Raw genomic sequence first — 100,530 nt, forward strand, 5'->3', positions numbered from 1 at the left:
ACGACCGTCCAATGGCCCCAGGACAGACAGACGATCACGGTGGAGGAAAGGGCAAGAAAAAATAGGGATTCATCAGGCTAAAAGCTGCCTGGCTTCGTGAATCCCTGGAATTTGGAGACCGAAGAATTCCTGGTCACGATCCAAGGGTGACTTTTGAGTGACCTGAAAGACTTTGAGGTGGGCTCTGAAATGCCAGACACCCTCGGCTCAGATCTTGAATCTTGATTCTCCTCGCCGAATGACCCTGCTCACAGTCGAGTAATGCAAACCGGTCGCGGCGGCCATTTGGATCTTGGGGGTACAGGCCTCCGGCAGGATCAATGGTGCAGAATCTGGCTGAGAAACTGCCGGGTGCGGTCGAAGCGGGGATTGGAGAAAAATTCCTCCGGGGAATTCTGTTCCACGATTTCGCCGCCATCCATGAAGATGATGCGGTCGGCCACGGTCCGGGCAAAGCCCATTTCGTGGGTCACGCACACCATGGTCATGTTCTCCTCGGCCAGGGAGACCATGACATCGAGAACCTCTTTGATCATCTCCGGGTCCAGGGCCGAGGTGGGCTCGTCGAAAAGCAGGATGTTCGGGTTCATGCACAGGGCCCGGGCAATGGCCACGCGCTGCTGCTGCCCGCCCGAGAGCTGGCCGGGATACTTGGCCGACTGCTCGGCGATGCGCACGCGCTCCAGAAAATGCATGGCCGTGGCCTCGGCTTCCCTTTTGGGCATCTTCCGCACCCAGATGGGAGCCAGTGTAAGGTTCTCCATGACGGTCATGTGCGGGAACAGGTTGAAATTCTGGAACACCATACCCACCTCGCGGCGGATTTTCTCCAGGCCTTTGACATTGCCGGTCAACTCGGTGCCGTCCACAATGATGGTCCCTTCCTGGTGACGCTCCAGCCTGTTCATGCACCGGATCAGGGTGGACTTGCCGGAGCCGGACGGGCCGCAGATGACGATCCGCTCGCCCTTGCGCACCTCGAGGTCGATATTTTTGAGAACGTGGAAGTCGCCGTACCATTTGTTGAGGCCCTTCACGTCGATGATGATGTCGCTTGAAGTCATGGAATCCTTACCTGTTGGTTTGGGGGCCGCGCTTTTCAAGGCTGCGGCCGTATCGGCTCATGCCGAAGCAGATGCACCAGTAGACCACGGCGCAGAAGACATAGCCCTCGACCTCGTGACCGAGCCAGTTCTGGTCCTGGGAGGCGGCCTTGACCATGCCGAGGAAATCCAGAAGGCCCACGATGATGACCAGGGACGTGTCCTTGAACAGGGCGATGCAGCGCCCGATCAGGGACGGAAGCACGTAGCGCAGGGCCTGGGGCAGGACCACGAAGAGGGTGATCATCCAGCGTGACAATCCGAGGGCCTTGGCCGCGTCGAGCTGGCCAGCCGGCACAGCCTGCAGTCCGCCGCGTACAACCTCGGCGATATAGGCCGAGGAAAAGAGAATGATACCCACCTGGACCCGCAGCAGATTGTTGATCTGGAGGTTCACAGGCAGAAACAGCGGCATCATCACCGAGGCCATGAACAGGATGGTGATGAGCGGAACGCCCCGGATGAGTTCGATGAAACCGATGCAGACGGAGCTGATGCCGACCATCCGGGACTGCCTCCCCAGAGCCAGGAGGATGCCGAAAGGTACCGAGAACAGGATGCCCACCGCAGCCAGGCCCAGGGAGAGCATGAGCCCGCCCCACATGGACTGATCCACCTCGGCCAACCCCGCGCCGCCGCCCACGAGCCAGACGGCGGCCACAAAGAATGCGGGCCATGCTCCGGCCAGCACACGTTTGCCGAACCGTCCGCTGACCGTGGCCGCGATCACGCCAGCGAACAGGATGGCCGCCGCCACAGGGCGCCAGACCAGTTCCGGCGGGTAGGTGCCGATCAGCATGACCCGCGCCTTGTCCGCGATGAACGTCCAGCACGCGCCCGAGCCGTCGCAGGCATCGGGTCCGCCGGCCCACGTGGCGTTGGTGAACGCCCAGGAAACCAGCGGCGGGACGGTCCTGGCCAGGACCAGCAAGGCCAGTACCGTGAGCACGGAGTTGAACCAGCCGGAAAAGAGGTTGGTCCGCAACCAGAGAAACACGCCGGAGTCGGCCACGGGCGGAGGGGCGTCGGGTAATGGGGTGAACGTCTTGAGTTGTTCGTTCATCGTTCCACCAGTTGCACCTTGGCGTTGAACCAGTTCATGACCAGGGAGACGGCCAGGTTGATGGTCAGGTAGACCGCCATCCACATGCCGATGACCTCGATGGCCTGGTCGTTCTGGCCGATGATGGTCCCGCCGATGGAGACCATGTCCGGATAGCCGATGGCCACTGCCAGGGAGCTGTTCTTGATCAGGCTGGTGTAATCGTTGGTGGTGGCGGGGATGCAGACGCGCAGGGTCTGCGGCAGGATCACCTTACGCATGATCGGTCCCGGGCTGAGCCCCAGGGCCTTGGCCGCGTCCAACTGGCCCGCGTCCACGGACTGGATGCCACTGCGCACATTCTCGCCGATGAAGGCGGCGGTATACAGGACCAGACCGATGAGCAGAGACGAAAATTCGGGCCGCAGCACCATGCCGCCCTTGAAATTGAATCCCGTGAGCTCGGGCACGTCGAATTCAAGGGGTTGGCCGGTGAGGAAATACACGGCCGCGGGGAGCCCGACGATCAGTCCGAGGGACATCCACCCCGAGTGCAGGCCACGGCCGGTTTCATCGCGCATCCGCCTGGACACGCGAACCAGCACCACCGAGGCCGCAATGGCCGCGACCAGAGCCAGAATCACCCAGCCCATGCCATCCTGGAAGAGCGGACGGGGCACATACGCCCCCCTGTTGTTGATGAAAATGTCGCCAAAGGGAACCAGGCTCTTGCGCGGGGACGGCAGGAAGGCCAGCAGCGTGGAGTAGCAGAAAAACAGGGTCAGCAGCAGCGGAACGTTTCTGAGCACCTCCACGTACACGGCGGCCAGGCGCGCCACCAGCCAGTTACGCGATACGCGGGCCACGCCGACGATGACTCCGAGGACCGTGGCCAGCACGATGGCCAGTGCGGACACGAACAGGGTGTTCAGGATGCCCATGGCAAAAGCCCGGCCGTAAGTGTTCGCGGGGGTGTAAGGCAGCAGGCTGTCGTTGATGGGCAGGCCGCCCTCCACGGACAGGAAATCGAACCCCGAGGCGATGTTGCGCGCCTCCAGGTTGGCCTGGGTGTTGTGGAACAGTTGCAGGGCCACGTAGAGGATAGCTCCGACCACCAGGGCCTGGATCAAAAGAGCGGGCAACTGTTCTTTCAGATTGGACGTGTTCAAGACGGCTGGCTTCCTTTTGGGGGAGTGAACAAAGAACCGCACCGGCCGATTGTCCCGGCCGGTGCGTCATGCGGATTTCTTTCGTTTCGGCTCGTTAGCGGATAGGCATGGCGTAGATCAAACCACCCTTGTTCCACAGGTTGTTGTAGCCGCGAGGGATATTCAGGGCGCTCTTGGGGCCGAAGTTGCGGTCGTACATCTCGCCGTAGTTGCCAACGGCCTGGATGGCCCGGACGAGCCAGTCGTTGTCCAAATCGAGGAAGGAACCGGTATCGCCGGTGGCGCCGAGCATGCGCTGGATCAGCGGATCGGTGGAGGAAGCCTTCATCTCCAGGACATTGGCCTGGGTGATGCCTTTTTCTTCGGCTTCGATGAGGCCGAAGAGAACCCAGGTGACCAGATCCTTCCACTGCTGATCGCCGTGACGGACGAAGGGAGCAAGAGGTTCCTTGGAAAACACCTCGGGAAGGATGATGTGCTCAGCGGCATCGGCGGCGCCTGCCCGCAGAGACGCAAGCTGGCTGACATCGGTGGTGAAGGCGTCAGTGCGGCCGGCCACATAGGCGTTGAAGGCCTCCTTCTTGGACTCGAAGACCACGGTTTCCAGCTTGATGCCGTTGGCGCGGGCAAAGTCGGCCACGTTCAGTTCGGAGGTAGTGCCGGAGACCACGGCCACGGAACCGCCGTCAAGATCGAGGGCCTTGTCCACACCCAGGCTCTTCTTCACCATGAACCCCTGGCCATCGTAAAACAGGACAGCGGTGAAATCCACGCCCTGCTTGCAGTCGCGCTTCATGGTCCAGGTAGTGCCACGGGACAGGTCCACCTGGCCGGAAGACACGGCCACGATCTTCTGCTTGGAAGCCAGCGGAACGAACTTTATTGCCTCGGGGTTCTTCAGCACGGCAGCGGCCACGGCGCGGCCCATGTCCACGTCGAAACCTGCCCAGCGGCCGTTGGAATCCGGCGCGGAGAAACCGGCCACGCCTTCGCTGACACCCAAAATGAGCTGGCCATCCTTCTGCACCTTTTCCAGAGTGCCTGCCATGGCGCCGGTGCACACGAAAGCAAGCATGACCACTGCCAAAAACAGTTTGCCGATAGTTTTCATCCTCTCTCCTTGGATAATGCGACCGCTTTGGAACCGACCGCAATGTTACGGGAATGTTACTGAGGTCTTTCAAACATGAGACTGGGTGTCAATGAAGTGCGCGATAAAATTCCGCAGAGGCCAAGGGAGGCCAATCGCGCAAAATGCCGCAAATACTGGGGGGCAGCCATCAAAAATGACGACTTCCTGAAATGAATCCAAAATGACTCGCTGCAATATTTACTGCCAGATCAGCTCACCCGCCGATAATCGCCTTGAAGACTTCCACGAACCCCATGTCGGCGTACTCTCCCATGAACGACCAAAGAAACTGCCTTCCACGTTCCGTCAGCATCCAACCAAGGACGCCGCAGTTCATCACGACGGTCCACCAGAAGGCGACGCGAAACGACTGTTTGCGGGATTTGTGACGCAGCATGGCCTGGGCCGCCAAGGCACCGGGCCATCCCCCGACCAGGGATAACAGGTGCAACGTGCTTTCCTGCGTCCTCCATCGCCCCCCGCGCGCGGCCCACTTGTCTTTGGCGTAGACGAGGAAGGCAACGAGACTCACGGCGACGTACCAGCCGGAGGCAAAGGACGGCAGGCGGCCTGTCACGGAAGCACCGAAAACGGAGAACAGCGCAGCGCCAGCCAGGCCAAGGGAAACGAAGCCGCAACCGCCTGGAACAGGCAGGGCCCCGGAATAAACGACCTGCTCAGCTCTGCGGCGACCATTGGCGTCGCTGCCGGGCAAGAAATTCACGGTATCGTCAACGTACGGCCTTCGCGCCCGGTCACGGAAAGCTGAAATATGCGCGAACACGTCGTCCCCGCCGTCATCGGGCCTGACAAAGCCGAAACCGCGTTCCTCGTTCCAGCTTACTATTCTTCCGGTCCGACGCATGTCATTTTTCCTTTCATTAGATTTCAATCGCCACCACCGCAAAAAAAACGTTCTGCGGCGAGTGAATACTTGCGCTCCGACGTAAGACACAAGAAGGAAATCACACAAAGTGGAACGGGGCAGCTTAGATTCCGATCAGGGCAAACGACCATTCTGCTTTCAGTGTCAGGGTCGGTATCGAGAGCGTTTTTTGTTCTACGCGTCCAGAAGCGGGCTCTCAGTCCATCCCCAGTCGAGCATTATAGACAAACGACTGGCTGGCGGCGAATTCCCGGTAGGCTTCCAGCGCTTCCGTCCGCAGGACATCCTCCACGACGTCTATTCCACGCCGTGCCAACTCGGCACGCCAGTCGGGATGGACCGGACCTTCGTCGAAACCGGTGATCTCCTCCAGCTCGGGCCCCTCGCCGGCAATCACCAGCGAGCGGACGCCCGACCACAGCACCGCGCCGAAACACATGGCGCAGGGCCGCCAGTTCACCACCAGCTGATGAGCAGGCAGTCCGGGAGCCCCCAGATCATAGACTCCCAACAGTTTCTGGGCCAGAGAGATGGCGACCACTTCCGCATGCGCCGAGGAGCACTGGAAAGGCACGACCCGATTGACCCCGATCACGACGAGCCTGCCGGAATCGCGTTCAAAAATCCCCGCGGCAAAAGGTCCGCCCGTATTGCTCTGGAAATTGCGGCGCGAAAACTCGATCACCGCCGCCATCCGAGCCTCCACGGTCTCAAAGTGTGTCGGCAGGACATTGAGCTCCTCGATGGCCCAGTCAGGCAGATCCAGGGTAAAGCTGGTATTGGCGCGGCTGTAGGCCTTCTGCGTATTCGGCATGTCTCACTCCTTCTCGGTACTTGTCACTGTTGCTTTGATGCGGCCAACACGTGATGCATGGACACCGCCTGCGACGGCCTGCTAGCATGGGTTGGCGAGAGCAAAAGGCAAGGGTCAGATCTTGAATCTTGATTCTTCGCGCCGAATAATCCTGCTCACGGTCGAATAATGAAGACCGGTCTCGGCAGCCACTTGGGCCTGGGTATAGCCGAATTCGAGACACGCTTTGACGATGGACCTATCGCGCTCTTCCCTACCCGCCGTGTTCGCAAGGATGCTCTCCAGACTGGGGCGGTCGGCGAAGCGCTGGATGCGGGGGACTTCCCTGAGGGCGCTTTTTTCCTTGAGCATGGGAAACAGCTTTTCGAGAAACGCATCGTCACCGAGGAAACACTGCCCCTTCAACTCATCCCAAGGTGAGTCTTCCTCATCCATCCCCGCCTCGATGAAACGTCGATATTCCATGCGTGCGCTTTTCCGGTCGAGTCCAAAATGCTCCAGAATCCAGCCCACGGAAAGGAACTCCGGCTCCTTGTCGAATCCGGCGGTAGCCCGGTAGCTGGACCACGGGTGTTTCCCGACATCCTTGACCATCCCGGCCCTCACGGGATTGAGCACGACGTACCGGCACAGCTCCAAAAGATACGCCTCCCGGTCCACCACAATGGCCTTGAACCGCCCTTGCAGCACATGCCCTACCCGTCCATGCCGCCGGTTGAAGGCCTGCGTGTAGACGCTGTTGAGCTGGCGCATGGCTTTGGACAGATTGGCGTCCGGGGTTTCAAGAAGCAGATGGAAGTGATTGGTCATCAGACAGTAGGCATGGCAAAGCACATTGAACCGACGTAAAGTCTGACGGAGGACGGCCAGGAACGTATTCCTGTCGACGTCATCAGCAAAAATGGCGGCCTGGGCGTTGCCACGGGACGTCACGTGATAGACGGCTCCCGGGAATTCTATGCGGAGGGGTCTGGCCATGGGGGCGATATAACCGGAAAAAAATCAAGATTCAAGATCTGCCCCCCCCGTGCGTGACCCCCTCCGTGCGTCTACATGGGTGCCCCTTTTTCATGCGTTGAAAAAACTGCACAACTTCCGTGTTGCACGATACCGGGCAAAGGAGTAGCTGAACGACCGTTTCAATGATGTTGAGAAACGGGAAGTGTCCGGGACGACGGAGCGCTTCCTGTTTTTTTTCGTTCGTCCGAGTCCGGGAGGCTCATCCCTTTACGCTGGGACGGCTTGCTGCACGAGGACCGAAGTATGGCGTCATGCGCTGCGCAAGGTGCTGCAGCTCTTGCTGAAAATCAAAATCGCAGACCGTTGAAATACGGTCTGATAGCATCCGAAAAAGAGTGTCAGATGCCTGGAATTGAGTTTCTTCTTGTGTTCGGCATATGGCTTGTCGGCGGTTTCGTCTCCGGCGTCAGCGGAATAGGCGGTGCCATGATAGCCGTTCCGATAGCCGCCACGTTCATCCCGATGCATGAACTCATACCGCTGACCTGCATCACCAACGTCGCCATGGACGGGTGTCTCGCGTGCCTGCATTTCCGCCATTGTCGCATGTCGGCCATGTTGCCCATGCTGCTTGGCTCGATCCCCGGAGCGTTCGCCGGCCTGTTCGCCCTCCAGATGCTGTCCGGGGCCATTCTGCAAGGCGCAGTCGGAGCATTGCTGCTGTGTTACGTGTATTGGCAGCTCACGTTCCGCATCAAAGCCGCCCGCGCCGAATCGTGGGGATATGGGGGCGCCGCCGGGTTCGGGTCGGGCCTGCTGGGGACGGCCATATCGTTCGATGGGCCGCCTGTGGGCGCCTACGGACTGTATGTCGGTTGGCAGCCACGGGTCTTCCTGGGAACGCTCGGCGTGTTCTTCATCCTCCGCGGATCCATGACATGTGCCCTTCAAGCCGGAGCCGGGCTCTACACCCAGGCTGTGCTCGGCTACGCGTTATACGGCGTGCCGGCCACAATGCTGGGCACGCTGTGCGCGTTTCCCGTCATCAGACACATCCCCGTCGCGCATTTCAGGCGCCTCCTTCTCCTCGTTATCGCACTCGCCGGACTCGTGTGTCTGTGGAGGTCCGTGTCTTGAGAACCAAAACGAAGCTGCTTCCACGGCGCGCAAATCTGGGGGCACACACTAGGGGCTGTTCTGATCTTGAACTTGGTTTTTTCATCTGCATCTCTTTCCTCCGAAACGAAGATTAACCCCAACAAAAGCCACAAGCCCCCATGTTGGCAAAATACCGGGGCGTCACCCATCAAAAGGACCGAGGTCAAGAGAAAGTGCTCCTACGAGCCAGAAAATCAGGTTTTCTCGCCTCGGGTATTCTATGCGAAGAGGTCTGGCCATGGAAATTGGATATGACAAATAAATTCACGAGGTAATATCTGCCCCTTTTCAGCGCTTTTCAGCGACTTTCCGTGGTGAATACTCGCAAAACCAATCAGATCAGATCGAAAGCTGTTTTTTAGGATTCTCAGACGGATTCAATGACAAACTTCTCAACTGCCCAATTATGCATCGTCTCGAGAATGGGAAACACGCTGTGTCCCAACTCGGTCAGTTCATATTCCACCCGAGGAGGCACCTCCGGAAAGACGGTACGCGCCAACAACCCATCATTTTCCATCTCCTTCAATTGCTGGGTCAGCATCTTCTGGCTTACCCCGGGAACAATGCGCTCAAGTTCCTTGTACCGGACAGGGCCTTCATGCAAATGCCATAAAATCAAGCACTTCCACTTTCCGCTGACCATTCCCATGGTCACTTCGACGGGACAGCGGTATTCTTTGTCATTGTATCTGATCATAACGCCCCTCAAAAAAAATATGCCCGCGACTTCCGCGAGATGATTCTATTCTTACCAATTGGTTCGCCGCGAAGAAAAAAGTGCCTTCTTGCGTCATTATTTCAAGTTATTACTTTGTTCTCATCGTTAAACAAAAAGGAGAACAAACATGACTTATCCGAGAAATTTTTCCCACATAGGCATCACCGTGACAAACCTTGAAGAGGCCGTCAAATTCTACACTGAAGTCATGGGCTGGTACCTGATCATGGAGCCCACTGAAATCAAGGCAGACGACTCCGCCATCGGCGTGATGTGCAACGACGTCTTTGGCGAAGGCTGGGGAAGCTTCAAAATCGCCCACCTCTCAACCGGCGACAGGATCGGCATCGAACTGTTCGAATTCCCCAATTCCACACGCCGTGAGGACAACTTCGAATATTGGAAGACCGGCGTGTTCCACTACTCAGTACAGGATCCCGACGTCGAAGGTCTGGCCGCCAAGATCGTCGCCCACGGAGGCAAGCAGCGTATGCCCGTCCGTGAATACTATCCTGGCGAAAAGCCCTACCGGATGGTCTACTGCGAGGATCCATTTGGCAACATCGTGGAAATTTACAGCCACAGCTATGAACTGACATACTCCGCTGGAGCATATCAGGATTAGCTTCACTACGGACACTTTTTACGTGTCTTGATGAGCGCCAGCATCTTCGTAAGCAACCACTCCACGTCCAGGGCACGGGTGTTGATGGTCACCCTGCCCGGGACGGGCTTCAAGGCCGCCATGACTCGGCTTTATCTCTGGTTGTCGAAGATGTGGTGATCCGGGCCGATTCTTCTCCCAGAGCATGGCGAGGAGGCTTCGCCAAAAGTTCAGCTAGACCTGATAATTCAAGATTCACGATCTGACCCTGCTCTTTTTGATACGCCAGCATCAAATCAAAACTCCCTGCGACCCCACATGTCGACAATACGTTGCGCATCTTGCTCCGAACCGACGGCAAGATGCAGGGTCTTGGGCAAAAACGACTCATCGATCGGGATATTTTTCAGTTCAAAGATATCCCCGATGCGCAAGGACATGGCGTCTCCGACATGGCGCGATGTCACCTTGTGCAAACGAACCGCAATGTCCTCCCGCAGGGTTATGAAGACCAGGCTGCGGTTTGCGGCATCATTGCCAATGGCGACGCTCGCCTGATCCTTTCCAACCACTACCGATTCGTTGCCGACAGTGAATTCGAGTGTCTCGGCATGGCGATGACAGGCGCAAAGAAAACATAATACCAGCACAGTTCGTAACAAAAGACGTTTCATGGCGTGACCGTCACCTGAACAGTTTGACCCAGTGAATGGCTTCGGAAGCGAATCCGCTGAACACAAAAACAGATTCCGGCAGTGAATGTATGGCTGCCAGGACCTGTTACGAGATCCGTCGTTTTCGAAGGTCCCTTCCAGTATTGAATTTCAGCATCGAATGTAGACGGAGCACTTGGTATTGTATCGAAATCGACGCGATACGTCAGCGGCCCACCCATCAACTGTGTCAACTCAACCCACGGCCCCCAGACCCTTGCAGGCGGCGCCCATCCTTCGAAACTGCGCATAACGTTGTCCTCCATTCCATTTCACATGGAAAAGTTGATTGAAGGACTTGTTTTACAAAATGGCGTTCGAAAATGTATTCAGATAGAAATGTATTCTATTTTGGCAGATACTAAGATAATTGCATAGGGAAGATCAGGGACGAATACAGAAAAACTGAGGTCTAGGGTCACATCTTGAATCCTCTCGCCGAGCAATCCTGCTCACGGCCGAATAATGCAAGCTGGTCGCAAGGGCCACTTGGGCCTAGCTATAGCCGAATTCGAGACACGCTTTGCCGATGACGCTGTCCCGCTTTGTTGAGCTGGCGCATGGCTTTGGACAGATTGGCTTCGGAGTTTCGAGGAGCAGGTGGAAGTGATTGATCATCAGGCAGTAGGCACTGACAAAATCAAGATTCAAGATCTGACCCTCCTCCCCCTCGAAGATTCAAGATCTGACCCTCCTCCCCCTCGTTTTTTGAGGACTACCCCGTTTTTCACACAAATCGGATGGAATCGGATGGAAAAACGGATTGACAAAATGGATGAAATCGGATGTGTCTTCGGACATGATCACGACGAAAAGCCTTTTCATCACACCTGAAATGCTCACCCTGACAGCCCAAATCGACGAGTTCAAAGGCGCGTGGCAGGCTCTGGGATCGATCGCGCCGGAACGGCTGTCCGCCCTGCGACGGGTAGCGACCATCGAAAGCGTGGGCTCTTCCACACGAATCGAGGGCAGCGCCCTGTCCGACAGCGACGTGGAGAAGCTCCTGGCAAATCTCGCCATAGGCTCCTTTGCCACACGGGACGAGCAGGAAGTTGCCGGGTACGCGGAAACAATGGAACGGATTTTCAAATCCTTCGATCATATCAGCCTGACGGAAAACCATATCCGCCAGCTGCACCGGGACTTACTGCTTCACAGCGACAAGGACGAAAGGCATCGCGGCAACTACAAGACGTCACCCAATAACGTGGCGGCCTTTGACGCAGAGGGAACGCTGATCGGCATCGTCTTTGAGACGGCCACGCCCTTCGACACCCCGAGGCGCATGCGCGAACTGCTGGACTGGACGCAGGCAACTCTGGGAACCCGGAGCCTGCACCCTCTTCTGGTCATCGGCATATTCACAGTGGCTTTCCTGGCCATCCATCCTTTCCAGGACGGCAACGGCAGGCTTTCGCGCATCCTCACAACGCTTTTGTTGCTGCGCTGCGGCTATGCCTATACGCCCTTCAGTTCCCTGGAAAGCGTGATCGAACAGAACAAGGAAGGCTACTACCTGGCCCTGCGCCAAACCCAGGCTACCCTGAACTCGAATGCGCAGGACTGGCAGCCATGGCTGACCTTCTTCCTGCGCGCCCTGCACACGCAGATGCAACGCCTGGCCGCCAAGATGGAAAGGGAACGCCTGCTGCAACACACCCTGCCGGACCTGTCCCGCCGCATCGTGGAACACGCCCGCGAACACGGTCGCGTTACCATCAAGGAAATGACTCTCCTGACCGGAACCAGCAGAAATACGCTGAAAGAGCATTTCCAGAGGTTGCTAAAGAATGGGATGCTGGAAAGGAATGGTCAGGGGCGGGGTGTTTGGTACAGGGTCAAGTAGTGTGAACTGGCTCATGAGGCCAGATTCGTCAAAGGAAGGCTTGACCCCATGCCTGTTTATGGGACGCGGTAATGCCGAGCTTCACCACCGTGCGGGAAGACTACGGGCGTGAGGTGCTGGCGCGTTTCCAAGAAACCGCAGGCCGATAGGACCGCAATCAATGTCCATGACGTCGTAGTGATATTTAAAGGAGAAACTACGCTTTTGCATGAGCCTGGAGGTGAGGGAATACCGGCAGAGTGCACGCAAAATCTCACGCCGGCGCGACAACCCTCGTCACCCGTTCAACCTCTTTGAGAAACTCTCTCCTTTCCAGGGGTTTCGCCAGATAGCCGTTCATCCCTGCCGCCAGGAATTTCTCCTTGTCGCCGTCCATGGCGTATGCGGTCAGGGCGATGATGGGCACGTGTCTGGCCTGCTCTCCGGCCTCTCCCCGCCTGATTGCCCTGGTCGCTTCCACGCCGTCGAGAACAGGCATCTGGACATCCATGAGTACGAGATCGAAGGACGCGTCCCTGAGCCGGGCAAGCGCCTGCTCGCCGTCGTAAACCGCCTCGATGGAATGCCCCTGTTTTTCCATGAGCTTGACGGTCGATATGTTCGAAACGAAGTCGTCCTCGGCCAGAAGGATTCTCAGCTTCCCGGTCGGAACTGCGCCCTGCCGATGCGTGCGCGGTCTTTCGTCCGCACGGGGCAGTTCGAACGGCACGCTGAAACAAAAGTTCGCGCCTTCGCCTTTTTCGCTCTCCACGGCCATGTTGCCGCCCAGGAGATCCAGGATGCGCTTGCAGATGGCCAGCCCCAGACCCGCGCCCTGGAAGTTGCGGGTGAAGGAGTTCTCCACCTGGTAGAACGGCAGGAAAAGCTTGTCGATGGAGTCCGCCTCAAGACCCAGCCCGGTATCTTTCACACAGAAAAGAATCCGGCATTGCTCATTCTTCCTCGGAGGAATGGGAAGAGCCCCGATTTCAATGAAGCCGCTTTCCGTGAACTTGACCGCGTTGCCCGCGAGGTTGCTCAGCACCTGCTGCAAACGCGTCGCGTCTCCGAGGAGCGTCGCCGGCAGATCCGGGCTGATGTCCAGCCGCAATTCCAGTCCTTTTTTCCTGGCCGCCGGTTCAAACATCTGGGTTATGCTCTCCAGGGTGTCCCGGATGTCGAAGGGCTCCGCCAAGACACTCATCCTTCCCGCTTCGACCTTGGAGAGATCGAGAATGTCCGAGAGCAGGCGCGAAAGCCGCCGGCCGGACCGCAGGGCGTGGGTGATGTACTCCCGCTGCTCACTGTCGAGTTCCGTCGTCTCGGTCAGTTGCAGCATGCTGAGCAGGCCGTTGAGAGGGGTGCGTATCTCGTGACTCATGTTGGCCAGAAACTGCGACTTGGCCTCGCTGGCAACCTCCGCCTGCTCCTTGGCGAGAACCAGGCGCTCCTCGTAGTTCTTGAGTTCCGTCACGTCCGCCACCTGCGACAGAATGGAGATTATCCGGCCCTGATCGTCCATGAGGGTCGAGTTGTACCATTGGCAATGGATCACGGACCCATTTTTTCTAAAATTGCGGTTCTTGAAGGTATTGAACGAGACGTCGCCTTTGAACAGTGGGACCAGTGCTTCCGCCACGTGCTCGGCATCATCGGGATGAATGAACTTGAAGTCCGACCAGTTCTTGCCCACAACCTCATCGGCCCGCCATCCGAAGATCTCCTCGGCCTGCTTCGACCATGTCTTGATGTGGGTGCCGCCTTCCCACTCGATGACGCCCAGGGGGGAGTTGACCACATGAAAGGAAAGCCGCTTGTGCGCTTCGGCCAGGGCGGCCTCGGCCCTTTTCCTTTCGGATATGTCCACATGCGTGCCCACGATCCTGACGGCCCGGCCTTCGGCACCGAACACCGCCGTCGCCCTGGCCAGTATGTCGACCCAGTGGCCCTCGCGATGCATCATCCTGAATTCCGACTCGAACCGCTCGATCCGTCCGGCCACGAGGTCGTCAACAAGGACGCGCGTCTTTTTCATGTCATCGGGCTGGGTGAACCTCTCCCATACGGCGAAGTCGTTCGGCAGTTCGTCGGAGGAATACCCGAGCATGCTCTTCCAGCCCGGCGAATAGTACACTTCGTTCGTGACCGGATTCCAGTCGAATATGCCGTCCTGCGACGCGTTCATGGCCAGATTGAAACGCTCTTCGCTCTCCCTGAGTTGCTTCTCGCGCAGATTACGCGAGGTCACGTCACGGATGACGGCGGCCACGAGACCGATTTCGCCCGTATCGTCACGGATGGGGTAGTATTCCACCTCGACATCGCGCAGCCCCTTCTCGGGGTATGAGAGCCGCATTTCGAAATTCTGCTCCGCTCCCCGGAAACATTCCTCCAGGAAAGGCCGGACACCCTCGTAAGGGGCATCTCCCATAACCTCGCGGACAGCATGACCGATGACATCCCCGGGCGCTACCTGGTGATGATCGAGGAAAGCCCTGTTCACGAGGGTGTAGCGGTGATCCCTGTCCACCACCGCCATGAATTCGCGGGAGTGCTCGACAACGCTCCGGTATTGCAGAAGATTCGACTCGACCTCCTTTCTTTCCACGATTTCCTTCTGTAGACGGTCATTGGCATCCGTAAGGGTCCGCGTCCGTTCCTCGACAAGCTCCCGCAGGCGATGTTCACGGTTATACAACGTGCTGACATACAGACTCGCCAGGCTGAGAACGGCGACGCCGAACAGCCATATCGTCAGGCGCGGCAGGGGAAGCTGGGAGAAGGAAGATGTTTTCAGGTCGACGTGCAGGTTCCAGGTCTGATTCGAGGCGTTGATCTGTGAATCATCCGGCGCGTAGCCCGCGTCGTCATCCGGGTTCCCTGTCCGGAAAAAAACTCCGTTCTTGTCGGCGATGGATATGACGTATTCAGAGGTATCAAAACCGCTGAACGCCTCCGCGATGAGCGCGTCGAGGTCGTAAACGCCGATGGCGAGCCCGAGGAATTCGTCCCCGTCGAAAATGGGCAGCCGCACGACGACACCCATGCCGCCCTGCCGGAGTTCGAACGGTCCCTGAAGCACGGCCGTCCTGTTTTTGATCGCTCTGGAAACGTAGGGCCCGCGCTCGGGGTCCTGAAGCAGGTTCATGGGTTCGCTGATGGTCACCTCGTTGTTTTTCGAAGGGTGGACATAGTTGACCCGAGTCTGAGAGTCGGCATACTGGATGGCCCTGACGGGCGGGTTGGAACGCAAAAGCGTTTCCGCAAAATGCCTGAATTCTTGAGGCGTTGTTTCAGGATGGAGCAGAAATAGAGCAGACACGGCTTCAAGGGCGTCAAACCTGTTCGCAAAAACATTTGTCAGACGCTCAGAAAGAAAATTTGCTGACGAAAACGTCTTCAATTTTCTTTGAGCAGAAATCTTTTCGGCAACCCAAAAATCAATCCCGAAAATCAACAACAATCCAAAAATAAAAGTAATTGCAAATGTAATTTTTCTAGAATTGTGCTGCATCCACACACCTTGATCATCTTATGTCAAATATTGCACCACCCAAACAAGGTATAATTAATTGCCAAAAAAATGATCTACAGAATTAAAAAAAAATCCAATGCAAAGAAACATCCCACAACGTTGAATCCATACCCCACCGCATAAACTGATTCAAGAACTATCTGAATCTTTCCCAGACCGCTTGCGAGAGCCCTTCGCCTCCAACGTCTCAGCGCACGCCTCGACGGGACCACCCTCTGCGCGCGCAAGCTGCTTCGCCTTCTTCAAGGCACCGGCCAGGGCCTTGTTCAGGGGTGCTCCCGTGGAGGGCAAGGGGCAGGAGGGCATGAGTCAGAACTTGAATCTTGATTCTTCTCGCCGGATAAGTCCGGCGGTCGCCCGGTAGCTGGGCCACTCGTTTTAATGAGTCTTTGACCATTCTGGCCCGCACGGGGTTGTGCACGACATAGAGGCAGAGTTCCAGAAGATACGCCTACCGATCCACCACAATGGCCTTGAACCGGCCTTGAAGCACATGCCATACACGCCGATGCCGCCGGTTGAAGGCCTGCGTGTACACGCTGTTGAGTTACCGCATGGCTTTGGACAGATTGGCGTCGGAGGTTTCGAGGAGCGGGTGGAAGTGATTGGTCATCAGGCAGTAGGCATGGCAAAGCACATTGAACCTGCGCAACGTCTGCCGGAGGACGGCTAGGAAGGTATTCCTGTCGATGTCATCAGGAAAGGTGGCTGCCTTGGCGTTGCCGCGGGAGGTCACGTGATAGATGGCTCATGGGAATTCTATGCTGAGGGGGCTGGCCATGAGGGGGGTATACCTTGAGATAAATCAAGATTCAAAATCTGCCCCGCGATTTTTTCGTTCAGGTCACAGCCTTTGCGACGCTGGCGCTGTTGGGGCTTATGGCGGGACGGCGGCTGGCTGTACAATAAGGGGCAGATCTTCGATCAGATCTTCGATCATCCCTGCCCACACGGGTAGAGCACAGCGTACCTGCACAAGATGTCACAGATAGGTGGATCAGGGAAATTCTATGCGGAAGGCGCGGGCCATGAGGGTGAGATGGCCAGAGTTAAATCAAGATTCTAGACCTCCCCCCTGGCTTTGCAGGGGCTCCCGGCAGGTCAACCAGACCGCATTGGCTTCTTTAACCTTCAGCAAAGGTCATACATTAAAAACAATTAAATCCATGTAATGGAAATTGATTCCATTCTTTTCCCTCTAAAAGTCTTCCATTTTTCTTTTTGCGAACGCCGCCCCATTGCTTAAAAAAAAATGGGACTTCTCTATTTAAACATAAATTTTTTAAATAAAGAACCCATTCTTCCTTCATTGGTCTAGCCCCTGATCCTGACTCTCCGCCTACAATTACCCAGTTTATCTGGTCAAGATTGATATTAATGATTTCACCGATTAACGGTTCAATTGATACAAATTTAATTTTAGCTTTAATATCATTTATTAAACCGACTCTACTTGTAGTATTTTGATCTTCAACGCTCACGCCTAACCATATATTATCTGTAAAATTAAGAAACTTTCCATACTCTTTTAATATAGATGCTCTTTTAGTTAAAACTTGAAATACATGCTGTGGATTAGCATTCATAACTTTAAATACAGAAGATATAAAATCAAAAGGTATGTCTTCATGAAACAAATCACTCATTGAATTAACAAATACAAGTTTATTTTTTTTCCAAAGAAACGGGTCATTCAAAGAATCCTCATGCAAAGTTAAGCGAAATCCGTTTTTGTATTTTTTTTGCCCCATTAATTGTAAACGTTTCGCCATTTTTTCAGCATAACAATTCTTACACCCCTCAGATATTTTCGTACATCCCGTAGTTGGATTCCAAGTAACGTCCGTCCATTCAATTTTTGATTTCGCCATATAATATTGCTAAATAAAATTTAAAATATCTGTTCGCTCTAAACCACTTCTACGCCGTCGAGTTGAAACAATTCTTAAAAATTGTTTAGCCTCAAAGTCATTAACCATATTCTTAATTTCTTTTTCTGTAAATGGTATCGTGTCGACAATTTTTTCAACAAAATTTTCAAATGTAATTGTTTTTTGGTCAATTAATTCTGCAATACATGCCCTACAATAATTTTTCTTATTTAGAATAAAACATTTACCGCATAGTTTATTAAATTGTGGAATATTATGCTTGCCTCCTAATGAACTCAGAAAATTGTGTTGAACTGTCCTGTTCCCACGATACTCAAACTCGCCTTTATTGTTTGCAGCAAAAGCCTCCTTCATCAATTTACATCCAAGATAATTATTTGATAAATGAAATAAATAATAATAAGGACGATTTATTTCTGGAAAATTTAGCTTGAAAGGATATACAAATTTCGCAAATTTTTTACACTGATCTCTAAATAAATTAACAAGAGCTAACTCTTTTTCTTCACCAACAACATCAGCAAAATTTCTCCAATTTTTTACGCCAAATAATTCATCATATATATTATTTATTTTATAATTTTCATTCTTAATATGTCTTGAAATTGCATTATACATAAAATTAATTAGAATTTCTGTTGCAGGAAGACTCATTATTCTGCGTAACGTATCTAATTTTATCGTAAATCCAAATGGATCAATAAGAAAAAAATTTGGACAGCCATTCTCTACCTTAACTTTATCTAAAAATTTATTTATTTCTATATCAAAATCGCCATGTATATAATTAACATTAACATTATGAATACCAATATGTTCAACAATTTTCTTAATATTTTCAATATTTGAAATTTTTTTATCGATTATTATCGCATTCGCACTTTTAATTTGATCTTTTTTTAATAAATTTGACATTTCTTGCATCGAAAAAATTGGAGAACCATAATTATTAGATTTATAACATTGATTTATTACATCTTCCATCGTATGGTACGCCCCAATTCCACCAAATCCATCTATATAAGACAATGGCATATTTTTTTTATTCAATATTTTAGCCCATATAGGCAAATAATATTTAATAACTTTATGCTTCATTTCGGTTTGTTTTTCGTACTCCCACGTACAAAATCGAACATTACTCCATGCTTTCGATAAATTTTTTTTCATAATTCATGCAATTTAATTAAAGGATTATCAAAATTTATACGCTTAATAATTTTATGAAATATTAAGAATACATTTTTATTCAACATAATTCACAATTATTTTACTCTGCTCTGACACTCATAACAAAACGCCTTCCCCCCAAACCTCTCCTTATTATTCCAACAAAACCGCGCCACATTATCCGGAATCGCCTTCCTGCACTTGAAGCAGTAATACTTCTTTTCCCTCTGCTCCCCCGTGCCATTGCTCCTGTCGATCACGGTCTGGATCGGATCAGTCCCCGCCTGGATCCCGAATTTCTTGCGGTAGTCGATGGAGGTGCTTGAATGCTGTGACCGCAGGGACTCTGCGAATTCGGCAACAGTCTTGATCTTTGAGAACTTCCCGAGGGCGGCCAGATCCTGAAGAGGGTTCATCCTGTCCACGAACTCGTCGATTTTCGTCCGCAACGCATCGGCCTTGATCACTATGTCAGTATCGAACGTCTTCCTGTCCGGTCTGGTTATGACGGACTTGGGGGACATGAGGATCAGGCTTCTGTAGCGGGGGACGACGGGGAGGCCGAGTCTGCTGGGGGTGAGGCCGTGGGTGGTGATAAATTTTTCCAGTAGGAAGATGTGGCGTTTGTTCTGTTCGATGGGCGACGGGATGCCGAAGGAATGGGAGCCGCTTTTGAGGGTGAATTCTCCACTGTTGTTGATGGCCACTTCGTAGGAGAAGTTCTTCGACTCGATGACGTAGATCTCGAAGAGGCGGTTGATCAGCAGATGATCGATCTGGGCCACGCTGCCCTGGTGTTCGATGCGCAGGTCATGGATCACGCACCAGTTGTCGGATTTTCCGAAATAGAAGTTGATGTAGTATGCGCAGTCCTCCTCCCCCGCTATCCCGACCTTCATGGCCCGCAGCTCGCGTTCGATGAGAAAGCGCTTGGCGGGAGCGTCGGCCTGCTTCAGCAACGTATCGAGTTCGGCAATATCCCTGTCCTTCGGGTCTCGACTCTTGATGATCATTCCCGGTCTCCGGATTGCGGCGCGTGGAACAACTTCGGCAAAATGTCACGCTCCATAGCCCGTCAGGAACGTATGACACAAGACGTTTTCGCCATGCTTGCGATATAGCCGACAAATCCTGCAGGCGTTCAGTTCCAGAGAATTGTTCTCATCGGCCAGCAACCCATTCAAGATTTGCCTTCAAAGCATCGAATACGGATTGATACTTATAAATTTTGGTTGCTCATATATCACCAAACGCGAGCGCGCAACTCAATTTTATCTTGTCATACATACTTATCAGGTACGTATTGCATATTTGCAAGCTGCATGATTTAGCTGCGAAATGCGCAAAAACATCCCCTTTACCCTCCAGAGAATGTCAATTTTGTACTTACTGTTCAGCATAAAATTTCAGAAAGATTTCGAATTTCACCCATAAAAAAAGGGCCAACCTTTTTTGCAGGAAGGACCTTTTGTGCCGATTGCATACGCGAACCGTCATCGCGAGGAGCCTTCGCGATGACTATGATGAGGAATTCCTGGCGTTATTCTTGACTCAAAGTTCGAGGGCACCCAGCGAGCAGGAGAGTTCGATCAGCGTTGATCCTGTTGGGTTTTATTCCCTGCGGTCGTCTACCTCACCTTCGCAACGCCCTTGAAAGGTTCCCCGTCCTGTTTCACTTCAATGAACTCTCCTGTTTCCGTATCACGCTTGACCCACTGGCCGGTCTTGGAATTTTTGACCTGAGAGCGGTCATTGACGCTGCCTTTACGGTATCCTTCGCCTGTATTCTTGGCCATGATGATCTCCAGATGTTTTCGAATAGCTTTATGGGTTGCTTCGCATTGCTTAATTGCCAGTTCTAATCCGGCACGCTCTTTCATTACGCCATCGCAAAAAGTCCCGGAGATACCATCATTCCCGCGAGCATGCGCCCAGCAAGGACAGACGGGTAGCGGATGACGAAACTGTAATCACGGCCAGACGAGCCCCCATCATGCGGGAAGGGAGGACTCCGGCGGGAGCGCGTCCCGGCTTCCCGAACAGACCCCGCACTCGTCGTGGTATTCTTCCCAGATGGCCATGAACTCTTCCTTGTTCTCCAGGAGGATGTCGACCAGGCACGGGTCAAAATGCTTGCCGCTCTCTTCCAGAAAATACGCGAAGACCTTGTCCCAGTTCCACGCCTGGTGGTAGACGCGCCGGTTGGACAGGGCGTCGAACACATCGGCCACGGCCACGATACGGCCGTGAATGTGCGTCTCATCGCCCACGAGTCCCTGCGGATAGCCTGCTCCGTCCCATCGCTCGTGATGGAGCAGAATGATGCGGGCTGCCGTCTGGATGATGGGGCTTGTCGAGTTCACGAGCAGGTCGTAGCCGCGCTGCACGTGGCTCTTGATGGTTTCGTATTCCTCCGGCGTGAGCGGGCCGGGCTTGTTCAGAATGGAATCGGGGATGCCTATCTTGCCCAGATCATGGGCTGTCGAAGCCAGCTTGAGCATTTCCGCCTGTTCTTCGCCGAGTCCGTATTTGAGGGCCATCAGGCGCACATACTCCGAGACACGCCGGACATGGCTGCCCGTCTCGGCCGAGCGGCACTCCATGGTCTCGGCCATGTGGAAGATGACCTCCTTTTGCGTGTCCTCGATGCCCTTGTTCAGATACAGATTGTCAAAGGCCAGGGACACGTTGGTGAAGAAGAGTTCGAGCAGATCGCGATCGTTTTCGTCCAGATCCTTCGAGATCTCGAAATACAGAAAATTGTCCGAACCCGTCTTGCTCCTGAAATACCAGGCGCACTTGTCATCCTCGCAGTAGAAGCCATGAGGCTGGGATCTGGCCCGACCCAGCGCCCTGTGCACCATTTCGCTTTGAATCTGGTCGATGGGCTTTTCCAGATATTTGCTGAACTCCCCGGTGGCCGCCAAAACCAGTGATTCGCCCTGCAGGCCCGAAGCCGCCAGACCTGACGCCTGGGTATACACGGCATCCTTTCTGAGCTGCAGGATGGACGTAAGCTGGCTCAGGACGCCGCAACCGAGCTTCTGCAGGGACTGGCGTTCGAAGATGTCCGAAGAAGCCTCGATGATGCGCCGCAGGCCATTGCGGTTGTTTTCTATGGTGGTGATGAAACTGTAGCTGCGCAGGGCAGAGATGAGCGTCACCAGCATCTTCTCCAGGGTCAGCTCCGTCTTTTCCTTGTAGTCGTCGATATCGTACTCAAGGATGACCTTCGCCGCCGGAGCCTTGCCGGGCTGCCCGGTGCGCAGGATGATGCGCACGCTGTAGTTGTTGAGTTCCTCGCGGATGTATCTGACAAGCCGCAGCCCGCTGTCGTCGGTCTCCATGACCACATCGAGCAGAATCACGGCGATGTCGGGTTGCTCCGCCAGGACTATCTTGGCCTCTTCCGCGCTGTAGGCATGCAGGAAATTGAATTTGCGACCGGCATACTCCTGACCGGCGAGCATGTAGACGGTGACGCTGTGCACATCCGCCTCGTCATCCACGATCAGAATCTTCCAGCCGTCATTCTCCACGGAATGGGCTGGAGCCAGAGGCTGTATCTCGTCCTTGAACAGAATCTCGTCGCGGTCTGTCATGCGTTCTCTCTTTGCATAGGCATGCGCACCTGAAACGTGGTGCCCTGGCCCGGGGCACTGCAACAGGTGATGGTTCCGCCCAGGGTGCTGGTCACGATGTTGAAGACGATGTGCAGGCCAAGACCGGTGGACCCCTTGGCCCGGGCAGTAGTGAAAAATGGATCGAAGATCCTGTCCTGAAATTCGGGGGCGATGCCGCACCCGTCGTCCGAATAGGTCAAATTGAGCATGCCGTCATTCTTTGCAATTTCGATGCGCATCAGGCCAACCTCCTTGTCGGCGAAGGCATGGGTCAGGGAATTGACGATGAAGTTGGTGAGAATCTGGGAAAACGCTCCGGGATAGCTGTCGATAACAAGGTCCTCGTCGCATTCGACCTCGATCCGGTGCGCGGTTCTCTTGAGCTTGGGCCGCAGGCTCAGGAGCACCTGCCCGACGTACTCGCACACGTTGAAGCTGCGCCGGGACTCGGAAACCTGATCCGCCGCGACCATCTTGAAGCTTCGGATCAGGTCCGAGGCCCGATTCAGATTGATCAGGCTCATTTCCACGCCCTCGCGTGTGGACTCCAGATATTCCGTCAGGTCGGAGCGCTTCATTTCGCCCGTGGCAAAAAGGTCGCTGATGACCCGGTTCTTTTCAGCCATGGTCGAGGTGGCGGACAGGGCCACACCCACAGGCGTATTGATTTCGTGCGCCACCCCGGCCACCAGCCCGCCAAGGGCAGCGAGCTTCTCGGACATGACCAGCTGCCCCTGGGCCTGACGGAGGTTTTCCAGCGCAATCTGCAAATCCCCGTTGGCTCTGGCCAGTTCGGAGGTGCGCTGTGCAACCCGGTCCTCCAGATCCTCGTTAAGTATGCAGACCTCTTCTTCAGCCTTCCGCCGGTCGTAATCGTGAATCTGCAAGCTCTCGGCCATGCGGTCGAATGCCGCCGCAAGCACGCCAAGCTCACCTTCTCCGTAATCGAGCCCGGTCCGCGTATTCAGATCACCGGTACCAAGGCTGTTTGCGGCGGACAGAAGCCGCCCCAGACGGCGCATGATAGTCAGCTCCCCCACAAACCAGGCAGTAATCACGGCCATGACCGCCGCCAGTACGAGCAAAATCATGTCGCGCACCAGGGCCTTTCTCGCCTGGGCCAGAGCCAGGTCTTCGGGCTGGCCGAGCCGGATCATGAGTTGCTTCGACGGAGCATCCGCAAACTGGAACCGCTTGAAACTGTATAGTCGCCGCACCCCATCAACACCCTTGTCAAAAAAAGTGCCCTCGTCCGCGTCTATCGACATATTCTCGATCATATAGGGCAAATCCGGCACCCATGTGTATTTCTCGGTTTCCGGAAAACGGGTCAGGCGGATGCCTTCGGCGTCAGTCAGAGTGAAAACGGATCCTGCGGGCAAGTGGGCATCGGCGAAAATATTCTTGAAATAGTTCAGATCAAATGACGCGACCAGCACTCCGCGCAAAGATCCGTCCTGGTCAATGACCGGCTGGGCAAATTCCATTACCACACGCCGCACATCAGGGTGCAGGTGATAATTACCCATGACAAAATGCATACTTTGCCTGGCTTCCTGAAAATAGGCCTCGTCCTCGATGGAGGAAAAAGAGTCCACCGGAGACACCGCCACAATACGACCATCGGGATCAGACAAGGCCAGGGCGACGTAGACCCCATTGCGAGAGAGTATTTCCTCCAGCAGCAGTTGGGAACCCAGCGGGTCGAGCGTCTGTATTTCGCGCGCCTTGGCCAGGGTGGCCAGCAGCAACCGGGCGTTATCAACAACCTGCTCGTGGCGCGAGGCCATGACCTGGACTTGCCGCAAGACACTCGTCTCGGCGCTGCGAATCATGTTCTCGCGCAGGGCGTAACCCGAAAAGAGCATGATGGCCAAAGCCGGCATGACGGCCAGAAGGACCAGAAAAACCAGGGTTGCCCGGATGGAGGGAAAAACCGGAAATCGCATACTGCCTCCGATGAACCACGAAATCCCGCAAAACGCGCATGCTTTTGCCGAAAGAATACCGGTGCAGGACGATGGAAGCAAGGAATTCCCGCAAGACGTTACATCTTGCGGGAATCCGGGGGGCTATGAGTCAGGGGGAGGGGCTAATTCTCGGAAGACACGGAGCGGGCGATGGAATAGCAGTAATCGCCGATTTTTTCGAGCCGGGCCAGAAGGTTGATGAAGGTAAGGCCGCCCTCGATCCCGCATTTGCCGATCTTGAGCCGCTCGATATGGGCCTCGCGCATGGTCTCGCGCATGGCGTCGATGGTTCGCTCCGCCTCTTCGGCCTTCTCCATCAGATCCTCGGGCTGCCTGATCAGGGCTTCGCTGATCATTTTCAGGAATTCATCGACCTTGGCCGCGATAATGAACAGATCGCGCATGGCGACCTCGTTGAATTTCAGTTCGTTATCAACAATATCCTCGCACAGCAGGCCAAACGCTTCCACGGCATCGCCGATACGTTCAAGGTTGTTGACGACGCGCATCTGCTCGGCGATATCGTTGGAGATGGCCTCGTTGATCTCGCTTTGCATGGTCTTGGCCAGAAAGGTGGAAATGGCCCTGTGCATGGCGTTGACCTGGTCTTCGAACCGCTGCCGCTGGCGAATGGTGCGATGATCCCGCGTCTCCAGACATTCCAGGGCGTTGTTGTATGCCGCCTGCACGGTCAGCGACATGCGATGGATTTCACCCCGTACCTGGGCCAGCGCGGCCACGGGGTTGTCCTCGACGTGCTGTTCAAAGACAGGTTGGCGAAAGAGGGAGTCGCCCGTGGTCTTGTCCTTGGGAGACATCCAGGTCCCTATCCGCACCAGCACGGGCAGGAAAACCAGAAAAACGAGAGCGTTGGTCAAGTTGAAAAGCGTATGGCCGTTGGCCAGATAGCGTGCCACATGGGGATATTCCTCCCCGACATGGATATCCCAAGGTTCAGCCCCCATGACGTTTTGGGTTATCCACTCAACGCCCTGTAAAAACCAGGGAAAGATGAGCAGCATGATTATCACGCCAAGCACGTTGAACATGGTGTTGGACCGCGCCGCCCGGTGGGAGTCGATGTTCGACGCTCCGATGGTGGCAAGCTCGGCTGTAATGGTGGTGCCGATGTTCTCGCCCAGAACCAGGGCCATGGCCGAAGGAAAGTCGAGCAGCCCCTGGGTGGCCAGGGCCATGGTCAGACCCACCGTGGCCGAGGAAGACTGCAAAATCATGGTCAGCCCGCAGCCGGTGGCCACGCAAAGCAGTATCCCGCCGAGAGAAGAGGCGTTGAACTTGGTGAAAAAGGCTATGAATTCAGGCTCTACGCGCAGCGGCTTCAATCCGTCGCCCATGACCGTCATGCCGAAAAAGAGCAGGCCGAAACCCAGTATGACTTCGCCCAGATAGCGATATTTCTTGCGCGTGGAAAAATACTTGAGGGGGACTCCGATGGCGATGGCCGGCAGGGCCAGATTCGAGAGCTTGAAGGCGATGAGCTGGGCGGTCATGGTCGTGCCCACGTTGCAGCCGAGCATCACGCCAACGGCCTGGGTCAGGGACATGAGCCCGGCCGAGACGAAGCTTATGAGCATGACCGTGGTGGCCGATGACGACTGCACCAGGGCGGTGACGGCCGCGCCCGTGGCAAATCCCACCACCCTGTTATCGGACACGGCTTTTAGAACGTTGCGTATCCTGTTGCCTGCGGCCATCTGCAGGCCCTCGGTCATGAGCTTCATCCCGAGGATGAAAATACCGAGCCCTCCAAGGGTCTGAATCAAAATATTGAGCATAAATTTTCCATGGGATTTTTTGTGATGGTTGTATGACAAAGACGCGAAACCCGCACCTCTGTATGGTATCTTAGGCGTTAAGAAAAGTTTTTTTACGATTGGGAAACAAAACTGTCACAAAACGGTAACAATAGAATTATTTTCTTTAAATATAGTCGATTAAACACATGCGAATTATGACAGGAAGCAAAAACAAGGCTTCCGGCCACGACTTTGGCCTGGCCTAAAGCACTTCACGAGTTGCACAATTCGGGTAGCCGTGAGATAAAAAAAAAGATGCGCTCAAATTCCTTTTGCACCCAAGGAGGACTTCCGTGGATAAACAAAACGCATTTGTGCTCTGGTTCGACGAACTGGGAATAGAAGATGTGCCGTTGGTCGGCGGCAAGAACGCGAGCCTCGGCGAGATGTACCGCAACCTTGTGCCCAAGGGCGTGCCCATTCCGAACGGTTTCGCGATCACTGCCCATGCCTATCGCCATCTGCTCAAGGCTTCCGGGGCCATGGACAAGATCAAGGGCATCATGGAAGGCCTTGACACCCACGACATGGACAATCTCATGGAGCGCGGCAGCCGCGTCCGCGCCCTGATCCGCAATCTCGAAATCCCGGCGGACCTGCAAGGCGCCATCATAGGCGCCTACCGCAAGCTGGAAGAAACATATGGAAAGAATGTGGACATGGCCGTGCGCTCCTCGGCCACGGCTGAAGATCTGCCCGACGCGAGCTTCGCCGGCCAGCAGGAGACCTACCTGAACATCCGGGGCGCCGAAGACCTGCTGGACGCCTGCCAGCGATGCTTTGCCTCCCTGTTCACCAACAGGGCCATCTCCTACCGCCAGGACAAGGGCTTCGACCATTTCTCCATCGCCCTGTCCATCGGCGTGCAGAAGATGGTGCGTTCGGACCTCTCGGCCAGCGGCGTCATGTTCTCCATCGACACCGAGACCGGTTTCAAGGACGCGGTTTTTCTGACCGGAGCCTGGGGTCTGGGTGAAAACGTGGTCCAGGGCGCAGTCAACCCGGATGAATGGTACATCTTCAAGCCCACCCTCAAAAAAGGGTTCAAGCCCATCATCATGAAGCGGGTCGGCGGGAAGGCCATCAAGATGATCTACACCACCGATGCCAAGGCCCCGACCAAGAACGTGGCCGTGCCCGAAGAGGATCGGCGCAGGCTGGTCATAAGCGACGAGGAGGTTGTAGCCCTGGCCCGCATGGCCTGCACCATCGAGGAACATTACAGCGCCCATCGCGGCCAGTTCACGCCCATGGACATCGAATGGGCCAAGGACGGACAGACCGGCGAACTGTTCATCGTTCAGGCGCGGCCGGAGACGGTGCACTCCCTGAAAGATCTGGCTGTCCTCAAGAAATACGTCCTTACGGGAAAGGGGGAGACACTGGTCGAAGGCCAGTCCGTGGGCGAACTTATCGGCCAGGGGCCGGTGCAGGTCATTAAATCCGCAGGGATGATCCACACTTTCCGCAAGGGCGAGGTCCTGGTCACGGACATGACCGACCCGGACTGGGAGCCGATCATGAAGATCGCCTCGGCCATCGTCACCAATCGTGGCGGGAGGACCTGTCACGCGGCCATCGTCAGCCGCGAACTCGGCATCCCCTGCATCGTCGGCACGGGCAACGCGACCACAAAACTCAGCCAGGGCGAGGATGTGACCGTGGTCTGCTCCGAGGGTTCCATCGGCAGCGTCTACCGGGGGCTTGTGCCCTTCGAGATCCAGGAGACTGATCTTGGCACCCTGCCCAAACCCAAAACCAAGATCATGATGAACCTGGCCAGCCCCGAACAGGCTTTCGAGAAAAGTTTCATCCCCAACGAGGGAGTGGGCCTGGCGCGGGAGGAGTTCATCATCAACTCCTACATCAAGATCCATCCCCTGGCGCTCCTGAACTACGAGGACCTGCCGGACGACATCCTGAAGCGCGCCATCGCCGACATGACCTCGGGCTATGCCGACAAGGCGGAGTTTTTTGTCGACAAGCTGGCCGAAGGAGTGGGCATGATCGCGGCCGCCTTCTATCCCAAGCAGGTCATCGTACGCCTGTCGGACTTCAAGTCCAACGAATACGCCAACCTCATCGGCGGCAAGCTCTTCGAGCCGGAAGAAGAGAACCCCATGATCGGCTGGCGCGGGGCCTCGCGCTACTACTCCCCGAACTACAAGGAGGCCTTCGGCCTTGAATGCCGGGCCATGAAGAAGATCCGCGAGGAAATGGGACTGACCAACGTGGAGATCATGATCCCCTTCCCGCGCACCGTGGAAGAGGCGAAAAAAGTCATTGAGACCATGGCCGAGTATGGCCTGAAACAGGGCGAGAACGGGCTCAAGGTCATCGGCATGTGCGAGATCCCGTCCAACGTGATCATGGCCGAGGAGTTCCTTGAAGTCTTCGACGGCTTCTCCATCGGCACCAACGACCTGACCCAGCTCATCCTCGGCGTGGACCGCGACTCTTCACTGGTGGCCCACGTCTATGACGAGCGCAATCCGGCCGTGAAGCGTTTCGTCAAGCAGGTCATCGAGGTGGCTGTCAAAAAAGGCAAGTACATCGGAATCTGCGGTCAGGCCCCAAGCGACTACCCCGAGTTCGCGGAGTTTGTGGTCGAATGCGGCATAGACTCCATGTCACTGAATCCGGACACGATCATCAAGACCACCCTCATCGTGGCCGAGCTCGAAAAGAAATTGAACCAAGGCTAGCTGACTGTAGAAAAAATCAAATTTGCAGGCCGCTCTGGGGGCGGCCTGCCAGGCATCCCTCGGAGCCGGGCGCATTGAGCGCGTCCGGCTCTGATTTTCCGCTCCCGGAAACGTCCTTCCAATCGCTTGCCACTCCCCGTCTTGTCTCGAAAAAAGAGTCACCCAATCGGGTATTCACTCATACCCGAAACACAACCCCCGTATCCCCTTGAACTGAAAGATCATGCGTGATCTATAGCGCCAATCCTGCGACCAAGAATAGATTCATCAAAACCATTACAAAATTTCTGCTTATTACAGAACATAGTTCTTTTTATGAAAGAACTGCTTTTTCTTTGATTTTTTTTGAACTCATAAATTACAAAATGTAATCTTTGAATCAACTCTCCTAGTTATAATTCAGAGAAAAACGGTCGCGGAAAAGGAGATGGAATGCCGATATATTCTGAAAACCAGCGACGCCTGGCAAAAATCATTGCTGAAGGCGCTACCCGTTCCAACTGGACTGATTGGAAGTGGCACGTCCGCAACAGCATCAAAACCATCGAGGGAGTCGAGCGTCTGCTTGGCATCGAATTTACCGAGAAGGAACGCAAAGCGCTGAAGAACACCACGGAAAAGTTTCCGATGGCCATCACGCCATACTATCTGTCCCTCATCGATCCCAGCGACTATCGCAACGATCCCGTGTTCATGCAGGCATTCCCCTCGACCGACGAACTGCGCATCGAAAGCCATGACATGAGCGACCCCCTGCACGAGGACGAGGACTCCCCTGTGCCCGGCCTGACTCACCGCTACCCGGACCGGGTGCTGCTGCATGTCAGCAACACCTGCGCAATGTACTGCCGCCACTGCACCCGCAAGCGCAAGGTCGGCGACCGTGACTCCATCCCGAGCCGCGAGGATCTGCGCCAGGGCATCGAATATATCCGGAACACTCCGCAGGTACGCGACGTGCTCCTGTCCGGTGGCGACCCCTTTCTGCTTTCGGACGACATGCTTGATTGGCTGTTGACCGAGATCGGCAGCATCGAACACGTGGAAGTCATCCGCATCGGGACGCGCACCCCGGTGGTTCTGCCGTACCGCATCACCGACGAACTGGTCGAGATGCTCAAAAAGCATCATCCGCTCTGGATCAACACGCATTTCAATCATCCTGCGGAGATCACGGCCTCGTCCAAGCAGGCCCTGGCCAAGCTGGCCAACGCGGGCATTCCCCTTGGCAACCAGAGCGTGCTGCTGGCCGGAGTGAACGACTGTCCGCGCCTGATCAAGGTCCTGAACCACAAGCTGGTGCGCAACAGGGTCCGCCCCTATTACCTGTACCAGTGCGACCTGTCCGAGGGCCTGACCCATTTCCGCACGCCCATCGGCAAGGGCATCGAGATCCTGGAGAGCCTGCGCGGCCACACCAGCGGCTTCTCCATCCCTACCTACGTGGTCGATGCTCCGGGCGGCGGCGGCAAGATCCCGCTCATGCCCAACTACATCATCTCCTGGACCGCGAACAAGGTCGTGCTGCGCAACTACGAGGGCGTCATCACCACCTATCACGAGCCCGCCCACTACGAGCCGACCTACTGCGACCGCGAGTGCACGACCTGCAACCTGCAGCTGCGCGAGGCCGACGCCGAGGAAAAGGCCATCGGCATCGAGAGCCTGCTCGCCGACTGGGATGACACCCAGAGCCTGACTCCCGAAGAGAACGAACGCATAGGGAGGCGTACCGATGCAGCCTGATAGCATGATTCGCATGACAGGGGCCCTGCTCCAGCACGGACCGGCCAGCGACCGTGTCTATCTCATGAAACTGGCTTCCCCGGATGTGCCGCGCATCATCCGCTTCATGGAGCAACTGGCCTCGACCAACGGCTATTCCAAGCTTTTCGCCAAGGTCCCCGGACCGGCCGAGGGCTGGTTCAGAGCCCAGGGCTTCAAGGTGGAAGCCAGAGTCCCGGGCATGTTCAACGGCAGCGAGGACGGCTGCTTCATGGCCAAGTATCCCAAAAGGGAGCGCTCCGTCATCAGCAGCCCCAAGCTGGTGCAAAAAGTGCTGAGCACGGCCAAGGAGCAAAGCGTTCAAAGCGGGCGAAGCCTGCCGTACGGGTGGAAGATCGACGCAATGAAACCAGAGGATGCTAAAGCCATGGCGGAACTCTATCGCCAGGTTTTCGAAACCTATCCCTTCCCCATCCACGATCCGGAGTATCTGCGCGAGACAATGGATTCGCACGTGCGTTACTTCGGGATTCGCGATGACTCGGGTCACTTGACAGCCCTGGCATCGGCTGAAATGGATTGTTCCGCCGGCAATGTGGAAATGACGGACTTCGCCACAAGCGCCGAGTGTCGCGGCAAGGGTCTGGCCAGCATTCTGCTGGCGCACATGGAAAGGGAGATGGCCAAGACCGGAATCGACACCGCCTACACCATCGCCCGGGCCCACGCCACCGGCATGAATATCGTTTTTGCCAGGCAGGGGTACGCCTTCGCCGGCACCTTGCCCAACAACACCCAGATCAAAGGCGATCTTGAGAGCATGAATGTCTGGTACAAATCCCTTGAGGCCCGCAATAAAACGCTTTGATCTGGCCTACTCCATCCGCTGGAACCTTTTTCTGATCACCAGCGGAGCGCTCATGTGCGCCTTCGCCATGAAAGGAATCGCCATTCCCCAGAAGTTCATACCCGGCGGTTTTTTCGGCGTGGGCGCGCTCATCTATTATTCGACTGGCTGGCTCACCCCGGGCATTCTCTTTTTTCTGATCAACCTGCCCGCCTTTGCCCTTGGCTGGTACAAGCTCAGTCCCCGCTTCGTTCTCTACAGCCTCTATGGGCTTATGGTCATGACAGTGGCCTACGAACTCATGAACTTCACCGTCGTGATCCATGACCAGTTCTACGCGGCCGTGGCCTGCGGGGTGCTGAACGGACTCGGCGGAGGGCTCATCCTACGCTCCCTGGGGTCGGGAGGCGGCCTTGACATCCTCGCGGTCTATCTCTTCCAGAACTACAATATCGGCGTGGGCAAGGTTTATTTCGGCTTCAACCTTGTGCTTTTCCTGCTCTGCCTGACGACCATGCCCACCGATCTGGTCATTGTTTCCCTGATCCTGGTCTTCATCACCTCCGCCATGGTCGAACAGACCCTCGCGCTCTTTTCACAGCGCAAGGTCGTCTTCATCATCTCCGATCATTCCGAAGCCATCAGCCAGGCCATCCTCGATTCCCTGAAGCAAAGCGCTACCTTCCTGAAAGGCATGGGAGCGTTCAGCAAGCGCGAAAAGAACGTGCTCATGACCGTGGTCAACAACATCCAGCTCAAGAAACTCGAAGAGATCACCTTCACGCACGATCCACAGGCCCTCTTCATAGTGGAGAACACCTTCACGGTGCTGGGCTCGAGCTTCTCCAAGCGCAAGATCTACTGAGTCGAAATTTACATTTTTTTACATCTTCATTCCCGACCGACGCGTGCATGACCTCGATTCCTGCGGCATAGAAGAGCAATGAAACACGGATTTCCACCCTGGAGCGACGGTCTGCCCAAACCCGGGACGCCCATCCTGCTCATCGACGATGACCGGGACCTGTGCGCCCTGCTGCAAGAATACTGCGCTGCGGAAGGCCTCGCCCTGCACCCCGAAAACAGTGGGGCGGCCGGAATACCCCTCGCATTGAGCGAAAAATTCGACCTGGTCATCCTGGACGTGATGATGCCGGGCATGTCCGGTATGGACACCCTGCGCGCCATCCGCTCCCAGAGCATGGTTCCGGTGCTGATGCTCACGGCCATGGGCGATGACATGGACCGAATCCTGGGCCTGGAACTGGGTGCCGACGACTATGTCCCCAAACCCTGCACCCCACGCGAACTGGTCGCCCGCATCCGGGCCATCCTTCGTCGTTCTGGCATGAACAGAGAACCGGACCCTGAAATATTGTCCTCCGGAGACCTCGTGATGTGGCCCGGAAAACGCACAGTGCTGTTTCGGGACGTCCCCCTCAACCTGACCGGAACGGAATTTTCCATTCTCGAAATTCTGCTGCGGCATGCCGGAAAACCGGTCAGCCGGGAAGTCCTGTGCGAAAATGGCCTGGGACGACCCCTGACCCGCTTCGATCGCAGCCTGGACGTGCATCTCTCGAGCATTCGCCACAAGATGGGACATTCCGAGGATGGCCGATCACCCATCCAGACCCTGCGCGGCCGAGGGTATCAGCTGTTGTGGGCATGATCGCTGGCAAACTCTTCTGGCGCTGCTTCCTGGCCACCTGGGCAACTCTGCTCGTCGCCGGGATGCTGACCGTCGCCGGTGTCGAATTCCACCGCCGGGCCGATATTCGCGGCCAATCCCTGCAAAGCGGTCCCAAGACCATGTTTGAACTGGACACGGCCGAATCCGTGCTCCGGTATGCCGGCCCCCAGGCCCTTGCCGCCTTGCTGCAGAAACTCCGACATCCCATGCTGGTTATCGGCCCGGAGGGCCTGGAACTCCGGGGCAGAACCATTTCGCCCGCTCATGCGGCCCTGACCGCAAAATTCGCCACAACCACCGAAGTCCCCCCGCAGGCGCGCCGCATCGACGCGCCCAGCGGGCGCTACATCATTTTTGTTCCTCAGGAACCAACCAGCGAACAACATGCCACGGGGGGCCCCCCGCCCGGCGGACCGCCTCCGGCATGGATACCTCTGGCTTTCGCCCTGCTCGCCAGCTTCACCCTGAGCGCGTTACTGGCCTGGTATCTGGCCAGGCCCGTGAAGCGACTGCGTGAAGCCTTCGCAGCCATGGGCGCGGGACGGCTGGATACCAGGATCGGACACCTGCGACGACGCGGAGATGAATTTGACGATCTGGGCCTGGAGTTCGATCGCATGGCCGGGCACCTGCAGAACCTGATTCTGACCCAGAAGAGGCTGCTGCATGACGTATCCCACGAACTCCGCTCCCCCCTGATCCGCCTGCAGGTGGCCCTGGGCATTGTTCGGCAGGACCCGGGAAAGCTCGAAACGAGCCTTGTGCGCATGGAGCATGAAGTGCAACGTCTGGACTGTCTCATTGACGAAATCCTGACCTTGGCCCGCCTTGACTCCGGGGTGGACAGGGACGGTTGGGAACTCGTGGACTTGGGGGAACTGGCGGAGGAAATCGTTCACGACGCCTGCTTCGAAACCGGGGTGCAAGGCTCCCTGGTCCGGCTTACCGAGCGAGTCCCTGCCGTTATTCAAGGCAACCGGCGCCTTCTGGCGCGGGCGCTGGAAAACGTGATCCGCAACGGAATAAGATATTCCCCGGCAGAGGCCATGCTCGATTTGGATATCGACATCCGGGGAGAATCGGCCCTGATCCGAGTGTCGGACCAGGGCCCGGGCATCCCGGAAACGGAACTTGCCCGGATTTTCGAACCCTTCAATCGTGATGCGAACGCCTCAGGTCACGGCGGGTTCGGCCTGGGACTGGCCATTGCGCGAGGAGCGGTGCGGCTGCATGGGGGAAGCATCCGTGCAAGGAATCTGGACCCACACGGACTCTGCGTCGAAATTCTGCTTCCCCTCAAGCCATCTCCCATCGGGTACCCGGACAAACCTGTTCGCTGAAACGCCCTGCAGCCGGGATGAAAATGCAGGGCCGGACGAGCCGGCCCCACATCATGCCGTGACGGACAATCCTCCCCCTGAAAGATATGACTGGGCGTCCATGCCCATGAGACGGTACGCCTCGTATTTCGAGGACATGAGAATCTGGGAAAGACCCGTCTTCTGCGCTACGCCGCTGCCTGTCACGCCCAGAGAAGCGAGAATTTCGGCAGCATCTACCACGCCATCCTCATTCGTGTCCGCCGCGTCGTAACTCTCCACTCCCTCGTCGCTTTCCGAGGGCGAGGGGCCGCCGGCTCCTCCACCGAGAGCGGAAAGCGAATTGTTGCCCTTCAGAGACTCGAGTCCGGCGCTGTGTTCAGTCGCGGTGATCAGTCCGTCGCCGTCGGCGTCCAGGGCGGCGAAAAGTTCCGAAGCGTCGACACTCCTCCCGCTTTCCTCGTTCCTGGCCGCAACGGCGCTCGCCAGTTCCTCCGCGGTGATGCTTCCATCCCCATCCGCGTCGGTTTCCGTGAAAAGCGCCTCGGCCAGCGATTTCATGTCCTGTCCCATGCTCATGCCGGTCAGCATGCTGGCCCGGGCCAGATCCTTGTGCATGGAGGCCAGGCCCGACTCGTGCTCCTCCTCGGTAACAAGACCGTCCCCGTCGGCATCCAGGGCACTGAACAATTCCGCCGCATCCGGCCCCTGACCATTCCTGGGCTTGGACGCAAGAGCCGCAGACAGTTCTTCCTGATCGATGGCTCCGCTACCATCCGTATCAGTCGAGGAAAACAGTTCCTTGCTCATCTGGGCCGGATCCTTTTGTGCGGACCTGTTCCATTGAGCCGCCATACTCTGAGAAAATCCGGATGCACCGATCCCACTGATCATGACTTACTCCTTGGTCAAAGGTTGCCGGGGTCAAAGAAAAATCCGAACAGGTCGGATTTTCCCCCCAGGCTCTGCGCAGCAATGCCCAGGCCCTGAACCAAGGTCTTTATGCAAAGTTATCCAAAGATCGGTAAACAAGTGTGATCAAAACGCTTGCCGCCAGCCAGTCTGGCAGCAGGCCGCAGCACCTGGCCCGCAATGCCTCGCAACATCTATCAACCCGCTGCCCGCTCATCTCCGCGCATGCCGGACACCCAGGACCTGATATGCTCGCGGCCCGCCATGAAGGCCCGAACCACCCGGGGATCGTACATCTTCCCGGACTGGGCCATGATCTCGGCCTCGGCATGCTCAAAGCTCATGGCCTCCTTGTAGGGACGCTGCTGCATCATGGCTGAAAGACTGTCTGCCACGGCCAGAATCCGCGCGCCCATGGGGATATCGTATCCGCTGAGTCCATCCGGATATCCAAGACCGTCATAGCGTTCGTGATGATGGCGGATCATGCGCGCCACTCCGCTGTGCCCGTTCAACGCCTTGACCGGCTGCACGATGGCCTCGCCGATGAGCGGATGGCGTTTTATGACTTCGAATTCCTCGCCCGTCAGCGGCCCGGGTTTTTGCAGGATGGCGTCGGGAACGCCGATCTTTCCTATATCGTGCAGATGTCCGGCCAGATGGACCAACTCGGACTGTGCGGGGGTGAAGCCCATGTTCAGGGCCAATATCTGGCTGACCACGGCAACTTCCTCGGAATGGGCGCAGGTCCAGGCGTCCTTGGCGTCCACGGCCCGTCCCAGGGATTCGGCAAACTGGTGCAAGGTCAGCACCAGCGAAGCGCACGGCCCGGCAGTTGCCGAAACGACCTTGCCCTCCGGCAACTGCCCAACAATGTTGAACATATATATCCTTACATCAAAAAGATGGATTGATGGCCCGCAGGCCCTGAACAAATTGATTGAACCGCCCTAGAAACTGGCGGCCTCCAAACGGCAGCACGGAATCGTGCTGGCCATTTCCGCAAAAACCTGATTTCCTCCCAGGCCCTTAGCCCTGTAGAGGCAACTGTCGCAATGATGCACCAGCTCGGCCACGCTTGATCCACGCGCGGGAGTCCACGCGCACAGGCCAATGGAGACAGTGCAGCTTGCGTCGTTGTCCGCTGCAAAGCGGGAGCGGATTCGCTCGCACGCTTTGCAGCAGGCCGAAAATTCGAAAGCCCGAAAAATGACCCCGAACTCGTCCCCGCCAAATCTGAACCCGACATCCACGCCTTCGCGCACCGACTGGGCGATGATTCGACCCAGCGTCGCCAGCACCTCGTCACCTGCCTGATGTCCCAGTGTATCGTTGACCTGCTTGAATCCGTCGCAATCGATGAGCGCCAAGAAAACGCCGGCACCACGCGCAGGATCGCGCAGGGCATCAGGCAGGAACCGGTCGAAATAGCGGCGGTTGTAAAGCCCGGTCAGCGAGTCGCGGTAGGACATCTCCTCGTAAAAGCGCTTGCGCAGATCGCTTTCATCAAGACGCTCATGCAGCGACTTGGTCTGGGATTCGATGTGATGGGCCATCCAGTTCATGTTTCGTTTGAGACGCAGCATCTCATGTTCGTCATCGCCCTCGATGCCCACCGCGAAACGCGCTCCGTAGCGGCCCTTTTGAATCTGCGAGCAAAAATCGTTCAGGGCGCGCAGATCGTGAAGGACCAGAAAATATGCACCGGCGCGGCTCACGGGCGCCAAAAATCCAAGCCCCAAGGCCAGACCCAGAACCAGCATGTTCACAGGATCGATATCCACGCCCGACTCGATCAGAGCGAGAATCGCGGCCATGGGCAGCGGCACGAGGACAAGCAGCAGCAAAGCCATCCGCCTGACGATTCCGATTCGTGACAGCCAGGTTGCCTGGCGAGGCACCCCGGACACTGTCTCGGACTTAGCTCCAACCTCAACCAGGCCGCGCCCCGACGCTCGCCGCGACAAGGTCAGCCCATCCCTGCACAGTTTCAGCACTTTGAGGCCTCGCAACCGTATGGGCAGGTCCCAGGCGCCCCGCAGCCGCCTCCGGCCTTGCGCCAGACGCAACTTTTCAGACAAAGGCGCCGCAACCGCTGCCCGGACGCCCGGTCAAGGCATCGCAGGTCCGCTGCCCCCAGATGCCCTTCGGCTATAAGCCGGGTCAGAGTGGCCTCGGACATTTCAATGCGCAAAGATTCCTTTCCAGTGCACTGCATAAGCAAACCCCGATGATCATTTAGTTTTATTCAGCTTATCTTTGCCGGGACGCAGCCTTTTCAGCTTCACCTGGGCACTCTGTATCCACATCTCCCGAAATTTCATTTCCGGGCGCAGCGGAGACACGACGCGCCCATGACCGCGAACCCATCGCTCCATCAGCCTTCTTGCGCAAACGGTGCATGTCATGAACCGAAAACAACTCCGAACCGTTATCCAACTTGAAACACATACTGCCTCCCTGACGCTGTTATCAATCTCTTGCCCATGGCGAGCCAAAAATCTCCGCTCCGTCTTCCCGGACCCTTCCCCCCGATCTCCAATCTCCCTGAACATAGTCCGGCACTCTTATTTAGCCTATTTTAAATTAGACATGTCTAATAATTTTAGCATAAGAGCAACACAATTTAGATCGCTCAGCGATTTATACATTGCGAACTAAACCAACAAAACAAATAATCTCTTCAACTTCAGGCGATCAATAAAAAACATAATTAGACGTGCCTAATCAATTTGCCCTGATTAGCCCCGACCCTGTCAGCTGTCAACGGGAATTCCTCACCAATGCAAACTTCCGTCACTCAGGAATCTCGAGTCCTGCCGACCAGCACTCGTATGGACAATCCCCTGGAGAGCGCCCGGAAATCATGGGCAGATTCCTCTCATGGGCATTTTTCATTGGCAGCCCCCGTCAGGTCTGGTAACCAAAGCGCAAGCTAATAAGGGGGACTCATGCCCGATTGCGAACTGACTACCAAGTGCCTTTTCTTCAATGACAAAATGGCAAACATGCCAAGCACGGCAAGCATGATGAAGCGCAAATACTGCCAAGGGAATTTTGAAGATTGCGCCCGCTACATCGTGTGTATGGCTCTGGGCAGGGAGAAGGTCCCCGCCGACCTGACGCCAACCCAGACGGACAGGGCAAAACAGCTTATTCGTTGATCAACAACGCCAAAGGAGCCAGCTCATGTTTGTAGTCATCGTGGATGTCGTGACCAGGAAGGAATTCGTGGATAATTTTCGAGAGGCGGTGATGCGGCAAGGCAACAATTCGGTCACCAAAGAAGAGGGGTGTCTCGGTTTTGAAATTCTGCAGGATCCCGAGAATCCGGAGCGCTTCACCCTCTACGAAACGTACACCGACGCCCAAACATTTTATGATGTGCACCGCTCAACACCCCATTTCAAGGAGTACGCGCTGACCACAGATCCATGGGTGCAAAGCAAAAGCGTACGCGCACTCAGCAAAATCTGGCCTTCAGGCTGACATAAGCCGGCGCAAGGGAATGCCCGCACGGCCTGACTCCATTACAGGTATTTGATGGCCGCAAAGCCCAGAATGGCCAGCACAACCAGAGCCGAGGCGGCCAGTTCGAAGTGCCGTTCCATGAAGGGCTTGATACGCGCCCCGAACAGGCGGATGAGTCCAGCCACCAGGAAAAAGCGGGTCGCCCTGCCGAGCACCGAGGCCAGGACGAACTGTCCCAGATCAAAGCTCATCATGCCGGAAGCGATGGTGAAGACCTTGTAGGGAATGGGCGTCACCGCTGCGACCAGCACCCCGAAGAATCCGTAATTCTCATACCAGACGCGGACCATCTCGACCACGGCCTCGCCATGGTACATGCGCACGATGGGCAGCCCCACCGTCTCCCAAAGCCCCCAGCCGATGAAATACCCCAGCATCCCCCCCGCGACCGAGGCCGCAGTGCACCACGCGGCCAGCTTGAACCAGCGTCCGGGCGTCGAAAAACACAGGGCGATGAGCAGCACATCGGGTGGCACGGGAAAAAAGGAGCTCTCGGCAAAGGACAGGAGCACCAGGGCCGGCAGAGCGTAAGGCGTGGCGGCCCAGTGCAGGGTCCAGTAATAGAGCTTGCGCAGGGGGTTGCGAGTGGCGCGGGCCTGTGCCAGATCGTCCGGAGCAGTGGTGGGTGCATCGTGTTTCATTGCGCAGGCAGACCAGCACAAAACAGCGGGGACCACAACAAAAAAACGCGGACCTGCACAGGCCTCTTTTCTTTTGCATGCGATTCCCGCACAGTCCGGCCCAAGGGTCATCCTTGTCCCGGAAATATCATGAGCAGACGCAAAACCCGAAATAAACCCGTGCTTGGCAAGGCGGAACGATCTCCAGGCCGCCGCCCGGTTCTTCCCTGGCCGCTGCCTGCGCTTGTTGCATGGAGTGCTTGCTGGACGCTTTTCCTGGGCCTGCACGCCCTGCAAACCCCGGTTCCGTGGAGTCTGACCCTGGCCACGAGCCTTGGTCTTGCTGCCAGCGCCATGGGCGCCTCCATCTGGCGCAAACTTTTCATCGCCGCCGGCTTCCCCCTCTCTCTGGCTGCATCAAACCTCGGAACCGGACTTCCGCCCTGGGTCTGGCTGATCCCGCTTGCCCTGCTGCTGCTCCTCTACCCCATGAGCGCCTGGCGGGATGCCCCGCTTTTTCCAACCCCCGCTGGCATTCTGGATGGCCTCGAACAGATCGCACCGCTCAAATGCACGGACCGTATTCTGGACGCAGGCTGCGGGCTGGGCAACGGCCTTGCCGAACTGTACCGCGTCTACCCCTTGGCGCAGCTCCATGGACTGGAGAGAAGCTGGCCGCTACGCTTCATGTGCGCCTGGCGTTGCCCCTTCGCCCGGGTGCGTCACGGAGACATCTGGAACGCCGACTGGTCGGCCTATTCCATGGTTTACATGTTCCAGCGCCCCGAGAGCATGGGTCCGGCAGCAGAAAAAGCCATGCGCGAACTTTCGCCCGGCTCCTGGCTGGTCAGCCTTGAATTCGAGGCCACCGCCCTCAAGCCTTTGGCGGTATTGCGCAATCGCCAAGACAAGCCCGTCTGGATCTACCGCATGCGTTGAGCCCACAACCGGCACGGGACACAAACCGTCGCAGTGGCTGAATATACGGATCACCGCCTCCGCGGGAACGACATCGAGACGACGTGACGAAAGATTCTTCATTCCCCGCCAAGCTGAAATCCGTCTTTCTCTTGGCGTAGGCCCATGACCCAAAAACAAAACCCCCGCCGCTTTACGCGACGGGGGTTTTGTTTGAATCGTTCGTTTAACGTTGAGCTATTGCGGACTTGAGAACTCGTGCCCCTTGAGCAGGGCCTTGGAGACCGGGATGATGTCGGCGACAGGACAGAAAAGCGTCTCTTTGGTGACATCCTTCAAGGCCTCGCACAGCACCTGATCCATGTTCTCGACGAACACTATCTCAAGGTCCTTCAGAATGACCTTGGGCACTTCCTTCAGATCCCGCTCGTTCTCCTTGGGCAGCAATACCCGCGTGATGAGACCGCGATGCGCGGCCAGGAGCTTGTCGCGCACCCCGCCGATGGGAAGAACCCGGCCACGCAGGGTGATCTCCCCGGTCATGGCCACGTCGTTCCTGACGGGAATGTCAAGCAAGGCCGAGGCCAGGCAGGTGGCCAGCGTAATCCCGGCCGAGGGCCCGTCCTTGGGGGTGGCTCCTTCGGGCACGTGGATGTGGGTGTCGATTTCCTTGTAGAAATCCTTACGCAGTCCGAAAAACTCCGACCGGGAACGAATGTAGCTGATGGCCGCCTTGGCCGACTCCTGCATGACGTCGCCAAGCTTGCCGGTGATCTCGATCTTGCCCGTGCCGGGCATGAGCGCCACTTCCACAAAGAGAAGCTCCCCGCCGACCTGGGTCCAGGCCAAACCGGTGGCCACGCCGACCTGGGGCTCCTCCTCACGCTGTCCATGCCGCACCTTGGGAATACCCAAGTAGGAGCCAAGCATGGACTTGGTCACGGCCACGGTCTTGTCCATGTCCCCCTCTTCCACCAGAGCCCTGGCCACCTTGCGGCAGACCGAAGCCAGCTCGCGCTCCATGTTGCGCACGCCGGATTCACGGGTGTAGCGGCGGATGATCTCAAGGATCGCGCCCTTAGACATGCTCAGATTTTCGGGCTTCAGGCCATGCTGCTCAAGCTGCTTGGGCAGCAGGAAATCCGTGGCGATGCGTTCCTTCTCCGTCTCGAGGTAGCCGGGGATGGTAATGATCTCCATGCGGTCCTGCAGGGGAAGCGGGATGGTCTGGAGGGAATTGGCCGTGGTGATGAAAAAGACCTGGGACAGATCGTAGTCCATATCCAGGTAATGATCGTTGAAGGCGCTGTTCTGTTCCGGATCGAGGACTTCAAGGAGCGCGGCCGAGGGGTCTCCCCTGAAGTCCATGCTCATCTTGTCGACCTCATCCAGGCAGAAGACCGGATTATTGGTCGAGACGCGCTTGAGCGACTGGATGATCTTGCCGGGCAGTGCACCGACATAGGTCCGGCGATGGCCGCGGATCTCGGCTTCGTCACGCACGCCGCCAAGGGACAGGCGCACGAATTCGCGACCCGTGGCTCGGGCGATGGACTTGGCCAGGGAGGTTTTGCCGACGCCGGGAGGGCCGACCAGACAAAGAATGGGCCCGCGCAATTTTTTTACCAACGCCTGCACGGCCAGGTATTCGAGGATACGCTCCTTGGGCTTTTCAAGGCCGTAATGGTCGTCATCCAAAATTTTCTGCGCCTGCTTGATGTTGATGTCCACATCGCGGATCACGTTCCACGGCAGGGCCAGAATCCAGTCCACGTAGTTGCGCAGCACCGCGTACTCGGCTGAGGACGGAGGGGTCTGGCGCAGCTTTTTCATCTCGGCCATGGCCTTGGCGCGAGCCTCTTCGGGCATGTCCTTGTCCTTGAGCTGGGCTTCGAGCTCCTCCATGTCGGCCTTGGGGTCAAAATCGCGGCCCATCTCCTTGTGGATGGCTTTGAGCTGCTCGCCGAGGTAGTAATCCTTCTGATTCTCCTCCATCTGCTTCTTGACCCGGCCCTTGATCTTCTTTTCCAGAGAAAAGACCTCGACCTCTTCCTGGATGAGTTCATAGACCCGCTCCAGGCGGCGGACAGGGTTGCGCAGTTCGAGAACGGTTTGCTTGCGATCGTAGGCGGCTTTCAGGTGAGGGGCGATGCTGTCGGCCAGACGGCCAGGCTGAGACACGCTGGTGATGGCCAGGACTGTCTCCTTGGCCAGCTTGCGATTGACCTGTGAATATTCCTCCACGGCCTCGTGGGTGGCCCGAACCAGAGCCTCGCCTTCCATGGGGTTGCCCTCCATGTCCGGCAGCGCGGTGGCTTGCACCATCTGGATGCCGTCCTCGATCATGAGCCCGCGCTCATGGTCCCAGGACGCACGGTACAAGCCCTCGAAGAGCACCTTGATGGTCCCGTCGGGCAGACGCAGCATCTGCAGGACCTTGCTGACCGTGCCCACGGCATAGAGGCCGTCCACATCGGGACGCTCCTGTCCGGGGTCTTTCTGGGCGACCAGAAAAATCCGCTTTTCGTATCTGTCCAAGGCCATCTCGATGGCCTTGATGGAAGAATCCCGGCCCACGAAAAGAGGCACGATGGACTTGGGAAACATGACCACTTCGCGCAGGGACATGACCGGAAGGATCATGCTCCCGTGGGTGGATTTCTCGAAAACAATGGCATCGGTCATGATTGATCTCGCGGGTCTTGGCCGACCACGGATGGTCAGGCGCTCTTGGCTTCGGGTTTGAAAAGGAGCAACGGTTCCTTGCCCTCTTCCACCACGGCCTTGTTGATGACGCACTCGGTGACGTCCTTGGTGGACGGCAGAGTGTACATGATGTCGAGCATGATGGACTCCATCACGGATCTTAAGCCCCGCGCCCCGGTTTCCAGCTTGATTGCCCTGGAGGCCAGGGCCTTTAAGGCATTGTGCGTGAATTTGAGTTCCACGTTCTCAAGCTCGAACATCTTCTGATACTGTTTGACCAGGGCGTTCTTGGGCTCCTGCAGGATGCGCATCAGATCGTCTTCCTTGAGTTCGGTAAGGGAGGTTATGACCGAGATTCGCCCCGTGAATTCAGGAATAAGTCCGAAACGGATCAAGTCCATGGGGTGAACCTGCTTGAGCAGGCTGTCGGTATTGTCGTCCTGCTTGCGGCGCATCTTGGCGCCAAATCCCATGCTCGAGCCCTGTACGCGCTGCTTGACCATGTCTTCGAGCCCGATGAAGGCCCCGCCGACAATGAAAAGAATGTTCGACGTGTCGAGGCGGATGAATTCCTGCTGCGGGTGCTTGCGCCCGCCCTTGGGGGGGATATTGGCCACAGTCCCTTCGATGATCTTGAGGAGGGCCTGCTGCACGCCCTCGCCGGAAACGTCGCGGGTGATGGACGGGCTGTCGGACTTGCGCGAGATCTTGTCGATCTCGTCCACGTAGATGATTCCCTTGGCCGCAGACTCCAGATTGTAATCGGCGTTCTGGACCAGCTGGACCAGGATATTCTCGACATCCTCGCCCACATACCCGGCCTCGGTCAGCGTCGTGGCGTCGGCAATGGCGAAGGGCACTTTCAGGATGCGGGCCAGGGTCTGGGCCAGCAGGGTCTTGCCCGAACCGGTGGGACCGATCAGGAGGATGTTGCTCTTGTCGAGCTCCACGTCATCCTTGACCAGGGCGTGGTACTTGATGCGCTTGTAGTGATTGTACACGGCCACGGACAGGATCTTCTTGGCGTCGTCCTGCCCAACCACGTAATCATCCAGGGCGGCCTTGATCTCCTGGGGCAACGGGATGTCCGAGGAATCAAGATCTTCCTTGCGATTGTCATTCTTCAAAATGTCATCGCACAGGGCAATGCATTCATTGCAGATGTACACATCCGGACCGGCAATGAGCCTCAGCACTTCGTCCTGTCCCTTTCCACAAAAAGAGCAGGTCAGGTCCTTGCCGGTTCTTTTTTTTCTTTCCGCCATGATTACCTCAAAAATTCTAAATAATTCCTAAATCTATTCAAGTTCCTTGCGAGAGGCCAGGACCTGATCGATGAGACCGTATGTGCAGGCTTCTTCCCCACTCATGAAATAATCCCGCTCCGTGTCCTGTTCAACCTTTTCCAGCGTCTGGCCGGTGTGATGGGCCAGGATTCCGTTCAATTCGCCGCGCAGACGAATGATTTCCTTGGCCTGAATCGCGATGTCCGTGGCCTGTCCCTGAAATCCGCCCATGGGCTGATGGATCATGATGCGTGAATGCGGCAGCGTGTAGCGCATGCCCTTCTCGCCTGCCGCCAGGAGCACCGCCGCCATGCTCGCGGCCTGGCCGATGCACAGGGTGGCCACGGGCGCGGAGATGTACTGCATGGTGTCATAGATGGCCATGCCGGCCGTCACGGCCCCGCCGGGAGAGTTTATGTACATGCTGATCTGCTTCTCAGGATTCTCGGACTCCAGAAAAAGCAGCTGGGCGCAGATGGAGTTGGCGACGTGGTCGTCGACGGGAGTGCCCAGAAGTACGATGCGGTCTTTGAGCAGGCGGGAATAAATATCGTACATCCGCTCGCCGCGGCCGGTGTTTTCAATGACGAATACGGAATTACTGACCATGAAAGCTCCTAAAAAACAAAAATGGGGACAGACACCAAAGATTTGAAAAATAACGATCCGGGGCAGGGTGTCAAGGGCTGTATCCAAGGAGTCGCGGGTCGCCCGCTTTGACCTGCACATTGCCTGCCAGATTGAACGCGGACTTCCCGGAAAAGAAAAGGGGCCGGGTCAAGCCCGGCCCCCCAAGAAACTATGCGTTCGGAGCTGCTGCCGGGGGAACCGTGGTCACAGTGGCGTTTTCGTAAACAAGCTCCATGGCCTTGTCGGCCAGAACCCGATCCTTCAGCGGGATCATCAGGTTGTGCTGCTCGTAGTAATCCTTGATGGAATGGAAGTCCTGACCGGTGGACGCGGCCATCTTCTGCAGGACCAGGTCCACTTCCTGAGGATCGACCGTCAGGTTTTCGGCGCTGGCAATGGCCAGGAGCACCAGGGAGGACTTGACCACGTCCTCGGCCTGGGCGCGGTTCTCTTCGCGCAACTCGGCGGGAGTGCGGCCCAGGGAATCAAGGCTCTTGCCCTGACGCTCAAGCGTGCCCTGCAGCTCGACGATCTGCTTGTCGATCTGCTCTTCAACGATGCTCTGCGGCAGATCGAAGCTGACTTCGGCCTTGATGCCGTCCAGCAGCTTCTTCTGGGCATCGCCCTTGACCAGCTGCTTGCGGGTCGAAACGTAAGACTTCTCGATGGCGTCTTTCAAGTCCTGCACGGAGGTGTACCCACCGGCAAGCTCGGCGAAATCATCGTTGACCTCGGGCAGGTCACGGACCTTGATGGCGTGCAGCGTGATCTGCATGGACACGGTCTGGCCGGCCAGCTTGTCGTTGATGAAATCCGCGGGGAAGGTCAGCTCGCTCTCCTTGGTGTCGCCGGGAGTCATGCCGATGACGATGTCCTCGAACTCGGGCAGGGAATTGCCTTCGCCCAGGGGAAGTTCAAACTTGTTGGCGGCAATTCCTTCCATGGCGGCTCCATCCTGGAAGGCCTGGAAGTCGATGACCGCGATATCGCCGTTGGCGGCGGGACGCTCTTCCTTGATGATCACGGTCTTGGCCATGTTCTGACGGATGCGCTCGATGACGTCCTCAACCTGCTGCGGATCGACGACGATGTCTTCTTCCTCGACGGCAAGGCCCTTGTACTCGGGCAGGTCGAAGGACGGCGCGATTTCAAAGGAAAACGAATAGGAAAAATTCTCTTCCCGCTCCATTTCCTTGGCATCGACGTCGATGCGGGAAAGAGGAGAGAGCTTGAGTTCGCCCAGAATCTCATTGATATGGTAGTTGATCAGGTCGGTCGTGGCCTCGCCGTAAATCTGCTTGCGGTACTTGGCCTCGACCACGGAGGACGGGACCTTGCCCTTGCGGAAACCCTTTATCTCCGCGCCCTTGCGATACAGGGCCACAGTTGCGGTCAGCGCTGCTTGCACTTCCTCGACGCTCACTTCCACCGCCACCTTGCGCTTGACCGGGGAAAGCTCTTCGACTTTGTATTCCATGACTCCACTCCTTAGGTGATGGGCGCTCCCTCGGGGGCCCGGATAATCGATATTACGAGGGAGGCGGGCCGGGGCTCTTTCCCTCGGCGTACCCGTCCCCGTCATTTCCTCAGTATGTCTGAATCGTCACGTCCAGGCACGTCGCGGGCATAGGATTCCCTGATGGCCAGGACTCGTCTTTCTTGTTTTGGTGCGGGCGATAGGATTCGAACCTACAAGCTTTTGGCGTCAGCTCCTAAGGCTGATGCGTTTACCGTTCCGCCACGCCCGCAATCCACAAAAGAGACTCCATAGACAAGCTTTCACAGGCCTGTCAACGCATCTCGCGCCCTCAAATCCGTGATTTCAGCCCCATTCGTCCGTTCTTTCAGCCCCTTGGACTAGATTTGATGCTCTTTTGCAAGACGCGCGGCCAGCGACGTGTGGCGCTGTCGCCCGCGCTCGTTGCCCAGCCCCATGTGCATGGCGCGGCGCGAGCCCATGAGCACGGCCAGTTTCCTGGCGCGGGTCAATCCGGTGTAGATCAGATTGCGCTGCAGGAGCATGTAATGCTGCGAAACCACCGGCATGACCACGGCCGGGTATTCACTGCCCTGACTTTTGTGCACGCTGATGGCGTAGGCCAGACCAATCTCGTCGAGCTCGTCGAAACCATACTCCACTTCCCGGCCGTCAAATTCAGCGACCAGGGTCTCGTCCTCGGAATCGAAGGCGAGAATGCGCCCCAGGTCACCGTTGAAGACTTCCTTGTCGTAGTTGTTCCTGAGCTGCAGAATACGGTCCCCGACCCGGTAGCTTCGCTGGCCGCGGACCAACTCCCGCCCCTGTGCATTGAGTCGCTCCTGGAGCAGGCGGTTCAAGGCGATGGTGCCCACCTCGCCCTTGTGCATGGGGGTCAGCACCTGCACGTCGGTCATGGGGTCAAGGCCGTACGCTTCGGGGATGCGCTCGCAGACCATGCGCAGGACCAGGGCCTGCAGTTCGAGCAGGTTTTCCTTCTCGACCCAGAAAAAATCGGCCTTGGGAGGGACATGCGGACTGCCGAGAGGAAACTCGCCCTCGTTGATGCGGTGGGCGTTGACCACGATCATGCTCTCGCGCGCCTGTCGATAGATGTGGGTCAGGCGCACGGCAGGAATCACGCCGCTCTCGATCATGTCTCCGAGCACATTGCCCGCGCCCACCGACGGCAGCTGATTCTCATCGCCGACGAAAACCAGGCGGCAGGTCAGGGGCAGCGCCCGCAGGAGCGACAGGCACAGGCCGCAGTCGAGCATGGATACCTCGTCCACGACCATGACATCGGCACTGAGCTTCTTCTCCTCGTTGAACTCGAAGCCCGTGGCAGGCTGGTAGCGCAGCAACCGGTGCAGGGTGGTGGCCGTGAACCCGGTGGCCTCGGCCAGCCTTTTGGCGGCCCGGCCCGTGGGCGCGGCCAGGGAAATTTTCAGCCCCAGGGCCTTCAAGGCTCGCACCACGACGCGCGTGATGGTCGTCTTGCCCGTGCCCGGACCTCCGGTGATGATGGAGACCTTGTGCCCGCAGGCCGACTCCACCGCGGCGCGCTGCTCTTCCGACAGGGTCAGGGACTGGCGCTGCTCTTCCCGCTCCACGGCTTTCGATATCTTTTCCGGGTCGATGCGGCTGACATGATCGAGCAGACCCTGCAGACGCGAAGCAATCTCGCGCTCGGTGCGGTAGAAGTACGTCAGAAAAACGGCCTCGGGCACGCCCTTCTCCGGCAGAGGCTCGATGACCAGGCGCTTGCGCTCGACCAGGGCATCGATCTGCTCCTCGATGAGCTCAAGGTCATGACAGTTCAGCAGTTTGGCCGCCTCCTCCACCAGGACCGGACGCGGCAGGAACATGTGCCCGGCCCCGTCAGCCACCTGGCGCAGGCAATACTCCACTCCGGCCTCCAGACGCTGGGGCGCATCCTCGGCAAATCCGAGTTTGAGCGCCACCTCATCGGCGGTACGAAAACCGATGCCATGGATATCATAGGCCAGGTCATAGGGGTTGGCGCGCAGGCGCTGCACGGCGTTCACCCCGTAATGACGGAAGATGCGGTGGGCAAAGGTCGTGGCCACGCCATGCGTCTGCAGGAAAAGCATCAGCCCGCGCACCTCGCGCTTCTCCTGCCAGGAGGAAATGATGGTCCGAAGCTTGGCCGGACCGATGCCCTCCACTTCGAGGAGCTGTTCGGGATCCGAATCCATGATGTCGAGAATCTGGCTGCCGAAACGGCTGATCATGCGGTCGGCGGTCTTCTCGCCGATGCCCTTGATCGCCCCGGAGCCCAGAAAGCGGCGGATGCCGTTTATGGAAGCGGGCAGAAGATGTTCGCAGGAGTCGGCCTTGAACTGCCGCCCGAACTTGGGATGCTCGACCCACTCGCCCGACATGCGCAGGGACTCGCCCGGAGCCACGTCGCCCAGAAGCCCGACCACGTTGATCTGTCCGGGCTCGGAAGGCGAGTCCACGCGTGCGATGACGTAACCGTTTTCGGGATTGTGGTAGACGACGGAGACGACTTCGCCCTGGATGCTGCTCATGGGGCTACAGGGACTGCCTGTGCTTGAGGGATTGCTTCAGGGTTTCGCGGTCCACGTATTTGATCTCCGACCCCAGCGGAATGCCCTGGGCCAGACGGGTCACGGACACGCCCGGAAAGCTGCGCGTCAGCAGGTTGTGAACATAGGAGCCCGTGGCTTCGGCCTCCATGGTCGAGCCCAGAGCCAGGATGACCTCGCGCACCTGACCTTCCCGCAGAATGGATTCAAGCCTGTCCAACTCGAGATTTCCGGCATCGACCCCGTCCAGGGGGGACAAAAGGCCGCCCAGGATCAGGTAGCGGCCCTTGAAGATGCCGGATTCCTCCATGACCATGAGGCTGTCCCATTCCGAGACCAGACAGAGCTGCTCTGGCGTCCTTGAGGGATCGGTGCAGAGATGGCAGGGATCGCTGTCGGCCAGACCGCAGCAGCGCGAGCAGATGTGCAGCGCGCTGCGCAGCCCCTCGATGTCGCGACCGAAGGAGCGCACGGACTCTTCTGGCCATTTGAGCAGGGTCAGGGCCATGCGCAGGGCGCTTTTGGGCCCCACCCCGGGCAGGGCCGAAAACTGATCCACGATCTTTTGCAAGGGAGAAGGAAGACGCTGCACCCGGGCTCCCTAGAAAAGACCGGGAATCTTCATCCCGCCGGTGATCTGGGCCATCTCGCCCTGCATCAGGTCCTTGCCCTTCTTCAGGACTTCGTTGACCGCCGAGAGAACCATGTCCTGGAGCATGTCCACGTCCTCGAGCACGGCCGGGTCGATGACCACGGACAGTATCTCTCCGGCACAGGTCGCCTTGACCGTGACCATGCCGCCGCCCACGCTGGTCTCCACTTCCTTCTTGCCTATCTCTTCCTGAGTGCGCAGCATCTTCTTCTGCATCATCTGCGCCTGTCTGATAAGTTCGTTCATATCTCGCTCTCCTTGGAATTTCCGTTTGATAGGGGCCGGACCTCGACGATCCGGGCCTGAAATTTTTCCTGAGCCTCCTGCACCACGGGATCTACCAGGGCCATCTCGCGCAGTTCGGTGCGGGTCTTGCGCACCGATTCCGCCGGTGCATCAACCCTCGGCGTCACGCCGGGACCGAAGTAGGCACGGGCCGCTTCCGTCAGCAAGGGCATGCTGGCCTTGAGGCGGTCGCACAGAAAAATATGCCGGCTGGTCATGACCAGTTCAGCACCCCGAAGCTCTCCTTGCGCCTTGTCCAGACCAGGCAAAGGCTTCGCCCCTTCCGCGCGCTTGGCGCAAAAAGCCACGAATCCGGCCCAATTCTTGGGACCGGCAGGCACGGCCTGGGCAGCGGATACAGGAGGAGCCGCGCTTGGCCCATCGGCCCGGCTGCTGAAATCCGCCTGCGCTTCCCGCAACGACATGCCCGGCCCTGAAGCCTGGGCAGCAGATCGGGGCAGCGCCCTGGACGATTCGGCAGGCGCGGCCTGTGCGGCAGGCGCGGCCTGTGCGGCAGGCGCGGCCTGTGCGGCAGGCGCGGCCTGTGCGGCAGGCGCGGCCTGTGCGGGCTGCGGGGAAGATGCTGGAGCCGGCCGGGCCGTGGCGTTACCCGGGGCACGGGACGCGGCTGGCGAGGCGGGCGGGGTCATGGGTCGGGACGGGGCGGGACGCGCGGGGGCTCCTCCTCGGCCGGGATCGCCGCCGGGGCGGGCTTCCGAGGCCCCCATGGCCAAAAGATCGGGCAGACACGCCAGATTGAGAAGCAGCAGCTCCAGGGCCAGGGCAGGCTCCATGCTGGTCAGCACCTTGCGCTGGCTGTCCATGGTCATCTGCCAGGCCGCGTGCAAATGCCCCAGAGAAAAACCGGGCGCGACACTGGCCCAGATGTCCACTTCCTCGGCCGGGAGGTCGATGATGCTCCGCGCCGCATCACCCATCTGGTGCAGCAGGAAAAGATTGCGCCAGCAACCGGCCAGTTCGCGCAGGAAGAAACCCAGGTCCACGCCCTGATCCAGAATCTGGGTCAAGAGGGCGTGCAGGCCCTGCAGGTCCCGGGCTTGCACGCATTCGATCAGGCGCACGAAGACCTCGCTCCCGGCCAGTCCCAGCACCTCGCGCACGTCGGCCAGGGTCAGGGAATCGGAACCCAGAGCCATGACCTGGCCCAGAAGCGACATGCCGTCACGGACCGATCCGGCCCCGCGCCGGGCTATGAGGGTCACGGCGGAAGGCTCGGCCGGCATGGATTCACGCGTGAGCACACCGTCAAGATGCCGCACCAGGTCAGCCTGGGGCAGACGCTTGAAGACGAAATGCTGGCAGCGGCTGATGATGGTCTGGGGAAATTTTTCCGGTTCCGTGGTGGCCATGATAAAGGTCACGTGGCCGGGCGGCTCCTCTAGGGTTTTCAGGAGCGCATTGAAGGCCTGCTTGGAGAGCATGTGCGCTTCGTCGATGATGATGACCTTGTAGCGGCACTCGAGCGGCGCATATCCCACATCTTCCTTGAGGCGACGGACATTGTCGACGCCGGTATTGGACGCGCCGTCGATTTCGACCACGTCCACGGCCGAGCCAAGGGTGATCTGGCGGCAGATCGGACACTGGTTGCAGGGCTCCAGGGCGGGTCCGTTCTGGCAGTTCAGGGCCTTGGCGAAGATGCGGGCCAGGGTGGTCTTGCCCACCCCGCGGGTCCCGCTGAACAGATAGGCCGGTGCAACCCGCCCTGTGGACGCAGCCCGGGAGAGGATGCGCTTGACAGCGTCCTGGCCGGCCACTTCTGCAAAACTCTGAGGGCGGTAACGGGCGGTAAGGCTTTCCTGACTCATGGTGCGTGGAGGGGGGGCAAAAGTTCATGGAACGCCGGGTTCCGCCTGAGCGGGACCCGGCATGCGCGCAATGATCGAAAAAGCTAGATCGTGTAACGGGCCAGCCACTTTCCGTACTTGGGATTGTCGCCGCGCAGCAGCTTGAAATAGGCGTCCTGCAAGGCTGCCGTGACCGGACCGCGACTGCCCTCGCCGATGGTCCGGCGGTCGATTTCGCGGATGGGCGTGACCTCGGCCGCCGTGCCGGTGAAGAAGGCTTCATCGGCGCAGTACAGTTCATCACGCGTGAAGCGGTCCTCGATGACGGTGTAACCGAGGTCTTCAGCCAGGATCATGAGCGTCTCGCGGGTGATGCCGGCCAGGATGGAGCCCAGCGGCGGAGTCTTGATCACCCCGTTTCGGACCATGAAAATGTTCTCGCCCGTGGCCTCGGACACATAGCCTTCGGCGTCGAGCATCAGGGCCTCGTGGTAGCCGTCGGCCAGAGCCTCGCGCTTGGCCAGCACGGAGTTGACGTAGTTGCCGCAGGTCTTGGCCTTGGTCATCATGACATTTACGTGATGCCGGGTGAAGGTCGAGGTCTTGATGCGGATGCCCTTTTCCAGGGCTTCGGCTCCAAGGTAGGCGCCCCAGGGCCAGGTCGCGATGATGGTCTGGATCGGGTTGTCGCCGGGAAAGACGCCCATGGCGCCAGCGCCGATGAAGCACAGGGGCCGGATATAGCCCTCGGGCTGGCGGTTGGCCTTGAGGGTCTCGATGATGGCATCGAAAATCTGCTGCTCGGTGAAGGGGATGACCATTTCATTGATTTTGGCCGACAAAAAGAGCCTCTCGACGTGCTCCTGCAGACGAAATACGGCCGAGCTCCCGTCGGAGCAGACGTAGCAGCGGATGCCCTCGAACACGCCCACTCCGTAGTGCAGGGTATGCGTAAGGACGTGAACCTGAGCTTCGTCCCAGGGAACGAGTTTGCCGTCGAACCAAATCTTGTCAGCTTTCTGAACCATACATCCTCCTTCATATGGGCGTCTTTTTTGGAGCTCCGGACGCACGGCCCGGAGCGTGGAGGGACACTAGGGCATGGCCAAAGCCCGGTCAAGGGAGCCCTGTCCTACTTGCCTTTTTCGTTGTCGTGGCTGGAGCGGAAAACCATGCGGATGGGCGTCTTGTCCATGCGGAAAACCTTGCGCAGCTGATTTTCCAGATAGCGCACGTAGCTGCCGTGAAAGAGCTTCGCGTCGTTGACGAAAAACACGAAGGTCGGCGGCCGGGAGTCGGCCTGCGTCATGTAGTAGATCTTGCCCCGGCGGCCGCCCATGACCGGGGGCTGATGCCGCTCGGTGACCATCTTGACCAGACGGTTGAGCTCGCCCGTGGTCACGCGCTGGCCGCACTGCTCCCAGAGCTTCTCGACCAGGGGCAAAAGCCCGCCGAGCCCCGCCATGGATACGGACGAGGAATACAGCACAGGCACATGGGCGCAGAAAGCGAACTCATCCACCAGATCCTTCTTGGTCTTCGCCAGCTGGTCCTTGGTCAAGAGGTCGATCTTGTTGACGACGATGACAAAGGGGATCTTTTCCGTGTCCAGAAAGGACAACAGGCGCTTGTCCTGACCGACCACGCCGTCCATGATGTCGAGCACGAGAACCACCACGTCAGCCTGCTTGGCGGCCTGCATGGAGTGCACTACACTGAAATATTCCAGGGAATCCGTGACCTTGGACTTGCGACGCACCCCGGCGGTGTCGACAATCGTGTAGGTCTTGCCGCCGCGCTGAACGGTCACGTCCACGCAGTCGCGGGTGGTGCCGGCCTCGGCGCTGACCATGACACGCTTCTTGCCGAGAAGCGCGTTGACGGTCGAGGACTTGCCTGCGTTGGGGCGTCCGAGCAGGGCAATCTTGAGTCCGCCCTGGGCCGGTCCGGCCTCGATCTCCTGCGCCTCCGGCCGGGGCAGAATTTCCTCGATCATCTCGCGCAGGTCGCCCATGCCGAAACCATGGGACGCGGACACGCAGTCCAGAGGAAAGCCCAGGCCATAGAAGTCGGCCGCCATGGTCTCCTCCTGTTCGGGGCCATCGACCTTGTTGACGATGACGCGCACTTCCTTGCCGCTCTGGCGCAGATACTGCCCGACCTGTTCGTCCTGGGGATGCAGCCCGGTGCGGCCGTCGACAATGAACAGTATGAGATCCGCCCCGGCCATGGCCTCCCTGGCCTGCTCAAAGATGCTGATCTCGATCTCGTCGCTGGAATCGGGGACCAGCCCGCCGGTGTCGACCAGCATGTACGAACGTGTTTCCCCGCGCACCTCGCTGAAGATGCTGTCCCGGGTCACGCCGGCCATGTCGTGGGTGATGGAGACCCGCCTCTTGATGAGGCGGTTGAAAAGAGTGGATTTGCCCACGTTGGGACGCCCGATGAGGGCCACCATGGGAAGAAACTGGTTCATGGTCTGGATTCCTGGCCGATGATCTCGGCGATGCTCGATGTGTAGGGCGGGGAAAGAACCCCGCGTTCAGTGATGATGCCCGTGATCAGGGAATGATCCGTGACATCGAATGCAAAATTGAAAACCGGGACTCCGTCAGGCGTGATCTGCGTATTTCCCACATGGGTCACTTCCAGCGGCGTACGATCCTCGATGGGGATGAGGCTGCCGTCCGGCGTGGCCAGGTCGAAGGTGGAACTGGGCGCGGCCACGTAGAAAGGGATGCCGTAATGACGGGCCAGGATGGCCACGCCGGAGGTCCCGATCTTGTTGGCCACGTCGCCGTTGGCCACGATGCGGTCCGCCCCGACCACGACCTTGTCCACCAGGCCGCGCTTCATGAGCAGCGAGCAGGCGTTGTCGCAGGCCACGGTGACAGGGATACCATCCTTGTGCAGCTCGTAGGCGGTCAGCCGGGCGCCCTGCAGAAAGGGCCTGGTCTCGTTGGCGATGACCGAAATCTTCCTGCCCATGTCCACCGCGCCACGGATCACGCCAAGGGCGGTGCCGTAACCCGCGGTGGCCAGCGCGCCTGCGTTGCAATGGGTCATGACCGTGTCGCCATCGGCAAGCAAGGCTCCGCCAAAACGGCCCATGGCCTTGTTCATGGCGATGTCCTCGGCATGAATCTTCATGGCCAGAGCCGACCAGACCTCGCCAAGCGCGCGCGGGTCATGGATGTTGAATCCGGCCTCGCGCATCAGTCCCACGGCCCAGGCCAGATTGACCGCCGTAGGCCGGGCCTGGGCAAGCATGGAGAGCAGCCGCTCAAGCTCGCTGCGCCAATACGCCCCGGCCGCCATGGCCTGCCTGAGTGCAATGCGACACCCGTAGGCGGCGCTGACGCCGATGGCAGGCGCCCCGCGCACGACCATGGTCTGCAGGGCGTAGACGACGTCCTCGACGGTGCGACAGGCAAAGGTTTCCTCGGTCAGCGGCAGCTTGCGCTGGTCAAGAAGGAGCAGGGCGCAGGCCTCGGCGTCAAAGCGGATGTGATCTTCCATGGAGTTCCTCTGAAAAAATGGGGCGTTGGGGATAAATGGGTCGCATGGGACGAAAGGGACCTATGAAAATTTCTTCAACCTGTGTTTCTTATAGGTCCTATAGATCCTGGAAATCCCATTCTTCCCATTCCTCTTTCCCAAAAAAAACCGGACTACCAAGCAGCCCGGTTTTCACAGACAGGCTTGGTGCCCTGTCCTTTCAGGAGCGCTCGGTCACTTCCACCAGGTGAAAGCCGAACTGGGTCTTGACCGGTCCGTGCACGACGCCGACGGCTTCGTTGAAGCAAACCTGGTCGAATTCAGGAACCATCTGGCCGGGACCGAATGAGCCCAGATCCCCGCCGCGCTTCCCGGACGGGCACTGTGAATAATTGCGGGCGATCTCGGCGAAATCTCCACCCTCTTCCGTGATTTTCGTTTTCAGAGCCTGACAAACCTCTTCGGTTGCCACCAGAATGTGACGAGCACGTGCTTTGGCCATGGAATTCTCCTTCTTTTTTTTTGTGGCCCTACCCGTATGCCCGTCACTTGGCAAGACGCCCCTTGGGGTCAGGCATAGGCGAGCATGCGTCGCTTCACGGCCTCCATGTCCACGGCCTTGCGATACAGGGCGCCGTCAGCGCACTGCGGAAGCTGCGCGTCCTTGGAGGGGCGCTCCTCGCGAAACAGCACGCCGATGGGAATCTCTTCACCGAACGCCTGGGCCACTGTCATGGCGGCGGCCCAGTCTTGCGGATCATGGCTCGCCTCCTTGCACCTGGCCTTGTACCAGGCAAAGGTGTTGAGCTTGTTGAATGATATGCACGGCGAGTGCAGGTCCACCAAGGCGAAGCCCGGATGCCGCATGGCCTCGACAATGGTCTTCACGGCATGCTCGTGAAAGCCCGAGAAGGTCCTGGCCACGAAGCCGGCGCGCATGGCCACGGCCACGGCCACGGGATTGAAAGGCTGATCGACGACGCCCAGGGGATTGTTCTTGGTCACGTGCCCGGTCATGGTCGTGGGGCTCGACTGGCCCTTGGTCAGACCGTAGATCTGATTGTCATGCACGATGAGGGTGATGTTCACGTTGCGCCGGATGGCGGCCAGAAAGTGGTTTCCGCCCTCGCCGTAGGTGCAGCCGTCACCCGACTCCACCAGCACTGTCATCTCGGGATTGACCAGCTTGACGGCCTGGGCCGGGGACAGGGCGCGGCCGTGCAGCCCGTTGAAGCCGTTGCACTTGAGATAGTGCACGGTCTTGGCCGCCTGGCCGATGCCGGAAACCATGATGAACTGGTGCGGCTGAATGTCCTGGCTGGCCAGAGCTTCCTTGACGGCCACGAGCACGTCATGGTTGCCGCAGCCGGGGCACCAGCTGGTCTTGAATTCGCCGTAGGTCTTGGTGTCGATCATAAAGCCTCCAGGACGGGCTGCAGCCGCTCCATGACGAACCCTGCCGTCAGGGCCCGGCCGTCATAACGCAGAACGGTGTCTTGAATGTGAAAACCTGTGGTCTTGCGCAGCAGGCCCGCGAACTGGGCGGTGCTGTTGCCTTCCACGGCCACGACCGCCGCTGCCGACTCGAGGCGCGGCATGAAGGTCTCGGGGAGCAGCGGCCAGACCTGGGTGAAGCACAGACAGGCGGCCCTGGTCCCGCTCTTGCGCAGCTCTGCGGTCACTTCGCGCAGCACTTCACAGGAGGATCCCCAGCCGACCAGCAACAGCTCCGGTTCTTCGTCGCCTGAAAACTCCGGCGGCAGGACCCGGGAAAGGAGCTCTTCCATCTTGGCTTGGCGCTTGTCCTGCATGCGCACGCGAATGCCCCCGTCCTCGATGATGTGCCCGATCTCGTCGTGTTCATGGGAATCGGCCAGGACCAGGCTCTTTCCGTGCCCGGGAATACGCCGGGGGGAGATGGGATTGTCCCAGTTGTAGCGACGGTATTTCTCCGGGTCGGTGTCGCCGAGATCAGGCTCCGTAACGGGCGCGAGCGCCTCAAGATCAAAGGGCGCGACCGACCGCGCGGTGCTTGCCAGATACTGGTCCGAAAGCAGGAACACCGGGCCCTGGCTCTTTTCAGCCAGATCGAAGGCCCTGTGGGTCAGATGAAAGCAGTCATCCAGAGTGGACGGAGCCAGGATGGCGCGCGGGAACTCGCCGTGACCGGCGTAAAGCACCAGGTCCAGATCGGCCTGCTCCGTGCGCGTAGCCAGACCCGTGGCCGGGCCGGGGCGCTGAACCACGGCAAATACCACGGGCGTCTCCGAGACTCCGGCCAGGCTGACGGCCTCGGTCATGAGGGCGAACCCGCCGCCCGAGGTGGGCACGATGCTCCGCGCTCCGGCGTAGGACGCGCCGAGCGCCATGTTCGCGGCCGCTATCTCGTCCTCGGCCTGCTCCACCACAACGCCCATCTCGACGGCGGCCTGGACCAGGCCTTCGGCGATGGAGGTCGCCGGGGACATGGGATAATAGCCGCAAAAACGCACACCTGCGGCAAGCGCGCCAAGAACGATGGCCTGGTTGCCGTCCATGGTCAGCAGTCCGGCCGGGCCCCCGGCTTTGGGCAGGGGCAGGCTCGGGGCGTTTTCGACAGCCCACTTCATGGAGGACGCCAGCACGCGCAGATTGCTGGAGACGATTTCGTCCCCCTTGGCACCGAACTGCTCCTCAAGCTGCTCCTCGAACAGGGACGCCTCAAGGCCGAGCATGGCCCCTATCACGCCGAGCAGGGCAACATTGCGAAAAACAGGACGCGGCGCGAGCTCCGCAAAGGGGATGGCCACAAGGCCGGGAGTATCGGGCAGTTCCCAGCCCGCGTCGGCCAGAATGATGGCCGGATCCTTGAGTTTGTCCTTGTGCAGGACCACGCTCTCCCGGCTCATGGCCGCCAACAGATGAAACGTGTCCGGCGGCCCCGGCACGGGCTGCGAACCGATGCGCAGACGAAAATTATTGTGTCCGCCCCGTACCCGGGACATGACATGCTGGGCCGCGAGCAGATGCCTGCCCGAGCGGACCACGGCTTTTCCCAGCAGCCCGGAAACGGTATCCAGGCCCTGCCCGGCCTCTCCCCCCATGATCAAATGCAGTTCTTCGTGCACGAATATCTCCTTGGTTTTCCATGAGCGCGGAGATCCCGCGACATGAATATCGACCATCCTCCTGCTTGCATATTTTGCGGGAGGAGACAACCATCAGCGGATGGCCATGATGAAAAAAGTGCTCCGGTGGCGCACGTGCCGGAGCCTGACGCCCTCCACCCGGCATCATGCCGCCCCACTGGACGGGGCCGACGTAAATCCTTAAGGCAATCGCGTCTGAAGGATCATCCCCAGAAAGGAAATTTCCATGTCCCCACCAACCTGCGTCATCGGCATCGACACCGGCGGCACCTACACGGATGCGACAGTTCTCGACCGTTCGTCCGGACGGGTTCTGGCCGGCGTGAAGACTCCGACCACCCCTCACGACCCGGCCCTGGCCATCGGCCGAAGCCTGGAAAAGGTGCTCCTGGCCTCGGGCGCAAACCCGGACGCGATCGAACTTGTGACCGTGTCCACGACCCTCGCCACCAACGCCCTGGTGGAAGACAAGGGGGCGGAGGTCGGACTCTTCGTCATCGGTCACGACAAACGCCTGCACATTCCGGCGGCGGACATGCGCTTCATCCCCGGCGGACACAAGGCCCGGGGCATCGAATCCGAACCACTGGGCATGGATTTTCTGATCCAGGGCATCGCCGCCATGAAAGGCCGCGTGGACGCCTATGCCGTCTGCGCCATGCTCGCCTTCGAAGACCCGACCCACGAACTGGTCGCGACCAAGGCCATCGAGCTCATGGACCCAAAACCCGTGTTCTGCTCCCATCAGGCCAGCACCCGCCCGGGCATGGAGGAACGCGCCGCCACGGCCGTGCTCAACGCCCGCCTGCTGCCCGTCATGCAGGACTTCCTGCGCGGCATCGCCCGCTCCATGGAACGCCTCGGACTGTCCTGCCCGGTGCGCATCGTGCGCGGAGACTGCCAGAGCATGGACCTGCCCGAGGCCGTGCGCAATTCCTCGGCCACGGTGGCCAGCGGCCCGGCGGCCACCGCCCTGTTCGGCGGACACGCCGCCGCGGGCGAGACGGCGCTCATCGTGGACGTGGGCGGCACCACGACGGACATCACCCTCGTCAGGGAGGGCCGCCCCGTGGTCCGCGAGGAGGGCATGACCATCGGCTCCTGGCGCACGCACGTGCGGGCCGTGGAGATGTACACCGTGGGCCTTGGCGGCGACAGCCTGACGCGCGTCGAGAACGGCCGCCTTTGCCTTGGCCCGGCCCGGGTCGTACCGCTGTCCCAGATCCACCTGCATCTTGACGGGGCGGCCCTGGAATCCATGACGCGCCCCGAGGCCTGGCTCGGTGCGGACCTTTGCGCCCAGTGCGTGCAGCTTGCTCCGGGCACCGAGCCCAAGGACGACCCCATCCTGCGCTGGCTCGCCGAGCATGGCCCGGCCACGCCCGTGCGCCTGCGGCAGGAGCTGGCCCTAGCCGAATCAAGTCTGGAAAAAGCCATCGCCAGACTGCAGGCCGCAAGACGGGTCATCACCTGCGGATTCACGCCCACGGACGCCCTGCATGTGCTCGGACGCCTGGACCTCGGCGACGCCAGACCCGCCATGGCAGGCGCAGGGGTGCTGGCCGCGCTCCTGAATCTCGCACCGCAAGCGTTCTGCGACCTCGTGCTTGAAAAAGCCCACGCAACCATCGCCACCACCATTCTTTGCGCCCTGGGCAACCGGGAAGTCGGTCCGGCCCTGGCCCGTCTCATTCAGGAACCCGGGCGAGACACGCTCCTCGACATCACGATCAAGGTCCGCCCACGGATCATCGGCATCGGGGCAGCCGCCCCGTTCCTGCTCCCCGCAGTGGCCGCGCGTCTCGGCACCGAAGCGATTTTTCCGGAACATTACGAGGTCGGCAACGCCTTGGGCGCGGCCCTCATGGACACCATCACCACCAAGGAGTGAACATGCATTTCAGGGAACAATCATTTGCGGCGGCCATGGAAATCTGCAGCGAAAGCGAACTGGCCGAGGTTGTCCACGCCTGGATTCCAGGCGATGCGGGATTTGTGGTCCACGCCTGGGCCGAAGTCGAGGGCGCGGTGTATGACCTGACGGAGAGCGAGCACCCAATACCCAAAGCCGAGTACTACACCCGCATGGGCGTGCGCGAAGACCTGACCCGCCGTTACGGCCGGGTGGAATACTTCACCCTGATGGCCGAAACGGGCAGCTTTGGCCCCTTCGACACGAAGTTCTTCTTCGCCAACCAGACCTCGTTTCTCCCCCAGGCGTGACGAACATCCCCTTTGCCGGGGAGGTCGCGGCCCTCACGGCGGCCTTCATCTGGGCCCTGGCCACCATCATTTACGCCCGCACCGGCAATCAGGCTCCGGCGCTGTTCCTGAACCTGATCAAGGGCAGCATCGCCGTGGCCATGCTGGGCGCGACCGTTTTCGTCCTTGGCGACTCGCCCCCCATCCTCTCGACTACGCAGTGGCTTTGGCTGTCGGGCAGCGGCATCGTCGGCATCAGCATCGGCGACAGCGCCTATTTCTCGGCCATAAAGCGAGTAGGCCCCAGTCAGACCCTGCTGATCGAATCCCTGGCGCCGCCGCTGACCGGCGTCCTGGCGCTGTGCTTCCTGCACGAAACCATCGGTTTCTGGGCCTGGGCGGGCATCTTCCTGACCATGAGCGGCATCCTCTGGGTGATCACGGAGCATCAGCCGCAACAAAAACGTCTGAATCTACCGGGTCTTGGCTTCGCCACCCTGGCCGCCCTGTGTCAGGCCACCGGCATGGTCATGTCCCGGCAGGTCATGGTCACAACCGGGATCACCCCCCTCTGGGCCGCCCTCATCCGCCTGGCTGCGGCCAGTCTGGTGCTGTGGACCGTGCTGCCGATCCTCAAGCCCGAAGTCGTCCTGCGCCGGGAGTGCTGGCGTTCCATCGGCACGGCCCGGAACGGATGGGCGTTCTTCACCCTGGCCGTCTTCCTGGGTACGTTTCTTGGCATCTGGCTGCAACAGGCCGCCCTCAAGCTGACGGGTGCGGCCATCGCCCAGACCCTCATCTCGGTCAGTCCCCTCTTCGCCCTGGGGCTTGCCGTCATGACTGGGCACAAGGTCTCCCGGCGCAGCCTCGTCGGCGCCCTGGTCACCCTGGCCGGGGTGGCCCTCTTTTTCCGCTGAAAACACGCCCCGCCGGACAAAAGAGACAGGAATCCGGGACTTGCCTTTTGGCTTCGTCCTGATATTTCTGATCGCTCCGAACCTTCTCACCACCCCGGGAGCCCCATGAGCGCCTCATCATCCTGCCCCACAGCAACCCAGGCCGCTCCGGTCAATCTGGTCATCTTCGGCGCCACCGGAGACCTGGCCATGCGCAAGATCTTCCCGGCCCTGGCCTCCCTCTGTCAGAACGGCCTGCTCAGTCACGACACGCGCATCCTGGCCGTGGGGCGCACGAATTTGAGCGCCGAGCAATACTCGAACCTGATCGGTGAAAAACTCGCAGAGGTCATCCCCCCGTCCTGTCTGGCCGATCTCGCGCCCCGGGTCCGCTACCTGCGACTGGATCCCGACGAACCCGAAGCGGGCTACACCCTGAGCCTAGCCCTTGGCGAACTCGACCGCGAGACGCCGAAAAACCGGCTCTTCTACCTGGCCGTGCCCCCGAGCGCCTACATCCCCCTGGCCACCATGCTCGGAGAGGCGGGCCTTGGACGGGAGAGCGAGGACACGAGCGTGCGCATCGTCGTGGAGAAGCCCTTCGGCCGCGACCTGCCCACGGCCAGGGAGCTGGACACGGTGCTGCACCGCTATTTCAGCGAGCGCCAGATCTTCCGCATCGACCACTACATGGCCAAGGAGACCGTGCAGAACGTCCTGCTGCTGCGCTTCGCCAATGCCCTCTTCGAGCCCGTCTGGAACCGCCGCTACATCGACCACATCCGCATCACCGCCTCCGAAACCCTCGGCATCGGCCACCGCGCCGGATTCTACGATCAGGCTGGTGTGCTCAGGGACATGTTCCAGAACCACATGATGATGCTGCTTTCGCTGTGCGCCATGGAGCCGCCGTCCATGTTCGAGGCCGAACTGGTCCGCGACGAACGCTCCAAGGTCTTCCGGGCCCTGCGCCCGCTTGATCTTGAGCGACTGGATGAACAGCTGATCCTGGGCCAGTACGGACCGGGCATGTCAGACGGCCAGGCCGTGCCGGGGTATCTGCAGGAACCGGGCATACGGCCGGACTCGACCACCCCGACCTTCGCCTGGCTCAAGGTCTATCTGGACAACTGGCGCTGGCAGGGCGTGCCCTTCCACCTCTGCTCGGGCAAACGGCTGGAGGCAAAACACACCGAGATCACGGTGCAGTTCAAGAGCGTGCCCGTATCCATGTTCCGCAAGACCAAGGACGACATCATCCCGCCCAATCGGCTGGTCATCGGTATCCACCCGCACGAGGTGGTCCGCCTGGAGGTCCAGACCAAGGGTCAGGGATCCACGCTCTGCCTGCAGGGACAGTCCATGGAGTTCTCCTACGGCGCGGGCTCGGGCCTTGGCCGTCTGGACGATTACGCCAAGGTTCTGCTGGACTGCATCACCGGCGACCAGACACTTTTCTGGCGGCAGGACGCCGTGGAGCTGTGCTGGGGTTTTCTGACCCCCATCCTCGACCGCTGCGACTGCCTGGACCGCCCTCTGCCCCTGCACTCCTACGTCGCGGGCGGACCCGGTCCCAAAGCCGCGCAACGGACCGGATCATGAACAAATTTTTACGACGGCCCGGGAAATAGAGTCTGCAGCCTGCTCCGCGCGCTGCAGATCAACGACCGAATCCTGAACTGCCGCTGCCACGCATTCAACAATAACCATTCACCATCCCACGGGAGGACCCCCATGGCCGGTTTTGAAGGCACCAAATGGGCTGATTTCCAGTCACGTTACCTGCTCCAGGGCAAGTCCCTCGCCATGGTTCCCATGGCGGACAAGGTCCCTGCGGTGTCCCGCTCCATTCATTACGGGCTCTGTCTGGCCTTCGAAGGCATCCGCTACTTCGTCGGCCCGGCCGAGGACGGCAGCCTGCATGTCCAATTTCTGAATCTGCACAAGAATCTGCAGCGTTTCCGCCGCTCCATCTCCTTCAACCTGGGCGCGGCCCAGCAGGCCCTTGTGCCCTCGGAAGAGGAGCTGGAGGCGATGATCCTGCACTACCTGCGCAGTCCGGAGCTGGCCGGTTTCATTCAGTACATGGGAGAATCCGGCGGACAGGGCTACCTGCGTCCCTTCACCGTGGACGAGTCCCAGTCCATCGGCGTGACCTTTCCCGAGAGCCCGTCCATCCGCATGGTCACCTGCACCTATGACCGCTACATGGGCGAGCCCTTCAGCGGCGTGGTAGTGCCGGGCCTGGTGCGGGCCGTGGGGGCCAACGGCACGGGCAACCTGAAGCTCGGTGTCAACTATCTCTTGAGCGTCAAGGCCGTGGACGAAGCCCGTACCATCCTGCCCGAGGCCACCTCGGCCCTGTTTCTGGACGATCGCCTGGACCTGCCCCTGCGCGACCGGCACGTCACGGAGTGGGATTCCTCCTGCTGTCTCATCGCCCTGACAGACGGCACAGTGGTGAAAATCCCCGAAAGTCCGCTCATCCTGCCATCGGTCACGATCCAGGGCATCTGCGCCATCCTGCGCGAATCGGGGGTGAACGTGGAAGAGCGCGACATGACCTACGGCGAACTCATGGCCCGGGCCGAAGCCGGAGAGATCGCAGCCATCGCCTCCATCGGCACGGCGGGCATCCTGAACCGCGCCCAGCGGCTGGTCATGGTCGATGAGAACAACGCGCCCTGCACGGAAATGCGCGCCCAGACCGACCATCCCCTGTACCAGGCCTTGGGCCGCGCCCGGCAGACATACTGGGAAATCTACCAGGACAAGGCTCCGGTGCCGCAAGGCATGGTCCTGCAAAGCTACCTGATTTAACGGGAGACTGCCGCCCGCCTGTTGACATCGGGCCCCGGACCCCATATCAGGCTTTCCACGTTCGGGGATGTAGCTCAGCTGGGAGAGCGCTGCGTTCGCAATGCAGAGGCCAGGAGTTCGATCCTCCTCATCTCCACCAAAGAAATCAAGGGGTTAGATGTTAAAATCTAACCCCTCTTTCTTTTCTGAAATATGTCTCCCCGCACCCTGCGAACGCTCCAGACGACAGACAATGAGTAAATACGAGCCCTTCTTGTCAGCGCGCCGCATGAAAGGGCTGCGTCTGTTTTCCAGGCACACCGATTTGCGGCATCACCGTTTGACCCACTCGTTCCCTTCCTTGCGATTGTTTCAAGACTCATCGTGCCGATTCTTGAACCGCGGGTTCGGGGACCCTTTTCTGCACTACAGAAAACCAAGGGCCGGATATTGATCCCGGCTTTTTTTTCGACGTCTTGACTGAAATAAATCGCCAGTTGATTGATATTTTCCGAAAATGATGAAACAAACTCGAATGCTGATCTTCCCGGCATGGGTCTTGAATCGGTTTTCGCATCATTATTTTGGTCTCATTCATGAAAACCGGTCGCCGGGCGGCCACTTCACACCACAACCTGCGAGTCGCGGATGCCTTCTTCAGCATCGGATGGTCATTGTATTTCCGGAGAGTCCGGACCCGGACAGGAACAACACCTGCGCGACGCGCTGATGAACGCCCCCATCGGGTTCTCCATGGCCGCGCCCGACGGGAGGGTCCTGTTCACCAATCCGGCCCTGGTCAAAATGTTCGGATATGACACGGCTGAAGAGCTGCTGACCGGTGCCCCGCAGACCATTGCCAGCCTCCATGACAGAGCCGGAACCGCTTCCGCGAACCGGGAATTGCGACTCACGCGCCGGGACGGATCAGCCATCTGGGTGTCCGGAAGTGCCAGAATCGCCCACGCCCCGGATGGAAGCATTTCGCATACCCAGGCCTTCACCACCGACATTTCCGAAATCAAACGCATGGAAGAATCCCGGCAGGCCTCGGAGGCGAATACGTCCCGCCTCATCGGCAGCCTGCCGGGCATGACCTTTCGCCGTCGCAATGACAAAGATCTGACCGTGGACTTCGTATCCGAAGGTTGCCTTGATCTCACAGGGTACAGCGGGGAAGAGCTGCTGCACGGCGCCCGTCTCTCATTCAATGACCTCATCCTGCCCCAGTACCGGCAGAATGTCCGAGAAAACTGGACTACAGGCATAGAAAGACGCGCCCCTGTGCATATCGAATTCGAGATCATGACCGCCGACGGAAAGCCCAGATGGGTCTGGGAAATAGGGATTCCCATACATGCGGATGGCGGCGAGGTGGAGGCCCTTGAAGGGGTGATCGTCGACATCACGCCGCGCAAATTCGCGGAAAAAAGCTCGCAACAGCGGGAAAAGGCCCTTGAACTCGCGGCCGCGACCTCCCTCGAACTTCTGCTTGAGCCGGACCTCAATCAATCCATGGCGAGAGTCCTGGCGCGACTGGGCCAGGATACGGGCACGGACCGGGTTTACGTTTTCAGAAAACATACCGACAAGGAATCCGGCGCTGAGCTCACAAGCCAGATCTACGAATGGGCACGGCCGGGAATCCCGCCCCAGCTCGACAACCCTGATCTGCAGAACCTGCCCATGAACGACTGGACGCCCCGCTGGCTGGCGGAGATGCGTGCCGGGCGCTCCGTCAAGGGCCTGGTCCGCGACTTTCCCGCTGAAGAGAGAGAAATTCTGGAACCGCAAGGCATCCTCAGCATCCTGGTGGTTCCCATCCAGCTGCACGGCACATTGTGGGGATTTCTCGGCTTCGACTCGGTTCGCGCCCCGCGCACCTGGACGCCCATCGAGGAACATGTCCTGAACATCGTCTCGGCCAGCCTGGGAGCGGCCATCGCCCGCAGGCAGGTCCAGGAGGAGCTGGCAAGCAGCAACCGGACGCTCATGACCATCCTCGACAGCCTGCCCGTGGATGTCTACGTGGCCGATCTCAACAATTACCGCATCCTGTTCATGAATCAGTACATAAAGGACAGCTTCGGACGCGACTGCACCGGGGAGCTCTGCCATCAAGCCTTCAACCACGAGTCAGCGCCATGCGGCCACTGCACCAACAGCAGGCTGCTGGATGAAAACGGCCGCCCCCGGGGAGTCATCGCCTGGGAATGCTTCAATTCCGTGACCGGCAAATGGTACAGAAATTTCGATCAGGTCATTCCCTGGACCGACGGTCGCCTCGTACGCATCGAAATCGCCATGGATCTGAGCGACCGCAAACGGGCCGAAGAGGAAATCCTGCGGGCCCGGGACCTGGCCGAAGCCGCAAGCTGCGCCAAGTCGGAATTCCTGGCCAACATGAGCCACGAGATCCGCACGCCCCTGAACGGCGTCATGGGCATGCTCCAGCTCCTGCAGCTCACAAAGCTGGACCCGGTCCAGGAAGACTACACGGACACAGCGATCCACTCCTGCAACCGTCTGGTGCGACTTTTGACCGACATCCTGGATCTCTCGCGCATCGAGGCGGGCAAGCTCAGCATCCAGAGCGCGCCCATGGATCTGTCCGAAGTGCTGCGCCAGACCGGAGACCTCTTCTCGCCCACGGCCAGGGAAAACGGGCTGGAGCTTCACTTCAGGATCGACCAGGCCATCCCCCACCGGCTCCTCGGAGACGCGACTCGCCTGCAGCAGATCCTGAGCAACATGGTCGGCAACTCCCTCAAATTCACCCACGCAGGCAGCGTGACCGTGGAAGCATCGCTGCTGCCCGCCGCGCATGAAGGACAATGCCGGGTGCTCTTCTCCGTAGCCGACACCGGCATCGGCATCCCCGACGACAAGCTGGGCAACCTCTTCCAGCCCTTCTCCCAGGTCACGGAAGGATACACCCGCAGCTATCAGGGCGCGGGCCTTGGCCTGTCCATCTGCAAACGCCTCGTGACCTTCATGGGCGGCAACATCTCCGTTGTCAGCGAGCTTGAGGTGGGGACGACCATGTATTTCAGCATCAACTTTTCCACGGGGACCGAAAACATTCGGCCCATTCTGAGTCGCGAAACATTTTTCGCCCCCGCCCTGGACGGCCTGAGCGTGCTCATGGCCGAAGACGACCACTTCAGCGGCATCCTCGGGGTCAAGTTCCTTAGTACGTTCGGAGCCAAGGTAAAGCACGTGTCGAACGGCAAAGAGGCCCTTGAGGCCCTAAGGAGCGAGCCCTTCGACCTTGTGCTCATGGACGTGCAGATGCCAGTCATGGACGGCGTCGAGGCAACGCAGTCCATCCGCCGGGGCCTGGCTGGCGACGGGGCAAAGAACATCCCCATCATCGCCATGACATCCTATGCCATGGACGGGGACCGGGAAAAATTCCTCATTGCCGGAATGAACGCCTATGTGTCCAAACCGATCGACATCAAGGACCTGATGGGCGCCATTTCGGATATGCTGCGTCGGGAAGGCGCGAAGAAACCGAACCAGGCGAAACCTTGCCAGTGATCCTTTCACTTTCGATCGGCGGATTTCTTGTCAGAAACATTATGTCCCCGCCTTCTGGCTCCCGGAGCATATTGCGGCACACGACATAGTGTGACAAAAAAAAGTTATGAGCCGCATAATCCTGTCCACCCTTCTTCTGTCACTCTTCATGGCAGTCTCTCCCATCTCCGTCGGGGCAGGGGCAGATACCGGCGGGAAGATTCTGGTCGTGCACAGCTACGACCGCGGGTTCGCCTGGACCGCAGACATCCATGACGCTCTGGAACGGATGCTGTCCAGGCACCGGATAGAACTGCGCACCGTGTTCATGGACGCCAACATCAACCGCGACGAAGCCAGTCTTACGGCTGCAGGGCAGAAAGCGGCCGAACTGATGAGCACCTTCAGGCCGGATGTGGTCATCACCAGCGACGACGATGCACAGCAGTATTTCGCGGCGCGGTTTGCAGGCGACAGCTCGGCCCCGGCCTTTGTTTTCTGCGGGGTCAATCAGGACCCGGCGCGATACGGCTATCCCGCGATCAACGTCACGGGCATCGTCGAGGAGCTCGCCTGGAGCGATAGCCTGAAGTTGCTGCACCGCCTGAGCCCCGGCATCCGCAGGGTCGTGGTGCTCCTGGACTCCAGGACCTCAAGCCTGGCAGGGGTCCGTCCGATGCGCGCCTCCACTCCGGAAGGCATCGAAGCCGAATGGATCATCGTCGACACCTATGAAAAATGGCGACAGCTGGTTGACTCCAGCAGTGCAACCCACGACGCCCTGGCCATCATGACCTACCACAGCCTGACCGATGCCGAAGGCCGGATCGTCCCGAGCCAGGAAGTCATGCGCTGGACCCAGGAGCATGCAAACATCCCCTCCCTGGGATTTTTCGACTACACCGTCGCCGACGGAGCCCTCTGCGGCGTGATCCAGACCGGATTCGAACATGGCACCCTGGCGGCTGACATGGCCCTGCGCATCCTGAACGGCGAACGCGCCGGAGACATCCCCATCGTCACTAAAACGCGGGGGCTGACCATGTTCAACCTGAAAGCTGCCAGAAAACTGCGCATAGAAATCCCGGAAAATCTCCTTCAGGAGGCCGTGGCACTTGTGGAATAAAGCCTTTTCCCTGCTGGCCGTGCTACTGGCCCTGAGCACTCTGTGCGCACAGGCCCGGACCGTCCCCAATATTCTGGTCATTCATTCCTACAATCCGGGGCTGAGCTGGACCGACGACATACACCAGGGCATCGTCCAGACCCTGACCGACTCCGGGAAGCCCTGGTCGATCAGCACCGAATACCTGGACGCCAAGCGCTATCCCGGGGAGCACATGCTCCGGATGCAATCGGAACTGGTCGCCATGCACGTACGCGGCCACACCGTGGATGCGGTGATCGTCTCCGACGATGCGGCGTTCGGCTTTGTCCTGCAAAACCGCGAAGAACTCTTTAAAGACGTGCCCGTAATCTTCTGCGGCGTGAACAATTTCCAGCCGGAGATGTTTGGCGGCGCACAGGGCATCACGGGCGTATCGGAAATAATCTCCGTACGCGAGACCCTGGACGCGGCCCTGGCCCTGCACCCCGACACGCGCAACGTGGTCGTCATCGGAGGCTCGGCCTCCAGCACGGACAGATCAAACCGCAGCCAGTTTCTGCGGCTCATGCCATCATATGCCGGACGGTTGCGCTTCCACTTCTGGCAGGACATCCCCACCCCCGCCCTGCTGGAAAAAATCTCGGCCTTGAGTCCAAAAACCCTTGTCTTCCTGGCCAACGCCATTGCCGGGATGGATGGGCGCATGCTCGACTTCGGCCCCAGCGTGGCCCTGATCCGGGCCAACACGCAGAGCCCGATCTACGGATTCTGGGATTTCTTTCTGGGGCACGGCATCGTGGGCGGCAAACTGGTCAACGGGGCCGAGCACGGCAGAATCGCGGCCAGGATGGCCCTGCAAATCCTGGATGGAGCCGCGCCTTCAGATCTGCCCGTGGTCCGGGAAGTGGCCAACCGATTCTTCTTCGACCACCGGGAGCTGATCCGCTTCAACCTTGACGAAAAGGCCTTGCCCGAAGGTTCCGTCATCGTGCATCGGCCCCGAAGCATCTTCGAGGCCAACAAACGGCTCTTCCTGATCTTCGGCAGCATCGTCATCGCCTTGCTCGTCATCATCATTTCCCTGGCGCTGGTCGTGCACATCCGCAAGCAGACCCTTCTGGAACTGCAATCGGCCCGGCGCAAGGCCGAGGAGGCCAACGAAGCCAAAAGTCTTTTTCTGGCGCACATGAGCCACGAAATCCGCACTCCCCTGACCGGGATCATGGGCCTGGCCGAACTGACGCTCGGCAATCCAGGCAGCCAGAACATGCAGGAATATCTGGCCCTTATCCGCCAGTCCGGACAAAACCTGCTGCACATCATCAACGACATCCTCGATTTCTCGAAAGTCGAAGCCGGCAAGATCGAGTTTCAAAACACCAGTTTCGACGTCCGCAGCATGCTTGAGGCCACCATTGCCTTCTTCGATACCGGCCTCAAGGACAAGGATGTCACCCTGTCCCTTGTGCTTGCCCAGGACCTGCCCGGGATCGTGCTCGGCGATGAAAACAGGATCCGTCAGATTTTCTTCAACCTGGTGGGCAATGCGGTCAAATTCACCGAAAAGGGAAATATAGAACTGCGCCTGACAGGCCTGACCTGCGAAAGTAAAAGCGCACGCATGATGCTGGAATTTGAAATATCCGATACCGGATGCGGGATCCCTGCGGACAAGCTGGACAGCATCTTCGAGCGCTTCACCCAGGCGGCGCGCTTTCCGACCAGAGCCTATCAGGGCACGGGGCTCGGACTGGCCATCGTCAAGCAGCTCATCGAAGCCATGGGCGGCTTTATCAGGGTGCAAAGCACGGAAGGGACGGGGACCACCTTCTGCTTCGGCTTTCCGGTCGAACGGACGCTGCCGGAAGAGGCGGCGCAAGGTCCGGCGCAGGATGGAGAGCCCAGGGTGCAGGAGTTGTCCGTACTGGTCGCCGAGGACAATCCGATCAACCGGCTCTTCCTGCAAAAATCCCTGGAAAAGCTCGGACACCGGGTCATCTGCGCCACCAACGGCCAGGAAGCTCTCGATCTTCTGGACACCGAGACCGTGGAATGCGTGCTCATGGACATCCAGATGCCGGTCATGGACGGAAGCCTGGCCACACGGTACATACGAGACAGATTCGGACACGAGCTGCCCGTAATCGCCCTCACCGCCCATGCCCTGCAGGGAGACAGGGAAAAATACCTGAAGGAAGGGTTTGACGAATACCTGGCCAAGCCCATCTCCATCAAGGATCTGACCAGGATCATTGAACACGCATGCGGCAAGAATACACCGTAACCGGTCACCGCATCTCAGAACGCCGACACAAGCCGAGGTTTCATGCACCTGCATCGTAAACCGAGCATCTCCAGCGCATTCCTGCGTTTCACGTCGATTATCTCGACCCTGAGCATCCTTCTGCTCGGCGCGCTCTGGATCGGAGACGCCCTCTATCACTTCGACGAGGACAGCGCTCTCCTGCGCCAGGAATTCCTGGAAGCCCGCAAAAAAGAGGTCAGGCAGGAAGTCGACGTCTTTCTGGCCAAGGTCAAGGATCAGCGGGCCAGTCTGGATGATGTCTTGCGTAGCGACATCCGTGCGCGGGTCCATGAAGCGTGGTCCGTGGCCGACAATCTTTATCGCCTCAATGCGGCAAGCAAGAACGAAAAGGAACTGGCCGAGATGATCCGCGAAGCCTTGCGCCCCATCCGGTACAAGAACGGCAGGGGCTATTTCTTCGCCACGGGCCTCGATGGCGTAGAACAGCTCTTCTCGGACCGACCGGAACTTGAAGGGCACAACCTGCTGGATATGAGGGACAGGGAAGGCAAACCCGTCATCCGCGACATGATCCGTATCGCCAGGCAAGAAGGTGAAGGCTACTACGAATATCTTTGGACCAAGCCCGGCTCCAAGGACAACCGCCATCGCAAGCTGGCCTACATCAGGCATTTTCCCGGTCTCGACTGGCTTATCGGCACGGGCGAGTACCTGGAAGACGTCGAGAACGATCTCAAGGCGCGCGTGCTGCGCAATCTCGAATACGAGCGATTCGGCGACGGCGGATATTTTTTTGCTGGGACCCTGGACGGCATCTCCCTGGTTGGCCCGACCAAGGGGCGAAACATGTTCGAGGTCACGGACGCCAACGGCCTCAAGATCGTGCAGGAACTCGCCCGCACCGCCAAAAACAGCGGAGGCTTTGTCGAATATGAGCTCCCCGCCTTTGAAAACAACATTCCCCACCGCAAACTGAGCTACGTCACCCCGGTGGAAGACTGGAACTGGTATATCGGAGCCGGGGTCGACATCGATGCCATCGAAGAGGAGATCAAGCGCAGGCACGAGCGGCTCTGGGACAACACGTACAAGCACGCCGCAGCCATGCTCGCCGTGCTTGGCCTGGTGCTCCTGCTCCAGTACCTGATCGCCAGGCGGGCCGTGGCCCGCCTTCGCAGCGGCCTGTCCATGTTCATGACCTTTTTCAAACGGGCCCAGGAAATCGGGGAAGTGCTTGTCCCCGAATCCCAGCCCTATGCCGAAATGGAAGAACTGGCCCGATCGGCCAATGCCATGATCAAGGGCCGGATCCACGCCGAAGCGGCCCTACTCGCCAGCGAGGCCCGTTACAGGCGTCTGGTGAACAATGCCACGGACTCCATTTTTCTGGCCGACCAGAGCGGCCGGATAGTCGACGCCAACGAGCAGGCCTGCCGGCAACTCGGCTACACGCACGAAGAGCTCACGACCATGCACATCTGCGACGTGGACGTGGACGCGGCCGCCACTCCCGACGCCTTTTCAAGCCTCCAAACCGCACTGGCCGACGCAAACTCCGTGGTCATCCCGGGAATGCACCGCAGAAAGGACGGCTCCTCTTTTCCCGTGGAAATAAGGGTGGCGGCCTTCAACGAACACGGTCAGTCCTTCATGCTCGGCATCGCCCGCGACATCACGGAGCGGATCAGGGCCCAGGAAAGCCTGCGGCAGTCCGAGGCAAAATTCGTGCACCTCTTTCAGTCATCTCCGGACGCGATCCTTCTCGTCCATCTGGGAAGCGAACAGATCAAGGAAGTCAACGAGGCCTGTGTTCACGTCTTCGGCCACTCCAAAAAGGAGCTGCTCGGACGGACCACCCGGGACGTGGACATGTTCAGCGAACAGCGCGATCGCGACTCGATCCTGGTCGGACTGCGCAAGGGACAGGGGGTCAAGAATCTTGAGGTGACCATGCGGCACAAGGACGGGATGAAGCTGAACTGCCTCATGTCGAGCCAGGTATTGAACATCGAGGGAGAAGCGTACGCGCTGAGCGTATACCACGACGTGACCGAACAGAAAAAAATCCAGGAGATGATGATCCAGAGCGAGAAGATGATATCCGTGGGCGGCATTGCGGCGGGAATCGCCCACGAGATCAACAATCCGCTCGGCATCGTGCTGCAGGCTTCGCAGAACCTGGCTACCAGAACCAGGGCGGATTTTCCGAAAAACATGGAGGTCGCCCAAAAGCTGGGCCTCGATCTGGAACTGCTCGACCTCTACATGAAGGAGCGCAAGCTCGACATTTTCATCGAAGACATTCGCGAGGCGGGCAGACGCGCCGCCTTCATAGTACGCAACATGCTCGACTTCAGCCGCCGAAGCGAGAGCGAGCGCGGACTTTGCAGCATGCGCGATGTCGCGACGAAGGCCCTGAGCCTGGCGGGCAGCGACTATGACCTGAAGAAGAACTACGACTTCAAGAGAATCAGGATCGAAATCATCGAGGAGACCGAAATCCCGCTTGTCTTTTGCAGCGAAACGGAGATCGAGCAGGTCTTCCTGAACCTCCTGCGCAACGCGGCCCAGGCCATCGCAGGCGCGTCGGAGAAAATCCCCGATCCGCACATCGTCATGCGCATGTCCACCAAGGATGACTGGGTGCGCATCGAGATAGACGACAACGGCCCAGGAATCCCGCCGGAAGTCCTGCGGCGCATCTTCGAGCCCTTCTTCACCACCAAGAAACCGGGGGAAGGCACGGGGCTTGGGCTGTCGGTAAGCTACTTCATCATCACCAGCGGGCACGGAGGCAGAATTTACGCCGGGTCCAACGACGAGGGTGGATCCCGCTTCACCATCGAACTGCCGGTGACTCCCGGGGCAGCAGCGCGAGAGCGGGAATAGCAGATCGCCATTTATGAACGGCCTGTGAATCTCTATTTTTTAACAGTCAGTCAGACGCCTTTGATTCTGGTAGCCATCAAAGCGGGTGCCGTGGATCACACCCGCGAGCCATGACGGACATTTTCTCTTTGCAGAACGTCAAAAGCGCGATAGGGCGCGAAAAACACCAGCCCAAAAGGCCTCCCGTCAAAACCTTCAGCCAGGGTAAGCTGCCCATGCGACCCAAGATCAGAACCGGATACCCAGTCACCATCCACGGCCAGCCTTTCACCAAGGTCGGCATCGTCTGCGACGCGTCCGCCTACGACACGCGCAACACCGTGGAGGTGGTCTATGTGGACGCAGCCTTCAAGGCCCGGCGCACGATCGTGGCCTGGCGCGGTGACCGCTTCGAGTGGAGCGAACCGAGCTACCCCGGCGTCAACGTCGAAAACGACCCCGACTACGAACTCTACGTGACCACGGTCAAGAACGGCCGCTACTGATCCCGCTGCTCCAGGCGGCAGCGCTGCTCATAGTACGCGCCCGTCCCGCCCATGTCCGTCTCCACGAACCCGATGATGCGGTTCACCCCGCCGCCCGATTTGCCCCACGGCCCACGCCGGTAGACCACGCAGTCCGGATGCATGGACTCGTCCGCCGCGAGCAGCACTTCAATCCGCCCCAGTTCCGTGACCAGCCAGCCCGCGCCGGGCGTGATGCCAAGGGCCTCAAGGGTACGCGGATGCACGGTCACGACCGGCGATCCGCCCTGTTCTTCGGGCAGGATCTGGGAATGGACGAAGCGGCGGTTGATGAGCGTCAAAAGCTGCAGGGGATAGTCCTGCGAGTCCTCCACCGGCGGGTCCAGGCGGGGAGGCAGGCGGTAGAGGCCGTCCCCGTGCCCGAAGCGCAGGTTTTCGAAGGCCACGGCAGGGTGGTTGGAGCGCACGTATCCCGTGCGGCGCAGCTCTTCCAGGCTGGCGCCCAGGCTCGGGGAATCCAGCGCCTGGCGCAAGGCCGCCTCCGGCTCCGGCAGGACCACGGGAGGCGAAAGCCGTCCGCCAAGCTCGGACAAAATCTGATAATCCGTGCGCACCCCCTGCGGCGGCTCCACGGCCTTGGCGCTCCACTGCACGTATTCATGCAGGAAGGAACCCACGACATCCTCCTGCTCGAGCATGAGCGCCACCGGCAGGATCAGGTCCGCGACCTCGGCCGTGTCGGTCATGAAGGCATCGGCCACCACGACAAAATCGAGACCGGCCAGGGCCTCGGCTACAGCCGCAGCCTCCGGAAACTGATTGGCCGGATTGATGCACTCCACCCAGGCCATGCGCACGGGGGGATCGGCGCGGCGAAGCTCCCGGGCCAGATCGGGCATGAGCAGGGTCCGGCCATACGCCGTCTGCGCCTTCCAGGGCAGGACGAGATTGGCCATGGAGCTCAGGCCGAAATAGGCCCCGCCGCCGCTTCTGCCCACCTGCCCCGAGAGCATGGCCAGGGCGTTGATGAAACGCACGTTCTGGCCGCCGAATCGGTAGCGCTGCAGGCCCCAGCCCAGGAGCGTCGCCACGGGCAAAGGCCCGGCGTAATGGTCCGCCAGCAGCGCCACGTCCTCGGGCCTCGCCCCGCACCATTCCAGGAGCCTCGGCCCGGACTCGGCCAGCAGGTCCTCAAAACTCTCCGGCTCGTGGCAACCGGCCGCCACCTCGGGCGCGATGCCCTTGCGGCGCAGCACCTCGCGCAGCACGGCCGCGGCCAGGAAGCGGTCCGTTCCGGGTTTTACGCGCACGAAATGATCCGTGAAACCCTGGGCCGTGTCCTCTCCGGGCGCGATGGTCACCACCGGTACGCCTTTCTTGCGCAGGGCACGGGCCATGGCCGCAAGGTGCACGGAGCCCCGCGCCAGGTCGCGGCCCCAGTTGATGAGCGCCGAGGTGTTCAGGATGTCCGAAATGTCGTTGGTGCGCAGGCTGCCGAAGTCTTTCATGCACGCCTCTATCCCGGCCTCGTCGCACAGTGACCCGTGCAGGCCGGAAGCCCCCAGTCTGCGAAAAAAGAGGTTCGAGAGCGCCTTGACCACGCCCCGGTTGCCCGAACCGCGCACATGCAGGATGGAGCGGGGCTCGTCCCGGTACTGGCCGATCTTTTCAGCGCACAGTCCAAGGGCCTCGTCCCAGCCTATGTCCTGCCAGCGCCCGTCGACTTTGAGCCGGGGCGAGCGCAGGCGATGCGGACTGGCCAGGCGCCTGCGGTGCACGTCGAGTTTGGGACAGACAAAGCCACGCGTGAACGGATGGTCGGGATTGCCGCGCAGGCGCAGGCCGTCCCGCCCATTTTCGGCCACAAGGGAACAGGCATCGGGGCAATCGAGGGTGCAGGCGGTGATGGTCATGTATTCTCCCTGGCAGGCCGCTGAAAAAACGGCAATCTGCTGCGTCAGCGAAACAATCCAGACCGCTTATGTATGCCATATACACCGCGCGTCCTGGATTGTTTCGCTTCCTTGCATCTCACCATTTTTTCAGCGGCCTGCGAATTTTGAATTTTTCAAGCTGTCAACTCAGGATCGGCTACGTGTCCCCAATCGTGTTCGTTTCCGTCAGTGACAGTACTAACGCCAGCGTTGACGGAAGCCAAGGCGGGAGGCAATGGTTCATGCATGTCAAACCTTCTTCATCTGACTTCCCCGCGCCGCGAGCGCGTCGAAATCCTGGGCCGCGCCGTCACGGAACCAAGCCCCGGCACGCCCCTCTATCTGGATCGCATCTCGGCCGGCTTCCCCTCGCCGGCCGACGACTACATCGAAACCGCCCTGGACCTGAACACTTATCTGATCCGCAACCCCGCCGCCACATTCATGGTCCGCGTCAGCGGGGACTCCATGACCGGCGCAGGCATAAGCGACGGCGACGTCCTGGTCGTGGACCGCTCCGAAGAACCCGCCCACAGCAGGATCGTGGTCGCGGTGCTGGACGGCGAACTGACGGTCAAGCGCCTGGTCATGAAGGGGGGGCAGACCATGCTGGCCCCGGAAAACCCACGCTACAAACCCATCATCGTGAACGACGAACAGGATCTGCACGTCTGGGGCGTGGTCTCGGGCGTGGTACGGAAGCTCTAGATGCGCGACTTCTACCTCATGGTCGACTGCAACAATTTCTACGCCTCCTGCGAGCGGGTCTTCGACCCCCGACTGGAGGGCAGGCCCGTGGTCGTGCTGTCCAACAACGACGGCTGCGTCATCGCCCGCTCCGGCGAGGCCAAGGCCCTAGGCATCGTCATGGGCGAACCGGCCTACAAGCGGGAGGCATTCTTCACCCGCAACGGCGTGCACGTCTTCTCTTCCAACTACGCCCTCTACGGGGACATGTCCGCACGGGTCATGCAGACGCTGACGCGGTTCGCGGACGAGACGGAAGTCTATTCCATCGACGAATGCTTTCTGCTGCTGCGGGGTTTGAGCGCCTCCTCCCTGCTGCAGACCGCCCGCGAAATCCGCCACACGGTGCGGCAGTGGACCGGTATCCCGGTCTGTGTAGGCATCGCCCGAACCAAGACCCTGGCCAAGATCGCCAACCGGCTGGCCAAGAAGGAAAGCAGGGACGGGGTACGCCTGCTGGAGGACGATGAAGACATAAACGAGGTTCTGCAGGGTCTCGAAACAGGGGACGTATGGGGCATCGGCCGCAAAAACGCGCAGCGCCTCAGTGCCTGCGGGGTGCGCACCGCTCTGGACCTTAAAGGTCAGGACGACGACTGGATCCGCCGCCACCTGACCGTGACCGGCCTGCGCACCGTGCTGGAGCTGCGCCAGACCCCGTGCATCGCCCTGGAGGAGACCCCTCCCCCGGCCAGATCGCTGGTCTGCTCGCGCTCTTTTGGCACACGCATCGAGAGCCTGGACAGCCTGGAGGAGGCGGTCTCGGCCTACGTGCAGCGGGCCGGGGAAAAATTGCGCCGCAAGGGTCTGGTGGCCGCGGCCGTGCAGGTCTTTGTGGAAACGAACCGCTTTCAGCCGGGCCCCCAGTACACCGGGAGTCGCTGCCGCGCCCTGCCCGCCCCCACGGCCAACACCCTTGACCTGCATGGCCCGGCCCTTGAAATCCTGCGCGAGATCCACAAGCCGGGATACAGATACCAAAAGGCGGGCGTGATTCTCCTGGACCTCTCCCCGGCCTCGGGCCGCCAGCTCTCCTTCCTGGAGCCCCATGGGGAGGAAAAAACCCGCCGCGACGCGCTCATGCTGGCCATGGACCGGATCAACACCGTCCACGGCCGGGGCACCCTGACCCTGGCCGCCTCGGGCCAGGGGAAAAAGGAATGGCACATGCGCCAGGAACGGCGATCACCGAGCTATACCACGTCCTGGGCCGAACTCCCCGTAGCCCGCTGAAACCGTCCACAAATCAATTCTGGACTGCGTTGCTCACCGATTTTGCCGGGCTCATGTGGACGGCTGCACTTCACCCGGCAAAATCAGCTTACCCATGCTGGGCACAAGCGCGCCTTGCCAGAATTGATTTGTGAACGGTTTTAGACTGACTGGTTGTTATGGAATTTTCCGAACTTCAACCTGTTTCACCAAGGAACCTCATGCGTTTTGGACTGTGCTGCCTCTTTGTGGCCGAAAAGATTTCCTTCCGCACCACCACGGCCAAGGTGCTGTCCGCCATGGAACGCAAGAAGGCCCTGGCCAAGGTCTCGGACATCTGCCTGCACAACGCGGACAACCTGCTCCTGGCCGTGCAGGCGGCGCAGCGGCTCGGCATCGGGGCATTTCGCATCATGTCGCCCCTTTTCCCGCGCATGACCCACCCCGAGGTCGGCTACCAGCTTGAAGACCTGCCTCAGGCCGATACAGTCTCCACGCGTCTGTCCGCCGCCAAAAAGTTCGCCCGGGAGCACGACATCCGCCTGAGCTTCCATCCGGACCAGTTCGTGGTCCTGTCCTCCCCCCATGCCCACGTGGTCGAAAACTCCGTGCGCGAACTGGAATACCACGCCTTTCTGGCCGAACTGGTCGGCGCGGATGTCATCAACGTCCACGGCGGCGGCACCTACGGCGACAAAGACGCCGCCCTGGCCCGCTTCGCCGAGGTGTTCAGGCGCCTGCCCGAAAATGTGGCCACGCGTCTCAGCGTGGAAAACGACGATGTGAGCTACACCGTGTCCGACCTGTTGCCCATGTGCACGCACCTGGGCCTGCCGCTGGTCTATGACGTGCACCACCACCGCTGCAACCCCGACGGCCTTGGCGAATGCGAGGCCACGGATCTGGCGGCAACGACATGGCGCGGCCGCGAACCCTACTGCCACATATCCTCCCCGCGCGAGGGCTGGCAGGGCAATCCCAAGCCCCATGCCGACTACATCAACATCGCCGATGTCCCGCAGTGCTGGCATGGCCGCGCCATGACCGTGGACGTGGAGGCCAAGGCCAAGGAACTGGCCGTGGTCAAACTGATGCAGAAGATCATTGGTGGGCAATGATGTTTTTGTCATACATCACTGGACAAAACACGAGGGCAGACTTACAGGGATGACACTGTTTCCCGATCATTGAGGGAGGATATGTCATGATCAACAAAAGAAAATCTCCGAGAAAGGCCAGCCTTGAGCAGTGCAACGTGGAATTGTACGCATCCGCCAGAGGCCCGTTCCCGTCCCGCGTCGTCAACTACAGCGACCGGGGGCTGATGATCGAGATGGATCACCCCCTGACCGCAGGAGAACCCGTAAAAATCCTTTTCCGGCCCGGAGCCGAAAACGCGCAGAGGCTGGGCGAAACCTACTGCGTAGGCATGGTTCGCTGGTGCGCCCCTCAGGACGGTCTGTATTCGAGCAGATACGGTGTCGGCCTTGAGATGGCGCAAGCCTCCGCCAGGAAAAGGTCTTTCCGGGCGGCTTGAATCTGAGTCGTATTTGCCCGGACAAGAGGGTATGTAAAAAAGCCGAATTTCGGCTGATGTCTTTTTTTTGCCAAGCCCAAACCCTACCTGAACAGTCACCACGGGAATCCTGCAGGACCAGCCCCGCCCACAATCGGGTGCTTTGTATCCTCGAATCCAAATTCGAATAGCAGCCTTCGGCTCGCCAGGTATCCTGTGCGTTGCCGTCCGTCTCGTTTTCCCAACCGACTTTACGTCCAGCGAAGATTCGTCGTATGATCTGAATCAGTTCCCATAACCGGCCCGGGGATCGCACTGAAATGGACACCTATCAGACCCTTGTACGCCAAGCGACAGGAGGCGATGCCAAAGCCTTCTCCGAACTTGTGCGCCGGTTCTCGTCCATGGCCCGGGCCGTGGCCCTGCAAAAACTGCGTGATCCCACCCTGGCCGAGGATGCATTGCAGGAAGCGCTGCTGGCCGCATGGCTGCATCTTCCCGGTCTGCGCAACCCTGACGCGTTCCCGAGCTGGCTGCGCGGCGTCGTGACCAACAGTTGCCGTCGCATGCTGCGCACGCGCACCCCGGACATCCTGACGTCCGATCTTGATAATATCGAAAACCTGCCCTCTGATGATCTGGACCCTTTCGAGCACTACGCCCGCTTCCAGACACGGGACATGATCCAGACCTTTCTGGAGGCTCTGTCGGGAGTCTACCGGGAAGCCGCCGTGCAGCGCTATCTGCTGGGCCGCTCCCACGAGGAGATAGCCCTGTCCCTGGGGGTGCCCGTAGGCACCATCAAACGCCGACTGCACGAGACCCGCAACCTGATGATGCGTGCGTTGGGCGGTCAGCGTGCCGAGACCATCCGCGTCGGCTACCTGCCCATCTCGGACCACCTCCTGCCCATGATCGCTCACCAGCACCACGATCAGAGGTCCTTCCATGTCAGCCTGCGTAAATTCCTGTCCTGGTCCGAGCTGACCCGCGCCCTGGTCAACGAATCCCTGGATGCGGCCATGATGATGGCGCCCCTGGCCATGGTCCTGCACAACCGGGGACAAGCCCTGAAGTGGGCGCTGGACGGGCATCACGAAGGCAGCGCCATCACCATGCATGCATCCATGCCCCGCGGCCGCTTCCAAAGCCGCGACCTCGCCGGAACGACCATTGGGCTGCCCCATCCCCTTTCCACCCACGGCATGTTGCTGCGGTCGGTCCTGGGCCTCGGACAGGGGACCGGACCGTTCCGGCCCGTCTACCTGAACCCGTCGTTCATGACCCGGCCCCTGGTCCAGGGAAACCTCGACGGATTCTTCTGTGCCGAACCCTGGGGCCTCATGGCCGAAAACGCCGGGGCAGGGACCGTCATGATCCGCTCCCGCGAACTGGCGCCGGACCACGTCTGTTGCATCCTCGCCGTGCGCACGGATTTCGCGCACAACAAACCCGAACTGCTGAACAACTATCTGAAGCTCATCAAATCCGCCGCGGACTACGCACACGCACGCCCCCGGGAGAGCGCAACCATCCAGTCACTCTACACCGGCGTGGACAGGGAAGCGGCCGCCTTCGTGCTGGACAGCGGATTCGTGACCTTCCGGGATCTTTCTCCCGACAGAGCCAGGGCCGAACACGTCATGGACCTGGCCGTACGCGCTGGCATGCTCGATCGCCCCTGCGACATGAACTCGTTCCTCCTGTCCAGCCACTAATGATTCCGGTCGGTTGCAAACCAACCGAACCTTTTCTCCCCTGCATGGCACTCTCCTTCAATGAGATCTGCGCCATACCGGCGCACGAACGCAAACGAGAGGGGATACCATGATCGAGATACGGCTGGTCCTGCCGAACAGACGGGAGTTCAGACAGGACGTCTACCGGCCCGGAGTCATCTCCCTTTCACGCATCCTGTGGGGCTCCATCGGCGCCGGCCTTTTCCTGGCAGCCATCGCCCTGACCAGCCATGCCACGGGCGTGGGAGTGCTCTACCCTCCCCTGGCCGCCACCTGCTTCATCGGCGCCACCTGCACGTACCTGCGCGTCGCGCGGCCCAAGTCGGTCATCGTCGGGCACTTCATCGCCACGGTGGGGGGGCTCCTGGGCGTGGCCGCAGGCGACCTGCTCTTCGGGGACACCGCCCTGGCCGTGCCCGTGAAGCTGTGCCTCGCAGTGCTGCTCTCGGCCGCGCTCATGCAACTCCTCGACGCCGACCACCCCCCGGCGGCCGCCACGGCGGCCATCCCGGCCATCCTGCCGCTGCCTGCCCCGGCTCTGCTCCTTCCTCTGCATATGGCCTGGGGCGCCGTCCTGGCCGTGATCTTCGGCGTGATCTGGAACCGCTTCTGGTTCGAGTGCCCGCCACCCGAGGAAGGCTGCGGGCGCAGCTGGTTCAATCTGGGCATGGCCAAACCCGACATCATAGGGGGTGGGATCTGCATCCTGGCCACGCTCTTCATGTGTGCCAAGCCATGGAGTGCGGCCGCCTACAATGCCGGTCTCTGGATCATGACGGCAGGACTTGCCATTCTTTCCCTGCACCATTTCTTCGGCGCGCGCGTGCTGGTCACGGAGGTGAAAAACAAGTGCACGCTCGCCACTGCGCCGACAGCGGACGGGCCCGATCCGATTTCCGGGCCAAACACGAAGGAGGAAAAACATGAACAGTAAATGGATTCCCACCGTGTGCTACCAGTGCAAGGCCGAGTGCGCCATCCTGGCCAGGGTGGAGGACGGGGTGCTCAAGGAAATCCGGGGCAACCCGAAGGCCCGCGGCAAGGCCTGCGTCAAGGGCATGGCCGGTGTGTCCCTGGAGTACAGCCCGGATAGGCTGACCCGACCCCTGAAACGGATCGGCAAACGCGGCGAGGGCAAATTCGAACCATGCACCTGGAATGAAGCCCTGGACGCCATCACCGGCAAGCTCGTCGCACTGCGGGACTGTGGCGAAGCCCACAAGCTCACAGCCAGCTTCTTCCCCCATTCCATCAGCGACCCAAAGTGGCGCTTTCTGAACGCCTACGGCGGCTTCATCAACACCGCCCTGCCGCACTGCGACTCGGCCAAGATAGTGGCCTGCATCAAAGCCATGGGCGGCGTGCCCAACCATCACATACCGCCGAATTTCGCTTCCGTGCCCAAGGGCGGAGTCATCATCCTCGCCGGACGTCACGCCATGGGATGCCTCGATGATGCAGCCGTGCCCCGCGACATATTGAACGCCAGGGATCGCGGCGCCATCCTCGTGGTCCTCGACCCCATCTTCACGGCCGACGCTGCCAAGGCCGACTGGTGGATTCCCGTCAAGCCCTCGGGGGACACCGCGCTTTTCACGGGCATGACCCACCACATCGTCATGAACGGGCTCCACAACAAGGGGTTCGTTGAGAACTGGATCCGCGAAGGCGACTTCGACAAATTCAGGGACTATCTCGCGGACAAGACCCCGGAGGCCATGAGCGAGATCTGCGACGTCCCGGCCCAGGACATTGTGAAGCTGGCCGAGATGTGCGCCTCGGCCCCTTCCGTGGGCGTGGACAGCTTCAAGGGCATCATGCTCGGACAGGCCCTGGATTTCGGGCACGCCTGGACCAACTTCCTGGCCGTGACCGGCAACATCGACAACCCCGGCGGCCAGCCCTTGCCCGACCTGACGCCGCTCTCGCCGGTCCTGCCCGCACCGGCCGGCCCGAACCTGGCGGAAAAGGGCTGGCACCGCACAGGGCCGGACAAGGACAAGTTCGGCAACTACTCCTTCATCATGGAGCCTACCTGGTACGAGGCCCAGGCCATCAAGAACGGCGACCTGAAGGTGCTTGTCACGGCGGAGTGCAACCCGGCCCTGACAGAGATGGGCCAGGAGGAGTGGCGCAAGGCCGTGACCATGACCGACGACAAGGGCCAGTATCTGCTGGAAATGCTGATCAGCTACGAGATAATGCTCTCCGAGACAGCCAAATATGCTGACTATGTGCTACCGGACAAAACCTACCTCGAGCGATGGGAACTGCTCTACATGCCCTGGTGGTACAACTTCGGTCATGGCTTGGCCCTGCGCCAGCCCGTGGTCGAAGCTCCTGGTGAATGCAGGCATTCCAACGAGGTCTTCATCGAGCTCGGCAAGCGTCTGTGCCCCGAATACTTCGTCTTCAAGGATGATCTGGAATACTACGACATCCAGCTGGCGGGCCTTGGTCTTTCGGTGGAGAAGCTGCAGGCCATGGGCGGGCTCTGGTCGCCCGGAACCATCGGCTTCAGGAAATATGAGCGGGCCGGCTTCGGCACACCCAGCAAAAAGGTCCACCTCTACTGGGAGGACCTGGAGGATGTGAACCAGGCCCTGCCGCGCGTGGGCCTGGCCCCCGAATATGAGGTCGATGCCGGAGAGTTCCCGTTCTTTCTCATCTCCTACAGGACCATCTTCCACCAGGGATCGGGCCAGTGGACCCACAACAACCCGCAACTGCGCGACCCCATCGGCGGAATCATGGAGAATCCGCTGCTCGTCAATACTGCCTCGGCCAAAAAGCTCGGCATCGAAGACGGGGCGTTAGTCACCGTGCGCTCCCGCACCGGCCGGATCAAAGTCCGGGCCAAGTGCACCGAGCGCATCCGCCCCGACTGCCTGGGCCTGCACCACGGCTTCGGCGCCACCGTCGGCCGTGTGGCGGTGCTTGGCGAAGGAGTCAGCGACAACGTCCTCATCCCGGATTCGGGCATGACGCTCGACTGGCAGGACCTGGTCGGCGGAGAATCGCACGTGTCCACCCGCGTCACCGTGGAACGATGAAGGAGGCAAGCCATGAAACAATTAAGTCTCGCCATTGACCTGAACCGCTGCATCGGCTGCAAGACCTGTGTGGCGGCCTGTCGCAATTACCACGGGCTTGTCAATCACGCCTCGGCCATGCCCGGCATGATGCCCTATTATCTGCGTGTTGAGAGCGATCGCCAGGGAACGTACCCGAACATCGCCATCCGATCCTGGGTCATGCCCTGCCAGCATTGCAGGAACGCGGCCTGCATCAAGGCGTGCAAGGCCGAAGCCATCGTCAAGGATGAACAGACCGGCATCGTGCGCATCCTTGCGGAAAAATGCCGGGGCAGCCGCGACTGCATCGAAGCCTGCCCGTACGGAGTCATCCAGTTCGACACGGCCGCAAGCAAGGCCCACAAATGCGACCTGTGCTGGGAGCGGGTGCACGTGGGCGAAAAACCGGTCTGCGCCGAGGTCTGTCTAACCGACGCCATCCGCTTCGGAGAGAAGGAAATCCTGAAGATGGAACTTGAGGCCGAAGGCAAGGAGATCGTGAAAAAGATGAGCGCCCAGTCCGTGATCTACTTCCGCACGCCCGGATAGGAAGCGGCTTGAAAACAGCGCATGAAAGGGTCGCACGCCGGGGCGTGCGACCCTTTCATGCGCTGCGAGGTCAAAAAGTGAAGCGACCGCATTCCTGATTGGACTTCATTCAATCAAAAAGATGGACCGACCCGGCCACTACGTCATTTCCGAGAAGACGGGAGGCCATGTATGCTACATGCCCGTATTCTCCCGTGCACATTGACCCTGCGTTGCTTTGGCATTTATAATGCGTGTTCACGTCGCGAGTGATCTCTGAAAAACGGAGCGGCCGCACAACCTATTCAAGGACCAAAAATGACCCCTGAACAGCGCCGGGAAATCAAGGCACGCATCAAAAAGCGCATGCAGGAGCTCCGGATCACCATCACCCAGCTGGAAGAAACCTCCAAGCCCGTATCCCTGGATCAGCCCATCGGACGGCTGTCGCGCATGGACTCCATGGCCAACCAGGCCATCAGCGGCCAGCGCCTGACGGATTCCAAACGAACCTTGATGCGACTTGAACGCGCCCTGGACAGGGTTGACGACGAACATTTCGGGATCTGCGCCGAATGCGGCGAAGATATCGCCGCCGGCCGCCTCCTGATCATGCCCGAAGCCACGCTTTGCGTGGACTGCGCGGAGTAGGCATGGCATCACCCCCCGCCCGTCACGTCCTGGCCACCAGTCAGACCCTGTGCTTCAACGCAAAGGGAATCCCCGTGGACTGCACGGGCAGCGGTCAGGACGGAGAGTTTCGCACCGGAATCGCGTGGCCGGTCCCAAGGTTCAGACTGCTGGAAAACGAACTGGCGCAGGACCTCCTAACGGGTCTCGTCTGGCCGCGCACGGCCTCCGTGGGCGACTTCCCCATGTCCTGGACCGAGGCCCTGGCCGCCGTGGCCGACATGAACCGCGAGAACGCCTTCGGCCATGCCGACTGGCGTCTGCCCAACCGCCGCGAGCTTTCAAGCCTTGTCAGCTACAACCACCATCGCCCCGCCCTGCCTGCCGGGCACCCCTTCACGGTCAGCCAGACCTGGTACTGGACCTCTACCACGGCCGCCATCGCCCCGGACTGCGCCTGGCGCGTACATCTTGAAGGCGGCCGCATGTTCTACGGAGACAAGACCCGCGACGCCATGGTCTGGCCGGTGCGGGGATACAGCCACGTGCTTGCCCGCACCGGGCAACGGCGGTGCTGGGACTCCGCAGGGAGTGTTATCGAATGCGCGGCGGCAGGCCAGGACGGGGAGTTGCGCACAGGCGCTCCCTGGCCGGAGCCCCGGTTTGTGGTCGAAGAAGGCGGAGTGCGGGATATGCTGACAGGACTTTTGTGGGCCAGGTCAACGGATCCGCTGGGGATCTGTACCTGGGAGGAAGCGCTGTCGGCCGCGACTGGAGGGCGCGAACAGGGCCGCAAATGGCGTCTGCCGACCATCCGCGAACTGGAATCGCTGGTCAACGCCGAGCACCACAACCCCGCCCTGCCCGAAAACCATCCCTTCACGGACATCCGCGAAGCCTACTGGTCCTCGACCAGCAGCGCCTACGCCCCGGACTGGGCCTACTGCCTGTATCTGCACAAGGGCGCCGTGGGCGTGGGTTTCAAGATGAAGAGGGAATTTCATGCCTGGCTCGTGGCAGGAGCGTAAGCGGCCCGAAGATTCTCCCCCGTCCATGACGCAGCACGGAGGAATTCAGGACAGCCGGTCTTCGAGACAAACGCGGCCGCCTAGTTCAAATACTTGTCTTCGATCCTGTCGACGGTTCCATCGTCCAGCATCTTCCTGAGTTCCGCATCGAAGCGCTCCACGAATTCCCGCGAAACGCGAGCTTTGGAAAAGCCCATGACCGTGCCCTTGTCGTCCGGACTTCTGAGACTGAACGGGGCCTGTTTCACTTCGGCCATCCTGCCTGTGGCCATCAGTTCGTGCTTGCCGACGATGCTGTTGACGATGAGCGCGTCAAACCGCCCCTCCAGCAGCATGCCCATCAGGCTTGCGACATGCGGCGCTTCAACCTTCACGATGGCCGCATCATCGGCGAACACGGACGGAAAGACGAAACCGCGCACGACTCCCACGCTCCTGCCCCGCAGATCCTCGACACGCCTTGGCTCAAAGGATGCGTCTTTCCTGGTGAAGAAAATGTAGCTCGTGTCGGTCCGGTAAGGCAGCGACCAGAGCAGATACCTGTCCCGCTCCACACGAAAACTCAGGGATGTGGTCAGGTCCGCCCGGCCTTGCTCCAGCAGGGCCAGCGCCCTCTTGAACGGGACCAACTGGACGGTAGTCCTGACGCCCATGTTTTCAAGGGCCGTCATGGCCACCTCCATGTCTATTCCCGGCCCGAGGGGGTCGCCTTGCGGCATGACGTAGGGTGGGTAGGGCGCATTGACCAGCACAACCTCCGCCGCCTCCTCGGCCGGGAGCGGCGTTGACCCGACCAGATTCGAAATCGTCAGAACTACAAAAATAAGTAATATTTTCAAATTGTTAATCATCAAAACAGCCTTGACTCCCGGTTGACCCCAAACAGCACAAGCCGTCACAACACCTTTCATGCAATCTGCTCGCCCCTGCCCGATCGCGTCTCCTTCAGCATGCGCTGATACGCACCGCGCACACCTTGAACTCCGGAATCCCGGCCGTGGCGTCGTGGGCGGAGTTGGTCAGGGCGTTGGCCGCCGCCTCGGCGAAATGAAAGGGAATGAAAACCAGCCCCGGCGTGACGCGACGCGTGACCGTGGCCGTAACCGTGATCTCGCCCCGCCTCGACGCCACCCGGACCTGCTGGCCGGGCGCTATCCCGAGACGCGCGGCATCCTCGGGGTGAATCTCGACCGGGCATGAGGGCATGATCCGGTTCAGGCCCTCGCTTTTGCGGGTCATGGTGCCGGTGTGATAATGCTCGAGCACCCTGCCGGTGCTGAGCACGAAGGGGTAGTCCAGGTCCGGCATCTCCGCCGGGGCTTGCGGGTGCGTCGGGATGAAGCGTCCCCTGCCCCGGGGAAAGGTCTCGCGGTGCAGGATGGGAGTGCCGGGATGAGCCTGATCCGGGCAGGGCCAGACGAGCCCCTCCCGCCTGATGCGACGATAATCGATGCCGCCGTAGATGGGTGCGGCCAGGGCTATCTCGCGCATGATCTCTTCGGGACGATCGTAGCCCATGGGCACGCCCAGGCGCGGGCCCAGAAGGTTCAGGATGCGCCAGTCCGGGAGCGCCTCTCCCGGACACGGCACGGTCGCCCGCACACGCTGCACGCGGCGGTCGGTGTTGGTGAAGGTGCCGTCCTTTTCAAGCGCAGACGCCGCAGGCAGGACCACATCGGCAAGCCGCGCGGTCTCGGTCAGAAAAATGTCCTGCACGACCAGAAAATCAAGAGCCCTGAGCCTGGCCTGCGCATGCGGCGCATCCGCGTCCGACACGGCGGGGTTCTCACCCATGATGTACATGGCCCGAAGCCCCGGCGAGGCAAACATCTCGGTCGCAGTGAGGCCCGGAGTCTTGGAGAGGGACATCTTCCACAGGCTTTCAATCCGCCCCAGAGCCGCACCGTCGTCCACCCGTCCGTATCCGGGCAGCACGCCCGGCAATCCGCCCATGTCGCAGGAGCCCTGCACGTTGTTCTGTCCCCGCAGCGGATTGATTCCCGCTCCCGGGCGGCCGACCTGACCGCAGAGCATGGCCAGATTGGCCAGGGCCAGCACCGTGTCCGTGCCACAGGTATGCTGGGTGATGCCCATGCAGTACAGAATAGTCGCGGCTCCCGCCCGGGCGTAGAGGCGTGCCGCCCGCTCAAGGTCCGCGGCCGGAATTCCGGTCTCGTACTGCACATATGCGGGGGTATAGACGGCCAGAGCCTCGCGCAACTCCTCGAACCCTTCGGTCCGGCGATCCATGAAGTCCCGATTCTCCAGGCCTTCGCGCAGGATGACGTACATGAGGCCGTTGATCCACGCGATGTCGGTGCCGGGCCTTGGGCGCAGCCAGAGGTGGGCGTGGCGGGTCAGGCCGATCGCGCGCGGGTCAACGACCACAAGCGTGGCCCCGGAGCGGGCGGCGCGCTTGATGCGATTCGAGAACACGGGGTGCGTTTCGGTGGTGTTGGAGCCGGTGACCAGGATCACATCGGCGTTGATCACATCGGCCATGACATTGGTCGGCGAGGCGCTGCCAAAGGCCTGCACCAGCGCCTCAAGGGAGGAGGCATGGCACAGCCGGGCGCAGTGATCCACGTTGTTGGTGCCCATACAGCGCGCCATTTTTTGAAACAGGTAGTTTTCCTCGTTGGTGCAGCGGGCCGAGGCCAGAAAACCCAGGCTTTGCGGTCCATGCTTCTCGCGCAGAGCCAGAAGGCGGGAAGCCACCAGTTCAAGGGCCTCGTCCCAGCCGGCCGGGACAAGCTCGCCGTCGCGGCGGATCAGCGGAGACGTGAGGCGGTCGGGATGCGCGGTGAAATCCAGGGCGAAACGCCCCTTCACGCAGAGGCTGCCCTCGTTGTGCCCGTCCATGGCGCCAAGAACATGCTGGATGCGCCCGTCCTTCACGTGCACATCCATCTGGCAGCCCACGCCGCAATACGGGCAGGTGGTGCGTACCGGCCTCGTCTCGCACAGGCGGGATTTGCCGCGCGCATCGTGAATGCTCAGCGCCCCCACCGGGCAGGCCTGAAGGCATTCGCCGCAAAAAACGCAGTCCGACTCGGCCAGTGTGGTGTCGCATCCGGCCACGATCTTGGTGGCCGCGCCGCGGTAGCCGAAATCGATGGCCTCATTGACCTGGATCTCGTTGCAGGCCTGCACGCAGCGCCCGCACAGGATGCACTTGGAAAAATCGCGGACGATGAACGGATTGCCGGTCTCGGGAGAATAGCGGGGTCTGGGCCGCTCGAAGGCGCCGGTGCCGACCCCGTAGCGGAACGCAAGACTCTGCAGGGCGCAATCTCCCGCCGCCGGGCACAGCAGGCAGTCATGATTTCCGGAATCGAGCATGAGACGCAAAATGGTCTTGCGGGCGCGGAGCACACGTGCGGAGTCGGTGTCGACAACCATCCCCGCAGCCGCCGGAGCCGCACAGGATGCGACCAGGGTGCGCGCGCCCCGGACCTCCACCACGCAGATGCGGCAGGCGCCCGTGGGCACGCAGTTCGGCAGATGGCACAGGGTCGGTATGAATATGCCGTGCGCCTTGGCCGCCTCCAGAATGGTCTGGCCGGGGGAGAAGGTGCAGGTGATGCCGTTGATGGTCAGTTCCATGGCGCTCCCGTCATTCGATGCAGTCAAAGGGACAGGCCTGGAAACACGCCAGGCATCGCACGCATTTTTCGCGGTCGATGCGGGCGGTCTGCTTTTTGGCCCAGGTTATTGCTTCGGCCGGACACGCCTTTTGACACAGCCCGCACTTGCGGCACAGGTCCTCCCGGACCTCGAACCTGAGCAGGGCCACGCAGCGCTTGGCGGGACAACGCTTCTCCTGGATGTGGGCCTCGAATTCGTCCCTGAAATGACGCAGGGCCGACAGGATCGGGTTGGACGCGGTCTGGCCCAGACCGCACAGCGAGGCGTCGGTGATGACCGCGGCCAGGTCCTCCAGCGTGCGCAGATCACCGGGCTTGCCCCGGCCTTCGCAGATGCGGGTCAGGATTTCGAGCTGCCGTCTGGTCCCCTCCCGGCACGGCGTGCATTTGCCGCAGGATTCGTCCTGGATGAAATCCATGAAGAAGCGGGCCATGTCGACCATGCAGGTGCGGTCGTTCATGACGATGACCCCGCCCGAGCCCATGATGGCACCGACCTTGGCAATGGCCTCGTAGTCCACGGGCGTGTCCAGCAGATGCGCCGGGATGCTTCCGCCCGACGGCCCGCCGAGCTGCACGGCCTTGCATTTGCGCTTGCCCGGCACCCCTCCGCCGATGTCGTTCACCAGCACGGACAGCGGCGTGCCCATGTCCACCTCGACCAGCCCGATGTTGTTCACGTCGCCCGACAGGGCAAAGACCTTCGTGCCCTTGCTGCCCTCGGTGCCGACGCTCGCGTAATGCGCCCCGCCAAGCCGGATGATGCGGCCGACATTGGCGAAGGTCTCGACGTTGTTGAGAATCGTCGGTTTGCCCCACAGCCCCTTCTGGGCCGGGAAAGGCGGCCTGGGGACCGGCATGCCGCGCTTTCCTTCGATGGAGCGCATGAGCGCGGTCTCCTCGCCGCAGACAAAGGCACCGGCGCCCTGGTAGATCCCAAGGTCGAAAGAGAAGTCGCCGCCCAGGATGTTTTCACCCAACAGGCCAAGGCTCCGGGCCTGTTCGATGGCGACGGTCAGCCGCTCGATGGCCAGGGGATACTCGGAGCGGCAGTAGATGCAGCCTTGGCGCGCGCCGATGGCGATGGCCGCGATGAGCATGCCTTCGAGCACCGCGTGCGGGTCCGATTCAAGGATCGAGCGGTCCATGAACGCGCCGGGATCACCCTCGTCGGCATTGCAGAGCACGTATTTGACCTCGCCGGGGGAAGCGGCCGCGAATTCCCATTTGAGGCCGGTCGAAAAACCCGCCCCGCCCCTTCCGCGCAGGCCGGAGGCCTTCATTTCGGACACGATGCCCGCCGGGGAAAGATCGAATAGCGCCTTGGCCAGCCCCTGATATCCGTCGTGGGCGATGGCATGGCCGATGTTGCCGGGATCGATGCGGCCCTTGTTGCACAGGGTCCAGGGCCGCTGTAGGGCAAAGAAGGGAATCTGATCCATGCACGCCACCGCGTTGCCTTCGGGATCGCGATAGAGCAGGCGCTCCAGCGGTTCGCCGCCCGCCGAGGCGACCACGTCGGCCGCATCATCCGGATGCACCTTGCAGTACAGGATGTTCCCGGGCTGCGCGACGGCCACCGGGCCCAGGGCGCAGAAGCCGTTGCAACCCGTCTCCACGACCTGCACACCCCTGCCCTGCCGTGCAGCCTCGACGCGCAGCGCCTCGATGAGCGGCACGGAACCCGTGGCATGGCAACCCGTCCCGCTGCAGCAGAAGACGCGCGGCGCGTCCGAGTCCAGCAGCGCCCTTTCGCGGTTGCGCATGGCAGCCAGGCCCGCGCGGTCCAGTCTGTTCGTCATCATTCGTACCCCTCCAGAATCTCGCAGGCCGAATCGGGCGTGACCCCGCCATGGGTATCACGGTCCACGACCATGACCGGCGCCAGGCCGCACGCGCCCAGGCAGCGCACCGGCTCCAGGCTGAATCGGCCGCTCTCGCAGGTCCCGCCGGCCTTGACGCCGAAACGCCGCTCCACGCGATCCAGGACCTCGCGCACGCCGCGCACGTAGCAGGCCGTGCCCGTGCAGACGCGAACCTGGTGGCGTCCTTTGGGCTCCAGGGAAAAGAGTGAATAGAAGGACACCACCCCGTACACCCTGGACACGGGAATGCCCATGCCCCGAGCGATGTGTGCGATGAGTTCCAGAGGAAAATAGCCCACTATGTCCTGGCACAGACGAAGGACGGTAATAAGGGCGCCCGGGGCATCGCGGTGTTCGGCAATGAAGGCGTCGGCCTGGACCAGGTGTTCTGCGGTGAGAGCGTTCAAGAAAACCACGCGGGGTTGGGGGTTGCAGCGGAAAGCCAAGTCATAGTGCAGGGCGCCGGGATGCGCAAACGTGTTTTGGACGGCCGCGCCGACAGGGTGGACGATATGGAGCGGATGAGCGTAATGGACACCTAGAACCATAGGCCATGGGCAGCGGCCCGGGCCGGGAGGACAGCATGCACGCCCACGACTCCTTTGACCTGAAGCGTTTTCTGCAGGCTCAGGAAAACACGTATGACCGGGCCCTGGCCGAACTGCGCGCCGGCCGCAAGACATCCCATTGGATATGGTACGTGTTCCCGCAGATCGACGGACTGGGCCGCAGCCCCGCGGCCCGGCACTATGCGATCAAGAGCCTGGCCGAGGCCAGGGCCTACCTCGCGCATCCGGTGCTCGGGGCCAGGCTCCGGGAATGCACCCGGGCCATGCTTGCGCTGCAGGGCCTCACGGCCCATGAGATCCTCGGAGACCCGGACGACCTCAAATTCTGCTCGTCCATGACCCTGTTCGAGCACGCGGCCGAGGACAATGACCTGTTTGGCCGGGCCATCGACACCTATTTCGCAGGCCGCCGGGACGCCATGACGCTCATGATCCTTGGAGCCGACGGGCTGTAACGACTAGGCCGGGCAATGCGCCCGAAATAAAGAGCCGCCAACGAAGGCGGCTCGAATCGACCGAGTCCAGATTATTTTTTACAGGAACAGTCGACGCCGCCCAGCACGATCTGCTTCCACTCGCCCAGGACGTCGTGGGTCCAGCAGTCGTCGGCACCCGCGGCCTCGCGCATGGTCAGGGCCAGGATGTAGGACAGCTCTTCCATGGTCGCGCCGGCGTCCAGAGCACCCTTGAAGTGCTTGAGCACACAGGGCTTGGAGCGCCCCTTGATTGACAGGGCCAGACAGATGAACTGAAAGGTCTTCTCGTCCAGAACATTTTTGCTGGCCAAAAGCGCGTCCATATTATCCATGGCGGCGGTGAACCCGGGAAAAAATTCAGCAAGCATGCGCATTGGAGTACCTCGATGAAGGGCTGCAGATTAACGGATTGGAAAAACACACCACGTATTAGGATCAATATTATCAAAAATATTACCACGCAAAAATAAACGACGCAACGCTTGCCGACCGGGAGACAACGAGCCTGTCGTTGCGCAACCACGCCCTGCGCTTGCGTTTTTTGGATAATGGGACCAGAGGGGCTTCCGCGTCGCCCGGCCCGGAAGGTGGCTGAAGACCCCGTGCAATACGATTTCAAAACAAGGAATGAACATGCCTTTCGTTGATCCGGACTCCCACCAGTCCATGCTCCGCCACGCCTTGAAAACCGGCATCGCCGCAGTGCTGGCCTATGGCATTGCCCATCTTTTCCATCTTAAATACGGCTACTGGGCAACCTTGTCCGCCGTCATCGTCATGCAGGTCTATGTTGCGGACTCCGTACAGATGTGCCTGTATCGCTTCTCGGGGACAGCCGTGGGCGCGCTGATCGGCATGATCGCCATCCTGCTCTTCCCGGCCACGCCCGTCATGACCGTGGTGGCCCTGTTCCTTTCGGTGGGCTTCTGCGCCTATATGACCCGCTACAACGCCAGATACCGAATGGCCGCCATCACAGTCTGCATCGTTGTCCTGGCCAGTATCGACCAGGAGAACCGCCTCGTCTTCGGGATGCTCCGAGTCGTGGAGATCGGCCTGGGCGTGGCTGCGGCCTTCTTGGTCAGCGTCCTCCTCTGGCCGGTGCGCGCCGGTACCGCCCTCAAAGCCAGGCTCATGGAACGGTTCGGAGACTGCGCCAGGCATTACGAAACCATCATGGACGCCTTTCTCGCCATGCAGTCCGGGCTTGATCCGCACCTTCTCGACCAGTTCCAGAAGGATATCAGGGATGACCGCGAGCTCTTCCAGAAGGTATTGCGCCATGAGCGCCGGATGTACCACGAGGACACCGACCTTTTGGGCCTCAAGGTCCGCACCCTCGAAAAATGCCAATCACACCTGCAGACCATGCTTCAGGCCCTGAACAGCGAGCAAGGACAGGGCTACGAAATCATCATGGACCGGGAACTGCGCGAACTCGCCTCCGTAACCGTGGAAGGCATGCGCGAAATCGTTTCCGGCCGGACGCCTTCAACGGACTTGCTGACAAAGGCTCTGGACGCTTCTGAGGCGAGGCTGCATGAACTGCGCATGGGTGGGGCGACCAGACGCTTCCATCTGCAGAAACTCGTCCAATTTTTCACCTTCTATCACAGCGCCCAATCCATGGGCAGAGACATCCTTCTTTACAGCCGAAACCCTTTGTTTTCAGCCCAGCCCGCATGACATGGCCCGCTGCATGCAATGTGTTTCAGATGCACCAAGATGACGGCACCACTGCAAATATTGACGGTGCATGAGAACAGACCTATGTTGGGATAATGAGCCAAAAACATCAGCCTCAAAGGAAGGCATCACCATGAAAAAAATCTTTATGATCGTATTGATTGTCGTATTTGCAGCGACCGGTTGCGCCACCATGGATCAGCAGTCCAAAACCACCAAGGGCGCCGTATACGGTGCGGGTGGCGGCGCTGTAGCCGGCGCCGTATTGGGCGGGATCATCGGGCGTGACGCCAAGGCCGCCGCCATCGGCGCCGCTGCCGGAGCAGCCATCGGCGGTCTGGCCGGAGCCGGAGCCGGGCGCATGATGGACAACCAGGAAGCGGAAATGCGCCAGGCCCTGTCCCAGTCCGAAGAAGTGGCGATCCGGCGCGAAGGCGACCTTTTGGCCCTGACCCTCAAGGGAGACGTGACCTTTGGCGTGGACTCCGACGTGGTCCTGCCCGGTCTCTACAACGAAATCGAACGCATCGCGCAGGTTCTCGTCAGATACCCGCAGACGACCATCGTGGTCGAAGGACATACGGATAGCACCGGTTCCGACGCCTACAACCAGCAACTCTCCGAGCGACGGGCCTGGAGCGTGCAGCGCCTGCTCACGGAACGCGGAGTCAATCCGTCCCGGATCAGCGCCGTCGGCTTCGGCGAGACCCGCCCCGTGGCCTCCAACGACAATCCCGGAGGACGCCAGCTCAACCGCCGCGTGGAGATCCGCGTAAACCCCAACACGAACCAACAGCCTTAGACTGCGACGGCGAAGTAACCTGAAGCGCCGGTCCCGGACCGGCTTTGCCAAGCACACAAGGGGGCCCGCGTCTTATGACGCGGGCCCCCTTGCTTTTCGGATTCGAGCACATGGCCGCGTCAGGGTGCAAGGCCCGACTCACGAGCCGGTGTTTCCGTGACGAACGTAAAATCCGCGGAACCGGAATACCTCGAAACCATGCACATCACCGTGCAGAGTTTGCGCATCCCTCGGCCGGGATGGAAAATCTTTCTCGAACCACCCCTCTGCCTGCACGGAACCACGTCGTCCTACCCACGACCATTGCGAGGCCATGCACCGAGAAAATGGGCCGATCAAGATCAGGTTCGCTTTTTGCTTTATCTGGAGGAAACGGGCCCGGCCTGGAGATAGGGTCTGCGGAAGTCCGGCGAACCATCTCGCCAGGGCAACCCATAAACAAGGCACACCATGAAAAAATCACTGGCAACATTCATCCTCCTTTCCGCGCTCGCGCTTTCTGGTTGCGCGCTGAGCGTCAGCCCTGTTCAGCCTCCGCATGCCGGCTTTTACGGCCATCCGTCTCTCGTCGTCATCCCGGGGACATACGTCTATGTCATGACCGAGGTTGCGGACGATATCTTCTTCAACGTCGGCTGGTGGTGGAGGCTGTGGGATGGGCGGTGGTACACGTCCCGGTACTACGATCGCGGCTGGAGCGCCTACACAGGCGCCCCCGGATTCTATCGTGAAATACATCCGGATTGGAGGAAATTCTACAGGCAACGGCGCTGGAACGGACACCCGTGGGACTGCGAACGCATCCCCGCCCCCAGCGTCCAGCGTGACTGGAAACGGTGGCAGAACAACCGCTACTGGGAAAAGGAAAAGAACTGGGGCGTTCGCGGTTTCCACCCGGCGCCGTATCGGCAGTCCGGTCTGGGCGAATCGGTCCGGGATGGCTCCCGACTCCGACAACCGGAGCAGCACCCGTCTTCCCGTTTTGAAGACCGTCGGCGTAAAACGGTGCAGACGCCTGACCACAGGCAGGAGTTCTCCCGGGAGCGTGGGCCCTCCCGATCCGCACAGCCGCTCTTTGCGAACCGGCCGACGGACGACCGTGATTCGAAAATTCGTGGCCAAAATCAAGACCGCGGCCCCCAGGCCCCTCGGCACACGCAACCGTACCTTGATCGCCGGCAAGCAAACGAGGAGGCAGCCAAGGCCCGGAGCGACCGAAAGAACCGCGAACGCCGGGAGTACCATCAAGACCGTCCGCTCTCCGATCAGGGACGGCAAAAGTCCGGTGACGTGAGCCGGCAGGGACGCGAGCAAGACCGGGTACGGTCCTCCCAATTCGGGCAACGGCAGCGGGAAACCATCCCGGAACGACCACAGCGGCGTGATGAATCCGCGTCCCGGAGCCCACTGGTCGAATCTCGACAAAAGGAAGAAGGTCAGGCGACGCCGCAACGACGGGAACGGCAACGTGACGAGGCCCAACGCCAGCGTACTCCGCAGGAGCTTCCCTGGCAGGAGCCCGGCCAGTCCGAAAGCATACAAACCCGGTAATCCCTCAAAAATTGAGTGGTCCGAAGTTTCCCGGCAGGTCAAACCCACCTAAAACATGAAGGCACTCATGCTGCAACACGTGGAAAAATCCCTTCTCCCAAGCATCCCTCACTAGCTTTTACCGAGAAAATATCATATTTTTTTGGTCAAGATGTAATCCAGTTCCAGTCACCAATCAGGGCGCTGTCGGTTCGGTGCCCTGCGAGGAAGATTTGCTGAAGGGAGTCGTTTCATGAGTTATTTTCTGACGTTATTGATGCTCCTAGTCTCTTCGCCTTGTCTTGCAGGTGACGCGCTCAGGATCAGCACCACGCTGGCTCCGCCTTTGAGCGTCCCCGAGGGAACAGGCATGCTCGACCGTTTGGCGAAGGAGACTTTCGCACGGGCAGGAGTGCCCGTCACCTTGGTCACCTTGCCCAGCGAAAGAGGACTGATCAGCGCCGCGTCTGGGGACACGGACGGCGACATCAACAGAGTGGCCGGCCTTTCGGTGAAGTACCCCGAGCTTGTCCAGGTTCAGGAAAAGAACATGGTCTATGAATTCATGGCGTTCACACGCAGGCAAGATCTTTCAGTCCGAAGCTGGGACGATCTGCGCGGCCTGGATGTCGGGTTCATCACCGGCTGGAAAATTCTGGAAGAGAACGTGGTCGCCCGGACGATCACCAAGGTCGACAATCCTGCGCAGCTTTTTGCCCTGCTCAGGAATGATCGCGTAGACGTGATCATCTTCGATCGATGGGGAGGCGGCCATTACCTGAGTGAATTCGGCTTGACCGATGTGCTCGTCGTGGAACCGCCATTGGCCGTACACGACATGTATCTCTATCTGAATCGCGAGTATCAGACGCTTGTCCCTCATTTAGAACAGGCGTTGCGGAGCATCAAGGCCGACGGAACGTACGAGCGCATTTTTGGTCAAGCTGACGGGCGTCCCTGAAAAATGAGCGGACAAGAATCGGCAAGCCCTTTCTCCTCGTTGAAACTCGCGTTTATTATGCGCGTCGTCGCGGCAAGTTTCTTCGTGTCGCTGATCGTCTGTCTGGTCATCCTCGGCTTTGAATACAGGCTGGTTCAGCAACAGATTGACGACGAGTTTGCAAGCATCGAACAGGACATCAAGCGAGGCCTGACGCAGAGCGCCTGGACCGCCAACACGGAGTTGCTCAAGGCGCAAGCCGAAGGAATCGTCGGACGCAGGCATATCGTCCATGTGAAGATTGTCCTCGACGGCATGGACACCATCACGCTCGGAGCCCCGCCCGAAGAGAGCCTGATGTCAAAATCGTTTCCCTTGGTGCAGGCCCACAACGGCCAGGACGTCATGCTGGGCACCGTGCACGTTACCGGCGGATTCAAGGAAATGCGATCCCAGCTGAGTCATATATTTTTGTTCATCCTTTTCACCCAGCTCTCGTGCGCCGCCCTTATCTCCTTCCTGGTGAGCAGAACATTTCGATCCACCGTGGCCAATCGTCTGCTTGAGATCTCATCTTTCGTCAGCGCCCTCAGCCTCTCGGCGCTGAGGACCCCTCTGCGCCTCTCCACGCAGCAGTCCCACCGGGACGAGATCGATATTCTCGCCGAGGGCATCAACGCCATGCGGATGAACATAGAGGAGCAGATGGCCGAGAGAATGCGAATCGAGGAGGCTTTGTCACAGGAGCGGATGATTTTGAAGCTCATTCTGGAAGACACCCTGGCTGGCTATTGGGACTGGGATCTGCAGTCGAACCAGGAATATCTGAGCCCGACCTTCAAGCGCATGTTCGGATACGAGGATCACGAATTGCCCAATTCGCCCGAATCCTGGCAACGCCTGATCTTCTCCGATGATTTGCCCAAGGTCCTAGATGTTTTTGGACAGCATGTCGCAAGCCGTGGCGAAATCCCTTTTTTCAATCAGGTCAGATACCGGCACAGAAAAGGGGGCACGGTCTGGGTCATCTGCTCCGGCCGGGTGATCGAATGGGATGAACAATGGCGTCCGTTGCGCATGGTGGGTTGCCACATCGACATCACGCACCAGAAGAAAGTCGAAGAGGAACTGATCCATGCAAAAAAACAAGCCGATGCGTCCAACCATGCCAAATCCGAATTTCTGGCCAACATGAGCCATGAGATCCGCACACCTTTAAACGGCATTCTGGGCATGCTCCAACTGCTTAAAACATCCATTCTAGACAAGGAGCAAATTCAGTTCTGCGACTTGGGAATCCAGTCCACCAATCGACTGACCTGCTTGCTCTCGGACATTTTGGACCTCTCCCGGGTGGAGGCGAGCATGATGCCCATCCGTTCCAACCGTTTCAACCTTCACAGCGCAATGACTCAGGCCATTGATCTTTTCGAGCCTGTTGCCGTCCAGACCGGCGTAGCATTGACGCGTCATCTAGACCCAGGCCTCCCAATGTGGGTTGTCGGAGATCCCATCAGGCTACAGCAGGTGCTCACCAACCTGGTCGGCAACGCCTTCAAATTCACCAAAAGTGGGGACGTGCACATCGAAGCCTACGCGCTTCCGTCACGCAGCAACGATACATTGCGGGTTCTCTTCGCGATTGAAGATACGGGGTGCGGCATTGCGGATGAAGATCTTGAGAATCTTTTCCAACCCTTCACCCAGGCAAGCCAGGGATATACTAGGAACCATCAGGGTGCCGGATTGGGCCTGACCATCTGCAAGCATCTGGTGAGCCTCATGGGCGGGGACATCGCCGTGGAAAGCGAGGAAGGAGTCGGGACTACCTTTGTTTTTTGCGTGACTCTCGGCAATGGGGCGCAGTTTTGTGACGACGAGGTTGCGGTGGAGAACCACACCGCGCCACTGCTGTCTCGCCGGATTCTTTTGGCCGAAGACGACGAAACAACGGTTTTCAGTATCAGCAGACTGTTGGAAAAGTCCGGGCACAGCGTGACCGTGGCCCACA

General features: G+C 59.5%; 79 protein-coding genes, 2 tRNA genes and 1 pseudogene. 39 read left to right on the forward strand and 43 right to left on the reverse strand.

The annotated features are described in order from the left end of the window. Positions 1-317 precede the first annotated feature (317 nt). The 7 genes from CVU60_13040 to CVU60_13070 form a co-directional block, all read right to left on the reverse strand. Entirely contained in the window at positions 318-1,064 is a 747-nt protein-coding gene (locus CVU60_13040; protein PKN40949.1) for an ABC transporter ATP-binding protein, read from the reverse strand. A 7-nt stretch (positions 1,065-1,071) separates the two neighbouring features. Next, positions 1,072-2,166 (reverse strand): amino acid ABC transporter permease, encoded by a 1,095-nt coding sequence (locus CVU60_13045; GenBank protein PKN40950.1) that lies wholly within the window; start codon positions 2,164-2,166, stop codon positions 1,072-1,074. Next, a complete protein-coding gene (locus CVU60_13050) occupies positions 2,163-3,314 on the reverse strand; it encodes an amino acid ABC transporter permease (protein PKN40951.1) in 1,152 nt (383 codons plus the stop codon). The genes CVU60_13045 and CVU60_13050 overlap by 4 nt, the downstream gene beginning before the upstream one ends. 94 nt (positions 3,315-3,408) lie before the next feature. Next, positions 3,409-4,425 (reverse strand): amino acid ABC transporter substrate-binding protein, encoded by a 1,017-nt coding sequence (locus CVU60_13055; protein PKN40952.1) that lies wholly within the window; start codon positions 4,423-4,425, stop codon positions 3,409-3,411. A gap of 235 nt (positions 4,426-4,660) precedes the next feature. After that, positions 4,661-5,311: a DUF1294 domain-containing protein gene (locus tag CVU60_13060; GenBank protein ID PKN40953.1), complete on the reverse strand. Its 651-nt coding sequence runs from the start codon at positions 5,309-5,311 to the stop codon at positions 4,661-4,663. Positions 5,312-5,528: 217 nt separating this feature from the next. Next, entirely contained in the window at positions 5,529-6,026 is a 498-nt protein-coding gene (locus CVU60_13065; protein PKN41023.1) for a CMP deaminase, read from the reverse strand. Positions 6,027-6,260: 234 nt separating this feature from the next. Then, the gene (locus CVU60_13070; GenBank protein PKN40954.1) at positions 6,261-7,124 is read right to left on the reverse strand and encodes an addiction module toxin RelE; all 864 of its coding nucleotides are present in this window, start codon (positions 7,122-7,124) and stop codon (positions 6,261-6,263) included. Positions 7,125-7,508: 384 nt separating this feature from the next. Between CVU60_13070 and CVU60_13075 the strand changes: the two genes are divergently transcribed. Next, a complete protein-coding gene (locus tag CVU60_13075; GenBank protein ID PKN40955.1) occupies positions 7,509-8,243 on the forward strand; it encodes a sulfite exporter TauE/SafE family protein in 735 nt (244 codons plus the stop codon). 388 nt (positions 8,244-8,631) lie between these two features. Here the strand turns inward: CVU60_13075 and CVU60_13080 are convergent, their stop codons facing one another. Next, a complete protein-coding gene (locus tag CVU60_13080; GenBank protein PKN40956.1) occupies positions 8,632-8,964 on the reverse strand; it encodes a transcriptional regulator in 333 nt (110 codons plus the stop codon). 148 nt (positions 8,965-9,112) lie between these two features. On the opposite strand from CVU60_13080, the gene CVU60_13085 reads away from it, so the two are divergent. Continuing rightward, the gene (locus CVU60_13085) at positions 9,113-9,610 is read left to right on the forward strand and encodes a lactoylglutathione lyase family protein (protein ID PKN40957.1); all 498 of its coding nucleotides are present in this window, start codon (positions 9,113-9,115) and stop codon (positions 9,608-9,610) included. Positions 9,611-9,885: 275 nt separating this feature from the next. Here the strand turns inward: CVU60_13085 and CVU60_13090 are convergent, their stop codons facing one another. Together CVU60_13090 and CVU60_13095 are read right to left on the reverse strand one after the other, a co-directional pair. Then, on the reverse strand, positions 9,886-10,161 hold the full coding sequence (locus CVU60_13090; protein ID PKN40958.1) for a hypothetical protein: 276 nt from the start codon (positions 10,159-10,161) through the stop codon (positions 9,886-9,888). Between the two features lie 98 nt (positions 10,162-10,259). Beyond that, entirely contained in the window at positions 10,260-10,553 is a 294-nt protein-coding gene (locus CVU60_13095; GenBank protein ID PKN40959.1) for a hypothetical protein, read from the reverse strand. 548 nt (positions 10,554-11,101) lie between these two features. On the opposite strand from CVU60_13095, the gene CVU60_13100 reads away from it, so the two are divergent. Next, the gene (locus CVU60_13100) at positions 11,102-12,151 is read left to right on the forward strand and encodes a Fic family protein (protein PKN41024.1); all 1,050 of its coding nucleotides are present in this window, start codon (positions 11,102-11,104) and stop codon (positions 12,149-12,151) included. Between the two features lie 253 nt (positions 12,152-12,404). Here CVU60_13100 and CVU60_13105 read toward each other — a convergent pair whose 3' ends face one another. The 8 genes and pseudogenes from CVU60_13105 to CVU60_13140 all read right to left on the reverse strand — a co-directional run bounded on the left by CVU60_13105 (position 12,405) and on the right by CVU60_13140 (position 26,116). After that, a complete protein-coding gene (locus tag CVU60_13105) occupies positions 12,405-15,644 on the reverse strand; it encodes a hypothetical protein (protein PKN40960.1) in 3,240 nt (1,079 codons plus the stop codon). A gap of 330 nt (positions 15,645-15,974) precedes the next feature. Continuing rightward, a pseudogene (locus CVU60_13110) lies at positions 15,975-16,446 on the reverse strand (hypothetical protein). A gap of 367 nt (positions 16,447-16,813) precedes the next feature. Next, entirely contained in the window at positions 16,814-17,536 is a 723-nt protein-coding gene (locus tag CVU60_13115; GenBank protein PKN40961.1) for a hypothetical protein, read from the reverse strand. 9 nt (positions 17,537-17,545) lie between these two features. Continuing rightward, positions 17,546-18,727, reverse strand: coding sequence for a hypothetical protein (locus tag CVU60_13120; protein ID PKN40962.1), 1,182 nt, complete (start codon positions 18,725-18,727; stop codon positions 17,546-17,548). Between the two features lie 95 nt (positions 18,728-18,822). Beyond that, the gene (locus CVU60_13125) at positions 18,823-19,740 is read right to left on the reverse strand and encodes a nuclease (GenBank protein PKN40963.1); all 918 of its coding nucleotides are present in this window, start codon (positions 19,738-19,740) and stop codon (positions 18,823-18,825) included. A gap of 978 nt (positions 19,741-20,718) precedes the next feature. Further along, on the reverse strand, positions 20,719-22,329 hold the full coding sequence (locus tag CVU60_13130) for a phosphohydrolase (protein PKN40964.1): 1,611 nt from the start codon (positions 22,327-22,329) through the stop codon (positions 20,719-20,721). Next, on the reverse strand, positions 22,326-24,299 hold the full coding sequence (locus tag CVU60_13135) for a histidine kinase (GenBank protein ID PKN40965.1): 1,974 nt from the start codon (positions 24,297-24,299) through the stop codon (positions 22,326-22,328). Before CVU60_13135 ends, CVU60_13130 begins: the two co-directional genes overlap by 4 nt. Positions 24,300-24,442: 143 nt before the next feature. Beyond that, positions 24,443-26,116, reverse strand: coding sequence for a transporter (locus tag CVU60_13140; protein ID PKN40966.1), 1,674 nt, complete (start codon positions 26,114-26,116; stop codon positions 24,443-24,445). A 314-nt stretch (positions 26,117-26,430) separates the two neighbouring features. On the opposite strand from CVU60_13140, the gene CVU60_13145 reads away from it, so the two are divergent. The 6 genes from CVU60_13145 (at position 26,431) to CVU60_13170 (ending at position 34,447) form a co-directional block, all read left to right on the forward strand. Then, on the forward strand, positions 26,431-28,842 hold the full coding sequence (locus CVU60_13145) for a phosphoenolpyruvate synthase (protein PKN40967.1): 2,412 nt from the start codon (positions 26,431-26,433) through the stop codon (positions 28,840-28,842). 432 nt (positions 28,843-29,274) lie between these two features. Next, on the forward strand, positions 29,275-30,588 hold the full coding sequence (gene ablA / locus CVU60_13150) for a lysine 2,3-aminomutase (GenBank protein PKN40968.1): 1,314 nt from the start codon (positions 29,275-29,277) through the stop codon (positions 30,586-30,588). Continuing rightward, on the forward strand, positions 30,578-31,435 hold the full coding sequence (gene ablB, locus CVU60_13155) for a putative beta-lysine N-acetyltransferase (protein ID PKN40969.1): 858 nt from the start codon (positions 30,578-30,580) through the stop codon (positions 31,433-31,435). Before ablA ends, ablB begins: the two co-directional genes overlap by 11 nt. After that, positions 31,392-32,279, forward strand: coding sequence for a YitT family protein (locus CVU60_13160; GenBank protein ID PKN40970.1), 888 nt, complete (start codon positions 31,392-31,394; stop codon positions 32,277-32,279). The genes ablB and CVU60_13160 overlap by 44 nt, the downstream gene beginning before the upstream one ends. Positions 32,280-32,357: 78 nt before the next feature. Next, a complete protein-coding gene (locus CVU60_13165) occupies positions 32,358-33,086 on the forward strand; it encodes a DNA-binding response regulator (protein ID PKN40971.1) in 729 nt (242 codons plus the stop codon). Beyond that, complete coding sequence (locus CVU60_13170) at positions 33,083-34,447, forward strand: two-component sensor histidine kinase (protein PKN40972.1); 1,365 nt, start codon at positions 33,083-33,085, stop codon at positions 34,445-34,447. Before CVU60_13165 ends, CVU60_13170 begins: the two co-directional genes overlap by 4 nt. A 51-nt stretch (positions 34,448-34,498) precedes the next feature. Here the strand turns inward: CVU60_13170 and CVU60_13175 are convergent, their stop codons facing one another. The 3 genes from CVU60_13175 to CVU60_13185 all read right to left on the reverse strand — a co-directional run bounded on the left by CVU60_13175 (position 34,499) and on the right by CVU60_13185 (position 37,191). Then, on the reverse strand, positions 34,499-35,320 hold the full coding sequence (locus CVU60_13175; protein PKN40973.1) for a hypothetical protein: 822 nt from the start codon (positions 35,318-35,320) through the stop codon (positions 34,499-34,501). Between the two features lie 215 nt (positions 35,321-35,535). Further along, a complete protein-coding gene (locus CVU60_13180; protein PKN40974.1) occupies positions 35,536-36,222 on the reverse strand; it encodes an HD family phosphohydrolase in 687 nt (228 codons plus the stop codon). A gap of 66 nt (positions 36,223-36,288) precedes the next feature. Continuing rightward, the gene (locus tag CVU60_13185) at positions 36,289-37,191 is read right to left on the reverse strand and encodes a GGDEF domain-containing protein (protein PKN40975.1); all 903 of its coding nucleotides are present in this window, start codon (positions 37,189-37,191) and stop codon (positions 36,289-36,291) included. A 1,098-nt stretch (positions 37,192-38,289) separates the two neighbouring features. Between CVU60_13185 and CVU60_13190 the strand changes: the two genes are divergently transcribed. After that, positions 38,290-38,502, forward strand: a complete 213-nt coding sequence (locus tag CVU60_13190; GenBank protein PKN40976.1) for a hypothetical protein — start codon at positions 38,290-38,292, stop codon at positions 38,500-38,502. A gap of 25 nt (positions 38,503-38,527) precedes the next feature. Next, positions 38,528-38,827, forward strand: coding sequence for an antibiotic biosynthesis monooxygenase (locus CVU60_13195; GenBank protein ID PKN40977.1), 300 nt, complete (start codon positions 38,528-38,530; stop codon positions 38,825-38,827). A 41-nt stretch (positions 38,828-38,868) separates the two neighbouring features. Here the strand turns inward: CVU60_13195 and CVU60_13200 are convergent, their stop codons facing one another. Further along, entirely contained in the window at positions 38,869-39,510 is a 642-nt protein-coding gene (locus CVU60_13200; protein PKN41025.1) for a cytochrome B, read from the reverse strand. Positions 39,511-39,639: 129 nt separating this feature from the next. On the opposite strand from CVU60_13200, the gene CVU60_13205 reads away from it, so the two are divergent. Beyond that, positions 39,640-40,428 carry a methyltransferase type 12 gene (locus CVU60_13205; protein PKN40978.1) on the forward strand — a complete coding sequence of 263 codons (789 nt, stop codon included), beginning with the start codon at positions 39,640-39,642 and terminating at the stop codon, positions 40,426-40,428. Between the two features lie 216 nt (positions 40,429-40,644). Here the strand turns inward: CVU60_13205 and lon are convergent, their stop codons facing one another. The 15 genes from lon to CVU60_13280 all read right to left on the reverse strand — a co-directional run bounded on the left by lon (position 40,645) and on the right by CVU60_13280 (position 58,486). Beyond that, on the reverse strand, positions 40,645-43,092 hold the full coding sequence (gene lon / locus CVU60_13210; GenBank protein ID PKN40979.1) for an endopeptidase La: 2,448 nt from the start codon (positions 43,090-43,092) through the stop codon (positions 40,645-40,647). 35 nt (positions 43,093-43,127) lie between these two features. Next, positions 43,128-44,378 carry an ATP-dependent Clp protease ATP-binding subunit ClpX gene (locus CVU60_13215; protein PKN40980.1) on the reverse strand — a complete coding sequence of 417 codons (1,251 nt, stop codon included), beginning with the start codon at positions 44,376-44,378 and terminating at the stop codon, positions 43,128-43,130. A gap of 33 nt (positions 44,379-44,411) precedes the next feature. Further along, positions 44,412-45,008, reverse strand: coding sequence for an ATP-dependent Clp endopeptidase, proteolytic subunit ClpP (gene clpP, locus CVU60_13220; GenBank protein PKN40981.1), 597 nt, complete (start codon positions 45,006-45,008; stop codon positions 44,412-44,414). A gap of 190 nt (positions 45,009-45,198) precedes the next feature. Further along, positions 45,199-46,506, reverse strand: coding sequence for a trigger factor (gene tig / locus CVU60_13225; protein PKN40982.1), 1,308 nt, complete (start codon positions 46,504-46,506; stop codon positions 45,199-45,201). A 188-nt stretch (positions 46,507-46,694) separates the two neighbouring features. Continuing rightward, positions 46,695-46,777 (reverse strand) — tRNA-Leu (locus CVU60_13230). A 109-nt stretch (positions 46,778-46,886) separates the two neighbouring features. Further along, positions 46,887-49,061: an ATP-dependent RecD-like DNA helicase gene (locus tag CVU60_13235; GenBank protein ID PKN40983.1), complete on the reverse strand. Its 2,175-nt coding sequence runs from the start codon at positions 49,059-49,061 to the stop codon at positions 46,887-46,889. Positions 49,062-49,065: 4 nt separating this feature from the next. Further along, on the reverse strand, positions 49,066-49,671 hold the full coding sequence (locus tag CVU60_13240) for a recombination protein RecR (GenBank protein PKN40984.1): 606 nt from the start codon (positions 49,669-49,671) through the stop codon (positions 49,066-49,068). A 9-nt stretch (positions 49,672-49,680) separates the two neighbouring features. Continuing rightward, positions 49,681-49,977, reverse strand: a complete 297-nt coding sequence (locus tag CVU60_13245) for a YbaB/EbfC family nucleoid-associated protein (GenBank protein ID PKN40985.1) — start codon at positions 49,975-49,977, stop codon at positions 49,681-49,683. Next, positions 49,974-51,845: a DNA polymerase III, subunit gamma and tau gene (gene dnaX / locus CVU60_13250; GenBank protein PKN40986.1), complete on the reverse strand. Its 1,872-nt coding sequence runs from the start codon at positions 51,843-51,845 to the stop codon at positions 49,974-49,976. Before dnaX ends, CVU60_13245 begins: the two co-directional genes overlap by 4 nt. Positions 51,846-51,928: 83 nt before the next feature. After that, positions 51,929-52,852, reverse strand: a complete 924-nt coding sequence (locus tag CVU60_13255; protein PKN40987.1) for a branched chain amino acid aminotransferase — start codon at positions 52,850-52,852, stop codon at positions 51,929-51,931. Between the two features lie 104 nt (positions 52,853-52,956). Continuing rightward, a complete protein-coding gene (locus tag CVU60_13260; protein ID PKN40988.1) occupies positions 52,957-54,300 on the reverse strand; it encodes a ribosome biogenesis GTPase Der in 1,344 nt (447 codons plus the stop codon). Further along, positions 54,297-55,343, reverse strand: a complete 1,047-nt coding sequence (gene mtnA / locus CVU60_13265; GenBank protein PKN40989.1) for an S-methyl-5-thioribose-1-phosphate isomerase — start codon at positions 55,341-55,343, stop codon at positions 54,297-54,299. Before mtnA ends, CVU60_13260 begins: the two co-directional genes overlap by 4 nt. 199 nt (positions 55,344-55,542) lie before the next feature. Continuing rightward, positions 55,543-55,824 (reverse strand): peptidylprolyl isomerase, encoded by a 282-nt coding sequence (locus CVU60_13270; protein ID PKN40990.1) that lies wholly within the window; start codon positions 55,822-55,824, stop codon positions 55,543-55,545. Positions 55,825-55,892: 68 nt separating this feature from the next. Further along, the gene (locus tag CVU60_13275) at positions 55,893-56,738 is read right to left on the reverse strand and encodes a 2-oxoacid ferredoxin oxidoreductase (GenBank protein PKN40991.1); all 846 of its coding nucleotides are present in this window, start codon (positions 56,736-56,738) and stop codon (positions 55,893-55,895) included. Further along, positions 56,735-58,486, reverse strand: coding sequence for a 2-oxoacid:acceptor oxidoreductase subunit alpha (locus CVU60_13280; GenBank protein PKN40992.1), 1,752 nt, complete (start codon positions 58,484-58,486; stop codon positions 56,735-56,737). Before CVU60_13280 ends, CVU60_13275 begins: the two co-directional genes overlap by 4 nt. A gap of 190 nt (positions 58,487-58,676) precedes the next feature. Here CVU60_13280 and CVU60_13285 point away from each other — a divergent pair, with 190 nt between their 5' ends. From CVU60_13285 to CVU60_13335, 11 genes are all read left to right on the forward strand, one after another. Further along, a complete protein-coding gene (locus CVU60_13285) occupies positions 58,677-60,341 on the forward strand; it encodes a hydantoinase/oxoprolinase (protein PKN40993.1) in 1,665 nt (554 codons plus the stop codon). A gap of 2 nt (positions 60,342-60,343) precedes the next feature. Beyond that, entirely contained in the window at positions 60,344-60,673 is a 330-nt protein-coding gene (locus CVU60_13290) for a hypothetical protein (protein ID PKN40994.1), read from the forward strand. Next, positions 60,670-61,569 (forward strand): EamA family transporter, encoded by a 900-nt coding sequence (locus tag CVU60_13295; protein ID PKN40995.1) that lies wholly within the window; start codon positions 60,670-60,672, stop codon positions 61,567-61,569. The genes CVU60_13290 and CVU60_13295 overlap by 4 nt, the downstream gene beginning before the upstream one ends. A gap of 105 nt (positions 61,570-61,674) precedes the next feature. Next, entirely contained in the window at positions 61,675-63,150 is a 1,476-nt protein-coding gene (gene zwf, locus CVU60_13300) for a glucose-6-phosphate dehydrogenase (protein ID PKN40996.1), read from the forward strand. A gap of 132 nt (positions 63,151-63,282) precedes the next feature. After that, complete coding sequence (locus tag CVU60_13305) at positions 63,283-64,368, forward strand: hypothetical protein (protein ID PKN40997.1); 1,086 nt, start codon at positions 63,283-63,285, stop codon at positions 64,366-64,368. Positions 64,369-64,431: 63 nt separating this feature from the next. Next, positions 64,432-64,507 (forward strand) — tRNA-Ala (locus CVU60_13310). A 488-nt stretch (positions 64,508-64,995) separates the two neighbouring features. Beyond that, positions 64,996-67,890: a hypothetical protein gene (locus CVU60_13315; protein PKN40998.1), complete on the forward strand. Its 2,895-nt coding sequence runs from the start codon at positions 64,996-64,998 to the stop codon at positions 67,888-67,890. A gap of 106 nt (positions 67,891-67,996) precedes the next feature. After that, positions 67,997-68,995: a hypothetical protein gene (locus CVU60_13320; GenBank protein ID PKN40999.1), complete on the forward strand. Its 999-nt coding sequence runs from the start codon at positions 67,997-67,999 to the stop codon at positions 68,993-68,995. Continuing rightward, a complete protein-coding gene (locus tag CVU60_13325) occupies positions 68,985-71,261 on the forward strand; it encodes a hypothetical protein (protein PKN41000.1) in 2,277 nt (758 codons plus the stop codon). The genes CVU60_13320 and CVU60_13325 overlap by 11 nt, the downstream gene beginning before the upstream one ends. Before the next feature lie 42 nt (positions 71,262-71,303). Continuing rightward, on the forward strand, positions 71,304-74,132 hold the full coding sequence (locus tag CVU60_13330) for a hypothetical protein (protein ID PKN41001.1): 2,829 nt from the start codon (positions 71,304-71,306) through the stop codon (positions 74,130-74,132). Between the two features lie 110 nt (positions 74,133-74,242). Further along, complete coding sequence (locus CVU60_13335) at positions 74,243-74,617, forward strand: hypothetical protein (protein ID PKN41002.1); 375 nt, start codon at positions 74,243-74,245, stop codon at positions 74,615-74,617. Here CVU60_13335 and CVU60_13340 read toward each other — a convergent pair. Further along, a complete protein-coding gene (locus CVU60_13340) occupies positions 74,611-76,509 on the reverse strand; it encodes a molybdopterin oxidoreductase (GenBank protein PKN41003.1) in 1,899 nt (632 codons plus the stop codon). The genes CVU60_13335 and CVU60_13340 overlap by 7 nt on opposite strands. Before the next feature lie 267 nt (positions 76,510-76,776). Here CVU60_13340 and CVU60_13345 point away from each other — a divergent pair, with 267 nt between their 5' ends. The 10 genes from CVU60_13345 to CVU60_13390 all read left to right on the forward strand — a co-directional run bounded on the left by CVU60_13345 (position 76,777) and on the right by CVU60_13390 (position 87,004). Continuing rightward, positions 76,777-77,238 (forward strand): error-prone repair protein UmuD, encoded by a 462-nt coding sequence (locus CVU60_13345; GenBank protein PKN41004.1) that lies wholly within the window; start codon positions 76,777-76,779, stop codon positions 77,236-77,238. Then, positions 77,239-78,510: an SOS mutagenesis and repair protein UmuC gene (locus tag CVU60_13350; GenBank protein ID PKN41005.1), complete on the forward strand. Its 1,272-nt coding sequence runs from the start codon at positions 77,239-77,241 to the stop codon at positions 78,508-78,510. Between the two features lie 200 nt (positions 78,511-78,710). Beyond that, positions 78,711-79,607, forward strand: coding sequence for a UV DNA damage repair endonuclease UvsE (gene uvdE / locus CVU60_13355; GenBank protein PKN41006.1), 897 nt, complete (start codon positions 78,711-78,713; stop codon positions 79,605-79,607). A gap of 86 nt (positions 79,608-79,693) precedes the next feature. Beyond that, complete coding sequence (locus CVU60_13360) at positions 79,694-80,026, forward strand: hypothetical protein (protein PKN41007.1); 333 nt, start codon at positions 79,694-79,696, stop codon at positions 80,024-80,026. A gap of 299 nt (positions 80,027-80,325) precedes the next feature. Further along, positions 80,326-81,723: a hypothetical protein gene (locus CVU60_13365; GenBank protein PKN41008.1), complete on the forward strand. Its 1,398-nt coding sequence runs from the start codon at positions 80,326-80,328 to the stop codon at positions 81,721-81,723. A 109-nt stretch (positions 81,724-81,832) separates the two neighbouring features. Further along, the gene (locus tag CVU60_13370) at positions 81,833-82,678 is read left to right on the forward strand and encodes a hypothetical protein (protein PKN41009.1); all 846 of its coding nucleotides are present in this window, start codon (positions 81,833-81,835) and stop codon (positions 82,676-82,678) included. Then, a complete protein-coding gene (locus CVU60_13375) occupies positions 82,668-84,797 on the forward strand; it encodes a formate dehydrogenase (GenBank protein ID PKN41010.1) in 2,130 nt (709 codons plus the stop codon). The genes CVU60_13370 and CVU60_13375 overlap by 11 nt, the downstream gene beginning before the upstream one ends. A 12-nt stretch (positions 84,798-84,809) precedes the next feature. After that, positions 84,810-85,367 (forward strand): 4Fe-4S ferredoxin, encoded by a 558-nt coding sequence (locus CVU60_13380; protein ID PKN41011.1) that lies wholly within the window; start codon positions 84,810-84,812, stop codon positions 85,365-85,367. A gap of 297 nt (positions 85,368-85,664) precedes the next feature. Continuing rightward, positions 85,665-85,997, forward strand: coding sequence for a conjugal transfer protein TraR (locus CVU60_13385; protein ID PKN41012.1), 333 nt, complete (start codon positions 85,665-85,667; stop codon positions 85,995-85,997). Between the two features lie 2 nt (positions 85,998-85,999). Next, entirely contained in the window at positions 86,000-87,004 is a 1,005-nt protein-coding gene (locus tag CVU60_13390; protein PKN41013.1) for a hypothetical protein, read from the forward strand. A gap of 80 nt (positions 87,005-87,084) precedes the next feature. On the opposite strand, the gene CVU60_13395 is transcribed toward CVU60_13390, so the two are convergent. From CVU60_13395 to CVU60_13410, 4 genes are read right to left on the reverse strand one after another with little or no spacing between them, the layout of a single operon-like run. Beyond that, a complete protein-coding gene (locus CVU60_13395) occupies positions 87,085-87,915 on the reverse strand; it encodes a hypothetical protein (GenBank protein PKN41014.1) in 831 nt (276 codons plus the stop codon). A gap of 34 nt (positions 87,916-87,949) precedes the next feature. Beyond that, positions 87,950-90,610, reverse strand: a complete 2,661-nt coding sequence (locus CVU60_13400; GenBank protein PKN41015.1) for a formate dehydrogenase subunit alpha — start codon at positions 90,608-90,610, stop codon at positions 87,950-87,952. A 10-nt stretch (positions 90,611-90,620) separates the two neighbouring features. Then, a complete protein-coding gene (locus CVU60_13405) occupies positions 90,621-92,417 on the reverse strand; it encodes an NADH-quinone oxidoreductase subunit F (GenBank protein PKN41026.1) in 1,797 nt (598 codons plus the stop codon). Positions 92,418-92,452: 35 nt separating this feature from the next. Next, entirely contained in the window at positions 92,453-93,064 is a 612-nt protein-coding gene (locus CVU60_13410) for an NAD(P)H-dependent oxidoreductase subunit E (protein ID PKN41016.1), read from the reverse strand. 35 nt (positions 93,065-93,099) lie between these two features. Between CVU60_13410 and CVU60_13415 the strand changes: the two genes are divergently transcribed. Continuing rightward, on the forward strand, positions 93,100-93,540 hold the full coding sequence (locus CVU60_13415; GenBank protein ID PKN41027.1) for a DUF1810 domain-containing protein: 441 nt from the start codon (positions 93,100-93,102) through the stop codon (positions 93,538-93,540). A gap of 71 nt (positions 93,541-93,611) precedes the next feature. Here CVU60_13415 and CVU60_13420 read toward each other — a convergent pair whose 3' ends face one another. Then, positions 93,612-93,935 (reverse strand): carboxymuconolactone decarboxylase family protein, encoded by a 324-nt coding sequence (locus tag CVU60_13420; protein PKN41017.1) that lies wholly within the window; start codon positions 93,933-93,935, stop codon positions 93,612-93,614. A 259-nt stretch (positions 93,936-94,194) separates the two neighbouring features. Between CVU60_13420 and CVU60_13425 the strand changes: the two genes are divergently transcribed. The 5 genes from CVU60_13425 to CVU60_13445 form a co-directional block, all read left to right on the forward strand. Further along, on the forward strand, positions 94,195-95,247 hold the full coding sequence (locus CVU60_13425) for an FUSC family protein (protein PKN41018.1): 1,053 nt from the start codon (positions 94,195-94,197) through the stop codon (positions 95,245-95,247). Positions 95,248-95,380: 133 nt separating this feature from the next. Continuing rightward, the gene (locus tag CVU60_13430) at positions 95,381-96,049 is read left to right on the forward strand and encodes a hypothetical protein (GenBank protein ID PKN41019.1); all 669 of its coding nucleotides are present in this window, start codon (positions 95,381-95,383) and stop codon (positions 96,047-96,049) included. A gap of 450 nt (positions 96,050-96,499) precedes the next feature. Further along, entirely contained in the window at positions 96,500-97,600 is a 1,101-nt protein-coding gene (locus tag CVU60_13435) for a hypothetical protein (protein ID PKN41020.1), read from the forward strand. Between the two features lie 232 nt (positions 97,601-97,832). After that, complete coding sequence (locus CVU60_13440; GenBank protein ID PKN41021.1) at positions 97,833-98,540, forward strand: hypothetical protein; 708 nt, start codon at positions 97,833-97,835, stop codon at positions 98,538-98,540. Between the two features lie 57 nt (positions 98,541-98,597). After that, the coding region (locus tag CVU60_13445; protein PKN41022.1) for a hypothetical protein at positions 98,598-100,530 on the forward strand (1,933 nt) is incomplete at its 3' end.

This window comes from Deltaproteobacteria bacterium HGW-Deltaproteobacteria-18, from assembly GCA_002841885.1.
Lineage (GTDB): Bacteria > Desulfobacterota > Desulfovibrionia > Desulfovibrionales > Desulfomicrobiaceae > Desulfomicrobium.

Coding starts and splice junctions, on each gene's coding strand:
- CVU60_13040 (PKN40949.1), bottom strand. CDS start 1,064: ATGACTTCAAGCGACATCATCATCGACGTGAAGGGCCTCAACAAATGG.
- CVU60_13045 (PKN40950.1), bottom strand. CDS start 2,166: ATGAACGAACAACTCAAGACGTTCACCCCATTACCCGACGCCCCTCCG.
- CVU60_13055 (PKN40952.1), bottom strand. CDS start 4,425: ATGAAAACTATCGGCAAACTGTTTTTGGCAGTGGTCATGCTTGCTTTC.
- CVU60_13060 (PKN40953.1), bottom strand. CDS start 5,311: ATGCGTCGGACCGGAAGAATAGTAAGCTGGAACGAGGAACGCGGTTTC.
- CVU60_13065 (PKN41023.1), bottom strand. CDS start 6,026: ATGGCGGCGGTGATCGAGTTTTCGCGCCGCAATTTCCAGAGCAATACG.
- CVU60_13070 (PKN40954.1), bottom strand. CDS start 7,124: ATGGCCAGACCCCTCCGCATAGAATTCCCGGGAGCCGTCTATCACGTG.
- CVU60_13075 (PKN40955.1), top strand. CDS start 7,509: ATGCCTGGAATTGAGTTTCTTCTTGTGTTCGGCATATGGCTTGTCGGC.
- CVU60_13080 (PKN40956.1), bottom strand. CDS start 8,964: ATGATCAGATACAATGACAAAGAATACCGCTGTCCCGTCGAAGTGACC.
- CVU60_13085 (PKN40957.1), top strand. CDS start 9,113: ATGACTTATCCGAGAAATTTTTCCCACATAGGCATCACCGTGACAAAC.
- CVU60_13095 (PKN40959.1), bottom strand. CDS start 10,553: ATGCGCAGTTTCGAAGGATGGGCGCCGCCTGCAAGGGTCTGGGGGCCG.
- CVU60_13100 (PKN41024.1), top strand. CDS start 11,102: ATGATCACGACGAAAAGCCTTTTCATCACACCTGAAATGCTCACCCTG.
- CVU60_13105 (PKN40960.1), bottom strand. CDS start 15,644: ATGCAGCACAATTCTAGAAAAATTACATTTGCAATTACTTTTATTTTT.
- CVU60_13115 (PKN40961.1), bottom strand. CDS start 17,536: ATGGCGAAATCAAAAATTGAATGGACGGACGTTACTTGGAATCCAACT.
- CVU60_13120 (PKN40962.1), bottom strand. CDS start 18,727: ATGAAAAAAAATTTATCGAAAGCATGGAGTAATGTTCGATTTTGTACG.
- CVU60_13125 (PKN40963.1), bottom strand. CDS start 19,740: ATGATCATCAAGAGTCGAGACCCGAAGGACAGGGATATTGCCGAACTC.
- CVU60_13130 (PKN40964.1), bottom strand. CDS start 22,329: ATGACAGACCGCGACGAGATTCTGTTCAAGGACGAGATACAGCCTCTG.
- CVU60_13135 (PKN40965.1), bottom strand. CDS start 24,299: ATGCGATTTCCGGTTTTTCCCTCCATCCGGGCAACCCTGGTTTTTCTG.
- CVU60_13140 (PKN40966.1), bottom strand. CDS start 26,116: ATGCTCAATATTTTGATTCAGACCCTTGGAGGGCTCGGTATTTTCATC.
- ablA (PKN40968.1), top strand. CDS start 29,275: ATGCCGATATATTCTGAAAACCAGCGACGCCTGGCAAAAATCATTGCT.
- ablB (PKN40969.1), top strand. CDS start 30,578: ATGCAGCCTGATAGCATGATTCGCATGACAGGGGCCCTGCTCCAGCAC.
- CVU60_13160 (PKN40970.1), top strand. CDS start 31,392: ATGTCTGGTACAAATCCCTTGAGGCCCGCAATAAAACGCTTTGATCTG.
- CVU60_13165 (PKN40971.1), top strand. CDS start 32,358: ATGAAACACGGATTTCCACCCTGGAGCGACGGTCTGCCCAAACCCGGG.
- CVU60_13170 (PKN40972.1), top strand. CDS start 33,083: ATGATCGCTGGCAAACTCTTCTGGCGCTGCTTCCTGGCCACCTGGGCA.
- CVU60_13175 (PKN40973.1), bottom strand. CDS start 35,320: ATGATCAGTGGGATCGGTGCATCCGGATTTTCTCAGAGTATGGCGGCT.
- CVU60_13180 (PKN40974.1), bottom strand. CDS start 36,222: ATGTTCAACATTGTTGGGCAGTTGCCGGAGGGCAAGGTCGTTTCGGCA.
- CVU60_13185 (PKN40975.1), bottom strand. CDS start 37,191: ATGGCTTTGCTGCTGCTTGTCCTCGTGCCGCTGCCCATGGCCGCGATT.
- CVU60_13190 (PKN40976.1), top strand. CDS start 38,290: ATGCCCGATTGCGAACTGACTACCAAGTGCCTTTTCTTCAATGACAAA.
- CVU60_13195 (PKN40977.1), top strand. CDS start 38,528: ATGTTTGTAGTCATCGTGGATGTCGTGACCAGGAAGGAATTCGTGGAT.
- CVU60_13200 (PKN41025.1), bottom strand. CDS start 39,510: ATGAAACACGATGCACCCACCACTGCTCCGGACGATCTGGCACAGGCC.
- CVU60_13205 (PKN40978.1), top strand. CDS start 39,640: ATGAGCAGACGCAAAACCCGAAATAAACCCGTGCTTGGCAAGGCGGAA.
- lon (PKN40979.1), bottom strand. CDS start 43,092: ATGACCGATGCCATTGTTTTCGAGAAATCCACCCACGGGAGCATGATC.
- CVU60_13215 (PKN40980.1), bottom strand. CDS start 44,378: ATGGCGGAAAGAAAAAAAAGAACCGGCAAGGACCTGACCTGCTCTTTT.
- clpP (PKN40981.1), bottom strand. CDS start 45,008: ATGGTCAGTAATTCCGTATTCGTCATTGAAAACACCGGCCGCGGCGAG.
- tig (PKN40982.1), bottom strand. CDS start 46,506: ATGGAATACAAAGTCGAAGAGCTTTCCCCGGTCAAGCGCAAGGTGGCG.
- CVU60_13235 (PKN40983.1), bottom strand. CDS start 49,061: ATGAGCAGCATCCAGGGCGAAGTCGTCTCCGTCGTCTACCACAATCCC.
- CVU60_13245 (PKN40985.1), bottom strand. CDS start 49,977: ATGAACGAACTTATCAGACAGGCGCAGATGATGCAGAAGAAGATGCTG.
- dnaX (PKN40986.1), bottom strand. CDS start 51,845: ATGAGTCAGGAAAGCCTTACCGCCCGTTACCGCCCTCAGAGTTTTGCA.
- CVU60_13255 (PKN40987.1), bottom strand. CDS start 52,852: ATGGTTCAGAAAGCTGACAAGATTTGGTTCGACGGCAAACTCGTTCCC.
- CVU60_13260 (PKN40988.1), bottom strand. CDS start 54,300: ATGAACCAGTTTCTTCCCATGGTGGCCCTCATCGGGCGTCCCAACGTG.
- mtnA (PKN40989.1), bottom strand. CDS start 55,343: ATGGAAGATCACATCCGCTTTGACGCCGAGGCCTGCGCCCTGCTCCTT.
- CVU60_13270 (PKN40990.1), bottom strand. CDS start 55,824: ATGGCCAAAGCACGTGCTCGTCACATTCTGGTGGCAACCGAAGAGGTT.
- CVU60_13275 (PKN40991.1), bottom strand. CDS start 56,738: ATGATCGACACCAAGACCTACGGCGAATTCAAGACCAGCTGGTGCCCC.
- CVU60_13280 (PKN40992.1), bottom strand. CDS start 58,486: ATGGTCGATATTCATGTCGCGGGATCTCCGCGCTCATGGAAAACCAAG.
- CVU60_13285 (PKN40993.1), top strand. CDS start 58,677: ATGTCCCCACCAACCTGCGTCATCGGCATCGACACCGGCGGCACCTAC.
- CVU60_13290 (PKN40994.1), top strand. CDS start 60,344: ATGCATTTCAGGGAACAATCATTTGCGGCGGCCATGGAAATCTGCAGC.
- zwf (PKN40996.1), top strand. CDS start 61,675: ATGAGCGCCTCATCATCCTGCCCCACAGCAACCCAGGCCGCTCCGGTC.
- CVU60_13305 (PKN40997.1), top strand. CDS start 63,283: ATGGCCGGTTTTGAAGGCACCAAATGGGCTGATTTCCAGTCACGTTAC.
- CVU60_13315 (PKN40998.1), top strand. CDS start 64,996: ATGCCTTCTTCAGCATCGGATGGTCATTGTATTTCCGGAGAGTCCGGA.
- CVU60_13320 (PKN40999.1), top strand. CDS start 67,997: ATGAGCCGCATAATCCTGTCCACCCTTCTTCTGTCACTCTTCATGGCA.
- CVU60_13330 (PKN41001.1), top strand. CDS start 71,304: ATGCACCTGCATCGTAAACCGAGCATCTCCAGCGCATTCCTGCGTTTC.
- CVU60_13335 (PKN41002.1), top strand. CDS start 74,243: ATGACGGACATTTTCTCTTTGCAGAACGTCAAAAGCGCGATAGGGCGC.
- CVU60_13340 (PKN41003.1), bottom strand. CDS start 76,509: ATGACCATCACCGCCTGCACCCTCGATTGCCCCGATGCCTGTTCCCTT.
- CVU60_13345 (PKN41004.1), top strand. CDS start 76,777: ATGTCAAACCTTCTTCATCTGACTTCCCCGCGCCGCGAGCGCGTCGAA.
- CVU60_13350 (PKN41005.1), top strand. CDS start 77,239: ATGCGCGACTTCTACCTCATGGTCGACTGCAACAATTTCTACGCCTCC.
- uvdE (PKN41006.1), top strand. CDS start 78,711: ATGCGTTTTGGACTGTGCTGCCTCTTTGTGGCCGAAAAGATTTCCTTC.
- CVU60_13360 (PKN41007.1), top strand. CDS start 79,694: ATGATCAACAAAAGAAAATCTCCGAGAAAGGCCAGCCTTGAGCAGTGC.
- CVU60_13365 (PKN41008.1), top strand. CDS start 80,326: ATGGACACCTATCAGACCCTTGTACGCCAAGCGACAGGAGGCGATGCC.
- CVU60_13370 (PKN41009.1), top strand. CDS start 81,833: ATGATCGAGATACGGCTGGTCCTGCCGAACAGACGGGAGTTCAGACAG.
- CVU60_13375 (PKN41010.1), top strand. CDS start 82,668: ATGAACAGTAAATGGATTCCCACCGTGTGCTACCAGTGCAAGGCCGAG.
- CVU60_13380 (PKN41011.1), top strand. CDS start 84,810: ATGAAACAATTAAGTCTCGCCATTGACCTGAACCGCTGCATCGGCTGC.
- CVU60_13385 (PKN41012.1), top strand. CDS start 85,665: ATGACCCCTGAACAGCGCCGGGAAATCAAGGCACGCATCAAAAAGCGC.
- CVU60_13390 (PKN41013.1), top strand. CDS start 86,000: ATGGCATCACCCCCCGCCCGTCACGTCCTGGCCACCAGTCAGACCCTG.
- CVU60_13395 (PKN41014.1), bottom strand. CDS start 87,915: ATGAAAGGTGTTGTGACGGCTTGTGCTGTTTGGGGTCAACCGGGAGTC.
- CVU60_13400 (PKN41015.1), bottom strand. CDS start 90,610: ATGGAACTGACCATCAACGGCATCACCTGCACCTTCTCCCCCGGCCAG.
- CVU60_13405 (PKN41026.1), bottom strand. CDS start 92,417: ATGCGCAACCGCGAAAGGGCGCTGCTGGACTCGGACGCGCCGCGCGTC.
- CVU60_13410 (PKN41016.1), bottom strand. CDS start 93,064: ATGGTTCTAGGTGTCCATTACGCTCATCCGCTCCATATCGTCCACCCT.
- CVU60_13415 (PKN41027.1), top strand. CDS start 93,100: ATGCACGCCCACGACTCCTTTGACCTGAAGCGTTTTCTGCAGGCTCAG.
- CVU60_13420 (PKN41017.1), bottom strand. CDS start 93,935: ATGCGCATGCTTGCTGAATTTTTTCCCGGGTTCACCGCCGCCATGGAT.
- CVU60_13425 (PKN41018.1), top strand. CDS start 94,195: ATGCCTTTCGTTGATCCGGACTCCCACCAGTCCATGCTCCGCCACGCC.
- CVU60_13430 (PKN41019.1), top strand. CDS start 95,381: ATGAAAAAAATCTTTATGATCGTATTGATTGTCGTATTTGCAGCGACC.
- CVU60_13435 (PKN41020.1), top strand. CDS start 96,500: ATGAAAAAATCACTGGCAACATTCATCCTCCTTTCCGCGCTCGCGCTT.
- CVU60_13440 (PKN41021.1), top strand. CDS start 97,833: ATGAGTTATTTTCTGACGTTATTGATGCTCCTAGTCTCTTCGCCTTGT.